Genomic DNA, 114748 nt, shown 5'->3' with positions numbered 1-114748 from the left:
AAGCGGTCATGAGCGGTTTCTCCTCGGTACGCTGCAGGCTAGTCTTTCACGGTGAACAATCCTGACTCTACCCAGCCTTCCCAGCCTGCCACCTCCGCGACGGCGGGTACCGTCATTGGCCTGGACATCGGAGGCACAAAGACCCGCGGCGTGCGGTTCCAGGACGGGATCGCCGTCATGGATGAAACTGCCGGCAGCTCCAATGTGCAGAACGTCAGCAGGGAGCAGGCAGCCGCCAACCTTGCTGACTTGTTTGGCGCCATAGGTGGTGGCCGGATTGACCAGGTGTATGCAGGAGCCGGCGGAATCGACACCGAGGAGGACGCCCAGGCGCTGGCGGACCTCATTGCTCCTCATGCCCCCGGTGCGCGCATCACCGTGGTTCACGATTCACGGTTGCTGCTGGCAGCCGGTGGGGCCAGTTCGGGTGTGGCAGTTATTGCCGGTACCGGTTCGGCCGCGTGGGGCAAGAACGACGCCGGACTGGAAGCCCGGGCGGGTGGCTGGGGTTACCTCCTGGGCGATGAAGGCAGCGGGTACTGGCTGGGACGGGAAGCCGTGCGGCACAGCCTCCGGCGCATGAACCAGGGCCTCGAGCCGGACCAGCTCAGCCGTGCGCTGTTGGTATCTTGTGGTGTGGAGGAACCAGGCAAGCTCATTGCGCTGTTCCATTCACCGGACACGGGACGCAGATATTGGGCGCAGCAGGCCAGGGTAGTGGTGGATGCCGCCGCAGCCGGGGATCCCGTCAGCATTGGCTTGGTTCAGCAGGCAGGCAGGGACCTTGCCGATCTGGCCAGGCAGGCGGTCCGCCAGCTCGGATTGGAAGGCCCGGTCATTCTGGGCAGTGGCCTGGGCATGAACGTCACCGCGTTGCAGGAGGCCTTCACGGCCGCACTTGCTGAGGACGGGATCGTGGATGTCCGCATCCTGGCCCAGGACCCCGTTTTTGGAGTGCCGCGGCTTGTCGCTGAGCAGGGTGCGGGCTGAACCGCTTCGAACCCAGCACGCGTTCGCCCGCCCCGGAGGTATCAGCCCCGGAGGTGTCGGCCCCGGAGGTGTCGGCCCCTGGTGCGTCAGCCCCGGGTGCGTCAGCCCCGGGTGCGGGGACGGAGTTTCACTCCCGGGAGCGGGGGTGCGGGAATACGTCCTGCCTCAGGGCCCGCATCGGGGCCATGGCCGGGAACGAAGCCAAAACGTGAGACGGCGGCCGCGTCGTCGTCCAGCAGCCCTTCAGCTTCCCAGTCCTCGCGGGCCTGTTCCACTTCTTCGTGGGTCCTGCCCACAAAGTTCCACCACATCAGCAGGTCTTCGCCGAAGGGCTCTCCGCCCAACAGCATGAAGCGGGTGTCGGGGTGGGCAGTGACGTCCAGATGGTGACGGCCCGCTCCCAGGTAGGCGAGTGGCCCGGCATCGATATCCTGGCCGTCGATGGTCAGGTGGCCGTCCAGGACCAGTACCGCGTGTTCGAAGCCCGGTGTGAGGGGCAGTTGGATCTGGCCGCTTGCGGTGATGTCGGCCCCCACAATCGGGCTGAACATGGTGGCGGGGGACCGTTGCCCGGCAAACTCGCCCACCATCACCGTGGCTGCGAACCCTTCACCCACCGCAACGGGGAGGTCCTTCACCTGTTCAAAGGAAGGTGCGCGGTGCCGGTGCTCGTCCGGCAGGGCAGCCCACAATTGGAGACCCCTGGACACGGGGATTTCCTCCATCAGGGGATGCGCTGCGTCTCCGGGGAGGACTGAGAATTCGGAGTGGGAGATCCCATGCCCTGCTGTCATGATGTTCAGCTCGCCCGGGCGGACCACCACGTCACTGCCCACGCTGTCCCTGTGCCGGACCGCTCCCTCCATGGGCCACGTGACTGTCTGGAGGCCGCAGTGCGGGTGGGGCAGGACGCTCATGGCCACCCGGTCCGGGCCGAACCTGTCCAGGAAGCACCATGCACCCACGGTGGGTAGGCCGCGCTGCGGCAGGGTGCGGAACACGTTCATGGCGCGGACACCGCCCAGGGGCACTTCACGTTCGGGCCACAGTTGGACGCAGGGACCCTGTCCCTCGGGAGCGGCAGGGCAGATTTCCTGCGCAGGGGATGTATCAAGATTGGTCATGTGCGTCTCACCTGTGAATAAATGTTGGTTTTTGAGCTAATCTGTCCCGTGTGACCAACGCCATATTGAGCTACCGTGACGCCGTCCTCTACCGTTCCGGTGAACCGTACCGCATCCTCGCGGGGGCCATCCACTATTTCCGAGTGCACCCGGACTTATGGCGGGACAGGCTGAGGCGACTCAAAGCGATGGGCGCCAACACCGTTGACACCTACGTTGCATGGAACTTCCATCAGCCTAAACCCGGGGACGCGCCGGACTTTACGGGGTGGCGGGACGTGAGCCGGTTCATCGACCTCGCAGCGGAGGAAGGCCTGGACGTCATTGTCCGTCCCGGCCCCTACATTTGTGCCGAATGGGACAACGGCGGCTTCCCCGCATGGCTGACCGGAACCCCGGGAATGGAACTGCGGCGCCTGGACCCGCTCTTCACGGCAGCCGTGGAGGAATGGTTTGACCAGCTTCTGCCCATCATCACTTCCCGGCAGGCCGTCCAGGGTGGACCCGTGGTCGCCGTGCAGATCGAGAACGAATACGGCAGCTACGGTGACGACCACCAGTACATCCGCTGGAACAAGCGTGCTTTGGAAGACCGTGGCATCACCGAATTGCTGTTCACCGCGGACGGCGGAACGGACTACTTCCTGGACGGAGGCTCCCTCGAGGGAACATGGGCAACTGCCACCCTGGGAAGCCGCGGCGAGGAAGCCATGGCCACCTGGAAGCGCCGCAGGCCGGGGGAGCCGTTCTTCAACGTGGAGTTTTGGGGCGGCTGGTTCGATCACTGGGGCGAGCACCACCACCGCCGCGATGGAGACGACGCAGCCAGTGAAGTGCGCTCCATGCTCGACGCCGGCGGTTCGGTCTGCATCTACATGGCGCACGGCGGCACCAACTTCGGTCTCGGTTCCGGCAGCAACCACGACGGCACGGCGCTGCAGCCAACTGTCACCAGCTACGATTCCGACGCCCCCATTGCGGAGAACGGCGCGCTGACACCAAAATTCCATGCCCTCCGCAAGGAATTCTTCAGGGCACAAGGCGTGGATTCCCCACCCGCCATTCCGGCTGACCTGATGGATGTGGCGCCCGTGGTACCGGCGCAAACGTTGGCTTTGGAGGGCCGGACGGGGCTCCTGGACCTTCTCCGAAGTTCAACAGGCGCCGTTTCCAGCGTCTCCCCGCTCAGTTTCGAGCAACTGGGGCTGGACTCCGGCCTGGTCTTCTACCAGGCGGAGGCGACACTTCCCGGACTTCCGGAGGCGCCCGCGGAAAGCCGGCTGAAGATTGCCGGGCTCCATGATCGTGCCTATGTCTGGGTGGATGGTCATTTTGCCGGCATCCTCGACGACGTCACCGGCGCGGATGGACTGGTGGTCACGGGAACAGGCACAACGGCCACGCTGGAAATCCTCGTGGAGAACATGGGCCGGATCAACTATGGGCCCCTGACCGGCCAGGGCAAGGGAATTCTTGGCGGCGTCCTCATCAACCAGCGCTACACCTTCCACTGGACACAGACCCCCTTGGCGCTCGCAGAGTGGACCGGCCAGGACCTGGATCGCTTGCCCGGGGCCGGGTTTGTCCTCACTGATCCGGCAGATGCCTATATTGCCCTCCCTGGCTCCGGCAAGGGTTTTGTATGGCTCAACGGTTTTCTCCTGGGCAGGTACTGGGACAAAGGACCCCAGGTGACCCTCTACGCCCCGGCTCCGTTGTTCACCTCCGGAACCAACATCATCAAGGTGCTGGAACTCGAAAAGGCCGGGACCGTCGTCGAACTCCGTCAGCAGCCTGACCTTGGCCCCGAAGAGGCGGGCCCCATCGCCGCGGCCGAACTGCCATGACATCAACGCACACCCCTAAGCTGGCACCATGAGCCTGCAGTTTGATACCCGCCCAGCCGCCTACGCCGTGATCATCAAGGACCAAAAGATCCTCCTCGCCTATTGGAAAGAGGACGGCAAGGAAGGGTGGACGCTTCCAGGGGGAGGGCTGGACCTGGCCGAACACCCCGTGGACGGATGCAAGCGCGAAGTGTTCGAGGAAACCGGCTACAAGGCTTCCATCGATCGCATGCTGGGGATTGATGTGGGGCACTGGCCCGGAGAGCCCCGGAAGGACGGTTCCCACAGGGACTTCGAATCGCTCCGGTTGGTATACGAAGGCACGGTGGTGGGCGGAGAACTTACCCACGAAGTGGATGGCAGCACCACACACGCAGCATGGATCCCTCTGACTGACGTCGAAAAGCTCACCAGGGTGTCGCTGGTGGACATCGGGTTGAGGCTGCACAGTGAGCGGCCCGTCAACGGGAAACTCGCCGCCGGGCCCCCCACGGCCTAGCCAAGAGCGCCCGCTGCTGGGTACCCTGAAACCTCACGCCGGGCAGCAGTTCCCGGCCGGATGCCGCAGGAGGTGGACTTTGATGAATGCCGTAACTTTGCGCGCCCGCGTATCAAGCGTGGCGCACCATCAAGAGCCCACCATTCTTGTCCCGGCATCTGCCTGACACATCCAGGCAACCGGGCCTCAGCAGAGGCAACCCCTTGAACACTTTCGTTCCACGTACCGACGATCACACCACTGACCTTTCTGGTCCCATCGAATACGGCTTCACTGACAAAACAGCCGCCTTATACCGGGCAAACCCCGCGCCGGGGCGCCAGCAACACCAACCCGCTCCCGTTCCGGCCCGCGTGATCCGGGTGGACCGCAACCGTGTGCTGGTCGCCTCCCCGGACCAACTGCTCCACCTGCCTTACCCTGCGCGCGGACCAGCTCCCGCCACGGGAGACTGGGTTTGGCTGGGCCGGAACCTTGCCGGCGAGCCCGCCGTCGTCCATATTCTGCCGCGTTTCTCGGCACTGAGCCGGAAGCGGGCTTTCGAGGCGTCCTCGGAAGAACAGGTCCTGGGCAGCAACATCGATATTGTCGCGGTGGTGGTTCCCATGGACCGCCCGCTCACCCACAATCGGCTGGAGCGGACGCTGGTGGCCGCTTGGGATTCCGGAGCCACACCCTTGGTGGTGATCACCAAGGCGGACCTGGCCCGGATAGCGGATGACGTTGTGGGGGAGGTCATCCAGCAGGCGGCGGGAGTTCCGGTGGTCACAACATCAGCCGAGGATGGCGACGGTCTGGACGAACTGGAGGGCCACATCCCGCCCGGATCAACGCTGGTGCTGCTGGGACCCTCCGGTGCGGGTAAATCAACCCTGATCAATGCCTTGGCCGGGACGGAAATCCAGCTCACGGGCCAGGTCCGGGCCGGAGACGGCAAGGGCAAGCACACCACCACCTCGCGGGAACTGATCCCGCTGTCCTCAGGCGCCGTTTTGATGGACACCCCTGGCGTTCGAGGCTTCGGCCTTTTTGACGCTGATGAGGGAATGGGGGAAATGTTCGGCGACCTCGATGAACTCTTTGCGCAATGCCGGTTCTCCGATTGCGCACACCAAGGCGAGCCGGGATGCGCCGTGCAGGAGGCTTTGGACAGGGGATCACTGGATCAGCGGCGTTGGGCGAGTTACCTGAAGCTGCAGCGCGAACTGGCGGCCTTGGCCAGGAAACATGACGCTGCTGCACGTCGGGCATATCAGCGCGAATGGCACCAAAAGGTCATGTCTGCGGACCGCGGCCAGCGCTCTGCTGAGCGGCAACGGTACGACCGGGCAGAGGAAAGGGCAGGGAAGGGAGGTAAACGACGCAGGCGGTGAACATTGCCGATTCATTACGGAATTCGTGGCAACGCTGACATCGTGACTTCAGCTGGCTAGTCTGGGGGATGATTGCTTTGCTGCCAAGTAATAAGCATGCATATGATCATGTGGCTCTACCGATAAATGTCCGCCAGAGATAGGTAATCCTGGGAATGGCTGAAGCCATGATTGAGTTCAAGAGCGTCACCAAGCAGTACCAAGGTGGGCAGCCCGCGGTGGACGCCCTGACCATGTCCATCGACAAGGGCGCCATCACCGTGTTCGTCGGTCCATCAGGCTGCGGCAAAACCACCTCTTTGCGCATGATCAACCGGATGGTGGAGCCCACCAGCGGAACAATCACTGTCGCGGGCGAGGACGTATCCCGGGTTCCGGCGGCGCAGCTGCGCCGATCCATGGGCTACGTGATGCAATCTTCCGGGTTGCTGCCGCACCGCTCTGTGCTGGACAACATAGCCACCGTGCCGAGGCTCAACGGAGTCTCCAAAGCCGCAGCGCGGAAACGGGCCGAGGAACTGCTCGACGTCGTGGGGTTGGCGTCGGTTCTGGGCAAGCGGTATCCATCGCAGCTTTCGGGGGGTCAGCAGCAGCGCGTGGGTGTCGCCCGCGCGCTTGCTGCCGACCCGCCCGTGCTCCTCATGGACGAACCCTTCAGCGCCGTTGACCCAGTGGTCCGCGACGAACTGCAGCAGGAACTTCTCCGTTTGCAGCGGGAACTGGCCAAAACCATCGTCTTCGTGACGCACGATATTGATGAGGCCACGGTGCTCGGGGACAAGGTTGCCGTGTTCGCAGTGGGCGGCAAGTTGGCCCAGTATGCTGCGCCGGAAGAGATCCTCCGGGCCCCCGCCAATGACTTTGTGGCCTCCTTTGTTGGCCGTGACCGGGGCTTCCGGCACTTGGCTTTCAACACCGCCGACGCCGTCACCCTGCACCCGGTGCCCACGGTCACCGAGTCCCAGGCCCGGGCAGACGCCAACGCGGCGGGGGAGTGGACGCTGGTGGTGGACCAAGACTCCAGGCCGCTGGGATGGTCTTCGCCGCGCGACGGCGCCGGGCTCATTCCGGGAGGTTCGCTGTTCCGCAAGGGCGAAACCCTGCGACGGGCGCTGGATGCGGCGTTGTCTTCACCGTCCGGCCTGGGCGTTGCCGTTGACGACGACGGCCGGGTGGCCGGAGTCCTGAAGGCACCTGAAGTTCTGGCCTTGATTGAAGAAGCGCGGCATCACAGGGAGGACGCCACCTGATGGAGTGGTTCCTCGACAACATCAGCATGGTCCTTGGGCTCGCCGGTCAGCACTTGGTGCTCGCCGTCATCCCGATGGTCCTGGGCCTGGTGATTTCCGTTCCCTTGGCCCAGCTGGCCAGGCGCAACGCCGCGCTGAGGTCGGTGGTGGCCACAGCAACGTCACTGCTCTACACCATCCCGTCACTGGCACTTTTCATCATCCTCCCCACCATCCTGGGCACCCGGATCCTGGATCCGCTCAACGTGGTGGTGGCCCTGACCATCTATGCTGTGGCGCTGCTGGTGCGCGCGGCCATGGATGCTTTTGATTCCGTGGACGACGATCTCCGGAAGGCAGCCGTGGCCATGGGGTACAAGCCCATGGCCCGCTTCTTCCAGGTGGACCTGCCGTTGTCCCTGCCGGTGCTCTTCGCGGGCCTGCGCGTGGTGTCCGTCAGCAATATCTCCCTGGTCAGCGTTGCTGCACTTCTGGGAGTGGGAAACCTGGGTGTCCTCTTCACCGACGGCCTCCAGCGCACCTTCATCACCGAGGTTGTGGTGGGCATCATCGCCATCCTGGTCCTCGCGCTCCTGATGGATGCCATCCTGGTGGTCCTGGAACGGGTGTTGACTCCCTGGACACGGGCCGGGGGCGGCAACTCCGTCCGCCCGGATGCCGGTGCCGTATTGACCGAACCCAAAGCCGGACCGGCGGCGTCTGCTGCCGCACTGCGTCCGGATACGGGGGCCTCCGCATGAATATCTTCGCCGAAACAATCCAGTGGCTCACGGATCCCCTCCATTGGACCGGTAGCAGCGGAATCCCCACCCGCCTCATGGAGCACCTGCAGTACAGTGCGCTGGTGCTGGCTATTGCCGCTGTCATTGCCGTACCCATCGGCCTGTACATCGGGCACACCGGCCGCGGCCGCGTGGTAGCCGTTGCGGTGGCGGGAGCACTGCGTGCACTGCCCACCCTGGGGCTCCTGGTGCTCTTCGCCCTGCTTGCCGGCAGTGGCCTGATGCCTCCGGTCTGGGCGTTGGTCATCCTGACGGTCCCGCCGCTTTTGGCGGGGACCTATGCAGGTATCTCCAGTGTGGATCGCGTGGTGGTGGACGCCGCACGCGCCATGGGCATGACTGAACTCCAGATTCTGTTCCGGGTGGAACTGCCCAACGGACTTCAGGTCATGTTCGGGGGCATCCGCACGGCTGTGCTGCAGGTCATCGCCACAGTGTCAGTGGTTGCCTACCTTCCCCTGGGTGGCCTGGGCCGGTACCTGTTTGACGGGCTTGTCCTGCAGGACTTCCCCAGGATGCTGGGCGGCTCGCTCCTCATCGCCGCCTTGGCCATTGCCGTGGACCTGGTACTGGCAGGCGTCCAAAGGCTGGTGCTTTCTCCCGGCCTCGCAACCAACCCGAACGGCCGCCGTCAGGCGTCCGACGACACCAAAGCCACAGCTCCCCAGGGAGCTGCCGTTCAAGGAGGTACACCATGAAGAAACCCGTCCCCATGACCCTTTCGCGCCGTGGACTAGGCGGACTTGCTGCAGGACTGGGTGTGGCCCTGGCACTGAGTGCTTGTGGCGGCAGCCCGCTGGCGTCACCGTCCACCTCAGCCCCCGACGGCTCTGCTGCCGCCGGCGGCTCACTGGTGGTGGGATCCGCCGACTTCCCTGAGAGCCAGGTCATCGCAGAGATCTACGTTGGCGCCCTGAACGCAGCAGGCGTAACTGCCACGTCCAAGCCCAACATCGGATCCCGTGAGATTTACGTCAAGGCTGTCCAGGACGGGTCGATCGACCTCGTACCGGACTACTCGGGCAACCTGCTGTCCTTTGTGGACAAGGACGCCAAGGAAGTCTCCGCGGACGATGTTTTCAAGGCCCTCCCCGGCAAGCTGCCGGATGGACTGGCTGTCCTGGACGCGGCGAAGGCTGAATCCAAGGACGCCATGGTGGTCACCAAGGCAACCGCGGAGAAGTACCAGCTGAAGTCCATTGAGGACCTGGCGAAGGTCTGCAAGGACTTCACCATGGCCGCTCCGGCAACCTTCGAAACCCGCGCCTACGGCTTCCCGGGACTGAAGTCCAACTACAACTGCGAGCTCAAGGGCCTGCAGCCGTTCAACGACGGCGGCGGCAACCTGACGCTGCAGGCGTTGCTGGAGGACAAGGTCCAGGTGGCGGACATCTACACCACCACCCCGTCCATTGCGGACAACGACCTTGTGGTCCTGGAGGACCCCAAGAACAACTTCAAGGCTCAGCAGGTCCTGCCGCTGTACAGCAAGGCCAAGATGACGGACAAGGCCAAGGACGCACTGAACAACGTGTCCAAGACCCTGACCACCACTGACCTGATCAATCTGAACCGTGCAGTCAGCGGAGACCAGAAAGAAAGCCCCAAGGATGCTGCAGCCGCATGGCTGAAGGACAAGGGCATCGTCAAGTAACACCAGCAAGACATTGCCCACGACGGCGGTGGCGGACCCGCAAGGGAACCGTCACCGCCGTCGTCGTTGATGTGAGTGACGTCTCAACAGCTCTCCATCACCCATGTGGCATATTTGAGGAATGGCGAATTTCAAGCAGTCCACAAAGCTTCATAATGTCCTCTACGACATCCGTGGACCGATCCTTCAGGCCGCCCAGCAGATGGAGGCGGAGGGTCACAGGATCCTCAAACTGAATATCGGAAACCCGGCTCCTTTCGGCTTTGAAGCGCCTGACGCCATTTTGGTGGACATGATCCGCCACCTCCCCAATGCCCAGGGATACAGCGATTCCCGTGGAATCTTCTCAGCCCGTACGGCCGTTTCGCAGTACTACCAAACACGCGGCATCCAGAACATCCATGTTGACGATATTTACCTGGGTAATGGGGTCAGCGAACTGATCACTATGTCCCTCATGGCGCTGCTGGACGATGGGGACGAGGTCCTGATCCCCACCCCTGACTATCCGCTGTGGACTGCATCCGTGGCGTTGGCCGGTGGGCGTCCTGTCCACTACCTGTGCGACGAAGAGTCCGGATGGCAGCCGGACCTTGAGGACATGGAATCGAAGATCACGCCCCGCACCAAGGGAATCGTAGTGATCAACCCCAACAACCCCACCGGTGCCGTGTATCCGGAGGAAACCCTCAAGAAGATCGTGGCACTTGCCGAAAAACACGGTTTGGTGCTGTTCGCCGATGAGATCTACGAGAAAATCCTTTACGAGGATGCCGTCCACGTGAACCTGGCCGGCCTGACCGGGGACGACGTCCTGTGCCTGACGTTCAGCGGCTTGTCCAAGGCTTACCGGGTGTGTGGGTACCGGGCCGGTTGGATGGCCATATCCGGTCCCAAGAAGGAAGCCGCCGATTACCTTGAGGGCATCAACCTGCTGGCCAACATGCGCCTGTGCGCCAATGTGCCCGCACAACACGCCATCCAAACGGCGTTGGGCGGCTACCAGAGCATCAATGACCTCATCCTGCCTGGAGGAAGGCTCCTGGAGCAGCGCAACAAGGCCTACGATCTCCTCAATGCCATCCCCGGTGTCAGCACCCAGCAGGCAAGGGGCGCTCTGTACCTTTTCCCCAAACTTGATCCCGAGGTGTTCCACATCAGGGACGACGAAAAATTCGTCCTTGACCTCCTGAAAGAGCAGAAGATCCTGGTATCCCACGGCCGCGCCTTCAACTGGGTCCGCCCTGATCACTTCCGCATGGTCACCTTGCCCAATGTGAAAGACATTGAAGAAGCAGTTGGCCGCATGGCGGACTTCCTGTCGAGGTATCCGGGCAACTAGCCTGAGGTCCATGGCCGTGCCATTGGGGTGCGGGCCGGCAGAAAGGGACGCCGATGGCCAATGAAGTTGAGTTCGATGAAAGTCCGGCAAAGACGCTCACCGCAGGACCCGGGTTCTCGCTGGCCGATGTCGATCCTGGCTCTGCTCCTGGCTATCCGGGAGGAAAGTCCGATGGGAAGGCGCTTCTGGCGGCCCAGGATGCCAGGTTGGCTGAATTGCAGGAGAAGCTCTTTGCCACGGGCAAGTTCGGCAGCAACAAGCGGTTGCTGCTGATCCTGCAGGCCATGGACACCGCCGGCAAGGGCGGCATCGTCAGCCATGTGGTGGGGGCCATGGATCCCCAGGGAGTCCAGCTGGCAGCTTTCAAGGCTCCCACCGATGAGGAGAAGTCGCACGACTTCCTCTGGCGCATCGAGAAAGAGGTGCCTGCGGCAGGAATGGTCGGCGTGTTCGACCGTTCCCACTATGAGGACGTCCTGATCCACCGGGTCCACGGATGGGCCGATGCTGCCGAGCTGGAACGGCGCTATACGGCTATCAATGATTTTGAGTCACGGCTCGCTGACCAGGGGACCACCATCATCAAGGTCATGCTCAACATCAGCAAGGACGAGCAGAAGGAACGCTTGACCGCCCGCCTGGATGACCCCAGCAAGCATTGGAAGTACTCGCGGGGAGACCTGGAGGAACGTGCCTACTGGGAGGACTACATGGATGCCTACATGGCGGCGTTCCAGAAGACCTCAACGGATACGGCGCCATGGCATGTGGTTCCTGCGAACAAGAAGTGGTATGCCCGCATCGCCGTTCAGCAGTTGCTGTTGGATGCCCTCGAAAAGATGCAGTTGGACTGGCCCCAGGCCGAGTTCGACGTGGCCGCCGAACGTGCGCTCGTTGTGGAGTCCTGAGCCGGCTCAGCCGCGGCTGCCGCCGTCGTCGTTGCTTGCCTCCCGGGCACTGGCCAGCCGCTTGCGTGCCCCTTCCAGCCATTCCTCGCAGCGTTTGGCCAGTGCTTCGCCGCGCTCCCACAACGCCAACGACTCTTCCAGGCTGGCGCCCCCGGCCTCCAGACGGGAGACCACGCCCATCAGTTGCTCGCGCGCTTCCTCGTAACTCAAGGAATCCAATGAATCCTCTGAATGTGTGGCCGGGGTGTTCTCAGTCATGACGTCCTTGGTTTCTGGTTGCTTGGGTGGAAAGGTGGCCGGGCGCCATCAACGGTCCAGCAGTTGTCCGTCTCCGGCGGAAACAGCCCGGAACCGGCCTTCTGCCACACGCACGGTCAGGGTGGCGCCCTCAGGGGCATCATCGGGGGTGGTGACCACGTGGTGGCCGGCTTGGTCTTCGCCCAACAACTGGACCACGGCGTAGCCTCGGTCCAGCGTCTTCTGCGGTGACAAAGCCCGGACCTGAGCCCGGAGATGGTGGACCTGGTCCAATGCGCGGACGAGCGCCGTGCTGACGGCCGAATGCGAACGCTGTTGGAGACGGTGGATGTCCTCGGCACGGGCGTCCACCATGGAATCGGGCGCTGCCAGAACCGGGCGTGAACGGAGTGAGTGGAGCCGGTCCGTTTCGCGGTCCACCAGACGCCCGATACCGCGCCTCAGGTGGTCCCGCGCCTGCCTCACCATGGCCAGTTCCTCTGCCACGTCCGGAACGATCCTCTTGGCAGCGTCCGTGGGCGTGGAGGCGCGGAGGTCCGCGACGTCGTCAAGAATGGGCCGATCCGCCTCGTGGCCGATGGCGCTCACTACCGGAGTGCTGGTGGCGGCCACAGCGCGGATCAGGTCCTCGTTGCTGAAGGGAAGGAGGTCCTCCAAGGCGCCGCCGCCACGGGCCAGGACGATCACGTCCACGTGGGGATCCGCGTCAAGTGACTTCAACGCCGCCATGATCTGCGAAACGGCGGTGTTTCCCTGGACCGCGACTTCGCGGACGTCGAAATCCACCGCCGGCCAGCGCAGGGCCGCATTGCGGAGTACGTCCTTTTTGGCGTCCGAATCCCTGCCGGTGATGAGCCCGATCCTGTGGGGTAGCAGGGGCAATTTCCGTTTCCGGGAGTCAGCGAACAGGCCCTCTGCAGCGAGGGCTTGGCGGAGGCGCTCAATACGGGCCAGCAGGTCGCCCAAGCCAACAGGCCGGATGTCTTTGACGGACATATTGAGCCTGCCGGTCTTCATCCAGAAGTCGGCCTTCACCAAGGCGACTACCCGTGAGCCGCGCTCCAACGGAATTTTCTGCCGGTCCAGCACCGTGGACCACACCGAGGCCGGAAGGGAGATCTCGGCATCCACGTCCCGGAGCGTCAGGAAGGCGTTGCCACCCCTTCGATTGAGCTCAATGACCTGTCCTTCGATCCAGGCTGCAGGCGCCCTCTCTATGTGGGCCTTGAGCTTGCGGGACAACAACTGCAAGGGCCACGGGTTGTCCGGACTGGTCTCAGCCGCAGTCCCTGGCAGGGTGGATTCCGGCGACGCCTCAGCGGACATGGATGGCCTCTGCGTGCTCCAGGGGTTCTTGCGTTCCCCCGGAAAGGCCCGGGTGTAACTGAATCATCACTGTCCTCGCTTCGGTGCCGCACCTGGTTCCGGTCAGCCATCCAACTCTATCCATAGGTTTAGCTGGAAGCTCAGACATTTTTCCTATCATGTGGACAGACCTACCATGGTTGCACTGCCCCTTACCCAGAGGATGACGTTGCGTACATTTGTCTCAGCACTGGGAGTGATCCTTGCCTTGCTCCTCACCGCCGTCGCGGTCCCGGCAGCATGGGTGGACCAGAACATCGTCAAAGAGGAAGGCTTCGTCCGCCTGGCCGGCGGCTTGGGCGGCGACCCCGAGTTCCAAAGCCGGCTGGCGACAGCTGCCGTGGGAACGTTCGAGTCGTCTGTGGACCTGCCCGCACCCATCCAGGCCCTGGCCTCTGAACTTCTCAAGGGTGCCACCACCGGCATGCAATCGTGGAGCGACTATCCCCAGGCATGGGAAGAAACCGTGCGGAACAGTCACAGACTGAACTTTGGAGCAACCGACCAACCGGAGGAAAACTCTGGTACCACGGCGCTTGTTTTGGACATAGGACCGCTGGTTCGCTTGATCCGGGACCACGTGGCCGAGGCGACACGGATCCGCTTGGATGTGCCGGAGCAAAGCCTGGTGTCCTTGGGTGAGCCGTCACACCGGCAAATGGTTGAGCGTGTGGCCGCGTTCGCGCCGCTGTGGTGGGTTGCAGCCGCGGGTGCTGCCCTGGCCACCTTGCTGGCGTTGGTCGCTGCCAGGCGCCGGGCATTGGTTCCCGTCTTTCTGGGACTGGGTGGCTTGGCCCTGGCCGCACTGTGGACTGCCGGGTCCGGCCTGGCCGGGTCTGTTGTGGGTAATCTGTCCACCGCCAATGGTGTCGCCGAGGTGTTCAAGGAAGAGTTCCTGGCATCCGTCCAGGCAAGTTTCGGGCAATGGACCATGGTGGCGGCCGTGGTTTCCGGGATTGTACTTGTCCTGGGGATCATTGCGTCCCTTGTCACAGGGCGACAATCGTCACGTTCGGCCCGCCGGTAAACCCGTGGCCGGTAGCATGGAGTAATGACCAGCACAGCAGTTTCCATTCCTATGCCCACGGTGCCCCGCAGACGCCGTTCTCCGGAAGAGGTACAGGCTGCGGCCCCGGTGACGGGACCCAAAAAGGTTCTGCTGGCAGCTCCGCGCGGATACTGCGCCGGAGTGGACCGGGCCGTCATTGCCGTGGAGAAGGCATTGGAGCATTACGGTGCTCCCGTCTACGTTCGGAAACAGATTGTCCACAACGTTCACGTGGTCAGCTCCCTTGAAGAGCAGGGCGCCATTTTCGTTGAGGAAACGGACGAAGTTCCTGAAGGTGCCCTGGTCATTTTCTCTGCCCACGGCGTATCACCGGCAGTGGTGCAATCCGCTGAAGACCGTGGTCTCCGCACCATCGACGCCACCTGCCCCCTGGTCACCAAGGTTCACCGCGAAGCAGTCCGCTTTGCCAAGGACGACTTCGACATCCTCCTGATCGGTCATGAAGGACACGAGGAAGTGGAAGGAACGGCCGGCGAAGCCCCGGACCACATCCAGATCATTAACGGCCCGCATGAAGTGGACAAGGTCACGGTCCGTGATCCGGAGAAAACCATCTGGCTTTCCCAAACCACGTTGAGCGTGGACGAAACCATGGAGACCGTCCGGCTCCTCAAGGACCGTTTCCCCACTCTGCAGGACCCGCCCAGCGACGACATCTGCTACGCCACCACCAACCGCCAGGTCGCGATCAAGAAGATCGCGCCCCAGGCTGACCTGGTGATTGTGGTTGGCTCCGCGAACTCCTCCAACTCGGTCCGTCTGGTTGAGGTGGCGTTGGAATACGGCGCCAAGAGTTCCTACCGCGTGGACTTCGCCAACGAGGTGGATGAAAGCTGGTTCGAAGGCGTGGCCACTGTTGGCGTGACATCGGGTGCCTCCGTGCCCGAGGTGCTCGTTAAGGACGTACTGCGCCTCCTGGCAGATTACGGCTACGGCGAGGTCCAGGAAGTCGTCACGGCGGAAGAGGACCTGCTCTTTTCGCTTCCCAAGGAACTCAGGGCCACGTTGAAGGAGGCCGGGGACGTTACCCGTGCTTTGGGTGGCCGCGGAAGCCGCCCCGCTTCCTGACATTCAACCCCTCAACCAAACAGGCCCGCAGCGGTGCCCTTCCCTTGGGAAGTGGCAGACGCTGCGGGCCTGCTTCGTTAAGCTGCCGATTCCTGGGCCTCCCCGGCAAGGAGTTCCGGCGCAGCCAAAGACCGCGGCACAGCCTCCACGGACATCGGCGCAGCAAGGCCGGCATCATCCATGGTGTTGAGCTTCCGGGCGGTAGGAAGCACCCGGGCCTCGAGCGTGCCCACCATGGCGTTGTAGCGATCAACAGACGTCTTCAGGGAGCTGCCCAGCTTGCCCACATTCTCGCCCAGAGTGCCCATGCGCTCATAAAGCTGCTTCGCTAGTTCAAACAACTCATGGGCACTGTCGGTGAGGACGTCCTGACGCCAGGTGAACGCCACGGACTTGAGGACGGCCAGCAACGTTCCGGGAGAAGCCAGCACCACATTCCTGGACAGAGCATGGTCAAGGAGGGCCGGATCAGCTTCCAATGCGGAGGCAAGGATGGACTCCGCGGGAAGGAAGCAGATCACCAATTCGGGGGAATTGCCCGGAATATCCCAGTACTTCTTCGCGGCCAGGGCGTCGATATGTGCCTTGAGCGCCTTGGCGTGGCTGGCCAGCAGGGTTCTCGCGTCCTGGGTAGCAGCTGGCGCTACCGACTCACCAAAGGCGCCCTCGCCGTGCAGCTGCTCCTGGGCAGCAAGGTAGGAGGCCAAAGGAACCTTGGCGTCCACCACCAGTTGCTTGCCGCCCGGCAACTGGACCACCAGGTCCGGCCTGAGGACGTTCTCTGATCGTCCTGAATGAACCTGCTCAACGAAATCGACGTGCCGGAGCATTCCTGATGCTTCCACCACCCTGCGGAGCTGGACCTCTCCCCATTGTCCGCGGGCGCTGTTGGAACGCAGGGCCGATGCCAGTGCGTGCGTGGACCTGAGCAGCCGCTGATCCGAGAGCCGGGCGTCCTGCAGCTGCTGGGCCAATTGTCCGTATTGCTCAACCCTGTCCCGCTCCAGCAATGACACCTGCTGCTGGACCGCTGTGAGTTTCTCGGCCACGGGCGCCAGCGCACGCAGCACACTCCCGTCCGAGTTCCGTGCGGCGCTCAGTTCACGATTCTGCGAAAACAACAACCGCCGTTCAGCATCAGCTGCTGCGAGCTGGGCCGTCACCTCCGACAAGCGCGACGACACGGCGTCGAAGTCCTCCTCCAAGCCGGCCCCCCGGCGTCGAAAGACGACGTAGCCCGCCGCAAGTCCAACAACCGCGCCGATGATCAACATCAGCAGCGACAAAACCACTCCAAATCCATCCATACGCCAACCCTGTCACAGGGGTCCGACAGTTTTAGGAAAGGCCGGTTCGGTGCGTCCCGGCCGGTATCGCTGCCGCACAAGCGGCCATACTGATCCAACGGGTAGAATCAATGCTCGTGGCTCTTACTATTGGCATCGTCGGACTGCCCAACGTCGGCAAATCAACCCTTTTCAATGCACTGACCCGTAACCAGGTGCTCGCTGCGAACTATCCGTTCGCCACGATCGAACCCAATGTTGGCGTGGTCAACCTGCCGGATCCCCGCCTGGCCAAGCTGGCCGAAATCTTCGGGTCGCAGAAGCTGCTTCCCGCTCCGGTGTCCTTTGTAGACATCGCAGGGATCGTCAAGGGAGCCTCCGAAGGTGAAGGCCTGGGCAACAAGTTCCTGGCCAACATCCGCGAAGCCGAGGCAATTGCCCAGGTTGTCCGGGTGTTCGATGATCCGGACGTTATCCACGTTGATGGCAAGGTTGATCCCCGCTCCGACATGGAAACCATCAACACCGAACTGATCCTGGCCGATCTTCAGACCATCGAGAACGCCATCCCGCGCATCGAAAAAGAAGTGAAGATCAAGAAGCGTGATGCTGCCGAACTGTCGGCCATCAAGGCAGCACAGGCGGTGCTGGAGCGTGGCGATACGATCTTCTCCTCCATCACCAGCGACAAGCTTGAAATGGGCCACCTGAAGGAGCTCGGACTCCTCACCGCAAAGCCGTTCATCTACGTTTTCAACGCTGACGAGGGCATTCTGGGCGATTCAGCCAAGCAGGAGGAACTGCGTGGGCTGGTCGCTCCGGCCGATGCCGTGTTCCTGGATGCCAAGTTGGAGTCGGACCTGGTGGAGCTTGACGAAGAAGAAGCCCGCGAGATGTTGGAAATGAACGGGCAGAGCGAGTCCGGACTGGATCAGCTTGCGCGCGTCGGGTTCCACACCCTGGGACTGCAGACGTACTTGACGGCCGGCCCCAAGGAAACGCGCGCCTGGACCATCCGACAGGGCGATACCGCTCCGCAGGCTGCCGGCGTGATCCACTCAGACTTCCAGCGCGGTTTCATCAAAGCCGAAGTTGTGTCCTTCGACGACCTCATCGAGGCCGGTTCCATGGCTGAGGCCAAATCCCGCGGCAAGGTCCGGATCGAAGGCAAAGAATACGTGATGGCCGACGGCGACGTGGTGGAGTTCCGCTTCAACGTGTGATCTGGTTCGTTTTCACCCTTGGACGCCGCCCGGCACTTTTTGAGTGCCGGGCGGTGTTTTAGTATCAACCATGACTAACCTTGAGGGCGCGGTGGTTCTGGTAATCGGGGCCACCGGAGGCCTGGGCTCGCGCATCGCCACCCAACTGGAGGACAAAGGCGCCATCGTTGTCCGGTCGTCTAAGTCTTCGGGGCACGATGTACGCGTACCTTCTGTGATCAAAGCGGTGCTGGAGGACACAATCGCGCAGCATGGACGCTTGGATGGGTTGGTGATTGCGTCCGGAGTTGTGGCGTTCGGTGCCGCGGCGGACCTTGAATCGCACACGCTTGATGAGCTGTTCGCTGTGAACACGACCAGTGCGATTCAGCTCATTGCCCGGAGCCAGCCCTACCTCGTGGCCTCGGCCAGCGAGGGTCGCGAGCCTTTCGTGGTGACGCTGAGCGGTCTGGTGGCCGAGGCGCCCGTAGCCGGACTGGCGGCCTACTCGGCGTCGAAGGCCGGGCTCGCTGCGTTTGTTGTCGCAGCAGGGCGCGAGTATCGCCGCGCGGGCATTCGAATGGTGGACGCCCGGCCAGGCCACACTGCCACTTCGCTTTCCGAGCATCCGATCGCAGGGTCAGCGCCCGGATTCGGGGCAGCGTTGGATCCGGATCTGGTTGCAGCACGAATTGTCTCGGCGATCGTGAGTGGAGAAAAGGATGTGCCCAGCACGGCCTTCCGGGGCCGGTCCGGGACATGAGTTCAGGCCCCCGTCTGCGCCTGGTTCTGCCGCATCAGCTTTTCGACCAGCATCTCGATGCTGAGGCCGGCACCGTTTTCGTGCTGATCGAGCATGACCTGCTCTTCCGTCAGTACGCTTTTCATTCCCACAAGCTGGTCCTGCATCGCGCCTCGATGTCCCGGTTTGCCGGTCGGCTCGCTGCGCGCGGCTACGAGGTGGAAGTGCTTCGCAGCGATAGGCGTCACACGTCCCGGAACCAGCTCTCGCGACTTGTCCGGAGCCGCGACCCTGCCCAGGTGACCTGGTTCGACGTCGTCGATGACTGGCTGGAAAGGGACCTGTTCACCGGGCTCGCCGACGGCGGCTACCAGATGCGCGAGGAAGACGTACTGGAGACCCCGAACTTCCTGACCGAACGCGGGCAAATTGATCACTGGTTCTCCCACAATGCACCGCGCATGCAGGAGTTCTATGTTTGGCAGCGTCGCCGGCTGGACATTCTTCTCGACGACGGCCAACCCGTTGGCGGGCGGTGGTCCTTCGACACCGAAAACCGCAAGAAGCTACCCCGCGGGTATACCCCCCGGACCGTGCGTCGTTTCGCGCACCATCCTGTTACCCAGCTGGAGGGGACCTTTGATATCGAAGCACTGATGGGGCCGGAGGAGCCCAGTGCGGACGTGGACGAGGAAGTAGACCTCGCGATCGCTTGGGTCCGTGAGGAGTTTCCGGACGCTCCAGGTGACCCGCAAACGTTCGCTTGGCCCACCAGCGGGGACGAAGCCCGTGAGCATCTGAAGGAGTTCGTACGCGAACGCCTGAACGACTTCGGACCGTACGAGGACGCTATCTCCGCCGCATATCCGTTCATCGCCCACAGCATGCTGACACCAGGCCTGAACATCGGGCTGCTGGACCCGCGGGAAGTCCTTTGGGCGGTACTCGACGGTGCAGACCACAACACCCCGCTCGCTTCCCTGGAGGGGTTCGTGCGGCAGGTGATCGGCTGGCGGGAATACATGCGCGGCTCCTACCGGACGAGCGGCCGCCGGATGCGCACCTCCAACCGGATGGACCATCAGAACGCATTGGGGGATGGTTGGTGGGATGCTACCACCGGTTTGGCGCCCGTGGACCTGGTGATCTCCCGTGTGCTCGCTACAGGGTATGCCCATCACATCGAGCGGTTGATGGTGCTTGGCAACGCAATGTCCCTGCTGCGGATCCATCCGGATGAGGCTTACCGATGGTTCATGGAGCTGTTCATCGACTCGTACGACTGGGTGATGGTCCCCAATGTCTACGCGATGAGCCAGTTCGCTGTGGGGGAGGAAATTACCACCAAGCCCTATGTGTCCGGCAGCAATTATCTGCGGAAAATGTCGGACCTGGGCGTGGGCCAGTGGGTGCCTGATTGGGATGGTTTGTACTGGACCTATATCGAGGATCATCGTGAGGTTCTCGCAGAAAACCCGCGCATGCGGATGGTTGCCTCCTTGGTGGAACAGATGGACCCGAGCACGCGCCGTGACCATCGACGCCGGGCCGAGGCTCTGCTTGACGCCGGGCGGGCGGGGCGGCTGCTGCGACCGTTGCCGGCGCCCTGACCACATTTCGGATACGACCCTGGTTGGGCAGTTCCGGAACCTGGCTATGGGACCATGGGCTGTAGAAAAAACAATAAGGGGGAAATTGTTATGACCGAACCACATCAACCACCTGCCGCGCCGGACGGGCCACCGCAGAATGCAGTCCCACAGAATGCCGTCCCGCAGAATGCAGGACCCAAAAAATCGCCGGTCTCCACTTTTGTCAGTTCCTTCGACGCCACATCACTTATTCCCGGGGCCTTGGTGGGGGCCATTTCCTACGCGGCCGTTCTTATCACCGCACTTCTTTTTCTGATTCTGGCTCTCATCGGGGTGGCCGTCAGCAACGGCGGCAATACCGACCTCCCCTCCAGCCCGATGGTCTCGGGTGGCAACAGCAGCGGCATGCCATCGCCGTGGTCCCTGATGGGTCAGTTGGCCGTTCAACTGGTGGTCATGAGCCAGCTGGGGGCACTGGGCACCAGCATTGACGCAACCATTCCGTTCGTCGGAAGTGTCCAGGGTTCGGCATCCTTCTTCGCCGTTCCATTGCTGTTGACGGCGATCTCGGTTGCAGTCCTTTTCGTTGCCGCACGGATTGCCGCCAAACGGTCCAAAGCCCACACCACAGCCGGAATCTGGATCGAAGCAGCAGCAGCCGGCCTCGTCTTCACCCTTTTGGTCAACGTCTTTGGTGCGATCTTCGCCATAAACCTGCCCATTCCGAATGTGAAAATCAGCCCGATCGGGGCGGTGACTTTCGGCTCTGTCGTCTTTGCGATGATTCTCGGAACGCTTGCCGCCTATGCGGGGCGCATGGTTGGTCATCGGCGCGTCCCGGCCCGTGATGGGCTGCGTGCCGCAATGAGCCGGGCCTTCCAGGCTGTGGCCGTTCACTATGGTGTATTTCTTGCCATTGCAATTCCTGTCCTGGTCATTGCCATCGGCATCAAGTCCGGATGGCAGGCCTCGCTGTCCTCGCCCTTGTGGGCGCCCACCGCAGGGTTTTTCATGTTCGGGCTGGGCCATCTGAGTGCCGTCAGCCGCACCTGGAGTTCCGGTTCCAGCATGTCGTCGTCGTCCAACTCGTCAGGTTCGGACATCAGCTTCGGCTTCGGCAATGCGCTCACCCAATTCGGTGTCCCCGGCTGGGCAGGGTGGCTGATGCTCCTCCTGGCGCTGGTTTCCGTCGTGGTGGCTTCTGTCTTCTGGTACCTGCGCCGGGGGCCGGTGGTCACCAACAAGATCGCCGATTGGGTGATGCTCCCCGCTGCCTTCCTTGTGGCGGGGACGCTGATGATGTGGCTCAGCGGCGTAACAGGAACGTTCGACGCCGGGTCGTTGGCTTCGGGGGCCGTCAGCATGACGCTGGCGTGGTGGACGCCGTTCTTCCTGCTGCTGTGGGGCGGCGCGACCGAAGTTTCAGCGCGCTACCTGGCGCCCGAGTTGAGCAGGTTCGTGCCCTTGCCCTTGGCGCACAAGATCGCACCTGCCCAGCCTGTGGTTGCTGGGCAGGAGGCCACGGCACCTGCTGACGGTCAGTCAGTCCCGGCGGCCGTTGGGGCCTACCCGGCCCTGGCACCGAGGGAGCCCATGACTGCCCAGGCGAAGCGCAAGCTTGGCCTGATCCTGGGAGCAGCCGGTCTGGCGGTCGTCTTGATCGTCGGAGGGTTCATTGCCGTCGATGTGATCAAGGGCAACAACGGACCGGACAAGGCCGTAGCCGGCTACCTCCAGGCGCTGCAGAATGGGGAGGCGTCCAAAGCGATGGCCATCGCCGATCCCGGCGTCGCCAATGATCAGCGGATTTTGCTCACCGACGAGGTCTATTCCAAAGCGGGCAAGCGCATTGACAGGTTTGAGGTCGTGTCAACGAATGTCTCGAATGACACAGCCACCGTGGTTGCCGCCATGTACCAGGAGGGCCGGAGACAACAAACCACCTACCGTTTGCATAAGTCCAACCCGGAATTCCTGGACGATCACTGGGTCATGGACTCTGCGACTCCCCGGAACCTGCGCATTTCGTCCGACACCCCGGTGAAGACACTCCTGATCAATGGACAGTCCGTTGACGTCAATCTCTCCGACAGCCGCTCCGTGACGTACCCTGCCCTGCCCGGCGAGTACACGGTGGAGTTGCCGCCGTCGGAGAAATACCTGGCGGCTCCGAAGCTGACCACGATGGTGACCATCGGGACCGTGTCGACTTCTTCAACAGCCAGCCTCAAGGTGGAAGCTTCCGAAGCATTGAAGTCGGAGGTAACGTCCCAAATCGACGCTTACCTGGCTGAATGTGTGAAGTCCACCGAGGCCAGGCCGGCCAACTGCCCGTTGAACAACTACAGTTCCTCGCGCTACACAAAGAACTTCCGCTGGGCACTCACCACCAAGCCCACGTTCGTTGTCAGCAAGGGCTATGGCGAAAACCCATGGCGTGTCCGCACGTCGAATCCTGGTAAAGCCACCGTCACCTATGAGAAGGACAACTCATATGGTTTCGGGACGCCGGACTGGAAAACCACAACTGATACCACTTCAGTCTCATTGAGCGCCAACGTCAGCTTGGATAATGGCAAGGTAAAGGTGTCGTTCAACAACTACTAGGTCCCACTGATTGAGGCCCTTTCCGGTTCGCCGGGAGGGGCCTCACCCTTTAAGATCGCTCTGGTTTACGGAAAAGCCATCAGAAAAGCGGCCAAGGAACGGCAGAGGATTCTCCGCCGGGAGGTGGGAAATGCCCCTCTTCGAGCAACGCGGCGCACCGGTCGGCCAGCGCCCCGGTTTCGGCAGGAGTAATGAGTTCTTCCAGATCCCGGCCCAACTGTCCGTCAAGTGCGGCACTGACGCGGCGGACGCCGTCGAGCTCCTCATTGGTCAGGGGGTCACCCACCCAACCCCACAGCACCGTGCGCAGCTTATTGTCGCGGTGAAAGGTGAGGCCGTGGTCCACGCCGTGGCGGTGGCCCCCGGTCATGGCCAGGATGTGGTTGCCTTTGCGATCCGCGTTGTTGACCACGGCGTCGAAGGCGGCCATTCTCCTGAGCGCCGCCGAATCTTCATGGACGAGGGCCACCATCTGACCGTCCTCGCCCTGCCCGCGCAGCACTTGTTTCCAGCTGCTGCCGGGCACTTCATTGGCGGGAATGAGGTCCACTGGATTCTGGTCGGGGTCTTCCTCCTGCCAGGCCTGGACCATCCCTTCGCCCAGCGGCCCGTCGCGCAACCACGTGTGGGGAACGATGTTCCAGCCGAGCACTTCGGAGACTTTATATGCAGCAGCCTCGCGATGCGCCAGCGTTCCGCGGGGGAAGTCCCAGAGCGGGCTCTCACCGGCCCTGGGCTTGTAGACCACTACGAGCTCGCCGATGGTGCCAAGGAAGGTGGCGTTGGATGCCGTCGTAATGCGTCCGGTGAGGGTGAGCTCTGCGGTCAGCAGGTCCGGCGTCGGCATCAGAGCCCGGGGGAGGGGCAGACGTGGCCTTCGGCATCCATGGGGTTGCCACACAGCGGGCACAGGGGGCGCCCGGCTCCAACAATGTCCCGGGTGCGCTTCGCGAAGGCGCGGGCCGTGCCAACGGGCATCCGGACCAACAGCATTTCATTCACGTCATCGTCGCTGATGTCCGGCTGATCGTCGTCGTCATCATCGACGTCGGCCAGCGGGTACGCCTCGATGACCACTTGGGCGGTGGTGGGGTCCCACCCCAGGCTGATGGCACCGGTGCGGAACTGCTCTTCCACCGGCTCCAGGGGGTCATGGTCGTCAAGTTCGCTGGGAGTCCCTGTGGGAATGCTGAACGGATTGCCATCGACGGTGATCAGCTGATCCAGAATTTCGTCGATCTTTTCAGCAAGCAATGCCGATTGCTGTTTCTCCATGGCTATGCTGACCACCTGCGTTCCGGCACGTACCTGCAGGTAGAACGTGCGTGCACCGGGGAGGCCAATGGTTCCAACTACAACCCGATCAGGCCAGGCAAACTCGTGAACACGTGTAGGCATGTGAGTATTCTAGGCACACCTGGATCAAGGGGACCCCTGTCCTGCTCCTCCACCCACCGGAGCGTCACCTGTAGAAACACCGCCCGAGAGCCAGGACAAGTCGCCGGCGTCCGTATTGAGCGCGTGAACGGTGGGCCGCCCGGGGCCATAGCTGATGATGGATACTGAAGCCGGGCCAACATTGATGCGTTGGAAGAAGTCCAGGTGCATGCCCAGCGCGTCGGCCAAAATGGACTTGATGACGTCGCCGTGGCTGACCGCGGCCCAGACGACGCCCGGGCCATGCTGGGCCGCGAAAGCGGCATCATGGCCCCGGATGGCGGCCACCGCGCGCGATTGCATCCCCGCCATGGACTCACCCCCGGGAAACACGACGGCGGATGGCTGGGACTGCACCACCGGCCAGAGTGGCTCGGAGGCCAGCTCGCTGAGGGACCGTCCCTGCCACTGGCCGTAATCGCACTCTGTCAGGGATTCATCGAGCGGAGCAGCCGGCATGGTTGCCTGTTGCTCGAGGATGAACTGGGCGGTCTGCCTGCAGCGTTCCAAAGGGCTCGACACTACGGCTGCCAGGGGTACGGCTGCGAGCCGTTGGGCTGTCCTGGCTGCCTGCTCCAGGCCGGTTTGGTCCAAAGTGACTCCTGGGGCCCGTCCAGCCAGCAGCCCGGTCGCATTGGCGGTGGTGCGTCCGTGCCGCACGAGGATAACTGTTGCCATTGACCCAGCCTAACCATGGGGTAACGATGGAGCGTGGCCCGGGATGTTCCGTTGGAAATGGGTCCCTGTCCTGCTGTCAGACAGCGAATGCTACCACCGGGTAACGTTTGACTTGAAATCCCCGGCAATTTAGGCATGTACAGGTTGCGGAACGGTTACAGTTTGGCCATCGGGTTCCATCATCCGGACACAATGTGGGTAGGCTTACACTCACATGTAGGCAACGTCACAGTAGGAAACTGTGCCTGTGCCTGGGGGAAATCACGAATTTCCCCTGCTCAACTCCACGACTCATAGGAGGCGGAATGCGTTTCTCGCGCACTTCCAAAGCTCTAGGCGTAGCGGCGATCATCGCCCTCGCAGCCACCGGTTGCGGTGGCGGCGGTAGCAACGACTCCGGTACATCCGCGGGCGACCCCAACAAGGTCATCATTGCTGACGGCTCGGAGCCGCAGCGTCCGCTCATGCCGGCAGACATCAACGAAGTTGGCGGCGGCAAGATCGCCACTCTGATCTTCTCCGGCCTGGTCAGCTACGACCCGTCGGGCAAGCCGGTCAACGAACTGGCGGAGTCCATCGAGGCGCCTGACGCCCAGAACTTCACCATCAAGATCAAGAAGGACCAGAAGTTCACCAACGGCGACACCATCACGGCCAAGACGTTCGTTGACTCCTGGAACTACGGCGCAGCCGCAAAGAACGCCCAGTTGAGCGCGACCTTCTTCGAGAGCATCAAGGGTTACGACGAGACCAGCGCAGAGGGCTCCACCGTGGAGACCATGTCCGGTCTGAAGGTTGTGGATGACACCACCTTCACCGTCGAGCTCAAGCAGCCTGAATCCGACTGGCCGCTGCGCCTCGGTTACACCGCCTTCATGCCGGTCCCGGCAGCAGCCTTGGCTGACCCGAAGACCTACGGCGAAAAGCCGGTCGGCAACGGTCCGTACAAGATGGCCGAAAATGGCTGGCAGCACAACGTGCAGATCCAGCTTGTGCCGAACCCGGAGTACAACGGTCCCCGCAAAGCCAAGAACGGCGGCGTAACGTTCAAGATCTTCCAGAACGACGACGCAGCGTACCAGGATCTGCTGTCCAACAACCTGGACATCCTCCAGGTGGTTCCCACCAGCGCCCTCAAGAACTTCAAGACCGATCTTCCGGATCGTTACATTGAGAAGCCGTACGCAGGCAACCAGACCATCGCCATCCCGGAATACCTGCCGGAATGGAGCGGTGAGGCCGGTAAGCTTCGTCGCCAGGCCATCTCCATGGCCATCAACCGCGATGAAATCACCAAGGTGATCTTCAGCGGCGGCCGCCAGCCGGCCAAGGACTTCACGGCACCCGTCCTGGACGGTTTCAGCGACAGCATCCCCGGATCGGACAACCTGAAGTTCAACGCCGACAAGGCCAAGGAACTCTGGGCCAAGGCAGACTCCATGCAGAAATGGGACCCGAACACCGTCTTCACCGTTGCCTACAACGCTGACAAGGGTGGCCACAAGGCTTGGGTTGAGGCACTGACCAACCAGCTCAAGAACAACCTTGGCATCAAGGCTGAAGGCCTGCCGTTCGCTACCTTCAAGGAAGCCCGCGATCTCGCCACCACAGGCAAGCTGACCGGTGCCATCCGCGCCGGCTGGCAGGCAGACTACCCGTCGCTGTACAACTTCCTCGGCCCGATCTACAAGACCGGTGCCGGCTCGAACGATGCCCGCTACGCGAACCCCACGTTCGACAAGGCGATCTCCGATGGCCTCTCTGCCCCCAACGTTTCCGAGGGCAACAAGGCCATGAACAAGGCGCAGGAGACACTGCTCACCGACCTTCCCGCCATCCCGCTGTGGTACCAGGTATCACAGGGCGGCTGGAGCACAGGCGTGACCAATGTTGACTACGGCTGGGACGGCGTCCCGCTGTACTACAACATCACCGGCAAGTAAGCGCGATGTGGCGGCGGAAGTGCTCGAATGGGCGCCTCCGCCGCCATATCACGTTGCAAATCAATGACGCCCAACTCCGGTTGGGCGTCCTTGTGCAGGCTTACTCTGCCTTGGCATGGAACGTTTGCACTTCAGACGAAAAGGTTCTTTGATGAACAACTCCGCTGCACCCCAGCCCCGGGTGCCTGCTGATCGGGGTGTGATGCGCTGATGGCCACCTACATCCTTAAACGATTCCTCCAGCTGATCCCGGTCTTCCTGGGTGCAACCCTGCTGGTCTACTTCCTGGTCTTCAGCCTTCCTGGCGACCCCATTGCTGCGCTCTTTGGCGACAAGCCCGTCAACGAAGCGGTCGCGGCCAAGCTGCGTGCCCAGTACAACCTGGACCAGCCCTTCATTGTTCAGTACCTGCTCTACCTCAAGAGCATCTTCACGTTCGATCTGGGCCAGGACTTCTCAGGCCGTCCGATCGCAGCAGTCCTCGGTGAGGTCTTCCCCGTCACCGCTCGCCTGGCAATCATGGCTCTGATCTTCGAGGCCGTCTTCGGCATCGCCTTCGGCCTCGTTGCAGGCCTCCGCAAGGGCAAGTTCTTTGACGGCACCGTCCTCATCGCTTCCCTGATTGTCATCGGTATCCCGATCTTCGTGCTCGGCTTCGTCCTGCAGTTCTTCATTGGCGTGCAGCTGGGGTGGGCCAAACCCACGGTCAGCGCGGCCGCCACCATTCCGGACCTGGTGTTGCCGGCCATCGTTCTGGGCCTGGCATCGTTCGCCTACGTTCTTCGGTTGACGCGTACCAGCGTGATCGAGAACATGAACGCTGACTACGTCCGGACTGCAACGGCCAAGGGCCTGTCCCGGTTCCGTGTGATCAACGTGCATATCCTCCGAAACTCCCTCATCCCCGTAGTGACCTTCCTGGGCGCCGACCTTGGCACGCTGATGGGTGGAGCAATCGTTACGGAAGGCATCTTCAACGTCCCTGGCGTGGGTAACCGGTTGTATCGTGCCGTTCTGTCAGGCGAAGGCCCCACCGTGGTCTCCATCGTCACAGTGCTGGTGTTGATTTACTGCCTCTCCAACCTGCTCGTTGACCTTCTGTATGCCTGGCTTGACCCGAGGATCCGTTATGACTCCTGAAAATAACCTGACCGGGCAGGACACTTCCCGGCGAAACATCGAGCACTTCGTTGCTGATCTTGAAGAGACCCCTCTTCAGGCCACTGACAAAGTCAAGGAGGATGCTGCACCTTCCAGCCTCTGGGGCGAAGCCTGGAAGAATCTGCGCAAACAGCCGCTGTTCATCATTTCGGCCATCATGATCCTCGCCGTGGTGACGGTGTCGCTGTTCCCGGGACTGTTCTCGCAGATCGATCCCACCAACGAGGCTTGCCAGCTGTCCAACTCCGATGGCGGCCCGGCTTCCGGTCACCCGCTGGGGTTCACCCAGCAGGGTTGTGACGTTTATGCCCGCGTCATCTTCGGCACCCGCTCGTCGGTGACGGTTGGTCTGTTCACCACCATCGGCGTGGTTCTCTTCGGTGGCATCATCGGTGCCCTCGCCGGCTACTACGGTGGTTGGGCAGATGCTCTCCTGGCACGTCTGACGGACATCTTCTTCGCTTTGCCGCTGATCCTTGGCGCAATCGTCCTGATGCAACTCCCGGTGTTCCGTGCCAACCGCACGGTGTGGACCCTGGTATTGATCCTGATTGTGTTTGGGTGGCCTCAAATTGCGCGCATCACCCGTGGTGCCGTCATCGAAGTCAGGAATGCTGACTTCGTGGTCGCCGCGCGGTCGCTCGGAGTATCCAAATTCCGTTCGCTGCTGCGCCACGTCCTGCCCAACTCACTTGCCCCGATCATTGTGGTGGCAACAATTTCCTTGGGCACCTTCATCGTGGCCGAATCCACGCTGTCCTTCCTGGGTATTGGACTCCCGCCCAGCGTGATGTCATGGGGCAACGACATCCAGGCAGCGCAGGCATCCTTGCGCTCCAACCCGATGCCCTTGCTCTACCCGGCAATTGCGTTGTCCATTACGGTCCTGAGCTTCATCATGCTGGGCGATGCCCTGCGTGATGCCCTGGACCCCAAGGCCCGCAAACGATGAAAGGCGAAGCCATGAACTCTTCAGTTCACATCAAGGAAGAAATGGCCGGCTCAGAGCGTCCGCTGCTGGAGATCAAGAATCTTGCCATCAACTTCGCCACCAGCAATGGTGAGGTGAACGCTGTCCGGAATGCGCACTTCACTGTCATGCCCGGTGAAACCGTGGCGATTGTGGGTGAGTCCGGTTCGGGCAAGTCGACGTCGGCCCTGGCCGCCATTGGCCTGCTGCCCGGTAACGGCAGGGTGGCCGCGGGCGAGATCCTTTTCGACGGCGAGGACATTGCCCACGCCAGCGAAAAGCGGATGATTGAACTCCGCGGAAACTCCATCGGCATGGTTCCCCAGGACCCCATGTCCAACCTCAACCCTGTGTGGAAGATCGGTTTCCAGGTCAAGGAAACGTTGAAGGCCAACGGTCTTCCGTCCGGACCGGACGACGTTGCCAAGGTGTTGTCCGAGGCAGGTCTTCCGGATGCATCGCGGCGGGCCAAGCAGTACCCCCACGAGTTCTCGGGTGGTATGCGCCAGCGCGCACTCATCGCGATCGGGCTTTCCTGCCAGCCGCGGCTTCTGATCGCCGATGAACCGACGTCCGCCCTGGACGTGACAGTCCAGCGTCAGATCCTGGACCACCTGGACAAGATGACCTCGGAACTGGGCACCGCCGTACTGCTGATCACCCACGACCTTGGCCTGGCCGCAGAGCGTGCCAACAAGGTGGTTGTGATGTACAAGGGACAAGTGGTGGAGGCCGGTCCTTCCCTGGAACTGCTTCGTAACCCGCGGCACCCCTACACCAAGCGTTTGGTTGCCTCTGCGCCGTCGCTCGCGTCACGTCGCATCCAGGTGGCCAAGGAACAGGGCATCGAGTCGGATGAACTGTTGGCTCCCTCCGAGCCGGTAGTCGTGGAAAAGGCGCTTCCCGAGGACGTCCTGAAAGTGGAGAACCTCACCAAGGTCTTCAAGCTCCGCGGTGGCATCGGAAAGACCACTGATTTCACAGCCGTGGATTCGGTGTCCTTCTCCGTCAAGCGCGGCACCACCACGGCGATCGTGGGGGAGTCCGGTTCGGGTAAGTCCACGGTGGCGCAAATGGTGTTGAACCTGCTGAAGCCGACGTCCGGAAAGATCCTCTTCGACGGCGTGGACACCTCCACGCTGAACAGCAAGGACTTGTTCAAGTTCCGCCGCCGGGTGCAGCCCATTTTCCAGGACCCGTACGGCTCCCTGGATCCGATGTACAACATCTTCAGGACCATTGAAGAGCCGTTGCGGACCCACAAGATCGGCACCAAGGCAAGCCGTGAAAAGAAGGTCCGGGAATTGTTGGACCAGGTTGCCCTCCCGCAATCCACCATGCGCCGCTACCCGAACGAGCTCTCCGGTGGCCAGCGTCAGCGCATCGCCATTGCCCGTGCGCTGGCTTTGGACCCGGAGGTCATCATCTGCGACGAGGCGGTTTCCGCCCTCGACGTGCTGGTGCAGGCCCAAGTGCTCAATCTGTTGGCTGAGCTTCAGGACAACCTTGGCCTGACGTACCTGTTCATCACCCACGACCTCGCAGTGGTCCGGCAAATCGCCGATCACGTCTGCGTGATGGAAAAAGGCAAGCTGGTGGAGACCGGCAGCACGGATGAGGTTTTCGACAACCCGCGCCAGGCCTACACCCAGGCACTCCTGGATGCTATTCCGGGTGGATCCCTGTTGCTGCCTCCTGAGGTGGCATAGCCGGAACAGCAAAAGAGCCGGTGTTTCCCGCAAGGGAAGCACCGGCTCTTTCTGTCTCCAATCCGCTGTGCAGCCACAGCGGCTGTCTATTGAGCGGGGAGTGGCCCGTCAGGCCGGGCTGTGAGGCCCAAGGCGGCGAGTTCACGCGCCAGCACAGCGCCGATCTTCGCATGCCCTGAAGGCTTCAGGTGCACCCCATCCTGCAAGTCGCCCACCGCGTCGTAGCGGGTCAACCAGTCTCCGGCACTGACAAAGGGAATGCTGTGCTTGGCGGCCACCCGACCCAGCAGAGCGTCAACTTCGGTGCGTCGGGCGCCCCCGTTGGTGGCACCGCGTGCCAGGGTTCCGATCATTGCGAGCCTGGCCCCGGGGTACCTCTTGGTCAGCGCCGCCAGGAGGCGGTCCGCGTTGCTGGTGATCTGGGCGTCGGAGAATTTCTGGGTGGCATCGTTACCTCCGCCTTCCACCACAATCAGCGGTGGTTCGCCATAGGGAAGCACCCAATCGCCACGTTGAAGGGCATCGATGTAGTTGCCCGTCTTGCCGTTGGACGCCACATAGCCTGTACCGCCCATGCCCACCACGTGCAGTTTGTAGCCCAGCGCGGCGATGCCTTGCTGGGGCCAGGAATCCTTGGGCATCGCCTGGGAGTCGCCAATGAGGATCGCGGTGTGGCGGACATCAGCCAGCACCACCTCATTGCGGTTGTTGGCCGGGTTCTTATACAGCGACCCGACGGGCAGGTCAGTGGGGCTCGGTGAAGGCACTTGTCCCAGCGGTTTGCCGGCAGCCGCAGTGGCAGCCGGCCCTGGGGCAGCGGATCGCGTGGGAATGGACGGGGTGGTGGTGGGGCTTTGTCCGCAGCCCACCGCAAGAACGCCGACGGCGATCAAGGGTGCGAGCAGGCGGAAAGCGGCAGAGGCTTGTCGCATCGATTGTTCTCCGTGTGGCACTGGTTCTTCAGTAATGATGGGGCATCTGGGCGGGAAAATCCAGCATCTTGACGTGGTGAGATACGCCCGCAATCACGTGTGAGCAACGCCACATGCGGGCGTGAATTCGCTTGCTTTTTAGGCTGGGAAATGCATCTGCGTTTAGACTTGCTGTAGGTGCCCTGTGTCCCGGGGTCTTTTCGCTGTGTGTTCCGATCAAGTCGATCAGGTATGCGCGCGGATACAAACAGCTGACTTCACCACTGAAACGAGTCATTAACGCATGTCTGAAACCATCACCAACACTGCGTCGCGGAGCGATCTGCGCAACGTCGCGATCGTCGCACACGTTGACCACGGCAAGACCACCCTGGTCGACGCCATGCTCAAGCAGACCAACTCCTTCGCTTCCCATGGTGAGGTTGAGGACCGTGTCATGGACTCCGGTGACCTGGAGCGCGAAAAGGGCATCACCATCCTCGCGAAGAACACCACAGTTGCCTACAACGGCCCGTCGTCCAACGGCGAGACCATCACCATCAACGTCATTGACACCCCCGGCCACGCCGACTTCGGTGGCGAGGTTGAGCGCGGTCTGTCCATGGTTGACGGCGTCGTCCTTCTGGTCGACTCCTCTGAGGGCCCCCTGCCCCAGACCCGCTTCGTGTTGCGCAAGGCCCTTGCTGCGCACCTGCCGGTCATCCTCTTGGTCAACAAGACCGACCGTCCCGACGCCCGTATCGACGAGGTCGTCCACGAGTCCATGGACCTGCTCCTGGGCCTGGCTTCGGACCTCGCGGACGAAGTTCCGGACCTGGACCTGGACAAGGTCCTCGAAGTTCCCGTCGTCTACGCTGCTGCCAAGGTGGGCCGCGCTTCCCTGGACCAGCCGGCCAACGGTTCAGCCCCGGAGAACGAGGACCTTGAGCCCCTCTTCAAGACCATCATCGAGCACATCCCCGCTCCGACGTACAACCCGGACGGCGTGCTGCAGGCACACGTGACCAACCTGGACGCATCGCCGTTCCTTGGCCGCCTTGCCCTGCTCCGCATCTACAACGGCACCCTCCGCAAGGGCCAGACTGTGGCCTGGGCACGTGCCAACGGCGAGCTCAAGAACGTCAAGATCACCGAACTGCTTGCTACCAAGGCCCTGACCCGCGTTCCCGCTGAGTCTGCCGGTCCGGGTGAGATCGTTGCTGTTGCCGGCATCGAGGAAATTACCATCGGTGAAACCCTGACGGATGCCGAGAACCCGCAGCCGCTGCCGCTGATCACCGTGGACGATCCCGCGATCTCCATGACCATCGGTATCAACACCTCGCCGCTGGCCGGCAAGGTCAAGGGCGCCAAGGTCACGGCCCGCCAGGTGAAGGATCGCCTGGATAAGGAACTGATCGGTAACGTCTCCATCAAGGTCCTCCCCACCGAGCGTCCCGACGCCTGGGAAGTCCAGGGCCGTGGCGAGCTCGCGCTGGCCATCCTGGTTGAGCAGATGCGCCGTGAAGGCTTTGAGCTGACCGTGGGCAAGCCGCAGGTTGTCACCAAGACCATCGATGGCAAGCTCCACGAGCCGATGGAACACATGACCATCGACGTGCCGGAAGAATACCTCGGCGCCGTCACCCAGCTCATGGCTGCCCGCAAGGGCCGCATGACCAACATGGCCAACCACGGTACCGGCTGGTGCCGCATGGAGTTCATCGTTCCTGCCCGTGGCCTGATCGGCTTCCGCACCCGGTTCCTGACGGACACCCGCGGCGCCGGCATTGCTGCGTCCATCTCCGAAGGCTACGAGCCGTGGGCCGGCCCGATCGAATACCGTACCAACGGTTCCATGATTGCCGACCGCGCCGGTGTTGTAACGCCGTTCGCCATGATCAACCTGCAGGAGCGCGGTTCCTTCTTCGTGAAGCCCACCTCCGAGGTTTACGAAGGCATGATCGTGGGCGAGAACTCCCGCGCCGATGACATGGACGTGAACATCACCAAGGAAAAGAAGCTCACCAACATGCGTGCCGCTTCCTCCGACACCTTCGAGAACCTGACGCCGCCGCGCGACCTGACCCTTGAAGAGTCCTTGGAATTCGCCCGTGAAGACGAGTGTGTCGAGGTCACCCCGGAAGCGATCCGTATCCGCAAGGTCATCCTGGACACGAACGAGCGCGCCAAGGCCAACCGCGCCCGCGCAAAGTCCTAGCCAGGACTTTCTGACGCCGTCAGGAAAAGCTGAATGAACAAGAGAGCCGCCGGTATGGCACGCAGCGTTGCTGCGGCCGTGCCGGCGGCTCTTTTCGTTGCCCTCGCAGGAACGGCTCTCCACCGGCAGGCGGTGGATTTGTCCGGCGTCGTGCTCCCCTGGGGAGTCGCGGCGGCGTTGCTGCTCCTGGCCTCCGTGGAGTTGTGGCTGGCCGCCTGGTCAAGATCCTTGGTGCCGGCCGCCGTGGCAGGCGTGGTGACCTATGCCGCCGTCGGACTTCTGTCCTCGGCAGGAACCGCCAAGCGGTTGGTGCTGGGAGATGCTGTAGGCAACGTCTGGGTTTTTGGCATCGGCGTGGTGACGTTGGTCACCCTTGCCGTGGTGAGCCGCCTGCGGTTCGGGCTGCCCGCCGCGGTGGCGGCGGAGGAACCTCCTTCGCCGCGATGACCATCGCCAGGGGTATCACGACGTCGGCCGTCCTCGTCCGCACGGTGCAGGCGGCTTCGCTGGCGCCCAGGAGATAGCCCAGGGCATCGGTCAGGCCGTCCTCGATCCGGTAACGCACCACCACCCGAATGCCGGGAACGGCAGTGAGCAGGAACCGTGCGGGTGGCAAATGGGGATGGGTCACCGTTTCATACTAGGACGCGGGCTAGGTTGGCGTCGGCGCACTGTTGGATAATAGGCTCGGAAGTTGAGCGTCCGGCATGATGCCGGCAGTATGACCCCGGCCATCGTCGGGACAAACAGTGGAGAGGTCTGGGACGTGACGTACGTAATCGCGCAGCCGTGTGTGGATGTCAAGGACAAGGCATGTATTGAAGAATGCCCCGTCGACTGCATTTACGAAGGTGAGCGCTCCCTCTACATCCACCCGGATGAATGCGTTGATTGTGGTGCCTGCGAACCCGTGTGCCCCGTTGAGGCCATCTACTACGAGGACGACACCCCCGAAGAGTGGGCTGACTACTACAAGGCCAACGTTGAGTTCTTCGATGACCTGGGTTCCCCCGGTGGAGCCGCCAAGATCGGCAACACGGGCAAGGACCACCCCTTCATCGCTGCCTTGCCCCCGCAGAACCAAGACCACTAAGGCCGGTATTCTCCGTGATTTCCGCAGCACCGGCATTTGGCCTCAACCTGCCTGATTACCCCTGGGAGTCCATGGCGCCGTATGTGGCGACTGCTGGAAAGTTCCCCGGCGGGGCGGTCAACCTGTCCATTGGAACGCCCGTGGACCCCACCCCGGAACTGATCCGCAACGCCCTGGCGGATGCTGCGGATGCGCATGGTTATCCAACGGTTCACGGCACCGAACCCCTCCGCCAGGCTGTGGTGGACTGGTTTGCTTCCCGCAGGGGAGTGCCGGGGCTGGATCCGAAGGACGTCATGCCGACGGTGGGCTCCAAGGAATTGGTGGCCTGGTTGCCTTTCCTCCTGGGCCTTGGCTCCGGTGATGTCGTGGTCCGCCCCGCGGTGGCGTACCCCACCTACGACATCGGCGCTGCGCTGGCCGGCGCCACCGCCGTGGCCGCGGATGACCTGGACGAGCTCGATGCAGCCACCCGCGCCAAGGTGCGCCTGGTCTGGATCAATTCTCCCGGAAATCCCACGGGCAGCGTCCGCGACGTGGAGTCGCTCCAGCACATTGTTGCCCAAGCACGCGAAGTCGGAGCGGTGGTTGCGTCCGACGAGTGCTATGCCGAGTTGGGCTGGGGTGAGTGGGATGCGCAGCGCGGCGGAGATGCCGTGCCCAGCGTCCTGGACCCCCGCGTCACCGGCGGTTCCACGAAGGGACTGTTGTGCGTGTATTCGCTGAGCAAGCAGTCCAACCTCGCAGGATACCGGGCGGCCTTTGTCGCAGGGGATTCGGCAATTGTTGCCAACCTGGTCAACAGCCGGAAACATGCCGGAATGATTGTTCCCTTCCCTGTCCAGGAAGCCATGCGTGTTGCGCTGGGTGACGCCACCCATGTCCTGGCGCAGAAGGATCTGTACAGGGGCCGCCGGGAGAGAATCGTCCCGGCTCTGGAAAATTTCGGACTGACGATCCACGAGTCCAAGGCTGGGCTGTACTTGTGGTCCACGGCCGGCGAAGCCACGTGGGACACGGTAGCCCGGTTCGCTGAGCTGGGCATTGTTGTGGGCCCGGGGGTTTTCTACGGGGACGCAGGCAACGGGTTCATCCGCGTGGCCCTGACCGGCACTGATGAGCGCATTGATGTTGCGGTGGAACGATTGGTCAGGAACGCATAACGAAGCTGTGACTTGCGCCACGATTGGCGTCATTCCGCCAGTAACCGGACCGCTCGGATTAGTCCCGCGGGGTTACTGGCGGTAGTTTTTAACTGACTATCGATGGTGGCCTTCTTTAATCGGCACCAGACGTTGGTTGGACAAGCGTTCGATAGAGGCTTTGCGCCTCATGAAGGGGACTCCATGACTGAGACCACCAGCGCGACACTGCGCCATGCCGGCGGCGAACTCGAACTGCCGCGCATCAAGGTTGTAGAAGGAAACGAAGGTTACGACGTTTCCAAGCTGCTGAAGCAGACGGGCGCCGTCACTTTTGACCCCGGCTTCATGAACACAGCGGCCACAACCTCGGCCATCACCTACATCGACGGCGACGCAGGCATCCTGCGGTACCGCGGTTACCCGATCGAGCAGCTCGCGCAGCACTCGAGCTTCCTCGAAGTTTCCTACCTGCTGATCTATGGCAACCTTCCTTCTCCCACCGAGCTGGAAGAGTTTGACCAGAAGATCCGCCGCCACACTCTCCTGCACGAGGAACTCAAGGGCTTCTTCGGCGGATTCCCGCGTGACGCCCACCCCATGCCGGTTCTTTCCTCGGCTGTTTCTGCGCTGTCCACGTTCTACCAGGACTCCCTGGACCCATTCAATGCCGAGCACGTGGAAGTATCCACCATCCGCCTCATGGCCAAGCTGCCGGTCATTGCTGCTTACGCCCACAAGAAGTCCATCGGCCAGCCGATGCTCTACCCGGACAACTCCATGAACCTGGTGGAAAACTTCCTGCGCCTGAGCTTCGGCCTGCCCGCAGAGCAGTACGAGGTTGATCCGGTGGTTGCCAAGGCCCTGGACCTGCTTCTCATCCTGCACGCGGACCACGAGCAAAACTGCTCCACGTCCACCGTTCGTCTGGTGGGTTCCTCCAATGCCAACCTCTTCGCGTCGGTGTCCGCGGGCATCAATGCGCTCTTCGGCCCCGCCCACGGTGGCGCCAACGAGGCCGTGCTGAAGATGCTTCGCCAGATCCAGGCCGATGGCATCAAGCCTGAGGATTACATGGAGAAGGTCAAGAACAAGGAGGACGGCGTCCGCCTTATGGGCTTCGGGCACCGCGTCTACAAGAACTACGATCCCCGTGCCAAGATCATCAAGGCAACGGCGCACGAGGTTCTGAGCAAGCTCGGCGGCAACGATGAACTGCTGGACATCGCCATGCGGCTCGAAGAGAAGGCGCTGGCGGATGACTACTTCATCCAGCGCAAGCTGTACCCGAACGTCGACTTCTACACCGGCCTCATCTACAAGGCCATGGGCTTCCCGGAGAAGATGTTCACCGTACTCTTCGCCATCGGCCGCCTGCCGGGCTGGATTGCCCAGTGGCGAGAAATGATCAACGATCCCCAGACCAAGATCGGCCGTCCGCGGCAGCTCTACACAGGTGAGCCGGAGCGCAACTACCCGGCCAACTGATACGGCAAAAAAGTCGAATTACGACGGCGGCCGCCCACCTCGTGCGAGGTAGGCGGCCGCCGTCGTTTATCCCCTGCGGAGAAGCAACGCGGGGTCACTTGTGGCCCGTGCTGGGGCCTCCAGGGGGCCATAAGTGACCCCGCGTTGCTTTAGGAAGCGTTGTAACCGAACGGGTTGTTCTTCTGCCAGCGCCAGTGGTCCTCGCACATCTGGTCCACGGTTTTGGTGGTGGACCAGCCCAAGTCCGCCAGTGCGGAGGAGGCATCGGCCCAGAAGGCAGGAAGGTCGCCTGCGCGGCGGCCCGTGATTTCGTAGGGGATGGGCTGGCCCACGGCCTTCTCGAAGGAACGCAGTACTTCCAGTACGGAGGAGCCGCGGCCCGAGCCAAGGTTCCAGCGGCGGACTCCGGCGCGTTCCGCGATGTAGTTCAGGGCTGCTACGTGGCCGTCGGCCAGGTCCACCACGTGGATGTAGTCACGCTGCGCGGTGCCGTCCGGGGTGTCGTAGTCTCCACCGAAGACCATGAGCTTGTCGCGGCGTCCCACAGCTACCTGGGCGATGAACGGCACCAGGTTGTTGGGAATGCCTTGGGGGTCCTCGCCGATCCTGCCGGACGGGTGGGCTCCTACCGGGTTGAAATAGCGCAGCAGTGCGATATGCCAGCGGTCGTCGGCGTTGCCGAGGTCGGAGAGGATGTCCTCGATCTGTTCCTTGGTCCGGCCGTAGGGGTTGTTGGCGCCGATCTCCATCTTCTCGATGTAGGGGATCGGGTTGTGCTCGCCGTATACGGTGGCTGAGGAGCTGAACACGATGGAGCGGACGTTGTGCTTGTCCATGGCCCGGAGCAGGTTCAGGGTGCCCACAATGTTGTTGTAGTAGTAAGCCAGCGGTTCCTGCACGGATTCGCCTACTGCCTTCAATCCGGCAAAGTGAATGACCGCGTCAATCCGGTGCTGGTCGAACACGGCTTCCACTGCCGGCTCATCCACCAGATCCACATGGTGGAACGCTGCAGTCTTGCCGGTGAGCTCCGAAACGCGCCGGAGCGACTCCTCGCTGGAGTTCACCAGGTTATCCAGAACAACGACCTCGTGGCCGGCTTCCTGGAGGGACAGGACGGTGTGGGAACCGATGTAGCCGGTGCCACCCGTGACAAGAATTTTCATGGTTCCTACGCTATCGGAAATACCCGTCTGCCCGCGCGGTATGGACACACCTCTCCGTGGTGGCAGCCGTTGAAGCACATTTGTGCTAAAAACGATGGGTGCCCAAAATAGTTGATGCCGATGCCCGGCGCCAGGAAGTTGTCCACGCCGTCTTCAGGATCATCGCAAGCGACGGCTTGGAACGGGCGTCACTCAGGGAAGTGGCTGATGAGGCCGGCTTGGCCGTGGGATCGGTGCGGCACTATTTTGCCAGCAGTGACGACCTCCTGGTCTTCTCCTTCGGATCCGTGGTGGACAGGATTGCCGCGCGTCTTGAGGCTGCCATGGTGGATGTTGAAGGCTCCCGGCGCGGAACCCCGGAGCACCTTGGGGCGGTGCTGAATCTCCTGGGCCAATTCCTGCCCCTGGACGAGGAATCCGCCGTGGATGCCTGCGTGTGGATGGCCTTCAGGCATGCTGCAAGGATCAAGCCGGTGCTTGCCGCCGAGGCCGAGCGCAGTCACCGGACGGTAGCGGCCGTCGTCGGGCGGCTGATGATGCTGCTGAGCGATAGCGAACAGGAAGCACAGCAGACGCTGGTCACAGAGGCCGAACGGCTGTTGGCCACTCTTGATGGACTGTGCATGCACGCCTTGCTGCAGCCGGAATGGATGACTGCCCAAATGTGCAGCGACGTCCTCACCTCCCATCTGAACTCGTTGCAGGACGCTGAGTAGGCACTTCCCGCCCATTACCGTCCAGCCACAACGGGAATAGACTGTGTCCGGGGGGACCTGCAACGGGAGGAATTCGGATGCATGAGTCGTGCGGCCCTGGTTGGCGGATCACCATGGACACATCGGGGCCGATGCTCATCGCCCTGTACTTGCGCGACGTTGCCGGCCTGGACGGTGCAGGAGTCCCGCTGCTGTCCCACGCGGCCCCCAAGGTCCGGCATGCCGACCACCGCCACCTCACCTCGGATGTGGGTGGCATCCATGCGCTCAAGACGGAGTGGGAGGCATGGTGGGAGAGTTTGGTGAAGTCCTACCCGCAACCTGCCTCGGACCTGACCCCGCCGCAGTTCAAGGAGTTCGGAAATTCACCCGCCCTGCAGCGCGTGCTGCAGGCGCATTTCGGGTCCGCTTTGGGCTGGGCAACAGACAGGATTGATGAGTATGCGGACCTGGAAGCAGTCCGCGAGGCCAATGGTGCCACCCACGTCATCCGGGACCTTGTGGAGGACAGGTTGCTGGATGTGGGAGCGGAGTCCAACGATTTTGAGCTGACCATCATTGAGCTCCCCTTGAGTGAACCCAGGGCTTGGTACCTTGAACCGAGCACCATGATCATGAGCCACAAACTCCTGGCAGAGCCGGACGTCTTTCGAAGCTATGTCCAGCCGGTCGTGGAGATGCTGGCCTGAGCACTCAGGTGGCGGGCGCGGAAACCGTAATGGTGACTGTCCCGGTGGGGGCAGCCGCACTCTGCCAACCGTCCCGCTTCTCCCGGTTCCACGTCATGCCGCCGGCATCCACCTGCGTAATCGCAAGGGCTTTGGCGTTTGCCACGGCCCAATGGGCCACAGCCCAGGCCTGGGTGCCCTTCACGTCTACCTGCACAGTACGGCCCTGGACCGTGGCCGCCTGGCTGCCGAACGCACCGGTGATTCCATCGACGACGGCGGCAGGGTCACCCGCCGCGTCAGGCATGCGCAGTTCGCAGTTCAGCGCGGACTCCGAATGCCCGGTCAGGGCAGAGGCGAAAGCCCGGCCCATGGGCTCGTGCTGGGCGTAGGCGCGGGGAAATGCGGAGCGCTGGACGGCTTGCGCTGCCTGCGTGACCTCCATGGTCTGGTAACCGGGGATTTTCACCAGACCGTCATAGAAGGCATTGGCGGCGTAGACGGGATCCATGACCTGCGCCTCAGTGCCCCAGCCCTGGGAAGGCCGCTGCTGGAAAAGTCCACGGGAGTCCGGTCCGGCGTCGTCACCATAGTTGATGTTCCGCAGCCGGGATTCCTGCATGGCCGTGGCCAGGGCGATGCTGGCCGCGCGGGGCGGCAGCCCACGCCGGACGGAAATCGCGGAGATCAACGAAGCATTCGCAGCTTGATCGGTGGCGAGCTCGTGGCGTCCGGTTCCGGCATCAGCGACGCAGCGCTCCGAGACGAGGGTCTCGGAGCGCTGCAGTACGGCGGCAATCGCGTAAACGGCACCAGCCACCAGGGCAAGCGCCAGTACCGCAACCATGACGCGGCGGAACCGGCGCACGGGTTTCCTCCTGCTAGTTGGCGTGCAGAGCCTCGTTCAGTTCCACCGTCTGGCCCTTGCGGGGAAGAACTTCAACTCCGCCGTTGGTGGAGTTTCGGCGGAACAGCAGGTTGGGAACGCCGGAGAGTTCAACGGCCTTGACGATCGTGCTGGTGTCCTCGCCGTTCTCGTCCTTGGGGCCGGGCACGCGCACGCGGGTACCGGCCGTGACGTAGAGTCCGGCCTCCACAACGGAGTCATCGCCAATGCTGATGCCGACGCCGGAGTTGGCGCCCAGAAGGACGCGCTCACCCAGGGAGATCTTTTCCTTGCCGCCGCCGGAGAGCGTGCCCATGATGGACGCGCCGCCGCCAACGTCAGTACCGTCACCGGCTACGACGCCGGCCGAGATGCGGCCTTCCACCATGGAGGTTCCCAGCGTGCCCGCATTGAAGTTCACGAAGCCTTCGTGCATCACGGTGGTGCCTTCGGCGAGGTGCGCACCCAAGCGGACCCGGTCGGCGTCGGCAATGCGGACTCCGGTGGGGAGCACGTAGTCCACCATGCGCGGGAACTTGTCCACGCCGTAGACCACCACGTTGCCGCGCTTGCGGAGGCGGGCGCGGGTCAGTTCAAAGCCATCAACAGCGGCGGGGCCAAAGTTGGTCCACACCACGTTGGGAAGCTTGCCGAAGACGCCGTCCAGGTTGATGCTGTTCGGCTTCACCAAACGGTGCGACAGGAGGTGCAGGCGCAGGTAAGCGTCGGCTGTGTCTGCCGGTGCGGCGTCGAGGTCGATCTGCGCAAAGACAACCTTCTGCTCGGTGCCGCGATCGGCGTCTTTGCTGTCTTCCGCGAGGGCAGTGAGCGTGGGATCGGCGTTCTCCACGTCACGCAGCGTATCTGCTGCTGCGCCAAGGGCCGGCGCCGGGAACCAGACGTCCAGCACCGTTGCTTCCCCTGATGCTGGGGTGGCGATGGTGGCGAGGCCGAATCCGTAGGCTGAGCGGGTGTCGGTGGCTGTGCCTGCGGGCACGGCGGAAGAAGCAGTTTCAGTCATGGCCCAAGTCTATCCAGCACGCATTGGTGGGCTGAAACCTGTCTCATGCCGGGAAGGTCACATGTGAAGATCGCTAAGCTGGTCAGGTGACTCCAAACCCTGCCCCCCTTGACCTGCGCCAGGACGTGGCCCTGCTGACAGCCGCGATCATCGATTACAACAGCGTGTCCGGAAACGAGACCAAGCTGGCGGACGCCGCGGAAGCGGCCCTCCGCGCCATCCCCGCCTATACGGTGATCAGGGACGGCGATGCCATTATCGCGCGCACCGAACTGGGTCGGGCTGAGCGCGTCATCCTGGCCGGACACCTGGACACCGTCCCGCTGCCCACCGTTGAGGGTTCGCTGGGCACGGTCCCGGCCACATGGCAATCGGGTACCCCGGGGGAGGGAGTCCTGTATGGCCGCGGCACTACCGACATGAAGGGCGGTGTTGCGGTTCAGCTTGCACTGGCGGCAACACTGTTCGACGACGGCAAGCAGCCGGACAAGGACGTCACCTTCGTCTTCTACGACCATGAGGAAGTGGAAGCAGTCAAGAGCGGACTGGGCCGTTTGGTCCGGAACCACGGTGATCAGCTCCACGGCGATTTTGCCATCCTCCTGGAACCGACCCATGGAACTGTCGAAGGTGGCTGCAACGGAACCAGCCGTTTCGAGGCCACCACCCTGGGCGAGACCGCGCACTCGGCCCGCGCCTGGATGGGAGTGAACGCCATCCATGCTGCTGCCCCCATCCTTGAGCGGTTGGCTGCCTACCAGCCGCGCACCGTCAATGTGGACGGCCTGGACTACCGCGAAAGCCTCAACGCCGTGAAGATCAAGGGCGGTACCGCAGGCAACGTCATCCCGGACCGCTGCGTGGTGGAGATCAACTATCGCTTCGCGCCGGACAAGAATCCGGACCAGGCCGAAGCCCACGTTCGTGAGCTCCTGGAAGGATTCGACGTCGTCCGCACGGACGCTGCTGCCGGCGCCAGGCCCGGACTCAACCATCCCGCCGCCGCGTCCTTCGTTGCCGCAGTGGGTGCCGAGCCCAAGCCCAAATACGGGTGGACCGACGTCGCGCGGTTCAGTGAGCTGGGAATCCCGGCCGTGAACTTCGGCCCCGGCGACCCCCTCCTGGCGCACAAGGACAACGAACACGTCGACGCCGACGCCATCCGTGAGTGCCTGCGTGCACTGCGGACGTGGTTGGCTGCCTGAAGCCAGAGACCACTTCCAACAACAAAAACGGCGGGTCCCGGTTCTCCTGAACCGGGACCCGCCGTTTTTCCTGCAGGGAATTACTTGGCGGTGGGAACCGTGCCGGCCGCAGTGGCCTTGGCCGTGCCGCCTGCGGTTTTCTTGGAACCCCGGCGTTCAATCCAGATGGCAATCCTGGAGACCGTGAGGTTGATCAGGATGTAGATGGCCGCGCCCACGAAGAATGCCGGGAACAGGAAGTCCGGGCCCAGGAAGTCAGCCATGATCTGGATCTTCCTCAGGAGCTCCTCGTAACCGACGATGTAGCCCAGCGAGGTGTCCTTCAGCAGAACCACCAGCTGTGCAACCAAAGACGGCAACATCCGGCGAACTGCCTGGGGGAACTCAATGATCATCCGGGACTGGAAGCTCCGCAGGCCAATGGCCAGGCCGGCTTCGCGTTGGCCCTTGGGCAGCGACTGGATGCCTGCACGCAGGATTTCGGCAAAGATGGCGGCGTTGTAGAGGGTAAGACCCACGACGACGGCCTGGAACTGTCCGGTTGCGAAGACCAACAGGACAAACAGCATCATGAGGACCACTGGCATGCCGCGGAGGAATTCGAGCACCACCTGGGTGGGGATACGGACCCAGGCGATCAAAGAGATCCTCAGGAGGCAGAGGGCAATTCCCAGCGGGAAAGCAATGACCGCTGCGACTGCCGCCGCTGCCAGCGTGGAGAGGATGCCCTGGCCGATCAGGTTCCAGACATCCGGAGCCATGGGGCCGTAGAAGATCTCCCACCGGTCGGCGTCGAAGATGCCCTGTTGGGCGAGCGTCATCACGGCGATGACCAGGATGCCCAGGATGATCAGGACTCCGGCCGCGGAACCGATGAGCGAATAGAGGCGGGCCTTGGGCCCGGGGACGTCATACAGGACCGAGGTCATCGGGCAATCGCCACCTTTCGTTCAACAAAGTGCGCCAGGAGGCCAAGGGGAACCGTGATCAGGAGGTAGAAGAACGCCACCCCGAGCAGGATCCAGAGGACTTGGTCGCCGTAGTCGTTGGAGAGCTGGCGGCCGTAGCCAAACAGTTCGAGGACGAAGAACGCGCCGGCAACCGAGGAGTTCTTGACCAGTGCGATCAGGATGTTGATCAACGGGGGTATGACTGTCCGGACGGCCTGGGGAAGGACAATGAAGCCCAAAACCTGCGTGAAGGTCATGCCGATACTGCGCGCAGCTTCGGCCTGGCCGACAGGAACGCTGTTAACGCCGGAACGGACGGCTTCGGCGATGAAGGCGGCCGTGTAGCTGCTCAAGGCGATGATGGCGGCAACTTCGAACTGATCGAACTTGACCCCGAGCCTCGGCAACACGATGGCGGAGAAGAAGAAGATGATGGTCAACGGGGTATTACGGGCAACCTCAACATAGAACATGCTGAAGCCGCGGAGTGCAGCCACGGGGGAAACCCGCATGGCCGCCAGGATTGTGCCGACGATCAGGGCAATGACGCCTGAAATGACGGAGAGATAGAGAGTGCGGAGAAATCCATCCCAGTATTGGGGGAGGCTTGCTATGACGGCGTCCATGGCTTCCTTTGGCTGCAGCTAATCAGGGAACAGGTCCTGGATTCGCCAACTGCCGCCGTCCGTGGGGCGGCGGCAGTTGGCTGGTCCTGACTAGTAGCGGTTGATCGTGGGAAGCTCAGGGGTGGTCTTGATGACCTTGCCTGCTGTTGCTTCCCAAGCCTTCTTGTAGTCGCCGTCCTTCTGGAATGCTTCGAGCTGGTCGTTGATCCAGTTGCGGAAGACGGTGTCGTCCTTCTTCAGGCCGATGCCGTAGGGCTCCTTGGTGAAGGTCTCATCGGAAGCAAGCTTGAAGGCATCCGGTTCCTTGTCAACGTAGCCGGCCAGGATCACGTTGTCCGTGGTGACTGCAACAACCTGCTTGTTGCGCAGCGGCTCGAGGCAGGCGGTGTAGGTTGCGGCGGGAACAACTTCAGCGCCGTACTTTTCGGCGATGGTCTTGGCGGGGGTGGACCCGGTCACGGAGCATACCTTCTTGTCCTTGACGTCTTCGGGCTTGGTGATGGAGTTATCGTCCTTGTTCACCAGCAATGCCTGGCCTGCTTCGTAGTACGGTCCTGCGAAGGAGACCTTCTGCTTACGGGCGTCGTTGATGGTGTAGGTAGCGATCACCAGGTCCACGCGGCCCTGCTCGATGAAGGACTCGCGGTTCTGTGAGACCGTCTCAACCCATTCGATCTTGTCAGCGGGGATTCCCAGCTTGGCGGCGATTGCCTTGCCCATTTCAACGTCGAAACCGACAGGCTTGCCATCCAGGCCCTTCTGGCCGAACAGGGGCTGATCGAACTTGGTACCGATGGTGATCTTTTGCGCCTTGTTGAGCTTCTCCATGGTGGTACCGGCGTCAAAGGTCGCCGAGGCCACAGGGGGAGTAGTGGAGCTGCCTCCACCGCCACATGCGCTCAGGGAGAGGGCAAGCGCGGCCGAAGCTGCCACCAGGAGTGACTTCCTCCGGGTAATAAAAGCCTTCATGACATTCCTTTCATTGATTGGCCGTCGTACGGCCCGGGTGCGATCTCTGCGGCCATGGGTGCGGGCCGTGAGGAACTAGTGGGTCAAAAGCTTGGACAGGAAGTCTTTGGCGCGGTCGCTCTTCGGGTTGGTGAAGAACTCCTCCGGGGTTGCGTCTTCCACAATCTGGCCATCCGCCATGAAGACCACGCGGTCGGCAGCCTTCCGGGCAAAGCCCATCTCGTGGGTTACCACGATCATGGTCATGCCTTCCTTGGCGAGCTGGATCATGACGTCCAGGACTTCATTGATCATTTCCGGGTCAAGTGCCGAGGTGGGCTCGTCAAAAAGCATCACCTTCGGCTTCATGGCCAAGGCACGGGCAATGGCCACGCGCTGCTGCTGGCCACCGGAGAGCTGGGCAGGAAGCTTCGGCGCTTGGTGCCCCACTCCCACGCGCTCAAGGAGGGCCATGGCTTCCTTGTCCGCCGTAGCCTTGGCCACGTTCTTGACCTTGATGGGTCCCAGGGTGACGTTCTCAAGGATCGTCTTGTGGGCGAACAGATTGAACGACTGGAAGACCATTCCGACGTCGGCCCGCAAGTGGGCGAGGTCCTTGCCTTCTTCCGGGAGTTTCTTGCCGTCAATGGCAATCACGCCGTCGTCGATGGTTTCCAAACGGTTGATGGCACGGCAAAGGGTGGACTTACCGGAGCCTGATGGTCCGATCACCACCACCACCTCGCCCTTCCGGACGTTGAGGTTGATGTCTTTCAGGACGTGCAATTGACCGTAATGCTTGTTGACGCCATTTAGTGAGACGAGGGCATCGCCGGACGCTTGAGTAGTCATACGAAGAATCTAGCGAACAAAGAAGCAAATATGACCACGGTCACGGCAACTTCCCCAAGATCGTGACTGAACAGAAACCTGCCATACAGCGGGATACCAGACTGCAATGCAACGGGCGGGTCGCTGGCACGGAGCATGTGTCTCCAGGTACTAGCCTTGGGCAATGAGCATCAGCCAGCACCCAGTTCCCCGTCCGGATGCCAATGGGCAAGCAAACACCACGCCCACGCCATCAGCACCTGCCAAGGTGAAAGGGCCGCTGGAACTGCGCCGGAAACAGGCAGATACGGGGATGTCGGATCAGCATCTGCTGGATACAAGTGGTGCCGACCAATTCATCCACACCGATCCCTGGCGTGTCTTGAGGATCCAAAGCGAGTTTGTTGAGGGCTTCGGCGCCTTGGCTGACCTGGGGCCAGCTGTGAGCGTCTTTGGCTCGGCACGGACCAAACCCGGGACTGAGTACTACGAGATGGCAGTGGAGGTCGGGCGGAAACTCGCGGAGGCCGGCGTTGCTGTCATTACAGGCGGTGGACCCGGGTCCATGGAGGCGGCAAACAAAGGCGCTGTGGAGGGCAACGGTGTTTCCGTGGGCCTGGGCATCGAGCTCCCGTTTGAGCAGGGCCTGAACCAGTGGGTGGATTTGGGAATCAACTTCAGGTACTTCTTCGCCCGCAAGACCATGTTCGTCAAATATGCGCAGGGCTTCGTTGTGCTGCCGGGCGGCCTGGGAACACTGGATGAGCTCTTCGAAGCAATGGTCCTGGTGCAGACCCGTAAAGTCACGTCCTTCCCGATTGTGCTGCTGGGGGAGCGTTTCTGGGGACCCATGATCGAGTGGATCCGGGAAACTCTTGTTGCAGAGGGAATGGTGTCGGAGAAGGACCTTGATCTGATCCAGGTGGCTGACGATCCCGCAGATGCTGTCCACCGGGTACTGCATGGCGCTCCGTTGCCCAGCCCCACAGGTGAGCAGCGCCCCGAGTAGCGCCGCGTTTCTGGCACCATGGAGGCTGTGAGCTTTTTCCTGGTGTTCCTCGCGATTGTCCTTGTTGGCGCTGTGCTGTATCTGGGTGCCGGCATTCTTCGTGGCAGGTCCATAGGGGCCGGCCTGGACGATTCCGTTCCCAACCTGCCGCCCGTCCTGCTGCCCAAGGAAGCCACAGCGTCGGACATCGATGCGCTCCGGTTTGGCCTGGGCCTAAGGGGCTACCGGATGGATCAGGTTGACCAGGTCCTGGATGATCTCAGGGACCAGTTGCAGGCCAAGGACCGGGAGATTGCCAGGTTGACCTCCTTGTCCCGGCCGGACCATGGATAACCGCGGTGTGACGGGCGGGCTCGCCCGGACTTTGTCCACCGCCGGAACAATGGCGGGACGCTGGCCGTGGTGGGTCCAGGTCTCTTTGATGTACGTCCTTGCCAGGCTTGTCAGCGCGTGCATCTTCATGGCGGCGGCGATTCACCAAGGAACCAATCCGTGGTTTCCGCCCGCCCCGGATTATTGGAATTTCATCACCATCTGGGACGGCCGTTGGTACCAGGAAGCGGTGGACAACGGGTATCCCTCTGTCCTTCCCGTGGACGCCAATGGGGTGGTTGCGGAGAACGCCTGGGCCTTCTACGCTCTTTTCCCCTTGCTGGCCAAGGGCTTGTCCGTGATAACCGGGCTGGGGACTTTTCCGTCTCTCACGGTGATTGCCATGGTTGCCGGCCTTGCTGCAGTCCTGGTCATCTACAAACTGTTCAGGGAATTCGCCGGCAGACGGACGGCCATGTGGGGCGCCATCTTCGTGTCCACGTTTCCCATTTCCCCCATCCTCCAGGTTCCCTACGCGGAATCACTGAACCTCTTACTGTTGGCTGCCTCCTTGCTGTTGGTGGTCAGGCGCCGGTATCTGGCGGCGATACCCGCTGTGGTCCTGATGTGCCTGTCCCGGCCGGCGGGCGTTCCGTTCGCGGCCATGGTGGGGCTTCTCTTGGTGTGGAAATTGTGGCAACGTTTTGGCCCGGCTTCTCAAGCCACCAGGACTGCCCCTGTTGATGGGGCAAAGGCGGAGTCCACGCCAAGCCTGCTGTCCTTGGCTGCGCTGGTGGTGGCCTCCGGCCTGGCGGCACTTGCATGGCCGGCCATCGCCTGGGCCGTCACGGGTGATCCCGCCGCCTACACCAGGACTGAAACTGCGTGGCGGGGTCACGATCTGGTGCCCTTCAAGCCGTGGTTCGACACGGGCCGCATGTTGTTTGGCCCTGTCCTGGGCGTGTTGGCGCCCTTCGTTGTCACTGCCCTGTTTGTCCTGGCAATGATGTCCAAGCCCGTGCGGGCGCTCGGAACGGAACTGCGGCTGTGGTGTGCCTGCTACATGGGCTACCTCTTGGTGTTCCTGCACCCGCAGACCAGCACCTTCCGTTTGCTGCTTCCCCTGTTTCCGCTTGCGCTCGGGGCCGCTCTGCTCTCCAAGTCCAAGGCCTACCGGGGAACAGTGGTGGTGATGTTCCTCCTGCTCCAGATCGTCTGGGTGGTATGGCTGTGGGCGTGGGCCCCCTTGCCGGGCGGTGGCGACTATCCGCCCTGACGTGGTGCTTTGGTCCGCCAGGGCAATATGTACAAAGTCCGGACAAACACGATGCTGATTTCCTTACGGCCGGGTAAGTACGGGATAATAAAGAAACAGCAAGGACAAAGCACCTAGAGTGCCCGGCCAAGGCGGCCTCCCAAGCGATGCCGCCGGCTGCAATTGCGACGCGGATCCAGCCCGGCCGGGTTGGCGTGACTTGGGACAAATGGAGGGGATTTTCCTAATGGCGGCTATGAAACCTCGTACTGGCGACGGCCCTATGGAAGTTACCAAAGAGGGACGCAGTCTGATCATGCGTGTGCCGTTGGAAGGTGGCGGACGGCTTGTGGTTGAGCTCAACGCCGCTGAAGCGGAGAACCTCAAGGAATGCCTGGTGGGTGTGACCGAATAGATTTAAAGGGAAGGGCCCGGCGTGAGCCGGGCCCTTCCTTTTGCTTAAAGCACGACTTCCGCGCCTACTTCTTGACGGCCACCAGGAGGCCATCGCCGGTGGGGAGCATCGCCGAGGACAGCCGCTCGTCGTCGCGGATGGCTTTGCCGATCTGGCGCAGGACCACTGTGGTGGTGTCCCTTGCTGCCGGGTTGGAGACTCGGTCCTTGTCCAGGGCATCGTTGATGACCAATGTTCCGCCGCGCTTGAGGAGGCGGATGGCTTGCTCAACGTACGTGGGGAAGTTTGGTTTGTCAGCGTCAATGAACACGAGGTCGTAGGCAGAGTCGGTCAAGCGGGGCAGTACGTCAGCTGCACGCCCTGAGATGGTCCGTGTGCGGTTGGCGGGACTACCGGACTCCAGGAAGGCTTCCCTGGCTGCCTTGAGGTGCTCCACATCAACGTCGATGGTGGTGAGGACGGCCTGGGGGCTGAGTCCGCGGAGCAGGCAGACGCCGGACACGCCTGCCCCGGATCCTACCTCCACCACGGTGTGGGCCTTGGATGCGGCAGCAAGGACCGTCAGTACGGCGCCCACGCCGGGGCTGACGGGATTGATGCCGAGTTCGAAAGACCGTTCACGGGCGCGCAAGAGGACGTCGTCTTCAGCCGGCAGATCTTCTGCGTAGGACCAGCTGGTTGACTTGTCGGCGCTCATGAAGGGATTCGCTTTCCGCGGGAAGGGGTGTTTCTACCAGAGTACTGTGCCGGCCCCGGATCACGTGGTTGAAGCGCGCATACAGGTGTGTGTCCAAGAGTGACGCGGGTCCGCTGGAAAAGCAGCCACCCATCAGGAAATTCCCAGACAAACTTGGGATGATGTTGCTCCGGTCATCCATGAGGTGGGCGGCACCTGAACTTACGGTGAACCACAGCGCGAGGGGAGTGGACGATGCCGGCATCGCATGCTGCGCCAGTCCAAACATCGGATAATTTTGAGGCCGTCACGGAATGGGTCATGCCCAGTTGGGAGGAAGTGGTAGCCAACCACTCCGCCAAAGTGTATCGCCTTGCGTACCGCTTGACCGGCAACAAGTTCGACGCCGAAGACCTCACCCAGGAGGTGTTCGTCCGGGTCTTCCGCTCATTGGAAAACTTCAAGCCGGGGACCCTGGATGGATGGTTGCACCGCATCACCACCAACTTGTTCCTGGACCAGGCCCGGCGTAAAAGCCGCATCCGCTTCGATGCCCTTGCTGAAGATGCCGAATCACGGCTGCCCGGCCGGGAGCCGGGGCCTGAACAGAGCTTCGAGCACAACAACCTTGACCTTGACGTCCAGCGCGCCCTGGAAGAACTCCCGCCCGACTTCCGCGCTGCGGTGGTGCTGTGCGACCTTGAAGGTCTTTCCTATGACGAGGTCGCCGAGGCCCTTGGCGTGAAGCTGGGAACCGTCAGGTCCCGTATCCACCGCGGACGGACCATGCTGCGCGAAAAGCTTGCCCACCGTGATCCGCGCTCAGCCGGAACCCGCAAGCCCCGCCTGAAGATGCCCCGCATCGCAAGCATCCACTAGGCAGTAGATGCTTCGACGTCTCTTCCCGCCGGGGGCAACATCCCGGCGCAGGCTTTCGGTCACGCGCCACAACCGTCAGCCCGAGCACCTGCAAAAGTGTGCCGAATGCCAGGCTGACATGCGGCGTGAACGGCAGTACATTGAGCGTCTCCGTGGCGCGGCTGTGCCGGAAGCAAGCCAGGATTTGGCCGCGCGCCTCATACAACACACAGAGCGGCTGGCCGGGGAATCGCAGCCCGTCCGGGAGATTTCCCGGGACCCCGCAGGACTTTCGCGAGGCTTGAGGATTGCTGCTGTGGCTGCCGGCACGCTGGCGGTCAGCGCAGGAGCCTTGGCTGTGGCCGCGTATGTGGTGGCAGGGGACAAGGAACCGTTGCTGCTGGCTGGAACGGCGGGCTCCACAGCCCTCACGGGAACGTGGAATGTGGGGCCGGTGTGGACCTCCGAGGCCGCTTTTCAACCCGGAAGTACCATCACCCTTGATTCCACCCAATTGGCTGCTTTAAGGGACCAGGGATGGGCCTGTCCCGAGCTCACTGAAATGGGGTTCACTGTGGTTTCGGCCCATGCCTCGATGAAGGGCGGCCATCCTGCCGTGGAGCTGAATTTGGAAAGCAACGGCCACTACGCCACCATCACCGAGGAACACCGGCCAGCCGGGGCAGCGCCGTCATCCGCGCGGCTTTCCATCACAAACGGCACTCCGTGGCAGGCCGTTTACGCGATGCCGGATGCCACCATCACGTACGCCTCGGACCTCCCCCCGGACAGTGCGGACGACGCCGTGCCGGAGATAGTGCGCGCAGGGGAATCAATGGCGAACACGCCATCGGCCGATGGCACTGAAGCCTGGTATGGCAGGTTGTTGCGCGGCCTGCAGACACTCCTCCGTCCCGCCGGTTTATGAGCGGCACCACAGACAAGGTAATCTTCGAAGCGTGTTTGGAATCAACGGCCCGGAGTTTGTGCTCCTTCTGATTATCGGCGTACTCGTCATCGGTCCCAGTCGCTTGCCCGAATACACTCAAAAGCTTGCAAACCTGGTCAAGGAAGTCCGGCGCATGGCGTCCGGCGCCCGCGAGCAGATCAAGGAAGAAGTCGGCATTGATATCGATGAGGTCGACTGGAAGAAGTACGATCCCCGCCAGTACGATCCCCGCAGGATCATCAAGGATGCACTGCTGGACGACACCAAGCCAGTGAGCGCCGGCGCCCCTGTTGCTGCCGTGGCCGCCGCCGCTGCCGCCGACGAAGCGCCAAAGCCCCCTGCGAGGGTCATTGAGAGGCTTTCCGACGGCGAAGCAGCGCCGTTCGATACCGAAGCCACCTGATCCTCTGCCGGGCGCTCCAGCGGGCGGCCCGATTGGGTGCGACGTGAGCTGTAGCGGCCCTTTACTGAAGCGGCTGGATCCCCAGGGGCATCCCGGACAGTCCGCGGGGTTTTGCTGACAGGGCCAGTGCGATACCGGTCAGGGCGATGGCCGCTGGGTTCTCCGGGGCCGCGATCACCACGGGTACTCCTGCGTCCCCGCCCTCACGCAGGCGGATGTCCAGCGGGATCTGTCCCAGCAGCGGAACGTCACTGCCCACCGCAGCAGTCAACCGCTCAGCCAGGGCGCTGCCGCCGCCACTTCCGAAGAGTTCCATACGGCCGCCGTCGGGCATTTCCAGAAAGGACATGTTCTCTATGACGCCGGCCACCTTCTGGCCTGTTTGCGTGGCGATGGTTCCGGCCCGCTCAGCGACGTCGGCAGCGGCGGCCTGGGGAGTCGTGACAACCAGGATCTCGGCGTTGGGGAGCAGTTGCGCCACGGAAATGGCGATGTCGCCGGTACCGGGCGGAAGGTCCAGGAACAGGGCGTCGAGGTCGCCAAAGTACACGTCGGTGAGGAACTGCTCCAGTGCCCGGTGCAACATGGGACCCCGCCACGCCACCGGCTTGTTGCCATCAACAAACATTCCAATCGAAATGACCTTCACGCCGAACGCAACCGGCGGCAGGATCATGTCATCAACCTGCGTGGGCTTCTGGGTGATGCCCATGAGTCCCGGGACGGAAAAACCGTGGACATCGGCGTCCACAATACCCACGCGAAGTCCCTTGGCCGCCAGTGCGCAGGCCAGGTTGACGGTGGCGGAGGACTTGCCCACGCCGCCCTTGCCGCTGGCCACGGCATACACCTTGGTCAAGGAGCCCGGCTTGGTAAAAGGTATTCCCCGCTGGCCTCCCGGCCCCCGGAGCTGCTCCTTCAACGCCTCCCGCTGGGCGGGAGTCATCACCTTCAATTCCACGTCCACGCTGGAAACCCCTGGAACGCGGGAAAGAGCCTCGGTGGCATCCTTTGTGATGGTCTCCCGCAGGGGGCATCCCGCAATGGTCAGGAGGACAACCACATGGACCGCGCCGGACCCGTTGACGGATACAGAATCGACCATCCCCAGCTCGGTGATGGGGCGGCGGAGCTCGGGGTCGATGACCGTTGCCAGGGCAGCATGAAGCTCATCGACTGGTGGTGTGCTCATGCGGTCAGGCTCGGCTTTCGGGATTTTCGGGGACTTGCTTGGCTGTGGAATGTTGCGGACCAGAGGGCCTCGCCGGACGGACCTTGGGGATCTGCTGTGTGCGGGGACCGCGCGTCTTGTCCCGCTTGTCCCGGATCTTCTCCCGCACTTTGTCCGCGGGAGACTCCGAGGCATCGGCGGAGTGGTCCGGATCGCGTAGCTCTTCCTGGGCATCGATGATGTCTTCCAGCAAGCTGCGAAGCTCTGCCCGGACGTAGTCGCGAGTGGCTACTTCGCGGAGGGCAATGCGCAAGGAAGCCAGCTCCCGGGTCAAGTACTCCGTGTCCGAGAGATTGCGTTCGGCGCGTTGGCGGTCCTGCTGGAGGGAGACGCGGTCCCGGTCGTCCTGGCGGTTTTGGGCAAGGAGGAGCAGGGGTGCGGCGTAGGAGGCCTGGAGGGAGAGCATCAGGGTCAGCAGGGTGAACCCCAACTCCATTCGGTCAAACTGCCAGTCGGTGGGGGCAAAGGAGTTCCAGGCAAGCCAGAACACACAGAACACCGTCATGTAGACCAGGAACTGCGGTGTGCCCATGAAACGGGCGAAGCCTTCCGTGGCATTGCCGAAAGCGTCCGGGTTGGGCGAGAACTTGGGAAGGATCCGTTGACGGCCACTCAGGGGAGTGTCCAGGCTGCTGCCCTGGCGTCCCGTTGACTTGGTGGTTCGGGTGGCGTTGTTATCAGCCAATGCGGCCTCCAAGTTTCCTTATAGGGGCGTCGTCCTCGTGGGCGCGCCAGTCATCCGGCAACAGGTGATCCAGCACGTCATCAACAGTCACCGCCCCCACGAGGCGGCCGTCGTCGTCGACGACTGGAAGGGAATTCAAGTTGTAGGTGGCCAGGGTCCTGGCGACCTCGCTGATATGGGCCTGGTCCGAGAGTGGTTCCAGGTTCTTGTCCACCAGGTTGCCCAGGGGTTCGGGCGGAGGGAAGCGAAGCAACTGCTGGATGTGCACCACGCCCAGGAAACGGCCGGTGGGTGTTTCCAATGGCGGCCGGGCGATGAAGATCGAGGACGCCAGCGCAGGGGAGAGCTCCTCGCGGCGGACATGGGCCAAAGCTTCTGCGACAGTCGCTTCCGGAGGAAGAATCACGGGCACCGGGGTCATCAGGCCACCGGCTGTGTCCTCGTCGTACTCCAGCAGGCGGCGGACGTCCTCGGCCTCTTGCGGCTCCATGAGTTGCAGCAGCTCCTCGGCCTGCGCGGACGGAAGCTCCGCCAGGAGGTCCGCGGCATCGTCCGGGTCCATTTCTTCAAGGACATCGGCTGCACGCTCCACGTCCAAAGCGGAAAGGATTTCCACCTGGTCGTCCTCCGGGAGCTCCTGCAGGACGTCGGCCAGGCGCTCATCCTGCAGTTCGCTGGCAACCTCGAAGCGGCGCTTGTCACTCATTTCCTGCAGGGCCTCGGCGAAGTCCGCAGGTTTGAGGTCTTCGTGCGTCGCCACGAACTGTGTTGCGGCCTGGGGCTCGGTGTGGGCTCCCGGCTGGGCATCGGCCCAGTCAATGATCAGGGTTTCGTTGCGGCGCAGCCGGCTCAGCGGCGACAGGGAATGTCCGCGGCGGACGAACAGCTTGCTCACGAACCAGTCCTTGGACCGGTGCTGGTCCATGGCGATGTCCTCGATGGTGGCGTCTCCGCTGCCATCGGCCAGTGTGACCCGGCGATCGAACATTTCGGCCACCACCAATGTCTCGGCGCCGCGTTGTTCGAACCGGCGGAGGTTGACCAGCCCGGTGCAGATGATCTGGGTCTGGTCAATGGAGGTGATGCGTGTCATCGGCACGAAAACGCGTTTCTTGCCGGGAACTTCAACCACGATGCCCACCACGTGAGGCGCCCCACGGGTGCCGCGGGAGAGCACCACAACATCGCGCAACCGGCCAAGACGGTCGCCCAAGGGGTCGAAGACGTCCAAACCGAGCAGGCGCGCGACAAAGACGCGGGAAGGATGTGTGCTCATGCTTACAGGCTACCGAGTCTGCTCTCTTTTAGCTGAATTCCAGCCGCTTCACATCTCCATGGGACACAATGGGGCTATGTCAAACATTTTTGGTGGTCCCAAAGCCGTTGAAGAGTCCCGGAGCGTCCCCCAGGGCGACACCGTGGGCTCCTACACCTCGTATTTGGATGCCCAGAAGGCGGTGGACTACCTCGCTGACCAGCAGTTCCCGGTGCAGCTGGTGTCGATTGTGGGCAATGACCTCAAAATGGTGGAAAGGGTCACCGGCCGCCTGAGCTATCCGCGCGTGGCGTTGTCCGGCGCATTGAGCGGCATGTGGTTCGGCCTTTTCGTCGGTGTGATGTTGTCCTTCTTCACCCCCGGGGGAGGCCCGTTCTCCATCATCACGTCGGTACTGATGGGTGCGGCTTTCTTCATGCTCTTCGGCATCGTCACCTACGCAACGCAGCGTGGCAAACGCGACTTCACCTCCACAAGCCAGGTGGTGGCCACCAACTATGACGTCATTGTGGCAATCGAAGCCGCGCATGAGGCCCGCCGGCTGTTGCACCAGCTGCCCATGAACCCGTCCCAGGCCGCAGCGCCGCACGGTAGCTACCAGCAGAACGCACCCATGAACCAGCCTGGACAGGTGAACCAGCCGGGGCAAGCTCCCGAGCGTCCGTCAACGTGGAACGATCCCTATGGCCAGCGCGGCTCTGAGTCCGGCACGCCGGAGGGTCAACAGGCTGCAGCAGGCGAAGCAGCCCCCTCTCCGCAGCCTGCACAGAAACCAGCTCCGGCGGCGGTCCGTTATCCGGACCTTCCGGATGGTCGTCCGCAGTACGGTGTACGCGTAACGGAGGGCCAGAACACACCCCGGGAGGACGGGCAACAGTCCAGCCCTGAAGACTCCGCCAAGTAGTAACTGCAGGGCAACGCATTAAGGGAAGGCCACCGGATCATCGATCCGGTGGCCTTCCTTTGCTTCAGTGATGCTGAGGGGCGCTCGATCAGCCCTGGGCGTCCTGGTGGATGCCGGCCATCCAGTCCTCAATGTCGGCTGCCTTGCGGGGCAGGGCTGCACTGAGGTTGACGGGGCCGTTGGCTGTCATCAGGATGTCGTCTTCAATCCGGACGCCGATGCCGCGGAATTCCTCGGGGATGGCGAGGTCCTCGTTCTTGAAGTACAGCCCGGGTTCGATGGTGAACACCATGCCCTCAGCCAGTGTTCCGTCAAGGTACAGTTCACGCTTGGCCTGCGCGCAGTCATGCACATCCAAGCCCAGGTGGTGGCTTGTGCCGTGCGGCATCCAGCGGCGGTGCTGCTGGCCTTCGGGGCTGATGGCTTCCTCCACGGAAACCGGCAGGAGGCCCCAGGTGGACAGTCGTTCGGCCAGGACCGTGGTGGCGGCTGTGTGGATGTCGCGGAACTTCACGCCGGGCTGCGCTGCTGCGAATCCAGCGTCAGCGGCATCCAGAACGGCTTCGTACACTTTCCGCTGGACATCGGTGAAGGTTCCGGTGGCGGGAAGGGTGCGGGTGATGTCGGCCGTGTAGAGCGAGTCTGCTTCCACTCCGGCGTCGAGCAGGAGGAGCTCGCCGGCGTTGACCTTCCCGGTGTTCCGCGTCCAGTGGAGGACGGTGGCGTTGTTGCCGGAGGCTGCGATGGTGTCGTAGCCGAGCTCGTTGCCCTCTTCGCGGGCGCGGGCAAAGAAGGCACCTTCAACAACACGCTCGCCGCGGTGGTGGTTCAGTGCACGGGGGAGTGCACGGACAACGTCGGCGAAGCCTTCCACCGTGGCTGCCACGGCCACCTTCATCTGCTCGATTTCCCAGTCGTCCTTGATCAGGCGCAGCTCGGACAAAGCCTCGCTGAGTTTTTCGTCCAAGGCATCCAGTTCACCGAGGTCGAGGTTTTCCGGGTCTTTGGCGGTGTTGTAGCGGGCGGTATCAACCAAGGCGTCGATGTTCTCGTCCACCTTGCGGACCAAACGGATGGAAATACCGCCGATTTCAGGGGCACCCACGTTTTTGGTGATCGCCATTTCGAGTTCCGCGATGTGGGCGGTGGCCAGGCCAAGCCGGGCCTCGAATTCAGCCAACGTGGGCCGCGCGCCAATCCAGAATTCGCCTGCGCGGGAGTCGGCGTAGAACTGTTCGGTATCGCGGCCGGCCAGCGGACGGAAGTAGAGCGTGGCACTGTGGTGCCCGCCGTCGTCGCCCTTTCCTTCAGCTGCGGGCTCCAGGATGAGGACAGCATCCGGCTCATGGTCCACGCCCAGGCCGGTGAGGTGGGCAAAGCCGGAGTGGGGGCGGAACCGGTAGTCGCAATCGTTGGAGCGGACCTTCAACGGGCCGGCGGGGATAACAAGCCGTTCGCCTTTGAACAGTTCGGAGATGGCACGACGGCGGCGTGCAGCGTGGTCTGCCACGGCGTCACGAGCAGGGGTCACCTGCGGAGCGGGCGCCCAGTTGCTGGCCATGAATGCTTTGAAGGCATCCGAGGTTGGCCGCTGTGAGCGGTTGTTAACGCGCTCCTCCAGCGGCTGGGAATTTGCGGAGTCCATGTTTTGGGTGTCTTTGGCATCGTTCACCGTTCCATCGTCCCACCAGATCCTGAAGGAGGCCAACGGCGCAACCGGCCAACAGGGCGCTCATCCCATAGGCTGGGAAAGTGAGGATCGACCTGCATGCGCACTCCAATGTTTCCGACGGAACCGAGACCCCGGCCGGGGTGATGGCTTCTGCCGCACAAGCCGGGCTGGACGCAGTGGCCTTGACCGACCACGATTCCACCGACGGCTGGGACCAGGCGGCCACCGCGGCCCGCCAGCACGGCATTGCCCTGGTGCCCGGGATGGAGATTTCCTGCCGCACGGACAGGGGCATCAGTGTTCACCTCCTCAGCTATCTCCACGACCCCGGGCATCAAGGCCTCCTGGAGGAAATCACCAAGTCCAAAGACGCCCGCCTGACCCGTGCCGAGCACATGGTCAGCCTGTTGTCAGAGGACTACCCCCTCACCTGGGATGACGTGATCCACCACGTGGCACCGGGAGCCACTGTTGGCCGGCCCCACATTGCGGACGCCCTGGTTGCTGCCGGGGTGGTGTCGGACAGGACGGAGGCTTTCACCTCCATCCTGACCTCCCATTCGCGGTACTTTGTGCAGCACTATGCTCCGGATCCGGCCCTGGCCGTGGAGCTTGTCCGGGCTGCCGGCGGCGTGCCGGTGTTCGCCCATCCCGTAGCGTCCTCGCGTGGGCGCATCGTGGGGGACACCACGTACCGGGACATGATCGATGCCGGGCTCCTGGGAGTTGAGGTCTACCACCGGGACAACCCGGAAGAGGGCAGGGTATTCCTGCGCGACCTCGCCGCACAGCATGGGCTGCTCATCACCGGGTCCTCGGACTATCACGGAACCGGGAAGCCCAACCTCCTGGGGGAGAACACCACCACCCCCGAGGTCCTGGCATGGATCGAGGACCTGGCCACCGGCAGCACGGTCATCCGGTAAAGGGGACTGCCTGATGGATCTTCAGCTGCTGGCGTCGGTGATTGTCACCCTGTTCGTGATCATGGATCCGCCGGGTACCGTCCCGATTTTCATGTCCCTGACAGCACAGATGACACCCAAGGACCGCAACCGCTCCGCCTTCCAGGCGTTGTTGGTGGCCACCGGCGTCATTGTGGTTTTCGCCATTTTTGGTCAGTCCATTTTGAACTACATGCACATTTCGCTGGCCGCGCTCCAAGGCGCCGGCGGGTTGCTGCTGGTATTGATCGCGTTGCAGCTGCTGACAGGGTCCACCAGCGGCGAGGAAAACGCGGGCAAGTACAAGAACGTGGCTTTCGTGCCACTGGGTACGCCTTTGATGGCCGGTCCGGGTGCCATTGTGGCGGTGATGGTTTTTGTCCAGCAGTCCAACCAGCTGTCCCAGTATCTGGCGGTGGGCCTGGGCATTGCGGTGACGCTGGCATCCCTGTACCTGGCCATGCGCTTCGCCGGCGTCGTCCAACGCGTGCTGGGCGAGAACGGCGTTGAGCTGGTCACCAGGATCGCGGGACTCCTGCTCTCCGCCATCGCTGTGCAGATGATCGCGGATTCGGTGACGGCCTTCGTCAAGGGCGTCGCCTGACAGCTTGTGGGTGCGGGATGCCCCGGGGTGGGCTCCGCTTAAAGGGGCGCTGACAGTGTTTGGTGAAACTCCGCTTTGCTGCCCAGGCGCTTCCGCATGACCTCGATGGCTTGCTCGTTTTGGTCCACGCAGACAAAGTGGCGGCCCAGCTTGGCAGCCACTGCCCCCAGCGTGCCGGAGCCGGCAAAGAAGTCCAGGCACCAATCGCCCTCGCGGCTTGAAGCAGAGACGATTCTGCGGACCAGGCCCTCCGGCTTCTGCGTCGGATAGCCGGTTTTTTCCCGGCCAGTGGGGGAAACGATCGTGTGCCACCAGACATCGGTGGGCAGTTTGCCGAGTTCGCGCTTGGCCGGGGTCACCAGCCCTGGAGCCATGTACGGTTCCCGGTCCACTTCGGCACTGTCGAAGTGGTACTTGGACGGGTTCTTCACGTACACAAGGATGTTGTCGTGCTTGGTTGGCCAGCGGTTCTTGGCCCGGGCACCGTAATCGTAGGCCCAGATGATTTCGTTGAGGAAGCACTCCCGGCCGAAGATGGCGTCCAGCATCACCTTGGCGTAGTGGACCTCGCGGTAGTCAAGGTGCAGGTACAGCGTGCCGTCGTCCGCCAACAGCCGCCAGGCTTCCACCAACTTTGGTTCAAGGAAGGACCAGTAGTCGCTGAACGCGTCGTCGTAGCTGTGCAGGGCGCCCTTGATGGTGTCGTAGGAGCGGCCTTTGAAGCCCACCCGGTCGCCGTCGCCATCGGCGTTGCGCACCATACGGGTTTCCTGGCGTCGCTGGATCCGCCCGGTGTTGAAGGGTGGATCCACGTAAATGAGTGTGAAGGCGCCGTCCGGCAGCGTGGGGAGGAACTCCGCGTTGTCCGCGTGGACCACCAGGTTGCCGCCGTCCGGCGCCCAAACAGTTTCAGTCATTGACGGCTTTAGGCCTCGGCGCTGCCGGACTGGGTGGCAGCGGCTTCACCGGACACCACTTCGCCGTTGCGGCGGCGCGTGCGTGTGCGGCGGGTACGTGCAGGCTTGTCGGCGCTGTCCGTACCGGCGGAGCGGGTCTCGGGTGCGCCTGCGGCCGGAGCTGCTTCGCCCTCGGACGTACGACGGCGGCGGGTGCGGGTGCGCCCGCCCTCGCCATTGGACTCGCCGGAGTCAGCCGGCCTGCCGGAGCGGCCCTGGCCGCCATCGCGGCCACCATCACGCCCTCCGTTGCGTCCACGACCACCGTCACGGCCGGAGCCGCCGGATCGGGAGTTCTTCTTGCCGGTTTCGCCGAGGTCCTCCAGGACCTCGGCGTCCACGCCTGCCAGGGTGCGCTTGTTGCGCGGGAGGCGGCCCTTGGTGCCCTCGGGGATGTCCAGGTCCTCGTACAGGTGCGGGGAAGAGGAGTAGGTCTCAACGGGTTCGGGAACGCTCAGTCCCAGGGCCTTGTTGATGAGACCCCAGCGCGGCATGTCATCCCAGTCAACAAAGGTCACAGCCGTGCCCTTGTTGCCCGCGCGGCCAGTACGGCCAACGCGGTGCAGGTAGATCTTTTCGTCTTCCACGCATTGGTAGTTGATGACGTGGGTAACGTCGTCAACATCGATGCCGCGGGCTGCCACGTCGGTGGCTACCAGGACGTCAACCTTGTTGTTCCGGAACGCACGCAGGGCCTGTTCGCGGGCACCCTGGCCGAGGTCGCCGTGGATGGCTGCGGCAGCGAAGCCGCGGTCAACCAGTTCCTCGGCAACCTTCGCGGCGGTCCGCTTGGTTTTGGTGAAGATGATGGTGCGGCCGCGTCCACGGGCCTGCAGGATGCGTGCCACAACCTCGGTCTTGTCCATGCTGTGGGCACGGTAGATCAGCTGGCGGATGTCGCGCTTGGTGAGGCCTTCATCGTTGGGGTCGGCAGCGCGGATGTGGGTTGGCTGCGTCATGTAGCGGCGTGCCATCGCGATCACCGGGCCGGGCATGGTTGCCGAGAAGAGCAGGGTCTGGCGGACGGCAGGGGTGCCGGCGATCAGGGTTTCCACGTCCGGGAGGAACCCGAGGTCCAGCATTTCGTCGGCCTCGTCAAGGATGACCATTTTGACGTTCTTGAGGCTGAGGTGCTTTTGCTTGTAAAGGTCGATCAACCGGCCGGGGGTGCCGACAACGATTTCCACGCCCTTTTGCAACGCATCGATCTGCGGCTCGTATGCACGGCCGCCGTAAATCGTGGCGATACGTGCATTGCGCTTGCGTGATGCGGTCTGGAGATCGTTGGCCACCTGAACAGCGAGTTCGCGGGTAGGCACGATCACCAGGGCCTGGGGGCCGCCGGGAACGGCAAGCTTGTCATAGCCGGCATCATCGCGTCCTACTACGCGCTGCAGGGCAGGCACGCCGAAGCCGAGGGTTTTACCCGTACCGGTCTTGGCCTGGCCGATGATGTCGTGGCCACCCAGGGCGACCGGCAGGGTCATGGCCTGGATGGGGAAGGGGTGGGTAATCCCGGCATCTGCCAAGGATTCCACGATGTCTGCGCGCACGTTGAAGTCGGCAAACGACTTCTCTTCGATCTCGTGGGGCGTCTCGTTCGAGACGATCGTTTCCTCGGGCTCGATTGATTCTGTTCCGGTGGGGTCCGTCAGGACTTCATGGGTATGCAATTCACTCACAGGGAGTTTCCTTATTCATTTGGGCATTGGCGCCGCATGCTCAACGGGGGCGGCATAGCCGTACCGGAGCACCAACGGGCGCGCAAGCAAGTCCAGTGGAAGCCGATCGCGGGCTATCTAAGTACTGGCACTGGTGACCAGTTGGTACATCTCAAGATCGCGTAGGGGCGGGCTTGTTGAGTTCAAAAATTAACTGAATCAACGACCGGGCATCCATTACTACACGGCCAGTCTATCCTCTGGCGGGCAGAATGGCCGGATCAGGGCAACGACGGGTGTCAGGGCACCAGGTCAAACAGGATCTCCCGGCTGGCAATATCCGCCGTGGCCAACCTGACCCGGACCTCCGTTCCCGACTCCATGGTGCCGTTGCACCGGGCTGTGACTGCAGGCTCGGCTATCTGGATGGTGCCGTACGGTCCGCCGTTGCCGTTGCCGTTCCCGTTGGTGGGCTTGGAACCGGAGATCACCACCGCAGTGAATTCCTCACCCACATGGTTGGCAAGCAGCGCGGCCTCCACGGTGTCCAATGCCGCGCGTTCCAGGCGTCCAGCCAACTGATCGGAGGCCGCCATGATCCCCGGCAGCGTGGGAAGGGCCTCGCGGGCCCACGCCGGAATTTCCCGTTTGTTGCACAAAGCTTCGCAGATCACCAGGACAAACCTGTCAATCAGCCGTCGCAGCGGGGCCGTGGTGTGGGCGTAGGGCGCTCCAATGGCTGCCTGGATGACAACTTCGGGAACTTCGCCGTCGAACGGGGTGTACCCCGCACCGCGGAACAGCGTGCCCGCAGAATGGAGGATGGCCAACTGCTTTGGGTCCGCGGCATCAAGGGTCCGCAGGTATTCGCCGTACGTCACCTTGCCGTCCCACGGTTTGCCGAGGGCCACGGTCTGCCGTTTGAAGTGCCTGAGGGAGTTTTCATCCGGTGCGGGCATGGTGCGGAGGATGCCCACCTTGCCTTCCAGCATCATGGATGCGGCGGCCATCCCCGTCATCAGCGAGATCTGGGCATTCCAATCCTCCACGGGCAAGGACGGGGCAGCCTCAATCCTGTAGCCGCCTCCATCCGTTGACTGGACGATCTCCTGCTCGGGCATGTTCAGGCTGGCCCCGCCCCGGAGCCGTTCCAACTCAACGCGCTTCAGCCCGACTTCCTTCAGGAGCGCCAGCACCGGGGGCGCGTTGCCGTCGTCGATCTGCTGTTGGGCCCCCTTGTAGCTCAACTTGGCGCGGCTGCGCACGGTGGCCCGGGCCACCGAGACTGTCTGCACTTCCCCGGCGCCATCAAGGGCGAAATCCCAGACGAACGCCCCGCAATCCTGTTCGGGGAGCAGGCTTCCGGCGTTCTCGCTGATGATCTCCGGATGCAGGGGTATGCGGCTGTCCGGCGCATAGAATGTTTGGCCGCGCCGGCGGGTTTCGGCGTCCAGCGCGCCGCCGGGCACCACGAAGGCGGGGACATCCGCGATGGCGTAGAGGACCTTGTACCCTTGGCCGGCCCGTTCAATGTGAACGGCCTGGTCCAGATCCGTGGATGTTGCAGGATCGATCGTGACGAACGGAACGTCCCTCAGGTCACGGTCCGGAAGTGCGCGCGATTCGACGGCTTTGCGGGCTTCACCGACGGCGTCCGCCGGATACCCACCGGGCAACTCCAATTCGGTCCGGAGCGCAGCAAGTGCGGCTCCGAGCTGGTCCGAAGGGTCCTGGACATTGGGTGTGATCCGATGATGTGACACGAAAGTCAGGGTAGCCCGGTTTCGCCGGTTAGTCCCGGTACCCCGCCGCGTCGAGCGCTTCCACCAAGGCCCTGGCTGCCGCCGTCGGATCCGGTGCCTCGGTGATGGCACGGACCACCACAATCCGGCTGGCCCCGGCTTTCACCACCTGTTCCACGTTGTCCAGGTCGATGCCGCCTATGGCAAACCACGGCAGCTTTACTGCGCCGTCTGTTGTCTCCCCAGCTCTCTTCATGGCTTCCGCTGCATATGTGACCAGGTCTGTGCCAACGGCTGCGCGGCCCGGTTTGGTGGGCGTGGCCCACACCGGTCCAACGCAGAAATAGTCCAGCCCGCCCTCTCCCGGTGAAGCGGCAATGGCGTCGTTGACCTGCTCCGGGGTGTGCGTGGAAAGCCCCACCAACGCCGTGGACGGCAGGAGGGTCCGGGCCACCTGCAGGGGCAGGTCCTTTTGCCCCACATGGAACACCGGAGCCCCGGAAACACTGGCAACATCGGCCCGGTCGTTGACGGCCCACAGCTTCCCGTGCCGTTCCGCAACGCCCTTGAGGACCTTCAACAGTTCCAGTTCTTCCGCCGCTTCCAAGGACTTGTCGCGCAGTTGGATGATGTCCACGCCACCCGCGTAGGCGGCATCGGCAAAGGCTTCGAAATCCCCTTGGCGGGAACGGGCATCAGTGCACAGGTACAGGCGGGCGGTATCAAGGGAGTCAGTCCGGGTCATGCACACCAGAGTAGTTCCTCTAAACTGGGCGGGTACTGCGGGAGCCGGGACGTCCGTCATATGACCCACCGGCTGAGAGGGCTTCAGCGCCGACCGCTTGACCTGATCCGGCTAGTACCGGCGTAGGGAAGGAAACATGGCAGACTCCCGCCACGCACCAACCAGGACAACCCTTCGGGCTGACGTCGCCGTGATCGGCGGCGGCATTATTGGCCTGGGCATAGCTCACGAGGCCAGGCGGCTCGGCCGCTCCGTAGTTCTCATCGACCCCGCACCGGCCTCCGGCGCCACCTTCGCAGCTGCGGGGATGCTGGCACCCGTCAGCGAGCTGCACTACCAGGAGGAAGACCTCCTGGACCTCATGGTGGAATCATCAAGGCTGTGGCCGGGCTTCATCAACAGCATCGGGGGTGCCACCGGATACCGCACGACGCCCACCCTCGCCGTGGGAGCCGACGCCGCAGACCGCCGTGCGCTCGCGGATTTGCGCTTGGTTCAGGTGGCGGCAGGACTGGGCGTTGAACCTCTGGGCCTGCGGGAAGCAAGAACGCGTGAGCCATTGCTCAGCCCTGGAATCTCCAGCGCCTTCGAAATTCCGGCGGACCACCACGTGGATCCCCGGCAGTTGGCCGCCCGCCTGATGAAGATCCTCTCCGCGCACTCAACGTCTGATGCCAGTTGGGTGGAGGAGGCAGCGGCAGGATTCTCCGTTGCCGACACCGCAGTCCGGCTCCTGTGGGACCATTCCCGGGTAGCAGGGGTGGAGCTCGGCTCCGGGACCGTGGTCCACGCAGCGGAAACAGTGGTGGCCAACGGCCTGGGTGCAGCGTCCTTGCAGGGGCTGCCGTCCGGCCTGGCTCTTCCGCTGCGTCCCGTCTACGGGGATATCCTCAGGCTGCGCGTGCCAGAGCACTTACGGCCCCTGGTGACCTCCACCGTCCGTGGACTCGTCCGGGGTGTGCCCGTTTACATCGTCCCCAGGGACGACGGCACAGTGGTCATTGGCGCCACCCAACGGGAGGACGGGTTGTCCGCCTCATCCAACGCCGTTTCAGCAGGCGGCGTCTACCAGCTTCTGCGCGACGCCCAGGCGCTGGTCCCCGCGGTGGCCGAACTTGAACTCCTGGAGGCCACGGCACGCGCCCGGCCCGGAACTCCGGACAACGCACCACTGCTGGGACGGATCGGAAGCCCCGGCGGATACGTCCGCGGACTCCTGATCGCCACCGGCTTCTTCCGGCACGGAGTCCTGCTCACACCCGTGGCCGCGAAGATCACGTGTGGCTTGATGGAAGGCCATGACGATCCCCGCTGGTCACTTTTCCGTCCCGACCGTTTCAACGACACCCTGAATCACCACCACCTGCGAGGCAAGGAAACAGCATGAACATCACACTCAATGGCGAACTCCGCGCCGTGGAGCCCGAGTCGTCAGTCAGCACCTTGGTCAGCTCCGTAACTGGCCGGGTCCTTGACCACCGCGGCCAGGCCACCGACGGCGGAAAACTGGGTGTCGCCGTCGCCCGCAATTCCGAGGTGGTGCCCCGCAGCCAGTGGGCAGCCACCGCGCTCGCCGACGGCGACGAACTGGAACTCGTTACAGCAGTCCAAGGAGGCTGACCGCATGACCACCACACAGTCGAACGTCATCACTGATGCCCTGGAGATAGACGGCGTCATTTTGGGCTCCCGTTTGATCATGGGGACCGGGGGAGCGCCCAGCCTTGACGGGTTGGGTGCGGCCTTGCTGGCCTCCGGGACGGAGCTGACCACAGTTGCCATGCGCCGCTACTCACCGGCGGAGACGGGCTCGCTCTTTCAACTCCTGATGGACCACAACATCCGGGTGCTGCCCAACACCGCCGGATGTTTCACGGCAAAGGACGCCGTGATGACGGCGGAGTTGGCCCGCGAAGCGCTGGAGACTGACTGGGTGAAGCTGGAGGTCATCGCGGACGAGCAAACCCTCCTTCCCGATGCCGTGGAACTCGTGGATGCCACGGAGCAGCTGGTGAACCGCGGCTTCAAGGTTTTCGCTTACACCAACGACGACCCCGTCCTGGCGTTGAGGCTGGAGAACCTGGGCGCCACCGCCGTCATGCCCCTGGGTGCGCCCATTGGGACCGGACTGGGAATACTGAATCCGCATAACATCGAATTGATCGTGTCCCGGGCCTCGGTGCCGGTTGTTCTGGACGCCGGGATCGGAACGGCGTCCGATGCTGCCCTGGCCATGGAGCTCGGCTGTGATGCGGTCCTGCTGGCCACTGCGGTAACAAGGGCGCAGGACCCCATCCGCATGGGCGAAGCTTTCAAGCACGCGGTGACCGCCGGGCGCCTGGCCAAGTTGGCCGGCCGCATCCCGCGCCGCGAGCACGCATTGGCTTCCTCTGCAATGGAGGGCCGGGCGGAGTTCCTTTAAGCGCATGTGCCCTTAAAGAAGACATGTGCCCTTAAAGAAGAATGGCCATCACCCTGAGGTGATGGCCATTCTTCTTTGTTCGTCAGAGGCTCAAAGCCCTGGTCATTGCCTCAATGTCTTGCTTGGTGCGGACCCGCCCACAGAAAACCACGACGGCGGCCGCAGCCGCGGTGCCGATCACGATGGGCAGAACCCACGGAATCCAGGTGGCGCCTGGCTGATAGCCCAGCCCGGCGCTGATGAACGCAATCCAGCTGAGGGCGCCGACTCCCGCCGAGACGCCGGCAGGCAGTGCCACGCCGTAGGTGGTGTGCCGTTTATCGTTGGCCCACACCATGAACCCGGTGGCAACCGTTGCCAAAACCACAACGACGAGTGAAAGCATTGAGACTCCTTGGCAGCTGAACGGAACCGGGTTGGACGGGTGGGGCTAGAGAGCGCCGAAGCCTACGCGGCGGACTTCTTCAGCACCGATCTCCACGTACCCCAGGACACTGCCGGGAACAATGATCTGCCGGCCCTTTTCATCCGTCAGGCGAAGCTCAGAGCCCTTTGACACGGCTTCTGCCACGATGTTGGCCACAGCTTCAGCATCCAAAGCGGATTCAAGCACAATTTCGCGGCCGACGTTCTGAATGCCGATCTTTACTTCCACAGCAAGGCCTCCAAGCCAATCAAGTGTTAAGTCAGTCCTCTATTTGTAGCCTAGGACTCTTTAGGGAATCGACTGATTCCGCGCCAAGCTAAACGATAGATCAGATCGCTGGCCACATCGAGGTCAAGGTTTCCGTCTGTTTCGAGCCAGTACCGCGCGCTGACCTGGGCCATTCCTGCCAGGCCGCGGCCCAGAAGCTGCGCTTCCAGGGGAGGCAGCTTGGTGTCCTCTGCAATGACGTGCGCGACGGCGTCCGCAAAGGTTTTGTTGAACGTCTCCAGCCGGGAGCTCACGTCGGGATCATTGATGAGATCGGATTCGAATACCAGGCGGTGCGCCTGGTCGTCGTCGGCGATGAACCGGAAGTAGGCGCGCATGACGGCCTGGACGCGTTCCTTGTTGTCCGAAGTGGAGTTCAAGGCGCTGAGCATCAGCTCAGTGAGGGTGGCCAGGTGGCTGTCCAGCAGTGCCATGTAGAGCTCACGCTTGGAGGGGAAGTGCTGGTAAAGCACCGGTTTGCTGACACGGGCAGTCTCGGCAATTTCATCCATGGCTGCTCCGTGGAAGCCGTTGGACACAAAAACTTCCAGTGCTGCTGACAGCAACTGTGCGCGGCGTTCATCCCTTGGCAGCCTGGGCGATCGGGGTGAACTTGTCCGTTCCTGCTTCGCGGGTGCTCCATCGTTTGCCCGTGTGCCGTCAGCCACAGTCTGCCGCCTTTCCTTTGCAGTTATGACCACTCTACCGGTGGGTAATATGACCGGGCGGTATCTGCGGGCATACATTGGGGTATGGCCTCAATTGTTGCTGCCCGCACCGCCGCGCCCGCTGTCCTGCCACCCCTGGTGGAACCCGCCCCGGACCTTACACCGGCGGAAGTGGAACGGTATTCCCGGCACCTCATCATTCCCGAAATCGGCGCCGTGGGCCAGCGCAGGCTGAAGAACGCCAAGGTGCTGGTCATCGGCGCCGGCGGACTTGGTTCACCGGCCCTCCTGTACCTTGCAGCCGCAGGCGTGGGGACATTGGGAATCGTCGACGACGACGATGTTGACCTCAGCAACCTGCAACGCCAGGTCATCCACGGAGTCGCGGACGTAGGCACCCCCAAGATCGAGTCGGCACGCCGGGCCATTGCCGATCTGAACCCTTTGGTCTCCGTGGTGACCCACAATGTCCGCTTGGATGCTTCCAACGCCCTGGAACTCTTTGCCCAGTACGATCTCATCCTCGACGGCGCAGACAACTTTGCTACCAGATACCTGGTGAACGATGCCGCGGCGATTCTGGGAAAGCCCTATGTGTGGGGCTCGATTTTCCGGTTCGATGGCCAAGTCAGCGTATTTTGGGCAGATCACGGTCCCACGTACCGGGATCTGTACCCCGAGGCCCCACCCGCCGGCTCCGTGCCGTCGTGCGGTGAGGGCGGCGTCTTCGGCATGCTCTGCGCCGCTGTGGGATCGCTGATGGTGACGGAGGCAGTGAAGCTGATTACTGGCGTCGGGCGTTCCCTCCTGGGCAGGGTGGCACTTTTTGATGCCCTGGGCGGAAGCTGGCGTGAAATCAAGGTGTCAAAGGACCCTGAGGCCACGCCCGTGACGGAATTGACCGACTACGAAGCCTTTTGTGGCATCGCTCCCGTGCAGGAAACAGACCAAGCCCACACCGTGACAGCCACGGAGCTGGCGGACATGCTCCGGGAGCGCGGGCTGGGACAGCGGGACTTCGAGCTGGTGGACGTCCGGGAATCGGGCGAGCACAGCATCGTCAGCATTGAGGGGTCCGTGCTGATCCCCCAAGGCAGGATCCTGTCCGGTGAATCCTGGGCAACCCTGCCCCAGGACAAGGACATTGTGTTCCATTGCAAGGCCGGTACGCGGTCCGCTGCCGTTCTGGATGCGGCCCGGAAGGCCGGATATACGAGGGTCAGGCATCTCGACGGCGGTATCCTCGCCTGGGTCCGGGACGTTGAGCCGGACAAGCCCGTTTACTGATTCGTTGCCCGGGAGTACTTTTTTCTGTCAAGCTCAACCATGAGCGAAGAACAAACAGTCACGCAGCAACACCCGTTGGAGTCCGGCTTCGGTCACGGTTCCACCGCCATGGAGGTCATCGAAGGAATTGATCTCTCCGGGCGGACAGCCATTGTCACCGGAGGCTATTCAGGACTCGGGCTGGAAACCGTCCGGGCCTTGGTGTCCGCCGGCGCGGAGGTCACCGTCCCCGCCCGTCGGCCGGAGCGCGCCAGGGAAGTGCTGGCCGCTGAAGGACTCTCCAACGTCGCGGTGGAAGAGATGGACCTGGCAGACCAGGAGAGCGTCAAGGGCTTTGCGTCCCGCTACCTTTCTGCGCTCTCTCTTTCCGGGCACGGGTCGCTGGACATCCTGATCAACAACGCAGCCATCATGGCCAGCCCGGAAAGCCGGGTGGGGCCGGGGTGGGAAGCGCAGTTCGCCACCAACCACCTGGGCCACTACACGCTGGTGAACGCTTTATGGCCCGCCTTGGTTGCCTCGGGGAGCGCCCGCGTGGTTTCGCTGTCCTCAACGGGCCACAAGCTCTCGCCGATCCGCTTTGATGACATCAACTTTGACAGCGGCTACGACAAGTGGCGCGCCTACGGCCAGGCCAAAACCGCCAATGCCCTCTTTGCGGTGGAGCTGGACCGCCTGGGCCGTGAGCATGGCGTCCGCGCTTTTGCCGTGCATCCCGGCGGAATCATGACCGAGTTGCAGCGCCACCTGCCAAAGGAAGAAATGGTGGCGGCCGGGTGGATGGACCAGGAGGGGAACGTCCGTGAGGGGTTCAAGACCCCGGTGCAAGGCGCGGCGACGTCAGTGTGGGCAGCCACGTCACCGGCGCTGGACGGCAAGGGCGGCGTCTACTGCGAGGACTGCGACATCGCCAACCCTACGGATAAGGAATCTCCACTGGCGCGGTACCAGGGCGTGGACGCCCACGCGGTGGACCGGGAGGACGCGAAGAAACTCTGGGAGCTGTCCGCCGGGCTGACGGGAATGGACGCTGTCCGTCAGTAAACGGACAACATGTGGAAGAAACCTTAGCTCAGGCGCTTTCGGAGCGGAGTTGCCCGTGGTCCACCGGGCACTCCGCGGCCGGGGCCGCGGAAGGTTGTTCCACCTGGATCCCGTAGAGGGCTTCCAAGGCGGCAACGTACTGGTCCTGCTGGCCGTTGGCGGCAAGCTCGCGGGCGCGGACAGTGGGTGTGTGCAGCAACTGCTTGACCATGCGGCGAAGGGCGAACTCGACTTCTTCAGCGGCAGCCGTGCAGCCGTGCCGGGCGCGGACCTTCTCCATCTCCGCGTCCAGGACGTTCATGGTGTGCCGGCGCAGGGCAACAATGGCAGTGTCCACGGAACGGGCCTCGCGCTCGGACTCAAAGGACGATGCCGCGCCAGTGACAATGGCGCTGGCTTGGGACAGTGACTCTGCCTGCTCTTGCGGGGCAGCCAGGCGGACGGACTCCAGCGTCAGCAACTCCACCCCTTCAAGCTCGCCCACAGCGGGATCGAAGTCGTGAGTCAGTGCGAGGTCGATGGCAATCAATGGTTTTCCTGAGTTCTCCCGGACGCGGGCCAGCTCGGCGGCTTCAACGCGGTTGTCAGAGCCACTGCAGCCGATCATGACGTCAGCTGCGGCGACGGCGGCGGGGAGGGTGTCGGCGTCGAGCGCTGTTCCCCCGCGGGTGGCGACGAAAGCTTCGGCGCGGCCGGACGATGAGTACACCGAGATATCCGTGCAGCCGCGTTCGCGCAGGAGGGACATGGTTGCCCCTGCGTAGGCGCCGGTCCCGAAGACCACTACTTTCTTGGACGTCCAGTCGTGATCCTCGGCGAGGTCGGTCGCAAGGTCCAACGCGACGGAAACGATGGAGAGGCCGCGGGAACCGAGAGCGGTCTGGGCGCCCACATCCTTGGCGGTCTTTGATGCTGCCTGGAAGAGGCGGACCAATCCCGAACTTGCAGTTCCTTCTTGCTGGGCGTTGATCAGGGCCCGGCGTACCTGTCCGGCAATCTCACGCTCACCCACCACTGCAGAATCAAGCCCGGCGCTCACGGCGAACAGGTGGCGGGTAACGTCAGGGCCGGTGTTGGTGGCCAGGGAACGCGACACCAGTTGTTCATTGAGGCCGCTCAAGTCACTGATGCGGGAGACCAGGGCCGAACGTGCGGCCTCGACGTCGTCTGGATTGGCTGTTTCGCCGTAAACCTCATACCTGTTACAGGTGGCCAGCACCACGGCTCCGGAAACCACGGGGGAGTCCTCGAGGGCGGAAGAGGCGAGGCTTGAGGAACCGTTGCTCAACTGAGCGACAGTTTCGAGGTCGATGTCGGCGTGTGTAGCCACCAATGAGAAAAGAACCACAGCAAACCCATCATAGCTTTTTCGTAGCCCGGTAGAACAATATGCAGCCGTGGTGCTCCGCACTCCACAGGGTGATGCGCAACACAGCCGATCCCGCCCGGCCGCACGTGACAGCTTGTCGTTATCTTTTACCCGGGATTTTGGGCACAATCGAAGGCATGACTTCTAGCTCGGCAGCACCCCAGAGTACGGCCTCCAACGCCCCGGCGGGAACCCTCGGCGCCAACCACCCCTTGAAGGACGGCCGCACCTCGGAGTCGCCGCTCATCACGGCATACCGTGGTGGCACCCCCAGCCGCAGGCCCGTGTGGTTCATGCGGCAGGCGGGTCGCTCGCTGCCCGAGTACCTGAAGATCCGTGAGGGCGTCGCCATGCTCGACTCGTGCCTGCGGCCGGAGCTCGCTTCCGAGATCACGCTGCAGCCCGTCCGCCGCCACGATGTCGATGCCGCGATTTTCTTCTCCGACATCGTCATCCCCTTGAAGCTCGCAGGCGTCGGAGTGGACATTGTCCCGGGCGTGGGGCCGGTGCTGGACAAGCCGGTCCGCACTGCAGCGGATGTGGCTGCCCTGCCTACGCTGACCTGGGAAGCACTTGAGCCCATCCGCGAAGCAGTCCGCCTGACTGTTGCCGAGCTCGGATCCACCCCCTTGATCGGCTTTGCCGGCGCGCCGTTCACCCTTGCCGCCTACATGGTGGAAGGACGGCCGTCCCGCGACCACCTCGGCCCGCGGACCATGATGCACGCCGATCCTGAAACCTGGACCGCACTGGCCAACTGGGCTGCCGACGCTTCCGGGCTGTTCCTGCAGGCCCAGCTGGAAGCAGGAGCTTCCGCCGGCCAGCTCTTCGATTCCTGGGCCGGGTCGCTGGGACTGGCGGACTACACCAAGTTCGTGGCTCCGGCCTCCGCCCGTGCACTGGATCACGTCCGCGGACTCGGCGCACCGTTGATCCATTTCGGCACCGGTACGTCGGAGCTGCTGGTGGCCATGCGTGACGTGGGAGTGGACGTGGTGGGGGTCGATTACCGCCTGCCGCTCGATGAGGCCAACCGTCGTTTGGGCGGAACTGTGCCCCTGCAGGGAAATATCGATCCGGCCCTGCTCTCCGCTCCCTGGGACGTACTGGAGAAGCATGTCCGCGAGGTCATCGAAGCCGGGGCATCAGCGCCGGGCCATGTTCTGAACCTTGGCCATGGTGTTCCCCCGGAGACCGACCCCACAGTTTTGACCCGGGTTGTGGAACTCATCCACTCGATTCCCGCGAAGTAGTCCTTATGCGTGGCACCTTCAATCGCGGCGGGGGACACCCCGCATCTTCTGCGGCAGGGCCCCCGGCAGCAGGGCCTTCTGCGGTAGTGGTGGGCGGTGGGGTTTCCGGTCTTGTTGCTGCCCGGGAACTCGCCATGTCCGGTATGGACGTCACCGTGCTGGAGGCCACTGAGCGCTGGGGCGGCTGCGTGGGAAGCCACGTGGTTGCAGGCCTCACGCTGGACAGCGGCGCCGAATCCTTCGCCACCAGGTCCACTGCCGTGGCGGACCTGGCGCGGGAGCTGGGTCTGGGCCACAAGATCATTGCACCGCACCCGGGTGGTGCCTGGGTTCAACTGCCTGACGGTCCACAGGAACTGCCTAAAACGGGCGTCCTGGGCATTCCGGCCAATCCATGGGACCCCGAGGTCAGGCGGTCCCTTGGATTCTTCGGCGCCTTGCGTGCCTCTGCCGACCGCTGGCTTCCGGCCTCCGTTGCCACCTCATCACCGGTAACCAGTGTGTCCGCGCTGGTCCGGACGCGCATGGGCCGCAAAGTACTTGACCGTCTGGTGGCCCCGGTGGTGGGCGGCGTCCACTCCGCCGATCCCGCCCTGCTCGACGTCGATATGGTGGCCCCCGGCTTGCGCGCCGGCATCCGGGCCCATGGTTCACTGGCCGCCGCCGTTGCCGAGCAGCGCAAGGCAGCCCGGGCGTCAGCGTCCCAACGCAAGGACTCCGGGCTGGCGAAGGCCGGTTCCGCCGTCGCCGGGCTGGAAGGCGGCATGAACACCATGGTGGCTGCGCTGATAGCCGATCTCACAACCAGGGGAGTGAAGCTGCGTGCGGGGAACGCTGTCCGTGAAGTCCGGCAAACGGCGGACGGATGGCGGATCGGCACGGTTGATGAAACGTTCGACGCCGGGCGGCTGGTAGTCGCCCTGGACGGTCCTGCGGCCATTGGGCTGCTGGAGAAGTCCGTTCCCGGCTTGGCGGAGCTGCGTCCCGCTCCCGGCCCGCTGGTGAGCCTGGTGACACTGGTGGTGGATCTGCCGGAATTGGACCGCCGTCCGCGGGGTACAGGGGTGCTGGTGGCACCGCAGACGCTGGGTATCACGGCCAAGGCCCTGACTCATGCCACAGCAAAGTGGGATTGGCTGGCCAACCAGGCGGGTCCAGGGAACCATGTGCTGCGGTTGTCCTACGGGCGCCGCGAGGAAGCCGGCGGGTCCGCGGACATTGTCCTCGACGATCAGTCTCTGCTGGCGGCGGCCCTTGAGGATGCGTCGACGCTGTTGACGGTTCCGGTGACGGGCGCCGACGTGGTGGATTGGGATGTGGTGCGCTGGGCAGGTGCCTTGCCGTTTGCCGCCGTCGGTCATAAAGAGCGCGTGGCGCATGTCCGCGAATTGTGCGGGGCGGCCCCCGGCCTGACGGTGGTGGGCGGCTGGTTGGCAGGAAACGGGCTGGCTGCGGTGGTTGGAGATACCCGGCAGCAGGCGTCGTCCGTCGAGTCCGGAATCCATCCAAAATTGTGATTTACATCACTTCTACGCTCCGTAGAAGTGATCCGTTTCGACTTAGCGGCTGGCACGGGGCAAACTTGAACCATGAGCCACACTTCTGCCGAATCTGTCACTAAAACTGCTGATACCGAAGAGCAGTTCTTCACGCTCTGGACTGTCTTCAAGCGCTCGGCCGACGTCCTGCGCAGCGGCGACGCAGCCCAGGAATACGAGGCCCTGGTAGAGAAGCTTGCCGAAGACGGGGTCACCGTCCGCGGCAGCTACGACGTCTCCGCAATGCGCTCCGACGCGGACATCATGGTGTGGCTCCATGGGGCCAAGCCCGAGGACCTGCAGGCCGCAGTCCGCTCCATCCGGCGCAGCAAGCTCTTCGCCGGCACCGGGATCGTATGGTCCGCCATGGGTGTGCACCGCGAAGCGGAGTTCTCCAAGAGCCACGTTCCGGCCTACGCGCGTGGCGTGGAGCCCAGCACCTGGCTGTGCGTGTACCCGTTCGTCCGCTCCTACGAGTGGTACATCCTCCCGGCCGAGGAGCGCGGCGCCATGCTCCGCGAACACGGCTTGCTGGGCAGGGAATTCCCGCAGGTCATCTCCAACACCGTCTCCTCCTTCGCGCTGGGGGACTGGGAATGGATCCTCGGACTCGAGGCCCCGGAACTGGTGGACCTGGTTGACCTGATGCGCCACCTGCGGGACAGTGAGGCCCGCAACCACGTCCGTGAAGAAATCCCGTTCTACACCGGCCGCCGCGTGTCCGCCGCCGAGATTGCCGAGGTCCTTGCATGAGCACTCCAGTCGTTTCCACGGCCGTCAATGAAGTCACCGAGCGCGGCCGCCAGGAACCCAAAAACTACGACGCCGTGCTGCTTGCGTCCTTCGGTGGGCCGGAAGGCCAGGATGACGTTATCCCCTTCCTCCGTAATGTGACCCGCGGCCGCGGAATCCCGGACGAGCGCCTGGAAGAGGTCTCGCACCACTACCGCGCCTTCGGCGGCATCAGCCCCATCAACCAGCAGAACCGTGAGCTGAAGGCAGCCATCGAGGCTGAATTGGCGCAGCGCGGCATTGACCTTCCCGTGCTGTGGGGCAACCGCAACTGGGATCCCTACATTGCCCCCGTCCTGCAGGACGCTTACGACGCCGGTCACCGCCGGATCCTGATGCTCACCACCAGCATTTACTCCTGCTACTCCAGCTGCCGCCAATACCGCGAGGACATTGGAGTTGCACTGACCGAAACAGGACTGGACGGCAAGCTTGCCGTGGACAAGATCCGCCAGTACTTCGATCACCCCGGCGTGGTGCAGCCCTTCCTGGAGGGCACCGCCGCCGGCCTGGAAGAGATCCGGGGCAAACTGGCAGCTGCCGGCGAGGCCGATCCGGACTCCAAAATCCGGGTGCTGTTTGCCACGCACTCCATCCCCACCCGTGATGCCCACGCTGCCGGCAACTCGCCGGAGGAGCCCCGCGAATTCGCTGAAGGCTCCGCTTACGCGGCCCAACACCTGGCCAATGCCAAGGCCATCATGGATACCGTGGCACCCAACGTTGCGTGGGACCTCGTGTACCAGTCCAGGTCCGGCGCTCCGCACATCCCGTGGCTGGAACCGGACATCAACGATCACCTGGAGGAAATCGCTCCCACCGGCGTCCGCGGTGTAGTGATAGTGCCCCTGGGCTTCGTCAGCGACCATATGGAAGTTGCCTGGGACCTGGACACGGAGGCACTGGAGACCTGCCGGAACCTGAACATCGAAGCCACCCGCGTTCCCACTCCGGGCACGCACGCGGCCTTCGTGTCCGGCCTGGTGGACCTCATCTCCGAGCGCACGCTGGACAACACCATTACCCAGCGTCCGCATGTAACGGACCTGGGTCCTTGGTATGACGTCTGCCGGCCCAACTGCTGCGAGAATTTCCGTGGCGCCAAGCCGGTGATTTCAGAAGCCGGGATCACCACGGGCACCGAACACGACCCCTACCCCGCTGCGGAGGCGGCCAAGTGACTGTCCGCATCGGCACCAGGGCCAGCAAGCTGGCACTGACGCAGACGCAGCAAACAGCTGACAAACTCGCGGCCGTTGGCGGCTTCGGCGTGGACCTGGTCCACATCAAGACCGAAGGCGACGTCAAGACAGGCTCATTGTCCCAAATGGGCGGAACGGGCGTCTTTGTGGCGGCTCTCCGTGACGCTTTGCTGGCCGACGTTTGCGACGTCGCTGTGCACTCCTTGAAGGATCTTCCCACTGGCGCTGCCTTGGGCTTGAGCATCGCTGCCACCCCCAAGCGGGTGGATGTCCGGGACGTGCTCTGCGCACGCGACGGCATGACATTGGCCCAGTTGCCGGAAGGCGCCAAGGTGGGAACCGGGTCGCCGCGACGGGCAGCCCAACTGCGGGCAGCACGTCCTGACCTGGAGGTCCTGGACATCCGCGGCAACGTGGATACCCGTCTTGGGCGTGTTCCCGGGCTTCCGGGCAACACTACCGACGCCGTGGTGCCGGGCAAATCCTGCGACCTTGACGCGGTGGTCCTGGCTGCTGCCGGGCTGGAACGAATGGGCCGACTGGATACGGTCAGCGAGTACTTCGAAACCGGCGTGATGCTGCCAGCTCCCGGCCAGGGTGCCTTGGCCATTGAATGCCGGACCGACGAGGCTCCCCAAGCCGAGGGCAGCAATGGCGTGCTGGCACAGGCACTGGCGGCATTGAACGACGACGATACCCGTCTGGCCGTCACCGCCGAACGCGCTGTATTGGCCCGTCTTGAAGCAGGGTGCGCTGCGCCCGTGGGCGCCTACGCCTTCCGGAAGGGCAGCATGCTGCACCTGGAGGCGGCGGTGTGCGCCGTGGACGGCTCCACAACTGTCCGGGAGAAAAAAGCAACCGACGGTCTCACGGAAGTGGGCGCCACGCTGCTGGGTATCGAGGTGGCTGAACTCCTGCTCGCTGCCGGTGCTGCGGAGATAGCGGACCTTGCCGCATCCTGATCCCGTTGAATCTGCGGTCCTGGTTGGTCGGCGTGTCCTGATTGCCAGGACCGCCGATCGCGCCCGGCCCCTGGTTGACCTTCTACGACAATCAGGTGCCGAGCCCTGGGTTCTCCCGCTGATCGACTTTGAACAGGCCAGGGACCAGGCTTCCCTGACGGCAGCTTTGGACCGTTTGACCGCCGGCGGTTTCGACTGGCTCGTCATCAGCAGCATCACTACGGTCCGCGTACTTCTTGACCACGCGGCCCAGCGGGGAATTGAACTGAACGATCTGGTTCCCAGCGGCACCAAAGTAGCCACCATCGGCCCAGCCTCGCAGCGTGCTGTGGAGTCTGTGGGCCTGACGGTCCACATGGCACCGACAGAAAACCAGTCAGCCGACGGCCTGCTGGCTTTGTGGAATTCCACGCCCGGCACAGTGCTCCTGCCACAAGCCGATATAGCGGCGCCCGGGCTACGGTCCGGACTTGCATCGCAAGGCGCGGATGTCACCGCCGTCGTGGCCTACCACACCGTCGATTACCCGGCCCGGGACCATCTGCGCCTGACAGCGGAACTGCCATCCGCCGTCGGGTCCAGCGACGACGCAACAGTGGGGCTGGAGGAAGCCACCAAGGGTCTCAGGGCCGGAACCATCCATGCGATCGTGGCAGCCTCGCCCAGCGGCGCGCGGCGGATCGCCTCGGCGCTCCCGGAGCTGGGTGCCTGCCGTTTCATCGCGATTGGACGTCCGACGGCGGCCGCGGCCTCCCAGCTGGGCCTCGCCGTCGCTGCCACCGCCAAAGTGCCAACACCGGACGGCATTGTGGCCGCCCTTGAATCTGTTTTCGCCAACGAAGGGAACCCGTCATGAGCTTTCCGAACCACCGCCCGCGCCGTTTGCGCACCACACCGGCCATGCGCCGGTTGACCGCTGAGAACCGGGTGGCGCCTGCCGACCTGATCCTGCCCGCATTCATCCGCGAAGGACTCACCGAGCCGAGCCCCATCAGCTCCATGCCCGGAGTTGTCCAGCACACCACCGATTCGTTGAAGCGGGCCGCGGCCGAGGCCGTGGAGCTGGGAGTCGGGGGCATCATGCTTTTTGGAGTGCCTGCCCAACGCGATGCGCGGGGGACGGCGTCCCTGGATCCTGAGGGCGTGCTGAACAAGGCCATCCGCGACGTCAGGGCCGAAGTAGGCGATGACCTGGTGGTCATGAGCGACGTTTGCCTGGATGAGTTCACCGATCATGGGCACTGCGGAGTCCTGGACGATCACGGATACGTGGACAACGATGCAACCCTGGCAATCTACGGGCAGATGGCCGTGGCCCAGGCCGAGGCGGGCGCGCACGTCCTGGGTCCCTCCGGAATGATGGACGGCCAGATCGCCGTGATCCGCCAGGCCTTGGAAGAGTCCGGGCACAAGAACACGGCAGTGGTTGCCTACGCGGCCAAGTACGCATCGGCATTCTACGGCCCGTTCCGCGAAGCCGTGGATTCCCAGCTCACGGGTGACCGCCGGACGTACCAGATGGACGCTTCCAACCGACGTGAAGCGATCCTCGAGGTGGAGCTGGACATCGAGGAAGGCGCGGACATGGTGATGGTCAAACCTGCCATGAGCTACCTCGACGTCCTGGCCGACGTTGCTGCCATGAGTCCGGTGCCCGTTGCGGCCTACCAAATTTCCGGCGAGTACGCCATGATCGAAGCGGCAGCGGCCAACGGCTGGATCGACAGGCGCGGAGCCATCACTGAGTCCGTGCTGGGGATCAAGCGCGCCGGTGCCGACAACATCCTCACCTACTGGGCCTCCGAACTCGCAGGCTGGCTGAAAGAGACCCGATGACCACTGAGTCCGCCGTTCCCACCGATCCCTCCGCACCTGTCGGTGCCCGGGAGATCCTCCTCGGGCTGAACACCTTCGGTGATGCGGGCCTGGACGCCGACGGCAATCCCAAGGAACACGCGCAAGTCCTGCGGGAGCTGCTGGAGGAAGCCAAGCTGGCTGACGCCGTCGGAATCCATGCCTTTGGCGTCGGTGAGCATCACCGGCGCGACTTCGCAGTCTCTGCCCCTGAAGTCTTCCTGGCGGCAGCCGCTGCAGTAACGTCACGAATCCGCCTGGGTTCAGCGGTGACGGTGCTGAGCTCCGACGATCCCCTCCGGGTGTTCCAGCGCTTCGCTACGGTGGATGCGATCTCCAACGGCAGGGCCGAAGTGATGCTGGGAAGGGGATCATTCATCGAGTCCTTCCCGCTGTTTGGCCTGGACCTGGCCGATTACGAGGTCCTGTTCGAGGAAAAGCTCGCACTCTTTGACCAAGCCCGTGCCCAGAAACCGCTCCATTGGGAGGGGCGGACCCGGCCGGCGATCAACGGATTGCAGGTTTATCCGCGCCTCGAGCATCACCTGCTTCCGGCCTGGATCGGAGTGGGCGGCACGCCTGAGTCCGTCCTGCGGTGTGCCGAATATGGGTATCCCATCATTTTTGCCATCATCGGGGGAGAGCCCCGCCGCTTTGCGCCTCTGGTGAATCTTTATCGTGACGCCATGGCCAAGCATGGGCATCCCATGAGGCAAATTGCCACGCATTCGCCCGGTTTCATCGCCGATACCGATCAAGCTGCACGTGACGAGCTCTTCCCGCACTGGTTGGACCAGCGCAACCGGATCGGCGCAGAACGTGGATGGGGACCCGGCAACCGGGGCGAGTTCGACGCCATGTGCGGGCCGGAAGGCGCGCTGTATGTTGGGTCGCCGGAGACGGTGGCACAAAAGATTGCCCTCCTCAAACGCAATCTTGGCGTGGACCGCTTCGACCTCAAGTACAGCAACGGCACCCTGCCGCACCAGTCCATGATGCGATGCATCGAGCTTTACGGCACCGAAGTCGCCCCCCGGGTGGCTGAATTGCTGGCCGCACAGTAGTTATCTCCGCGGAGCCTGCGGCCCCGGATCAACTGAAAGAAGAGAACCTTGACGTCCAATACCCCCGTGTCCGATCAGCTGTTTGACCGTGCACAGTCGCTGATGCCCGGCGGCGTGAATTCACCGGTCCGCGCGTTCGGATCAGTGGGCGGCACCCCCAAGTTCATGGTCTCGGCCAAAGGTGCCTACCTTACAGACGCCGATGGCAAGGAGTACGTGGACCTGGTGTGTTCCTGGGGACCGGCTCTCCTGGGCCACGCCCACCCTGCAGTGCTGGCCGCGGTACACGCTGCCGTGGACCGGGGACTCTCCTTCGGGGCGTCTACACCGGACGAGGCAAACCTCGCAGCGCTGGTCAAGGAGCGCGTGGGTGCCGTGGAGCGGCTCCGGATGGTCTCCACCGGTACGGAAGCAACCATGACCGCTGTCCGGCTGGCACGCGGTTTCACCGGCCGCAACCTCATTATCAAGTTCGCCGGCTGCTACCACGGCCACCTGGATGGGCTGCTCGCCGCTGCCGGCTCGGGTGTGGCCACGCTGGCCCTTCCGGGTTCGGCCGGCGTCACCGCGGCCACCGCGGCAGAAACACTGGTTCTTCCTTACAACGACCTCCCGGCCGTTGAAGCCGCTTTCGCTGCCCACGGTGCCAATATTGCCGCGGTCATCACGGAAGCAGCTCCGGCCAACATGGGCGTGGTCACACCTGGTGAAGGCTTCAATGCGGGACTCTCCAGGATCACCAAGGAGCACGGCGCGCTGCTCATCCTCGATGAGGTGCTGACCGGCTTCCGTACCGGGTACGCCGGATACTGGGGCCTCACAGGCCGCCAGGAAGGCTGGGCGCCGGACCTCCTCACCTTCGGCAAGGTCATTGGTGGTGGAATGCCGACGGCGGCACTCGGCGGCCGCGCGGACGTGATGGATTACCTCGCCCCTGTGGGTCCCGTCTACCAGGCCGGGACCCTGTCCGGCAACCCCGTGGCCATGGCCGCAGGCGTTGCCACTCTGACCAACGCGACTCCGGAGGTCTACGCGTTCGTTGATGCCCGGTCCTTGGAGCTTTCAGCGGCTTTGTCCTCAGCACTTGATGGGGCAGGCGTGGACCACTCGATCCAGCGTGCGGGAAACCTCTTCTCCGTCGCTTTCGGCACCTCAGCACACGGAGTCCACAACTACGACGACGCCCAGGGCCAGGAAACCTTCCGCTACGCGCCGTTCTTCCACTCCATGCTGGACTCCGGCGTATACCTTCCGCCGTCCGTCTTCGAAGCCTGGTTCCTGTCTGCGGCCCACGATGACGCCGCAATGAACCGAATCGTCGAGGCGCTCCCGGCAGCGGCCCGGGCTGCTGCCGCTGCCACGGCCTAAGCAACTCCACACTGCCCCGGGCGGCCGCGCGATGCGGCTGACCGGGGCATTGCCGTGTCCGTGCCTTGCTGCAGGCTGAAGCGGTAGGCTCGACAGTGGAAACCAGACCCCAACGAAATACACGGTTACCATGCGCACCACCAAGAAAATTTCATCCCTGGGCATCGGTGTGATCACTGCGGGAGCCCTGGCTGTCGCTGCGTCCGGATGCTCGGCCAGCACGGGCGGCGGCGATCCGGCAACCAGCCAGGCTCCGCCGTCGTCCCCTGCGGCCACCACATCCGTGCCCCCACCTTCCAGCGCCATGGCCTCGACGCCGGCAGCGTCGGCGAGCGGCTCACCCGCACCCAGCGGGACTACGGCAGCGGCCAACCCGCCGTCGGCCGCCGAGCAGCAGCTGGCAGCGCTCAGCCTGGAACAGCGGGTGGGGCAACTGTTCATGGTTGCCGCGAAGGCTACAGGCGCCGACCCCGCAACCATGGCCGCACTGACCAAATACCACGCTGGAAACGTCTACCTCAGCGGGCGCAGCAAAGCGGGGGCAGCCAGCGCAGCCGCCGTGGTGTCCTCCATGACCTCGACGGTCTCGCCGGCGACCACCGGGAACCTGCCCCTTTTCGTGGCCACCGACCAGGAAGGCGGATACGTCCAGGTCCTGTCGGGTCCCGGTTTCTCGCAGATTCCCACTGCCTTGGTCCAAGCGGCATCAGGACCTGCCAAGCTGCGGGCGGACGCCACAACCTGGGGCAAGGAACTGCGGAGCGCGGGCGTCAACGTGAACCTCGCGCCGGTCCTGGATACCGTGACCAGTCCAGGATTTGCACCCTCCAACGCCCCCATTGGGCACTTCCAGCGCGAGTACGGATACACCCCGGAGGACACCTCGCTGCTGGGCAATTCCTTTGCCGACGGCATGCGGGATGCGGGGGTGGCACCTGTGGTGAAGCACTTTCCCGGCTTGGGGAAGGTGGTGCCCAACACGGATGTAAGCAGCGACGTCCGCGATACCGCGACGACGCGCAACGATCCCGCACTGGCACCCTTCAAGGCCGCCATCCAATCGGGAACCCAGTGGGTAATGGTCTCCAACGCGTTCTATGACAAGATCGACCCCGCCAACATTGCCCCGTTTTCGCCCACGATCCTGGACATCATGCTGCGGGGCGACGCCGGGTTCAAGGGCATCGTCCTGTCCGATGACCTCTGCAGTGCAGCGCAGCTGGAGGCGTGGTCCGACGCCGACCGGGCGCTGAACTTCTTCTCCGCCGGTGGCACCATGCTGGTGTGTGCGGATCCCCTCAGCATCCCGGCAATGCATCAGGCAGTGGTGAAGAAAGCCCAGGAGGACCCGGCGTTCCGGGCCAAGGTGGATGCCGCCGCGCTGACGGTCCTCAGGGTCAAAACAGGCGCCTGAGCCAGGCCTGTGGCGTGGACATGCCAGCCCAGGCCAGGCAACGAAAAACCCCGCCTTCCATGCTCGTGACGAGCAGGGCGGCGGGGTTTTTCATGCGTCCTAGAGAACGTCCGAGAGGAAACCCTGAAGACGTTCCGTACGGGGATCCGTGAAGAGCTGTTCCGGCGGCCCGGACTCAACAACCACACCGGCGTCCATGAAGGTCACCACATCCGAGACGTTGCGGGAGAAGCCCATTTCGTGGGTCACCACCACCATGGTCATGCCGCCCTTTGCGAGGTCCGTCATGAGGGCCAGGACGCCCTTGACGAGCTCTGGGTCCAGGGCAGAGGTGGCCTCGTCGAAGAACATGACTTCCGGTTTCATGGCCAGCGCACGGGCGATCGCCACACGTTGCTGCTGCCCACCGGAAAGGTTGGCTGGACGTGAGTCGGCCTTGTGCTTCAAACCCACCAGGTCCAGCTGCGCCAAGGCCTCGTCACGGGCCTGTTCCTTGGTCATGCCGCGGATCTTGCGCAGGGCCAGCGAGATGTTTTCCGCCACGGTCTTGTGGGGGAACAGGTTGAACTGCTGGAAAACCATGCCGATCCTGCGGCGGAGTTCGTCAGGGTTGTCCTTCAATACCGAGCGGCCGTCCAGGAGGATGTCTCCCTGGTCCGGCTCGATCAGCCTGTTCATGACACGAAGCAGGGTTGATTTACCTGAGCCGGAGGGACCGATCACCGAAGCCGTGGTGCCTTGGGGGACGTGCAGGTCAATGCCACGCAGGACGTGGTTGCTGCCGAACGACAAATGGATGTTCTTGGCAGTCAATGTCCCTGAAGCGAATTCACTCATGCCTGGGCTCCTTTTCCGACCACTGCTGCGGCCTCGTCCGGCTCTTTCTTCTCAGGGCGGCCACTGCGCATCCTGGCATCAATCCAGTTCACAAAGTGCGTGAGCGGGATGGTGAGGGCCAGGTAGAAGATGGCGGCGGCAACATACGGAGAAAGGTTTCCGGTATTGGCGGCAGCATCCTTGCCGATCTGGAAGATTTCCCGTTCCGTCGCCAGCAGGCCAAGCATGAAGACCAGGGAGGACTCCTTGATCAAGGCGATGAACTGGTTGACCAACGCGGGCAGGACACGACGAATGCCCTGGGGCACCACCACAAGGCGCATGGCCGAGCCATAGCTGAACCCCAAAGCGCGGGTGGCCTCGAGCTGGCCCTTGTCCACGCTTTGGATACCGGAGCGGAAGATCTCACCGATGTAGGCGCCGGACATCATGGACAACGCCGCAATCGCCATGGGGTAGGGGCTGGTGGACCCTGTGAGTTGACGGAGAATCGGGCCGAAACCAAATCCGATCACCAGGATGGTGAGCACCGGCGGAAGCCCGCGCAGAATATCTGTGTAGACGCGGGCTATCCACCGTGCTGCTGCGTTCCGGGAGATCCCCATCAGGGCGAGCAGCATTCCTATCGCTGTCCCGATGATGCCGGAAATGACAGCCAGGATCAGAGTGTTCGGGAGACCGACGGCGAACATCTTGGGAAGGACTTCACCCATTGCCTCCCAGTCAAAGAAGGTGCTGGCAAGTTGGTTGAGGATATCCATGGAACGCCCGGACTACTTGGCGGGAATCTGGACGGCCTTGCTGCCCGGCTTCCAGCCCTGGGGGGTCTGCTCAGCGGCAGTGGGACGGTCCTTGTACCACTCGGAGGTGAGCTTGGCCCACGTGCCGTCGGCAATGACTGCATCCAAACCGGAGTTCAGTGCGTCGATCAGGGGCTGGTTGTCCTTGTTCACGGCGTAAGCGGTGAAGTTCTGGGTGTTCACAACCTTCTCGGCGATCTTGGTGTTGTCGCCTTCCTTGACCTGGCCTTCGGCCTGCTGGGAAGGGGCGACCCAAGCGTCGATCTGGCCGTTCTTCACGTTGCCGTAGACCGTGTTGTAGTCAGGGAAACGGACCGGTTCGATCTTGAGCGTATTGGTCATGTAATCGTCCTGGACGGTGCCCTGGACAACGCCAATGCGCATGCCTTCCTTGATGTCGGCGAAGCCGGTCACCTTGGAATCGTTCTTGGTCACCACGGCCATGTAGCCGAAGTCGTAACCGTTGGTGAACCCAACAGTCTTGCGGCGTGCGTCGGTGGTGGAGATCGAGGAGGATCCGACGTCGAACTGCTTGTTGCCTACCTGCGAAAGGAGGGCGGAGAAGTCGGTGGAAGCGAATTCGACCTTGAGGCCCAGCTTGTCACCGATGGCGCGAAGGAGCTCATTGTCGTAGCCGGTGAACTTGCCGGAGGAATCGATGAAGATGTTGGGCGGGGCATCCGAGAGGGTGCCAACACGCAAGGTGCCGTCAGTGATGAGGCCCAGCTTTGACTTGTCGATCTTTTCAAGCGGCGTCACCTCGGCGGTGGTGTAGGTGTCGAGGCTCTTCTGGTCACTGCCGGCGAGGGCATCGGTGGGAGAACCGCTGGGGGTGGAAGATCCACCGCCGCATGCTGCCAGGGAGATCACCAGGGCTGCGGCCACGGGGGCGACAGACAGCCACTTGGGGGCTTTGAATTTCATGAAGAAATCACTTTCATCGGGACACGGAGATGTACTGCGGTGCGCGGGGAAACGGGCAGCAAAAGCACAGGTTGGCTGCCCTGGCAGACTTCAACCCGCCAAACTTAATTATGTCACCCGCGGCTATGGGGCGGCGCAATGGAAGAAGTGACCGCTAAATCCTACTTACGCCGAATATCTGAATCATCAGAGTGCTCTGGCGGTTATTGCGGTTCCGGCAAAAGGCCATCCTGCGGAATCCTGCTCCATGCCATGCGGCGCGTCGAAAGTGGGGCCGAACTGTGACTTGCGTCGCAAAGCACCCCGGGTGGAGGGTCAGAAACCGCCGCGACTGGCGTCAACCGGCGGAAGCACCGGCCACTCGCCTTCAATCACGGCAGTTGGTTTGCTGCGGCGCAGGTACTGCTGGAAATCGGCGGCCTGCGACGCGGCCCAATCAACCTGGAGTTCATGGAGGGTTGACGCCGGCATCTGCAGCTTGGGGAACTTGCCGGCCATGGCGTCCAGTACCCTCAAGGTTGCCAGGGCATCCGCAGCTGACGTGTGGGCGTTGTTGAGGTCGACCCCGTATTCCTCGCAGAGGGCGGTCAGGGTTCGTTTGCCCTTCCGGTACCGGTCAACCTGCTTGTTCATGATGTAGGGGTCCAATACGGGGAAGCGCGTCAGTTGGGGGACCCCGTAGCGGGCGGATTCCGCCGCAAGGACCGTGAAATCGTAACTGGCGTTGAAGGCAATAACCGGAGTGCCGTCGTCGAAAAGTCCCTGAAGAACTGCGGCTACCTCGCGGGTGACCTCTGCGGCGGGCCGTCCTTCCGCCCGTGCCTTTTCGGTGGTCACGCCGTGGACCTCGCTGGCTTCGGCCGGAATCTCCACGCCCGGATCCGCCAGCCATTCGTGCTCCGCAACGAGCTCACCCTGGGAATCCACCACCGTGATGGAGGCGGTGACTATGCGCGCTGAGCGGGAGTTTTTTCCAGTGGTCTCGAGATCGAATGCGGCGCGGGAGAGGGTGTTCCAGGAACTCATGACTTCAAGCTACCGGCTGGCGCCGACAGTATTGGGCAGGACACTCCTGCCGTTACCCTGAACACATGCGGATGGAGTATGTGACGGCGGTGTTGGCCGTTGTGGACCTCGTTCCGCCGGGATCGGCGGTGTCTTACGGTGACGTTGCCGAGCTCCTGGGAGCCGGCGGGCCCCGGCAGATCGGAGCCGTCATGAGCCATTACGGCAGCGCCGTGTCCTGGTGGCGCGTCCTGCGGGCCAGCGGGGAAGCCCCGCAGGGGCATGGACTGGAGGCCCTTCGCCACTACCTGGCCGAGTCCACTCCTCTTCACGGCGACCACCAAGGCTTCATGCGGACCGGGGAGGGCCGTTGGCGGGTGGACCTGGCTGCCGCCCGATGGGCTCCCACCGAAGCGGATTTCGAGCAACTTGATGTGATCTCGGACCAGTTGGAGCGTCAACTCCATATTTTGTCAGTGCCCGATGATGAAATGACTGTGTGACCGCAACTCCTGCCACCCCGTCAGCCCTCCGGCTCCTGCCGCCCCGCGAAACCGACTACGCGGCACCTGTTTTGTCACCGGATCAGCTCGGCGTCGTGTCCTTGCGGCAGGGCAGTGGGCCTGTGCTCATTCCAGGTGGTCCGGGCACAGGTAAGTCCACTGTGCTTGTTGAGTCAGCGGTCCGGCGGGTGCAGGAGGACGGCCTCAGCCCGGACAACATCCTCATTCTCGCTCCCGGACGTCACGCGGCAGCCGCATTGAGGGACACCTTCACAGGGCGGCTGGACCGCAGCCTCAGTACGACGCCGGCCCGCACCTGGTCCTCTTATGCTTTCGATGTCATCCGGCGTGCCAAGGCTGAAGGAATCCTTCCCTTGCAACGGCCCCCGAAACTTCTTTCCGGTCCTGAACAGGACCTCATTATCAAGGAGTTGCTGGAGGGCCACGAGCGCCCCGGCTTCCACCTGCCATGGCCGGAGGACCTTTCAGCCGCGCTGCCTACCCGAGGCTTCCGGCATGAGATCCGTCAGCTCTTTGACCGCATCATTGAATCGGGGCGGACGGCGGAGGACCTGGTGGGCCTTGCCTATGAGTGTGGTCGGCCGGATTGGATGGCGGCGGCGGAACTGTACAGCGAGTACCGGGACGTTCTGGACCTGCGCATGCCCGAGGCCTTCGATCCCGCAGGCATCATCACCACTGCGCGGCAGATCTTCCAGGACTCGCCCGCCTTCCTGGCCGCTGAACGGCAGCGGTTGCAGCTTGTCCTGGTGGATGACGCCCAGGAGTCCAATCCGGCGATTTTCGAACTCCTGGCTGATATCGGCGAGTCAAAGGATGTCCTGGTGACGTTCTCCCCGGACACCGTGGTGCAGGGTTTCCGGGGCGCCAGGCCGGATCTCGTTGCGGAACTGCCCCTGTTGCTCGGAGGCGCCACGCGGGCCGTCCTGGAGCGTCCGTTGTCAGTGACGCATCGGCATAGGCCCTTGGTGGCCGAGGCCTGGGCGCGGGTGGCTGCGCGCATCTCCCAACGATCCGGTGGCCAGTTGGCACGGCAGATGGACCAGCCCGGGACGAGTAACCACGCACTGGATAGCGGACGCGTTGAAGGGCACGTGCTGCCCTCGGCAGTCCACGAACTGAGGTATGTGGCGCAACGCATTCTAGAAGCGCAGCTGCGTGAGGGAAGGGATTTCAGCGACATCGCCGTGATTGTCCGCAACGGTGGACAGATCTCACAACTACAGCGCTACCTCAGTGGCCAGGGAATTCCTGTCCGCGTTCCCGTGGCCGATTCGGCCGTTCGGGACGAGGTTGCTGTTCGTCCGCTCCTGGAGGCCTTCGCGGTTGTCCTTGACCCGGCCAGGTTGACGCCTGAAACCGCGGTGTCGCTGCTGACGTCCCGCATTGGCGGCGCGAGTGCCATTGAACTTCGTCGATTGCGGCAGTCGCTGCGGCGGGAGGAGCTGCTGGGCGGGGGCGGCCGTTCCAGCGACGCGCTGCTGGTGGAAGCCCTGCTGCAACCCGGCGCCCTGGCTACCCTGGGTATCGAGGGGGCCTCCGCACGCCGCCTGGCCCGGATGTTTGCCGCGGGCAGTGATGCTGCCGCGCAGCCGGGTGCCAATGCCGAATCGGTCCTGTGGGCCTTGTGGCAAGCCACCGGTTTGTCCTCGCGGTGGGCCGAAGCAGCTCTGCAAGGCGGCAGCGCCGGAGCGCGGGCCGATCGCGACCTCGATGCCATGATGGCCCTGTTCCACACGGCTGAACGGTACGTGGATCAGTTGCCGGGATCGGGTCCTGAACAGTTCCTCGAGTACCTGCTCAACCAGGAGCTGCCCATGGACACCCTGGCCGCCCGGGCCCAGCTCGAGGCCTGCGTGGAGCTCATGACTCCGGCCAGTGCCGCGGGCCGCGAATGGCCGGTGGTGGTAGTGGCTGGACTCCAGGAAGGGGTATGGCCCAACACGCGCTTGCGTGGAGAACTCCTGGGCAGCACCGTCTATGCAGATGCCGTGGAGCACGGGGTGGACTACGCCCTTACCCGTGGGCCGCTCAGCAGGTTGCGTGATATCCGCTATGACGAGCTCAGGAGTTTTTCCACGGCAGTCTCCCGTGCCCGGGAGGTCCTGATCTGCACGGCTGTTTCCTCGGAGGACGAGCAGCCTTCGGCGTTCCTGGATTACGTGGCGCCCCTGCCCGAGGGCGAGTACCAGCGCCCCTACACTCCGGTTGACCGGCCCATGACGCTGCGGGCGTTGGTGGCGGAACTCCGGCAGCATGTGCAGGCAGAAGACCCGTCGCATACTGTGGCCCTTGAAGCAGCCCGGATCCTGGCAAAGCTGGCCACGGAGGAACATGCCGTTCCCGGTGCTGACCCTGACGCGTGGTGGGGGCTGGCACCGTTGAGCTCCCAAGCGGCAGTGGTTCCCCCTGATGGAACCGTCTTTGTGTCCCCGTCCAAGGTCGAGGCCGTGCACAAATCACCCTTGGACTGGTTCGTGCAGGCAGCCGGCGGTGAGGCTGCCACGGACTTCGCCCGCAGCCTTGGCACGTTGGTCCACAGTATTGCCCAGGACTTGCCCGAGGCCTCGGGTGCCGAGTACGTGGCTGAACTTGTCCGCCGGTGGCCAACCCTGGGCATGAAGGACACGTGGGAAGGCCGGCTGGATTACCAGCGGGCTGAACTCATGGTCCGGAAGTTGGCCCAGTACGTGCTGATCATGCGCAGCGAGGGCAGATCCCTGATTGCAGTGGAGCACGACTTTGAGGTTCCGCTCCCGGACGTCACCGTCGAGGACGCTGGACAGGACCAAACCGGGCAAGGCGACCCCCGTCATGCGGTGCTTCGAGGCCAGGTGGATCGTCTGGAGATCGACTCCGAAGGCCGGCTGGTCGTCGTCGACCTGAAGACCGGCAAGAGGCAACCCGGCAAGGCCGAAGTCTCACGGCATCCGCAGCTGGGGTCCTACCAGGTTGCTGTGGCCAAGGGGGGATTCGCCGGGGTAGCCGGAGACACCCTGGTGGAGGGTTCGGGAGATGGGGCTCCGGCTGGCCGACACCCGGGTGGTGCGGTACTGGCTCAGCTGGGAACCAAAGCCAAAAGTCCTTCAATTCAGCAGCAGGATCCGATCGATGAGTCGGATAACTGGGCAGAGGACCTGGTCAATGAAGCTGCCGGGCTGATGGCAGCGGGTACTTTTGAAGCGCGGCACGATCCCGGCAAAGGCGGACATGGCGGCCACGGTTGCCGTCTGCCGGATGTTTGCCCGTTGTGTGCCAGAGGAAAGCAGGTCACCGAATGACAACCGAGCTCCTTGATGGATTGGCCGCAGGGACACCTGATGGCGGGGGCGTACCCGCTCCCCGGTTTACCCCCTCCCAACTCGCCGACATCCTTGGCGAGAAGAACCATCCCACCAGTGAGCAAGCAGCCATCATTTCATCGCCGCTCACCCCACGGCTGGTGATCGCAGGTGCCGGGTCCGGGAAAACGGCCACCATGGCAGACAGGGTAGTTTGGCTTGTCGCCAATGGGTGGGCGCGACCTGAAGAAATCCTGGGCGTCACCTTCACCCGGAAAGCCGCGGGGGAGTTGGCCAGCAGGATCAGGACCAAGTTAGCCGCGCTGCAGCGCATTGCCTCTGCTGATGACGGGAGCTACGGTTTCCCACCCGGACTCCTCGGAGCCGACGACCTCGAGCCGAAGGTCTCCACGTACCATTCTTATGCCAGCAGCATCGTGTCCGATTATGGGCTGCGCCTGGGCATTGAACGCGACGTCGTATTGCTCGGTACTGCCCAGTCCTGGCAGTTGGCCAGTGAGATCGTGGAAGCTTACGACGGCGAGTACGAGCATTTCACGGCTGCCAAGTCCACGCTGGTCAATGCCGTCATTCAACTGGCAGGGGAGTGCGCGGAACATCTTCAGGACCCCGCCGAAGTCCGCGATTGGGTGCTGGAGCAAGTGCAACGGTTCGTGGAACTTCCTTACGTTGCCGGAGCCAGGAAGAATCCAACCCAGGCTGCCGGGGAGCTTGCCTCCATGCTCCGCACCCGTGCCAGTGTGGCTGACATGGTGGTGCGATACCAGGATGCCAAGCGCCAGCGAGGGGTTCTGGACTTCGGGGACCTCGTGGCGTTGGCCGCCAAGATCGCCCGCGAGATCCCCTTGGCGGCTGCCACCGAGCGCGCCCGTTACAAGGTGGTTCTTCTCGATGAGTTCCAGGACACCTCGCACGCGCAGCTGGTCCTGTTCTCACGTTTGTTCGGTCAGGGGCATGCCGTCACAGCCGTGGGTGACCCCAATCAATCCATTTACGGTTTCCGGGGAGCCTCAGCCGGCCAGTTGTTCCATTTTGTCCAGGAGTTTCCTGTTCGCGGCCCGGTCCAGGACGGCAACCAAGCGAGCTACTCCGTAGCGCCAACGTCCTATCTGACAACCGCGTGGCGCAATGGGCGCCATATCCTCGAAGCCGCCAACACCATAGCCGCACCGTTGAACAAAGCAGCGGCAGCTGAGGGTCCGGCCGGCGCGCGGGACACCGCCGGCAGCGTGTCTGTTCCAGCGTTGGTGCCCAGCCCCGCGGCTGTGGACGGCAGCGTGGTCATCGGCCGCTTTGCCACAGACGAGGACGAAGCCGCCGTGATCGGCCGCGACATCGGGCGCTACCAGCGGACAGTCTTCGAGGAAGAAGCTGATGGAACACCGGTGCCTCCCACCATGGCAGTTCTGTGCCGGAGGCGGGCACAGATGGAGTGCCTTCGCAGGGAGTTCGAGCACCAGGGAATTCCCTACGAAATTGTCGGACTGGGGGGTTTGCTGGATACTCCTGAAATTGTGGACCTGGTAGCAACACTGCGGGTCCTTGCCGATCCCGGACGATCCGATGCCTTGATGCGTTTGCTGGCCGGTGCCAGATGGCGCATTGGGACGGCCGACCTGATGGCGTTCAACGATTGGTCCCGTTTCCTTGCCCGCCGCCGCTCAAACCTGGATGCTGCGGGGTCAGCCGACGACGACGAAGAGGCTTCGGACGTGGTGGTGGAAAGCGACATCACCGATGCCGCCAGCCTGGTGGAGGCACTCGATCGCCTGCCGCGGCCCGGGTGGACATCCGGGCATGGCAGGAGCCTCAGCGACGCAGGCATGGAGCGGCTGTCCACGCTGGCATCGGAACTCCGTGGCCTGAGGAGTTTCCTGGGGGACGATCTCACCACGTTGCTGGGTGAGGTGGAGCGCGCCATGCTTTTGGATATTGAAGTCGCCGCCAAGCCGGGTATCAGCATCCACCAGGCCCGCCGGAATCTCGACGCCTTCCAGGACGCTGCGGCAGGGTTCCTCCAGACGTCCCAGCGCATTGACCTTCTGGCGTTTCTTTCCTGGCTTGAAGCGGCTGCTTCCGAGGAAGGAGGACTGGACATTGCTCCGGTGGAGACCAACCGGGAGGCCGTCCAGTTATTGACTGTCCACGCTTCCAAGGGCCTGGAATGGGATGTTGTTTTTGTTCCCGGCCTCAACGCGGGTTCGTTCCCCAGCACCAGGGACTCACGGTGGAGCAGTGGCTCGGCTGCCTTGCCGTGGCCTTTGCGCGGTGATCGTCGTGATCTTCCGCAGTGGGACCTGGACCAGCCGGACCAGAAGGGCTGGCTCGACGCCGAAAAGGAGTTCAAGTCCGAGGTCCAGCACCACGGTGAGGCCGAAGAGCGGAGGCTGGCTTACGTTGCCTATACCAGGGCGAAGTTCGTCTTGTGGGCTTCCAGTGCGGCGTGGAACGGTTCACGCTCAGGAATGGCGGAAATGTCGGGTTTCCTCTCGGAACTGGCCCCTCTCACAGCCCAGCCGGCCGCGCGGGCAGCGATCCACCGGGAGTCTGTGGCCGAAGAGGCTCTTCCCCAGGAAAGCCCGTTGACGGCCATCCTCGAAGTGGCCCGGTTCCCCTATGATCCGCTGGAGGGCCCCATCGATCCCCGCACCGGATCCCGTCTCCGGCTGGCTCCGGGGCGCAGGCAATCGATGGATCAAGCAGCCGCCGCCGTGCGGTCCTTCATGGCGGTTCCCGATCAATTGCAGCGACCGGAGGGTTTGTCCGGCGCGCCGGAACGGTGGTGGCATGAGGCGGAGCTGCTGTTGGATCGCCGGAAGCTGCGTGCCTCATCCCACGATGTCCACTTGCCCAGCCACATCTCGGCTTCCCTGTTCGTGGACCTGGGAACGGATCCGCATGCCGTCGTCACTCAACTGAGAAGGCCGGTTCCCAGGGAGCCCGGCATGTCCGCCAGGAAAGGAACTGCCTTCCACGCCTGGGTTGAAGAATACTTCGCTACAACGGGAGTGCTTGACCTGGATGAAGCCCCTGGCTCCGACTCCCACATTGACCAGGCCTACGGGCTGGACCAGATGGTGGAAGCTTTCAAAAACTCGGAGTGGGCGGATCGCGCACCGGCGTTTGTGGAAGTACCCGTTGAGACCCGAATCGGTGACGTCGTTGTCCGCGGACGCATCGATGCCGTGTTCCGTGACGCTGACGGCCATTGGCAGCTCATTGACTGGAAGACGGGCCGCCGGCCATCAGGGCGCCAGCTGGCGTCACGGGCAGTGCAGCTTGCTGTCTACAGGTTGGCATGGGCACGCTTGAAAAACGTGCCTTTGGAAGATGTCAGTGCCGCGTTCTACTACGTGGCGGAGGACGCCCTGGTACGCCCGCATGATTTGGGTAGTGCTGAGGATCTGGAACGGATTGTTACCTCCGCACTGTCGGGACAGGCCTTGCCGGCCCAGCCTTAGCCGGCCCAGCCTTAGCCGGCACAGCCTTAACCTGCCCGGCCCTGGAAGGCTTGGCCCGGTCAGGGCTTGCTGGCAGGCAGGGGAGTGATATCCACAACGCTGATGGCTGCCGTGGAGGTGTCTTCAGGGCCTTTTTTGTCTTCGGCACCGTTGTTTGCAGCGGGCGAAGGACGCTCAGCGGGAATGGGGGTGACGCTCACTGCGGATTGCTTTTGGTGGTGGAGCTCTTGTTCCGCGGCTTCGGCTTCGGCTTCGGCCTCTGCTTCAGCGGCGCGTGCCTCCTGCTCCCGCCGTGTTTGTTCCTCAATGTCATCTGCCAGCGTCCTGAGCATCGACTCGGCTTCGGCCGTCATGTCCTGATGCCCGGCCGCCATGGCCTTGACCAGGTACTGGGCCAGGGCAAACTCCGCCAACAACGCGGCACGGCGCAGGAGGTGGCTGTCCGGTGTTTCGCGCCGGGCCTGGGTGTATTCGCTGAGAACTGCTTCCACAAACGAGGCTTCATTGGAGGCCACCAGCCAGGCAAAATCATCTGCGGGATCGCCAATACGGAGATCGGTCCATCCCGTGAGTGCAGTAACGGTGTCTTCGTGCACCATCAGGTTGTCTTCGTGGAGATCGCCATGAACAACAGAGGTGTTGAAGCGCCAGAGGGCAACATCTTCAAGGGCATGTTCCCACCTGCGGAGCAGGGAGGCCGGAATTTTTCCGGTGGTTGCCGCTTGGTCAAGTTCATTCAGCTTGCGCTGGCGGAACTCGTTGGCCGAGTAGCTTGGCAGGTCGGCATTGATGACAAGGCTCAAGGGAAGGTCATGGACGGCGGCCAGGGCAACTCCGACCTCGCGGGCCAGTGCAGGGCTGCCGGCCGACAGTTCGTCGATGGAGAGGACTGATCCCTGCAGATGCGCGTAAACAAACGTGGTGAGGTCTCCCTGACGGACCGTGCCGGCGATTGTCGGCACATGGAACGGCAACTCCGCGCGGATCGCGGGAGCAAAGGCCCTCAGAACCATGAATTCGGTTTCCAACCGGGTGCTCGCCTCCGGGTGGCGCGGCGAACGGACCCGCCAGCGTTTGCCTTCGGCGTCAAGTAGCAGCGCCGAGTCGAAATCAGCATCATCGTCGGGGGAGTATGCGGTAGCCGTCGGCGCCAGTCCAGGCACCGCCGCAGTAGCTATGGCGGCCAGTTCCAGCGGTGTTTTTCTCACGTGTCCAACGGTAGATTGCCGATGGCCTGTGGCGGCGAAGCCGTGCGGCGAGTCTCCAGATCCGCGCTAAAACAGGTGTACGCCGGGCTGTCAACCGACCGGCTGCCCGATGTCCGACCCATGTCTCCGCGAGGCGTCCACAGCCGGGGGCTCCCCAAATGTCAATTGTCGGTGGGAGTCAGTACGGTAGATACATGAGTTATACGGAGTCCCAGGCACTGGCCAACCACCTCACGGAAACGGTTCTTCCCGTCCGGCCGGCAGTGGTTGACCGGGGCTCCGGCGAGCGTATGAAACCCGGCATGGTTGACGGGCTCATCGCCTCCGGTTCTGCCCGTGCCATGGTGATATCCCGGCGTCAGGCGCTGGTTACGGCCCACGGGCTCTGGCTCGGTGATGCTTTGCAGCTCCGGGAGGCTCTCGGAGCTGACGCCACGGCCATCTACCTGGGCACCACTTTGGGCGAGTCCTCCATCCCTGCCGGTACGCCAGTGGTTCTGTTTACTGTTGAAGAACCCCCGCAGCCGGGCACTTCATCTGTTCCTGCACATGCTGAATGGGCCGGTTTCCGTGAGGTGGCTGCCCGTCTGGACGCCACGGACACTGCACTTTTTGTCGAGGCAAGCGCCATCGCGAATTGGCACGCAAACCATACCCACTGCCCCAAGTGCGGGGCACCCACCGATATTGAAGCCGGGGGATGGGTCAGGCGCTGCCCCAAGGACCAGTCTGAGCACTACCCCCGCACGGATCCTGCCATCATCGTCACTGTTGTAGGTCCCGATGACCGCCTCCTGTTGGGCGGCGGGGGACCGGTTGATGCCAAGAACTATTCAACGCTGGCGGGGTTCGTCGAGCCCGGAGAGTCACTGGAACAGGCCGTGGTCCGCGAGATCGGGGAAGAAGTGGGTGTCCGCGTGACGGCCTGCCAGTACCTGGGCTCGCAGTCGTGGCCGTTTCCGGCATCGCTGATGCTCGGTTTTACCGCCACAACGGACGACGCCGTCGCCCGGCCCGACGGCGTTGAGGTCACCCGGGCCCGGTGGTTCAGCCGCGAAGAACTGCAGGCAGCGGTCCTCAACGGCGAGATCACCATTTCTTCCCGCCTGTCCATTGCCCGTTCCCTGATCGAACATTGGTACGGCGGCGTCATCGAAGACCTCCAGCCGTGACAGCAGGGCTTTTTGATACCGGGGCTTCGCTGGAAGAGCGGATTCTGGGGGGCCTGGATGATGAGCAACGCGAAGTAGCCAGCACGTTGACAGGACCAATGTGCGTCCTCGCCGGTGCAGGTACCGGTAAAACCCGGGCCATTACCCATCGGATTGCCTACGGAGTGCATTCGGGGGTTTACAGTCCCCAAAGGCTCCTCGCCGTCACCTTCACTTCGCGTGCCGCCGCGGAGATGCGCAGCCGGCTCAGGGACCTCGGGGTTGCCAGTGTGCAGGCCCGGACTTTCCACGCGGCCGCGCTGAGGCAACTTCAGTTCTTCTGGCCACAAGCAATCGGTGGAACCCTGCCCAGCCTGCTGGACCACAAAGCAAACATGATCGCGGAAGCGTCGCGACGCCTGCGTCTGAGCACCGACCGCGCTTCCATCCGTGACCTGGCCGCAGAAATTGAGTGGGCCAAAGTCTCCATGCTGACGCCCGCCAACTACCTGGAGAACGCGCAGGGCCGTGGAACTCCCGGTGGATTCGACCTGACTGCAGTGTCCAGGGTATTCCAGGCGTATGAGGACCTGAAGACGGATCGGAACGTCATCGACTTCGAGGACGTTCTCCTAATCACCGTGGGCATCCTGCAGGAGGATCCCAAGGTGGCCGCCACTGTCCGCGAGCAGTACCGGCACTTCGTGGTGGATGAGTACCAGGACGTATCACCGCTGCAGCAAAGGCTTCTGGAGTTGTGGCTTGGAGGCCGGGACGAGCTCTGCGTGGTGGGAGACGCCAGCCAGACCATCTACTCCTTTACGGGGGCATCTCCCAAGCACCTTCTGGAGTTCAAGGCCCGTTACCCCGGGGCTTCGGTGGTCAAGCTCATCCGTGACTACCGCTCCACGCCGCAGGTAGTAAAGCTGGCCAATGATCTGCTGGGCTCACGACGCAGCGGAGGCCCCGCTGCGGATGCTGCGTGGGCTCCTCCGCTGAAACTGGTGGCCCAACGGCCGGGGGGTTCCGAGCCGAAGTTCATGGAATGCCCGGACGATGACGCGGAAGCTGCCGTGGTTGCGGGCCGGATCCGTGAGTTGCTCGGTTCCGGAGTCAAGGCCAGTGAAATCGCCATCCTGTTCAGGACCAACGGTCAGTCCAGTGCCTATGAACAAGCCTTGGCTTCCGCGGGGATCGGCTACCAGCTCAGGGGCGGAGAACGCTTTTTTGCCCGGAAGGAAGTCCGGGACGCCATTCTCCAACTGCGAGCTGCCACCAGGGCGGTTGCCGAGGGACCCCAGGAATCGCTGGGCCAGATTGTCCGCGACATCGTGTCCTCCCTTGGTTACACGGACGCACCCCCGCACAACGGCGGTGCCCTCCGTGAGCGCTGGGAATCCCTGGCTGCCTTGGTGGCCTTGGCCGATGAACTTGCCGTCAGCCGCGGGGAGCAGTTCACTTTGGCGGAGTTTGTCAACGAACTCCAGGAGCGCTCAGTGGCCCAGCACGCCCCCACAGTCCAAGGCGTGACACTGGCGTCACTGCACTCCGCGAAGGGCCTTGAGTGGGACGCGGTGTTCCTTGTGGGGTTGAGTGAAGGCCTGATGCCCATCTCCTTCGCTGATACCCCTGAAGATGTGGATGAGGAACGCCGGCTGCTGTACGTCGGCATCACCCGCGCGCGTGAGTACTTGACGATGTCCTGGTCCACCGCACGCACCCCCGGCGGCCGTGCCAACCGGAAACCGTCGCGTTTCCTTGATGGACTCCGCCCGGATTCCGTCGCGTCTGCCAATGCGAGGAGCAAATCGGGTCCGGTTCGTCGCAAGGCGGCGGCACCGGCGTCGTGCAGGGTGTGCGGCAGCATGCTGGCCAGCGGCGCGGAGCGAAAGATTGGACGCTGCAACCAGTGCCCGCCGACGTATGAGGAACAGACCTTCGACTCATTGCGGCAATGGCGCAGGGATGAAGCGCAGAGCGCCGATGTGCCGGCGTATGTGGTCTTCACGGATGCGACGCTCACCGCCATCGCCGAAGCACGGCCGTCCTCCCTGGAGGAACTGGCTGCACTGGCCGGCGTCGGCCCTTCCAAGCTGGAACGCTACGGGGAAGCCGTACTGGCGGTCTTGGCTGAAAGCACGGATCTTTGATGGGACGGCCTTCTTCCACCACGGCAGACTCCCCGTCCCTGACCGAGGATGGCTCCCCCGTAGTGGTCCGTAGGTCCACGCGGCGGCGAAGAACGGTGTCGGCGTTCTGGGAAGACGGAAAAGCCGTGGTCGCGATCCCTGCCACCTTTACCGTGGCACAGGAACGCGAATGGGTGGGACGCATGCTCTCCAAGCTCAAAAAGCAGGGTGAGCGCCAGGCAGGCGGGAAAAGGCGCCGGCCTGCTTCGGACGAAGAACTGTCCCGCCACGCTGCCCATCTTTCACGCACCTACCTGGGTGGCCGATCCCGTCCAACATCTGTTCGTTGGGTCGGCAACCAGAACTCGCGGTGGGGTTCGGCGACTCCTGCGGATGGCAGCATCCGCTTGTCAACCAAGCTTCAACCCATGCCCCAGTGGGTCATCGATTATGTGCTGGTCCATGAACTTGCGCACTTGTTGGTGGCCGGGCACAACGCAGCGTTCTGGGAGCTCGTGGAGGCTTATCCCGAGACCCAGCGCGCCAAGGCATTCCTGGAGGGCGTGGCATTTGCCACCTCCCGTGGACTTCCCCCGGGCACCAACGGGGACGATCCGGACGATGTGCTGGAGTAACCTGCCGATACAGAACTTCACAGCAGCGGCAGCCTCCCATGGGAGACTGCCGCTGCTGTTTGCTTAACTGTTGGTGGGGCTGGACTACTTGTCCGACGGCGGGGCGGTGGTGCCCGGGTCGGTATCCGTCCCGTCCGGATCGGAACCGCCCGCGTCGTTGCCGGGCTCGTCGTATCCGCCGCTCAGCAACTTCTGAAGCGCATCGTCAACTTCGCTGTCGCTGGCTTCAGCGAGCCTCCGGCGCTCGGAGAAGCCCTTCGGATCATCGAGGTCTTCGCCGGTGGGGAGCAGGTCAGGGTGATGCCAGATTGCATCCCGGCCCTCAATGCCGCGTTCTTCCTTGAGTGTTGCCCACAGTGTGGCCGCCTCGCGCAACCGACGGGGACGCAGTTCCAGGCCCACCAACGACGAGAAAGCATGTTCCGCGGGTCCGCCAGTGGCCCGACGGCGACGCACTGTTTCACGCAGGGCGGTGGCGGACGGCAGGACGTTGGCCGTAGCCTCGGCAGTCAGTTCGTCAACCCAGCCTTCAACGAGGGCCAAGGCGGTCTCAAGCTTCTCCAGTGCTGCGGTCTGAACCGGTGTGCGCTCAGGGGTGAAGACGCCCTGGGACAAGGCTTCCTGTATTCCCTCCGGATTGCTGGGGTCCAGATCCCTGGCGAGGTCCTCGATGCGTGACATGTCGATGTGGATACCGCGCGCGTAGGCCTCTATGGCGCCGAGCAGGTGGCCCCGCAGCCAGGGAACCTGGACAAAGAGCCGGGCGTGGGCGGCCTCGCGGACGGCGAGGAAGAGCCGAACATCGCTTTCCGGGAGGCTGAGGCCTTCGCCGAATTTGGCCACATTGGCCGGCAGGAGCGCCATCTCAAGGTCTGCCAGCGGAACGCCGATGTCAGTTGAGCTGACTACCTCGGCGGACAAAGCGCCAATGGCCTGCCCCAGTTGCATTCCGAAGATCGCGCCGCCCATGTTCTGGAGCATGGAGGACGCGCCGCCCATCATCGCTTTCATTTCCTCGGGCATCTGTTCCGTGAGGGCACTGGAAAGAGCGTTGGCGATGCTGTTGGCCACGGGTTCCGTGAGTCGCTTCCACGTGCCCAGGGTGGCTTCCACCCACTCGGCGCGTGACCATGCACGGCCAATCAGGCCCGTTGCGGAGAGGTCGGTGACAGGGTCCAACCAGAGCTCTGCCAGGCGCAGGGCTTCATCCACGTCCCTGGACTGCTGGGGTCCGACGGACGGATCAGTGCCGGCGGCTGCCACGCGCCGGGCGTTGTCATGGGCCAGCTGCCAGTTAACCGGCCCCTCGGAGGTGGAGCTCATCATGGCCTGGACCTGCGCGAACATCTGCTGGAGGAGCTGGGGGTCATTGGGCAGGCCCGCTGCCTTGGCCAGTTCGGCTGGATCAACGTTGCCCATGCCTTGGCCGCCCATCAGGTTCTGCAACATTTCTGCCAGCGGATCCTTGGGGTTCTCGTCATCATTGGACGGATTATTGGGGTTTGAAGTCATGGTGCCGCCGATCGTCGAACTGGCTGGTGATCCCTTTCACCGTACCCCGCAGCAGGAACACTGTCTGCCCGGACCGGGCATCGTTCGCTGTAGGCAAAGCAGTCTCCCCGGGCCCGGACCACGTAGTCTTGGTGTTTGTATCCGCCACAGTTGCCATAGGTGGCCGGAGCCGAATAACCGGACAAGCAATCGCCGGCATAGAGAGGTCTCAATGCTTAATTCGCCCAGCCCAGAGGGCTCATTGGACCCCCGTCCACGCCATGACGCCGACGGACCCGTGGAAACGCCGCCGGCAGCACGCGATACCCGGTTCATGCTGATGGTCGTTTCAGGGCTGGTGGCACTGGGCCTTGGAATCGGGGCGGCAGCGCTGCCGGTGCCCTACGTCATCGAGTCGCCGGGTCCCACATTCAACACTCTGGGAAAAGACGGCGGCAAGCCCGTCATCACCATCACGGGCCGGGATTCCTTCCCGGCCAGTGGCAACCTGGACCTCACCACCGTAGTGATGGCAGGCGGCCCCAAGACCCCGGCCACCATCTTCGACATCTTCCGCGCCTGGTTGGATCCCTCCAAAGCCGTGTACCCCGAGGAACTTATCTACCCCAAGGGAACCACTGCCGAGCAGACGGTCAAGCAAGGGGAGGTGGCCATGGAGACTTCCCAGGAAAACGCTGTTGCCGCTGCACTGCGGGAACTCGACATCCCCTTCGAACAGCGCCTCACCGTTGCAGGCCTGTCAGAGCCGTCGCCATCGCAGGGAAAGATCCAGGAGGGCGATCGCCTCGTATCCATCAACGGCAAGGCCATGACGTCCATGAGCGTGATCCAGGCTGAACTTGTCGCAGCGGCGGGTGCCCCCGCCGCCGTCGTGGTTGACCGTAAGGGTTCCTCGGTCACTGAAACCATTACACCCACAAAGAACGACGCCGGACGGTACGTTTTGGGGGTGCTGCTGGCCAGTGATTTCACGTTCCCGTTCGACGTCCGCATCTCGCTCGACAACGTGGGTGGGCCGAGCGCAGGCATGATGTTTGCGCTGGGCATCGTGGACAGCCTGACGCCGGGGGACCTCACCGGAGGCAAACATGTAGCCGGCACCGGCACCATCACTGCCGACGGCGCAGTGGGCCCCATTGGCGGAATTGCCCAGAAGATGATCGGAGCCAGGGGACAGGGCGCCACCATGTTCCTGGCGCCGGCGGCCAACTGTTCCGATGTTGTGGGACATGTTCCGGACGGATTGCAGGTGGTCAAAGTGGAAACCCTGGCCGATGCCACCTCTGCTGTTGAAAAGCTCGCGTCAGGTGGCGACACGTCTGGCCTTCCCACCTGCACAAACAACTAGACTGGCGGAGGAACTTAGCTTCACCGCCACTCGTGGCATATATGACGGCCTCCGCCATATCCCAGCGGCAGAGAAAGTCCATTACGCGCATACCGACTGTTCACTGAAACCAATGAGGTACCGAGCTTGTCCCGTCCCGCCAGCACCAACCCGCCCGGAAGATCACCCCTGAGACGAGGTGCCCTGACGCCAACGCTCATTGTCGTGGCAGTGGTCGTCGTCGGGTTCATTTTCTTCGCCAATGTCTGGACAGACGTGCTCTGGTACCAGCAGCTAGGATTCTTCGAAGTTTATCTCCGCGAAAACCTTGCCAGGATCATCACGTTCCTCATCGGTTTCGCCATGATGTTTGCAGCGGTCTTCTTCGCCATCCGGATTGCTTACAGGTCCCGTCCTGTCTATGCCCCGGACGCTGAGGCCCGTGACAACCTGAACCGCTACCAGGCCCAACTCGAGCCTGTCCGCCGCGTTGTGATGATCGGACTCCCCGTCTTGTTCGGTCTGTTCGCCGGTAGTGCGGCCGCCAGCCAGTGGCAGAAGGCCTTGCTCTTCTTCAATCAGGAACCGTTTGGACAGACAGATCCTCTGTTCAACCTGGACATCAGCTTCTACCTGATGTCGCTGCCGTTCCTGGGGTTCGTCACCGGGTTCCTGATCAGCATTGCCGTTGTGGCCGGGGTCGCCGGAATCCTCACGCACTACCTCTACGGCAGCATCAGGCTCCTGGAGCGCGGCATCTTCACCAGCCGCGCCGCCCAGATCCACATCGCCGTCACTGGTGCCATTTTCCTGGTGCTGCTTGGCATCAACTTCTGGCTGGACAGGTACACAACGGTCCAAAGCAACTCCGGCCGCTGGGCCGGTGCGCTCTACACGGACGTCAACGCAGTGATTCCCACCAAGGCCATTCTGGCGGTGGCCGCGGCATTGGTTGCGATTCTCTTCATCATTGCCGCAGTGATCGGGCGCTGGCGCTTGCCGGTCATCGGAACCGCGATGCTGGTCATCACGGCGATCCTGGCCGGAGGCGTTTACCCCTGGGTGATCCAGCAGTTCCAGGTCCGCCCGTCTGAGAACACCTTGGAAAAGGAGTTCATTGACCGGAACATCAAGATGACGCGGGCGGCGTACGGCCTGGACAAGATCGATGTCTCGGCTTACAACGCCACCACCACCGCTACCACTGGTGCCTTGGCTGCCGATGCCCAGACGACGGCAAACATCCGCCTCTTGGACCCGAACCTTATCTCGTCGGCCTTTGCCCAGCTTGAGCAGTTCCGGCCGTATTACCAGTTCCCGCAGACCCTGAACGTCGACCGCTATGTTGTGGACGGCAAGGTCCAGGACACGGTGATTGCAGTCCGCGAACTCAACCCGGACGGCCTGAGCGCCAACCAGCAGACGTGGGTCAACAGGCACATTGTCTACACCCACGGCTACGGCGTTGTGGCAGCAAAGGGCAACAAGTTCACTGCCGATGGAAAGCCGGAATTCCTGCAGTCCGGAATTCCTTCGAACGGCGTTCTGGGCAACGACACCACGTATGAGCCCCGGATCTACTTCGGCGAAAACTCCCCGGAGTACTCGATCGTGGGAGCACCGGACGGTGCGCCGAACCGCGAACAGGACCGCCCCGCCGGTCGTGAAGGTGGCGGCGAAACACAGTACACCTTCAATGGCAACGGTGGGCCCAACGTCGGGAACTGGCTGAACCGTCTCCTCTACTCCATCAAGTTCCAATCGTCGGACCTATTGCTGTCCGATGGCGTGAATGCCGAGTCGCAGATTCTGTATGAGCGCAACCCCCGCGAACGTGTGGAGAAGCTGGCCCCGTACCTGACTGTTGACGGCAATGCCTACCCGGCCGTTGTTGACGGTCGCGTGAAGTGGATCGTGGATGGCTACACCACCAGCCAGTACTTCCCGTATTCGCAGCCGCAGCAGTTGCAGAATGCCACCGCGGATTCCCAGACCAGTGCGGGCCGTACCGTCGCATTGCCGAACAGTTCCGTGAACTACATCCGCAACTCGGTCAAGGCGACAGTGGATGCCTATGACGGTTCGGTGAGCCTCTACGCCTGGGACGATCAGGATCCCATCCTGAAAGCCTGGCAGAAGGTCTTCCCCACGGTCATTAAGCCGTACTCGGAGATGTCCGGCGATTTGATGAGCCACGTCCGTTACCCGGAAGACCTGTTCAAGGTGCAGCGTGAACTGCTGGGCCGGTACCACGTGACGGATCCGGACAGCTTCTACCAGAACAACGATGCGTGGAGCGTTCCCAACGATCCCACGGTCTCGGAGGCCGTCAAGCAGCCCCCGTTCTACATGTCGCTCCAGATGCCTGACCAGGACAAGCCGGCGTTCCAGCTGACCTCGTCCTTCATCCCGCAAACCGTCAACGGCAGCGCAAGGAACATCCTCTACGGATTCCTGGCAGCTGATTCCGATGCCGGCAACGTCAAGGGCGTCAAAGCGGACAGTTACGGACAGCTGAGACTCCTGCAGTTGCCCACGGACACGCAGGTTCCTGGTCCGGGACAGGCCCAGAACAAGTTCAACTCCGATCCCACGGTGTCGCAGGCGCTTAACCTTCTGCGACAAGGCGCTTCGGATGTGCTGAACGGCAACCTGCTCACGCTCCCTGTGGGCGGCGGCTTGCTCTATGTGCAGCCCGTCTACCTGAAGTCCACCGGTGAGACGTCCTACCCCACGTTGCAGCGTGTGCTGGTGGCTTTCGGTGACAAGATCGGGTTTGCACCAACGCTGGATGAGGCATTGAACCAGTTGTTCGGTGGAGACTCCGGCGCTGCAGCCGGCGATGTTGCCAACAACGGCCAGACACCCACTGCGCCGCCGGGCACCACCACCCCGCCGACGGGCCCGACCGACGCCAAGGCTGACCTCAAGGCAGCACTGGACGAGGCCAACAAGGCGATCCAGGATGGTCAGGCCGCCTTGGCCAAGGGCGACTTCGCAGGGTACGGCACCCAGCAGACCAAGTTGTCAGACGCCTTGAAGAAGGCACTGGACGCGGAGAACCGCTTGGGTGGCACTCCTGACGCAAGTGCGACGCCGTCAGCTTCTCCGAGCGCGACGCCGTCACCTTCGCCCTCGCCGAGTAAGTGACAAACAGCAGTAGATAGAAGGCCGGCATTCGTTCCCAGGGGAGCGGATGCCGGCCTTTTCCTTTGGCGAGATGCACATCACGTCGTCTCGATTTGGTCTGCCATTCACCGGACGGTAATGTTGTTCTTGCGACGCGGGGTGGAGCAGTTCGGTAGCTCGCTGGGCTCATAACCCAGAGGTCACAGGTTCAAATCCTGTCCCCGCAACTGGAGAAAAGATCCGGACCAGATTACTGGTCCGGATCTTTTGTTTAAGCGTCTTCGGCACCTCGATGAGGCGCTCCGATGGAATCGTGATCTGCGGCACGTTGGGCCCCATATGGTCATTGCGTCCCCGGTGGGTGGGGTAGAGTAGTTCTTGCGACGCGGGGTGGAGCAGTTCGGTAGCTCGCTGGGCTCATAACCCAGAGGTCACAGGTTCAAATCCTGTCCCCGCAACTGGAGAAAAGATCCGGACCAGATTACTGGTCCGGATCTTTTGTTTAAGGTGCCCGTGGTGCGTCCGGTGCTAGCATCGGTTCCGAATTGCAGGGTGCGGGATGAAAGGGAAGGCCTCCTTGGTCAATGACGACTATGTGCAGGGCAACGGTAGCCGTATTTTGCAGCGGGACAGCCCGGTGGCGGTCTATCAGCAGGTGGCAGACGTCCTGACTGAACAGATCAGCCGGTTGGATCCCGGAGCACGCATCCCCACGGAAGAGTCCCTGATGGACGATTTCGGGATCAGTCGGACCACCGTCCGCAAGGCCATCGAGAAGCTGGTGGTGAAGGGCCTGTTGGTGCGAAGGCAAGGCAAGGGAACCTTCGTGATGGCCCAGCGACCCGTGAAGATGCTCAACCGGCTTGCACCCTTCATGGAGACGTTCACCGCAGCCGGCATGAAGACGGTCAAGGGCCTCATTGAGTACAAGTGGATGGAGAAGGATGGCTCCGTTCCGTCCAAGCTGGTCTCGGATGACAACCTCGTGCTGGTGATCCGGAGGTCCTACTCAAGTGCCGGATGGCCCTACGCCATAGCGGAAATCTTTATTCCTTCACACATAGGCCGCCACATAAGCCTGGCGGATGCTGAGCGGAACTCCATCTACCAGGTCATCCAGGACAGGACCCTGAAGCCGCTGCACCGGGCGGAAATCACCGTGACCATGCATGCACCGCCGGATCATCTTGCGGATGCCCTGAATGTCCGGGGCTTTGCCATGGTGCCACGGCTGGAGCGGACCACCCTGGGACCCCATGGGGAGGTGCTGGAATGCACCGTGACGTACTTCCACCCCAAAGGTTTCGAGATCCGTGCTGAGGTAGCCACCGATGCCAGTCCCGGAAGGACTTCACCGCCGGAGACGGGTTAGCTTCCGGGTGGTTAAACGCCAGGGGCCGGACCCTGGAGAGGATCCGGCCCTTGGAGGGACTCTGTGCTTGGTTACAGCTTAGAGCTTGTCGAAATCGGCTTCGTCAATAGTGGAACCTTGTGATGCCGGGGCCCCTGCGCCGATGGCAGGCTTGGACCCACCGGACTTGAGAGCCGCCAAGCGTGCCTCAATTTCGGTCTGCTCTCCAAGGTCTTCCAGCTGGTTGAACTGTGCGTCCAAGCTGGAGCTGGCAAGTTCCTGCTGGCCAAGCACCTTGGCTTCTTCGCGGCGGATCTTCTCTTCGAAGCGTCCAACCTCGCTGGTGGGGTCCATGATGTCGATGCTCTTGAGGGCATCGTGAACCTGGGACTGCGCGGCGGCGGTCTTGGAGCGTGCCACCAGTTCGTTGCGCTTGGCGGTGAGCTGGTTCAGCTTGTTCTTCATCTGGTCAAGACCGGTCTTGAGCTTGTCCACAACTTCGGTCTGCGAAGCAATGCTGGGCTCTGCCGTACGTGCTTCAGACTCTGCAGTCATCTGGCGCTGGATGGCGACCTTCGCGAGGTTGTCGAACTTCTGGGCGTCAGCTGCATTTCCTGAGGTACGGTACTCGTCTGCCTTGCGCGAGGCGGCCAGGGCCTTGTTGCCCCAGTCCTGCGCATTCTTGATGTCCTCGTTGTAATCGGCCTGCAGCATACGGAGGTTGCCGATGGTCTGCGCCACTGCCGACTCCGCCTCGGCAATGTTGTTCGTGTAGTCGCGGACCATCTGGTCCAGCATCTTCTGCGGATCCTCGGCCTGGTCCAGCAACGCATTGATGTTGGCCTTGGCGAGCTGCGAGATCCTGCCGAAAATGGACTGCTTAACCATGGTGTTGCCTTTCGTCCTGCTCAGTGGTTCCACTGAAGTCAGTGATCAGATGTTGTACCGCTTCTATGTGGGGGATTGGACCCACTTAGTCTTCTTGAACTCTCTAGAAGCTACCGGAGTCGCCGCCACCGAAGTCGCCGCCTCCGCCGCCACCAAAGTCGCCACCTCCGGAGTCGCCGCCGAAGAATCCTCCGCCGCCGCCGTCGCTGTGGCCGCCGCCCCATCCGCCGCTTCCTCCGTTGAGGATCGAGTTGATGAGGATGCCGCCCAGGATGGCGCCACCCAGGCCTCCACCACCACCGCCGCCGCCGAACATGCCACCGCGGCTGTAGCCCTGGTCAGCGTGACCGAACTGGTCCACATCCGACTGGGCGAGTTGCGCCGCCTGTGCGGCCAGCTGGTGTGCTTGCTGGGCGTAGGTCAAAGCAGTCACCGGGTCATTGCGGGAGATGGACAACGAATAGTCCAGGTTGCGTTGTGCTTCGGCAAGACGGGTGCGGGCCTCAGTACCTACGCCGCCGCGCCGCGCGGTGATGTAATCCGACGTCGCGCTGATCTGGGACTGGGCAGCCATGATGGTCTGCTGGAGCGAAGCCTGCGCACGTCGGGCCTGTTCCTGCTGGTCACGGATGCCGGAAAGCGACTGATCCAAGGCCTGGTGGGCCGACTCAACACGGCTGAGCGTGGCGATCGGATCGATCTTGCCGCCCTGAATCTCCGTCTTTACTTGGGCCAGCGCCGACTCGACACCGGCCACGGGGCCGGCAAGCTCGGGGTGCGCTCCGGACTGGATCATGGCCCTGGCCTGGGCCAGGTCCTGGCTGGTCTCAGCGACAGCCCCCTCAAGGGAATTGCGGGCTTCGTCCAGGCTCCCAGCGGTCTTGGTGATGGCGTCGATGAGGACATTGGTCTGGTGAAGGCTCTCCTCCGCTGCACGGACAGCCACCGCAGCGAGGCTGTTCTCGCCGACGGACAGCTTTTCCTGTGCCGCGTTGGCAGCATTCTGGACGAAGGCCAGCCGTTCCTTCGCTTGAAGGATATTGTCCGACACCTGGGTGAGGGCTGATTCGGCGTACTTCTCCCGAAGGCCCTGCAGTGACTGTTCGGCATTGGCAATCCGTGAGTCAGCCTCACGCGCGCCGGTGTTCACGGCGGCGAGGGCCTGGGGAGCGTTCTTCTCCAACTCGCGAAGGGAATCGAAGTCGGCCTTCTGATCCCGGAGTGAGGCCAGGGCGGCCTCGGATCGGCGAATGATCTCGCCGAGCCATGTGCGCTGCTGTTCCTCTGTGTCGGGAAGGTGGTCGTCGAGTTGCTGCTGAAGCTTGAAGGATTCCGTCATGTGGGCCTTTGCTTCTTCCAATGCCTTGGAGAAGTTGCCAATGGCGGAGTCGCCGTACTGGGCCTGGGCGAACCCCAGTTCCTGTTCGCTGGACTTGATGGCGTCGTCAGCTTCGATCAACAGCGAACCGCTCTTCTGGCGGAGTTCGGGGATGCTCAAACCGGCAAGGGGGTCGAGCTGCTCGCCCTGGGGTCCGTAGCTGGCGCTGACGGCCTGGTTGCCGTTCTTCTTGCGACGGTTTCGCAGGTACAGGTATGTTCCGGCGCCACCAGCGGCGACGACACCGACTCCCACCAGCACGCCTGCACCGGCGTTGCCGCTGGGCACGGTGCCGCTGCCACCGCCTGCGGCATCACCGATGGCCGCAGCGGTATCGATCGCTGCCTGGGCGTAGTCCTTCTTGCCTCCGGCCAGGTTCGGTACCACGGCATTCTGTGCGATGGCGGATTGCTTGGAATAAATGCCGCTGCCGGAGTTCAGGGCGAAGTTGTACTGGCCGGCCGTGGAGATCGCCAGAATGGCGTCCGGCTTGCCCATGCCCCGGTTGTCGGCCACAGCCTTGGTCCAAGCCTTGGGGTCAGAAGGATTGGTGAACGAGTCCACCGTCACGACGTACAAGTTGTACTTGTGGTCCTTGAGTGTCTTTTGAATGGCGTCCTGAACTTCGCCCTTGCGGCTACCCAGGACATTGGCGTCGTCGACGATGTTCTGCCCGGATGGAATCGTCACGGGATCGGCAGCAAAAGCTGCGCCGGCCGGTAGGGCCAACACTCCAGCCACGCCGATGACAGCGAGTACGCGTTTAACTATTGACCGCATGTGCAACCCTTCAGCACGTCTGCGACTGGAACAAGGCGTACCAATCGTCACAGGATGCTCAGCGCCCCCACGCATGGTGTAAAGCCGCAGGTCGCTGTGGCAATTCCTCTTGATTCTATGGTGCACCCCATTGGCCGTCCACCGCCGCGAATATGCCACCAGCGAAATATGGGAGAGAGATGCCCTCCCCGTCCGTTATTCGGCCTTTCTGGCCCGGTCTGCATGGAACGTAGCATCTTTCAGGAAGCTCCCAGCGAACGTCATCGTTTGTTCCAGTTACGGGGTACATAGTTAGTGAAGACGAGGACGAAAGGAAGACCCATGACGGAGAACCCAGAGCAGGGCAAGGCCCCCGAGAACCGCGAGCCATCAGAGCCGCAGTCGGTGGCCGGCAGCAGCGACAACGCCCAGCAGCACGCGGCCTGGCCGTCAGGGCAGACGCAGCCGGACCACGGCGCAGGCCATGAGGCTGAAGCGAACCCGGCGAGCGAATCACACCAGGCTCCGGAGGCCAACACCGCCCCGCATGCCACGAGCCCACTTCCTGCCTTCCAGCCGCCTACAGCGCAACAGCCCCACGCAGCGCAACAGCCCTACGCCGCGCAGCAGCCTTACGCAGCGCAGCAGCCGCAGCAAGGCTATCCCAATGCCGCCGGACATGACGGCGGACAGCGCCCCACGTACCCTCAGCGCCAGCCGTTCTACGGCTCCGGCAACGGACCCCAGCAGGGCAATAATCCGCAGCACAGCAATCCGCAGCACGGCAGCGAAGCCCCGCACGGGAACGCGTCCCAGTTCGCTGCAACCCCGAACCAGCCCCTGTACCAGCAGGCAGCGGGCGGCCAGCACGTCTCCGGCCAACATGTCCCCGGCCAGCCGTCGTCGGTTGCAACAAAGAAGAAGCCGGCGTTTGGTGTTGGGACGCTTGTTGCCAGCATGCTCGCGGCAGGTTTGATTGGCGGCGGCGTTGTTGCCGGCAGCAACGCGCTGTGGGATAACCCGTCACCGGTGGCGGCCAGCGGAAACCAGTCCAGCACCGTCATTGTGAACAACAAGGATGACGTCAACGCCATCACTGCTGCTGCGGCCAAGGCATCGCCCAGCGTGGTCACCATCAAGGCGACCAGCGGGAATGAAGGGGGCACGGGCTCGGGAATCATCCTCGATGACCAGGGCCACATCCTCACCAACACCCACGTGGTCACCCTGGATGGTGCTACTTCCAGCGCGGCAATTGAAGTCAGGACCAGCGATGGCAAGGTCCTCAAGGCCACGGTGGTGGGAACGGATCCATTGTCCGATCTCGCCGTGATCAAGGTGGAGAACGCTTCCGGCCTGGTTCCGGCCACGCTGGGTGACTCGTCCAAGATCAACGTGGGGGACACCGCCGTCGCCATTGGCTCCCCGTTGGGACTCACGGGCACCGTGACGGACGGAATTGTCTCCACCCTTAACCGCACCATCAGCGTGGCGTCCTCGGCAGCACCCAAGGAGGGCACCGACAGCTCCCAGGGTGGGGACCAGGGCTTCCAGTTCGCGCCCCCCAACGGCAGCCAAAGCCAGAGCACGGCCAATGAAGGCTCCATAGCCATCAATGTGATCCAGACCGACGCCGCAATCAACCCGGGCAACTCGGGCGGTGCCCTGGTCAACAACAAGGGCGAGATCATCGGCGTCAACGTGGCAATCGCCTCCGCCGGCAGCGGCACGTCGGATTCGTCCAGCGGCAACATCGGCGTGGGCTTCAGTATCCCCATCAACCACGCCAAGCGCGTGGCCCAGGAGATCATCGATACCGGCAAGGCCAGCCACGGACAGTTCGGAGTGTCCGTCCGGGCCAAGTCCTCCACGGGCAGTGACTCCGGGTTCTCCGTGGGAGCCGAGGTCGCTTCGGTGACCAGTGGCTCAGCTGCTGCCAAGGCCGGAATCAAAACAGGCGATGTTGTCACCAAGTTCGGCGACTACACCGTCAGCGATCCCAACCAGTTGACCGCCGCAGTGCGGGAGCAGCCGGCGGGCGCCAAGGTCAAGGTTTCCCTTGTCCGCGGCGGCCAGACCCAAGAGGTTGAGGTTACGTTGGACGCAGCCCAGCAGTAGGGGCTCACGCCAGGGTTACGCATGGATGGATGTCCGACGACGGCCGGCACCTGCGGGTGCGGGCCGTCGTCGTGCGTTTCCCTGCGGGACGCAGAAACGGAGCTTAACGCTGGGAGTGGTTTTTGGCAGGCAATATGCTTAGCTAGGACGAGCCCACGCGCTGGGCAATTCACGGCCACGCTGCTGCGGTTGGCCGTCCACAAGCATGGAAGGCTGCTTCGAAGACAGTGGAAGAGACATTGAAGATTGTCGTTCTGGTCAAGCACGTCCCTGACGCGCAGTTTGACCGGCACATCACGGGCCCTGACAACACAACCGACCGCGATGAGAGCATCCTGTCCGAACTGGACGAATACGCTTTGGAAGCGGCGCTGCAGCTCACGGAAGAGCGCGGCGGTCCCAAGGCCGGTAACGAGGTCATTGCCTTGAGCATGGGCCCGTCCGGTGCGGTCAACGCGGTGAAGAAGTCGCTTCAGATCGGTGCTTCCTCCGGTGTTCACCTCAGTGATGACGCCCTGGCGGGATCCGACGCCGCTGCCACTTCCCTGGCCTTGGCTGAAGCCATCCGGCACATCTCCGCCGATGGCCGTCCTGTTGACCTGGTGGTGACCGGAATGGCGTCCACTGACGGCGAGACGTCCCTGGTTCCTGCCCAGTTGGCCGAGCGGTTGGCCCTCCCGCAGGTGACTTTCGCTTCCGCCTTGGAGGTCTCGGGAAACAAGGTCACTGCACGCCGCGACGCCGGACACTACTCGGAAACCATTGAGGCGCAGTTGCCTGCCGTTGTGTCGGTCACGGACCAGATCAATGAGCCTAGGTACCCGAATTTCAAGGGCATCCTTGCCGCCAAGAAGAAGAAGATCGTCTCCCTGTCGCTTGCTGACATAGGCCTTGACGCTTCCCAGGTGGGACTGGCCGGTTCCTGGACCGTGGTGGAGTCCGCCGAGGAGCGCCCGCCGCGGACCGCAGGCACCATCATTACCGACGAAGGAGATGCCGGCATCAAGCTGGTCGACTTCCTGGCCGCACAGAAGCTGCTCTAAGGGGATCCCAACCATGGCAAATGCACTTGTTTTCATTGACAACCCCGGGGCAGCCCTGAAGAAGAGCAGCCTTGAGCTCCTGACGATCGCCCGCTCGCTGGGGGAGACCGCCGTCGTGGTTTCCGGCGAGTTGAACGACGACGTCGCCGCAACCTTGGGTGCCTATGGCGCCACGGCCATCTACCGGCCGTCGCTGACCACCCTGGATGAGTACCTGGTGGCTCCGAAGGCCGCGTTCATTGCCTCTGCCGTAGCAGCCGCGGGCGCAACGGCAGTGTTGCTGGACAACTCTCCCGAAGGCAAGGAAATCGCAGCCCGGCTGGGCATCCGGCTTTCTGCAGGTGTGATCACCGATGTGGTGGGTGTTGACGCCGATGGAACGGCCCACAAGTCCGTCCTGGCGGGTTCGTACACCACCAAGGCAAAGGCCACCACGCCGGTGACCGTTCTTTCCGTCAAGGCCAACAACGTTGAGCCGGAGGAAGCCTCGGTGCCCGCTGCTCCTGCTGCCGTCACCGTGGAGGTCCCGGCCGAGGCCCTGTCCGTCTCGGCGCGCGTCGCGGCACGGGCGGAGAAGCCCGTCAGCGGCAGGCCGGACCTGAGCGAAGCGCGCATCGTGGTGGCCGGAGGCCGTGGCGTGGACGGTGACTTTGGACCGCTGGAAGAACTTGCCGACGCTTTGGGTGCCGCTGTTGGCGCATCCCGTGCTGCGACGGACGCGGGCTGGATTGGCCACGACGCACAGGTAGGCCAGACCGGTGTCACCGTGTCACCGCAGCTTTACATCTCGGCCGGCATCTCCGGAGCGATCCAGCAAAAGGCCGGAATGCAGACGTCCAAGGTGATTGTTGCCATCAACAAAGATGCAGAGTCACCGGTCTTCGAAATTGCGGACTATGGCATCGTAGGTGACCTCTTCACGGTGCTCCCGCAGGCAACGGCAGAAATCAAGAAGCGAAAGGCCTGACCCTTTTGAGTACTGGCACTGCGTCAGCAAAGAGCCCGTTCGACGCCTCCACGGAGCGCGTCGAGCGGGTGCTTTGTTTTACCGCCCACCCCGATGACATTGACTTTGGCGCCGCGGGAACCATCGCGGCCTGGACTGCAGCCGGCGTGCAGGTGATCTACTGCATCATGACCGACGGCGACGCGGGGGGCTTCGATCCTGCGGACCGGGACAAGATCACTGAACTGCGCGCTGGCGAACAACAGCGTGCGGCAGCCATGGTGGGTGTCCATGACATCCACTACCTGCACGAGCGCGACGGATACCTTGAACCGTCACACAGTGTCATCAAGAAGGTGGTGAAG

The 114748-nt window shown here is 63.0% G+C and carries 104 protein-coding genes, 2 tRNA genes and 1 riboswitch (2 of these 107 cut by a window edge); of the genes, 68 read left to right on the top strand and 38 right to left on the bottom strand.

Annotated features, from left to right (window positions below):
• Window positions 1-10, bottom strand: the 5' end (the start) of a protein-coding gene (locus JOE60_RS12535; RefSeq protein WP_204814924.1) for a nitronate monooxygenase. Its footprint begins 1028 nt before the window's first position; the window shows 10 of its 1038 coding nt (coding positions 1-10); it begins with the start codon at window positions 8-10; the stop codon falls past the left edge of the window.
• A 41-nt stretch (window positions 11-51) separates the two neighbouring features.
• On the opposite strand from JOE60_RS12535, the gene JOE60_RS12530 reads away from it, so the two are divergent.
• A complete protein-coding gene (locus tag JOE60_RS12530; RefSeq protein ID WP_167263384.1) occupies window positions 52-990 on the top strand; it encodes an N-acetylglucosamine kinase in 939 nt (312 codons plus the stop codon).
• 101 nt (window positions 991-1091) lie between these two features.
• Here the strand turns inward: JOE60_RS12530 and JOE60_RS12525 are convergent, their stop codons facing one another.
• The gene (locus JOE60_RS12525) at window positions 1092-2114 is read right to left on the bottom strand and encodes a pirin family protein (RefSeq protein WP_167263383.1); all 1023 of its coding nucleotides are present in this window, start codon (window positions 2112-2114) and stop codon (window positions 1092-1094) included.
• A gap of 50 nt (window positions 2115-2164) precedes the next feature.
• Between JOE60_RS12525 and JOE60_RS12520 the strand changes: the two genes are divergently transcribed.
• The 9 genes from JOE60_RS12520 (at window position 2165) to JOE60_RS12480 (ending at window position 11769) form a co-directional block, all read left to right on the top strand.
• The gene (locus tag JOE60_RS12520; protein ID WP_167263381.1) at window positions 2165-3961 is read left to right on the top strand and encodes a beta-galactosidase; all 1797 of its coding nucleotides are present in this window, start codon (window positions 2165-2167) and stop codon (window positions 3959-3961) included.
• A 28-nt stretch (window positions 3962-3989) separates the two neighbouring features.
• Window positions 3990-4460, top strand: a complete 471-nt coding sequence (locus JOE60_RS12515) for an NUDIX hydrolase (protein ID WP_167263379.1) — start codon at window positions 3990-3992, stop codon at window positions 4458-4460.
• Window positions 4461-4663: 203 nt separating this feature from the next.
• Window positions 4664-5833 (top strand): ribosome small subunit-dependent GTPase A, encoded by a 1170-nt coding sequence (gene rsgA, locus JOE60_RS12510; RefSeq protein WP_167263377.1) that lies wholly within the window; start codon window positions 4664-4666, stop codon window positions 5831-5833.
• A 155-nt stretch (window positions 5834-5988) separates the two neighbouring features.
• Window positions 5989-7083 carry an ABC transporter ATP-binding protein gene (locus tag JOE60_RS12505; RefSeq protein ID WP_167263375.1) on the top strand — a complete coding sequence of 365 codons (1095 nt, stop codon included), beginning with the start codon at window positions 5989-5991 and terminating at the stop codon, window positions 7081-7083.
• The gene (locus JOE60_RS12500) at window positions 7083-7823 is read left to right on the top strand and encodes an ABC transporter permease (RefSeq protein WP_167263373.1); all 741 of its coding nucleotides are present in this window, start codon (window positions 7083-7085) and stop codon (window positions 7821-7823) included. Before JOE60_RS12505 ends, JOE60_RS12500 begins: the two co-directional genes overlap by 1 nt.
• A complete protein-coding gene (locus JOE60_RS12495; RefSeq protein ID WP_167263371.1) occupies window positions 7820-8563 on the top strand; it encodes an ABC transporter permease in 744 nt (247 codons plus the stop codon). Before JOE60_RS12500 ends, JOE60_RS12495 begins: the two co-directional genes overlap by 4 nt.
• A complete protein-coding gene (locus JOE60_RS12490) occupies window positions 8560-9519 on the top strand; it encodes an ABC transporter substrate-binding protein (RefSeq protein ID WP_167263369.1) in 960 nt (319 codons plus the stop codon). The genes JOE60_RS12495 and JOE60_RS12490 overlap by 4 nt, the downstream gene beginning before the upstream one ends.
• Window positions 9520-9640: 121 nt before the next feature.
• Complete coding sequence (locus JOE60_RS12485) at window positions 9641-10861, top strand: pyridoxal phosphate-dependent aminotransferase (RefSeq protein WP_167263367.1); 1221 nt, start codon at window positions 9641-9643, stop codon at window positions 10859-10861.
• A gap of 53 nt (window positions 10862-10914) precedes the next feature.
• Entirely contained in the window at window positions 10915-11769 is an 855-nt protein-coding gene (locus JOE60_RS12480) for a polyphosphate kinase 2 family protein (protein ID WP_167263366.1), read from the top strand.
• 6 nt (window positions 11770-11775) lie between these two features.
• Here JOE60_RS12480 and JOE60_RS12475 read toward each other — a convergent pair whose 3' ends face one another.
• Both JOE60_RS12475 and xseA read right to left on the bottom strand, forming a co-directional pair.
• A complete protein-coding gene (locus tag JOE60_RS12475; RefSeq protein ID WP_167263364.1) occupies window positions 11776-12027 on the bottom strand; it encodes an exodeoxyribonuclease VII small subunit in 252 nt (83 codons plus the stop codon).
• A gap of 48 nt (window positions 12028-12075) precedes the next feature.
• Complete coding sequence (gene xseA / locus JOE60_RS12470; protein WP_167263362.1) at window positions 12076-13353, bottom strand: exodeoxyribonuclease VII large subunit; 1278 nt, start codon at window positions 13351-13353, stop codon at window positions 12076-12078.
• Between the two features lie 202 nt (window positions 13354-13555).
• Here xseA and JOE60_RS12465 point away from each other — a divergent pair, with 202 nt between their 5' ends.
• The gene (locus JOE60_RS12465; protein ID WP_167263361.1) at window positions 13556-14419 is read left to right on the top strand and encodes a hypothetical protein; all 864 of its coding nucleotides are present in this window, start codon (window positions 13556-13558) and stop codon (window positions 14417-14419) included.
• 24 nt (window positions 14420-14443) lie between these two features.
• Window positions 14444-15529 (top strand): 4-hydroxy-3-methylbut-2-enyl diphosphate reductase, encoded by a 1086-nt coding sequence (locus JOE60_RS12460; RefSeq protein WP_167263359.1) that lies wholly within the window; start codon window positions 14444-14446, stop codon window positions 15527-15529.
• Window positions 15530-15606: 77 nt separating this feature from the next.
• On the opposite strand, the gene JOE60_RS12455 is transcribed toward JOE60_RS12460, so the two are convergent.
• A complete protein-coding gene (locus JOE60_RS12455; protein ID WP_167263357.1) occupies window positions 15607-16836 on the bottom strand; it encodes a DNA recombination protein RmuC in 1230 nt (409 codons plus the stop codon).
• Between the two features lie 116 nt (window positions 16837-16952).
• Here JOE60_RS12455 and ychF point away from each other — a divergent pair, with 116 nt between their 5' ends.
• The 4 genes from ychF (at window position 16953) to JOE60_RS12435 (ending at window position 22958) form a co-directional block, all read left to right on the top strand.
• Window positions 16953-18038 (top strand): redox-regulated ATPase YchF, encoded by a 1086-nt coding sequence (gene ychF, locus JOE60_RS12450; RefSeq protein WP_167263355.1) that lies wholly within the window; start codon window positions 16953-16955, stop codon window positions 18036-18038.
• A 70-nt stretch (window positions 18039-18108) separates the two neighbouring features.
• Window positions 18109-18780 (top strand): SDR family NAD(P)-dependent oxidoreductase, encoded by a 672-nt coding sequence (locus JOE60_RS12445; RefSeq protein WP_167263353.1) that lies wholly within the window; start codon window positions 18109-18111, stop codon window positions 18778-18780.
• Entirely contained in the window at window positions 18777-20369 is a 1593-nt protein-coding gene (locus JOE60_RS12440; RefSeq protein WP_167263351.1) for a cryptochrome/photolyase family protein, read from the top strand. The genes JOE60_RS12445 and JOE60_RS12440 overlap by 4 nt, the downstream gene beginning before the upstream one ends.
• A gap of 90 nt (window positions 20370-20459) precedes the next feature.
• Window positions 20460-22958, top strand: coding sequence for a hypothetical protein (locus JOE60_RS12435; RefSeq protein ID WP_167263350.1), 2499 nt, complete (start codon window positions 20460-20462; stop codon window positions 22956-22958).
• Window positions 22959-23037: 79 nt separating this feature from the next.
• On the opposite strand, the gene JOE60_RS12430 is transcribed toward JOE60_RS12435, so the two are convergent.
• The 3 genes from JOE60_RS12430 to JOE60_RS12420 are packed head-to-tail and all read right to left on the bottom strand — an operon-like array spanning window position 23038 to window position 25073.
• Window positions 23038-23805 carry an SCO1664 family protein gene (locus tag JOE60_RS12430; RefSeq protein ID WP_167263348.1) on the bottom strand — a complete coding sequence of 256 codons (768 nt, stop codon included), beginning with the start codon at window positions 23803-23805 and terminating at the stop codon, window positions 23038-23040.
• Window positions 23805-24356, bottom strand: a complete 552-nt coding sequence (locus JOE60_RS12425; RefSeq protein WP_167263346.1) for a DUF3090 domain-containing protein — start codon at window positions 24354-24356, stop codon at window positions 23805-23807. Before JOE60_RS12425 ends, JOE60_RS12430 begins: the two co-directional genes overlap by 1 nt.
• A 24-nt stretch (window positions 24357-24380) precedes the next feature.
• A complete protein-coding gene (locus JOE60_RS12420; protein WP_167263344.1) occupies window positions 24381-25073 on the bottom strand; it encodes a histidine phosphatase family protein in 693 nt (230 codons plus the stop codon).
• A gap of 305 nt (window positions 25074-25378) precedes the next feature.
• Between JOE60_RS12420 and JOE60_RS12415 the strand changes: the two genes are divergently transcribed.
• From JOE60_RS12415 to JOE60_RS12400, 4 genes are all read left to right on the top strand, one after another.
• Complete coding sequence (locus tag JOE60_RS12415) at window positions 25379-27016, top strand: peptide ABC transporter substrate-binding protein (RefSeq protein WP_167263342.1); 1638 nt, start codon at window positions 25379-25381, stop codon at window positions 27014-27016.
• A 210-nt stretch (window positions 27017-27226) separates the two neighbouring features.
• On the top strand, window positions 27227-28156 hold the full coding sequence (locus JOE60_RS12410) for an ABC transporter permease (RefSeq protein ID WP_167263340.1): 930 nt from the start codon (window positions 27227-27229) through the stop codon (window positions 28154-28156).
• The gene (locus tag JOE60_RS12405) at window positions 28146-29129 is read left to right on the top strand and encodes an ABC transporter permease (RefSeq protein ID WP_167263338.1); all 984 of its coding nucleotides are present in this window, start codon (window positions 28146-28148) and stop codon (window positions 29127-29129) included. Before JOE60_RS12410 ends, JOE60_RS12405 begins: the two co-directional genes overlap by 11 nt.
• A gap of 11 nt (window positions 29130-29140) precedes the next feature.
• Entirely contained in the window at window positions 29141-30856 is a 1716-nt protein-coding gene (locus JOE60_RS12400) for an ABC transporter ATP-binding protein (RefSeq protein ID WP_239528857.1), read from the top strand.
• A gap of 86 nt (window positions 30857-30942) precedes the next feature.
• On the opposite strand, the gene JOE60_RS12395 is transcribed toward JOE60_RS12400, so the two are convergent.
• Complete coding sequence (locus JOE60_RS12395; protein WP_167263333.1) at window positions 30943-31788, bottom strand: SGNH/GDSL hydrolase family protein; 846 nt, start codon at window positions 31786-31788, stop codon at window positions 30943-30945.
• Between the two features lie 283 nt (window positions 31789-32071).
• On the opposite strand from JOE60_RS12395, the gene typA reads away from it, so the two are divergent.
• Complete coding sequence (typA, locus tag JOE60_RS12390; protein WP_167263331.1) at window positions 32072-33988, top strand: translational GTPase TypA; 1917 nt, start codon at window positions 32072-32074, stop codon at window positions 33986-33988.
• Between the two features lie 33 nt (window positions 33989-34021).
• Window positions 34022-34435: a hypothetical protein gene (locus JOE60_RS12385; protein ID WP_167263330.1), complete on the top strand. Its 414-nt coding sequence runs from the start codon at window positions 34022-34024 to the stop codon at window positions 34433-34435.
• Here the strand turns inward: JOE60_RS12385 and JOE60_RS18595 are convergent.
• A complete protein-coding gene (locus JOE60_RS18595; protein ID WP_420851413.1) occupies window positions 34356-34553 on the bottom strand; it encodes a hypothetical protein in 198 nt (65 codons plus the stop codon). The genes JOE60_RS12385 and JOE60_RS18595 overlap by 80 nt on opposite strands.
• Before the next feature lie 201 nt (window positions 34554-34754).
• On the opposite strand from JOE60_RS18595, the gene fdxA reads away from it, so the two are divergent.
• The 3 genes from fdxA (at window position 34755) to JOE60_RS12370 (ending at window position 37711) form a co-directional block, all read left to right on the top strand.
• Entirely contained in the window at window positions 34755-35081 is a 327-nt protein-coding gene (fdxA, locus tag JOE60_RS12380; RefSeq protein ID WP_018776555.1) for a ferredoxin, read from the top strand.
• 14 nt (window positions 35082-35095) lie between these two features.
• Window positions 35096-36244 carry a succinyldiaminopimelate transaminase gene (dapC, locus tag JOE60_RS12375; protein WP_167263328.1) on the top strand — a complete coding sequence of 383 codons (1149 nt, stop codon included), beginning with the start codon at window positions 35096-35098 and terminating at the stop codon, window positions 36242-36244.
• A gap of 183 nt (window positions 36245-36427) precedes the next feature.
• Window positions 36428-37711: a citrate synthase gene (locus tag JOE60_RS12370; RefSeq protein WP_204814923.1), complete on the top strand. Its 1284-nt coding sequence runs from the start codon at window positions 36428-36430 to the stop codon at window positions 37709-37711.
• A 149-nt stretch (window positions 37712-37860) separates the two neighbouring features.
• Here the strand turns inward: JOE60_RS12370 and galE are convergent, their stop codons facing one another.
• Complete coding sequence (gene galE, locus JOE60_RS12365) at window positions 37861-38877, bottom strand: UDP-glucose 4-epimerase GalE (RefSeq protein ID WP_167263324.1); 1017 nt, start codon at window positions 38875-38877, stop codon at window positions 37861-37863.
• A gap of 98 nt (window positions 38878-38975) precedes the next feature.
• On the opposite strand from galE, the gene JOE60_RS12360 reads away from it, so the two are divergent.
• Both JOE60_RS12360 and JOE60_RS12355 read left to right on the top strand, forming a co-directional pair.
• Complete coding sequence (locus JOE60_RS12360; protein WP_167263322.1) at window positions 38976-39593, top strand: TetR family transcriptional regulator C-terminal domain-containing protein; 618 nt, start codon at window positions 38976-38978, stop codon at window positions 39591-39593.
• Window positions 39594-39670: 77 nt separating this feature from the next.
• Complete coding sequence (locus JOE60_RS12355) at window positions 39671-40282, top strand: hypothetical protein (protein ID WP_167263320.1); 612 nt, start codon at window positions 39671-39673, stop codon at window positions 40280-40282.
• Between the two features lie 4 nt (window positions 40283-40286).
• Here JOE60_RS12355 and JOE60_RS12350 read toward each other — a convergent pair whose 3' ends face one another.
• Both JOE60_RS12350 and dapD read right to left on the bottom strand, forming a co-directional pair.
• Complete coding sequence (locus tag JOE60_RS12350) at window positions 40287-41108, bottom strand: transglycosylase SLT domain-containing protein (RefSeq protein WP_208381189.1); 822 nt, start codon at window positions 41106-41108, stop codon at window positions 40287-40289.
• 34 nt (window positions 41109-41142) lie between these two features.
• Window positions 41143-42168 (bottom strand): 2,3,4,5-tetrahydropyridine-2,6-dicarboxylate N-succinyltransferase, encoded by a 1026-nt coding sequence (gene dapD, locus JOE60_RS12345; protein ID WP_167263316.1) that lies wholly within the window; start codon window positions 42166-42168, stop codon window positions 41143-41145.
• Window positions 42169-42254: 86 nt separating this feature from the next.
• On the opposite strand from dapD, the gene dapE reads away from it, so the two are divergent.
• Window positions 42255-43373: a succinyl-diaminopimelate desuccinylase gene (gene dapE / locus JOE60_RS12340; RefSeq protein WP_167263314.1), complete on the top strand. Its 1119-nt coding sequence runs from the start codon at window positions 42255-42257 to the stop codon at window positions 43371-43373.
• A gap of 80 nt (window positions 43374-43453) precedes the next feature.
• On the opposite strand, the gene JOE60_RS12335 is transcribed toward dapE, so the two are convergent.
• From JOE60_RS12335 to JOE60_RS12320, 4 genes are all read right to left on the bottom strand, one after another.
• A complete protein-coding gene (locus tag JOE60_RS12335) occupies window positions 43454-44302 on the bottom strand; it encodes an amino acid ABC transporter permease (protein ID WP_167263312.1) in 849 nt (282 codons plus the stop codon).
• Window positions 44299-44949, bottom strand: coding sequence for an amino acid ABC transporter permease (locus tag JOE60_RS12330; protein WP_167263310.1), 651 nt, complete (start codon window positions 44947-44949; stop codon window positions 44299-44301). Before JOE60_RS12330 ends, JOE60_RS12335 begins: the two co-directional genes overlap by 4 nt.
• Window positions 44950-45039: 90 nt before the next feature.
• Window positions 45040-45918 carry a glutamate ABC transporter substrate-binding protein gene (locus JOE60_RS12325; RefSeq protein ID WP_167263308.1) on the bottom strand — a complete coding sequence of 293 codons (879 nt, stop codon included), beginning with the start codon at window positions 45916-45918 and terminating at the stop codon, window positions 45040-45042.
• A 75-nt stretch (window positions 45919-45993) separates the two neighbouring features.
• Window positions 45994-46749, bottom strand: a complete 756-nt coding sequence (locus tag JOE60_RS12320; RefSeq protein WP_167263306.1) for an amino acid ABC transporter ATP-binding protein — start codon at window positions 46747-46749, stop codon at window positions 45994-45996.
• Window positions 46750-46912: 163 nt separating this feature from the next.
• On the opposite strand from JOE60_RS12320, the gene JOE60_RS12315 reads away from it, so the two are divergent.
• The 4 genes from JOE60_RS12315 (at window position 46913) to JOE60_RS12300 (ending at window position 49719) form a co-directional block, all read left to right on the top strand.
• Window positions 46913-47737 carry an LOG family protein gene (locus JOE60_RS12315; protein ID WP_204814922.1) on the top strand — a complete coding sequence of 275 codons (825 nt, stop codon included), beginning with the start codon at window positions 46913-46915 and terminating at the stop codon, window positions 47735-47737.
• A gap of 18 nt (window positions 47738-47755) precedes the next feature.
• Window positions 47756-48070: a DivIVA domain-containing protein gene (locus JOE60_RS12310; RefSeq protein WP_167263304.1), complete on the top strand. Its 315-nt coding sequence runs from the start codon at window positions 47756-47758 to the stop codon at window positions 48068-48070.
• A 49-nt stretch (window positions 48071-48119) separates the two neighbouring features.
• Window positions 48120-49325, top strand: a complete 1206-nt coding sequence (locus tag JOE60_RS12305) for a glycosyltransferase family 39 protein (protein WP_167264167.1) — start codon at window positions 48120-48122, stop codon at window positions 49323-49325.
• A gap of 226 nt (window positions 49326-49551) precedes the next feature.
• A complete protein-coding gene (locus JOE60_RS12300; RefSeq protein WP_064721643.1) occupies window positions 49552-49719 on the top strand; it encodes a DUF3117 domain-containing protein in 168 nt (55 codons plus the stop codon).
• A gap of 64 nt (window positions 49720-49783) precedes the next feature.
• Here the strand turns inward: JOE60_RS12300 and JOE60_RS12295 are convergent, their stop codons facing one another.
• Window positions 49784-50416: an O-methyltransferase gene (locus JOE60_RS12295; RefSeq protein WP_167263302.1), complete on the bottom strand. Its 633-nt coding sequence runs from the start codon at window positions 50414-50416 to the stop codon at window positions 49784-49786.
• A gap of 234 nt (window positions 50417-50650) precedes the next feature.
• Here JOE60_RS12295 and sigE point away from each other — a divergent pair, with 234 nt between their 5' ends.
• From sigE to JOE60_RS12280, 3 genes are read left to right on the top strand one after another with little or no spacing between them, the layout of a single operon-like run.
• Window positions 50651-51274, top strand: coding sequence for an RNA polymerase sigma factor SigE (sigE, locus tag JOE60_RS12290; RefSeq protein ID WP_167263300.1), 624 nt, complete (start codon window positions 50651-50653; stop codon window positions 51272-51274).
• 7 nt (window positions 51275-51281) lie between these two features.
• Complete coding sequence (locus JOE60_RS12285) at window positions 51282-52181, top strand: hypothetical protein (RefSeq protein ID WP_167263299.1); 900 nt, start codon at window positions 51282-51284, stop codon at window positions 52179-52181.
• A 31-nt stretch (window positions 52182-52212) separates the two neighbouring features.
• Window positions 52213-52605, top strand: coding sequence for a twin-arginine translocase TatA/TatE family subunit (locus JOE60_RS12280; protein ID WP_167263297.1), 393 nt, complete (start codon window positions 52213-52215; stop codon window positions 52603-52605).
• A 61-nt stretch (window positions 52606-52666) separates the two neighbouring features.
• Here JOE60_RS12280 and JOE60_RS12275 read toward each other — a convergent pair whose 3' ends face one another.
• Genes JOE60_RS12275 through JOE60_RS12265 form a run of 3 tightly spaced genes read right to left on the bottom strand, consistent with a single transcriptional unit; the run spans window position 52667 to window position 55797 of the window.
• Window positions 52667-53797: an Mrp/NBP35 family ATP-binding protein gene (locus JOE60_RS12275; RefSeq protein ID WP_167263295.1), complete on the bottom strand. Its 1131-nt coding sequence runs from the start codon at window positions 53795-53797 to the stop codon at window positions 52667-52669.
• Between the two features lie 4 nt (window positions 53798-53801).
• Window positions 53802-54533, bottom strand: coding sequence for a DUF1003 domain-containing protein (locus JOE60_RS12270; protein ID WP_167263293.1), 732 nt, complete (start codon window positions 54531-54533; stop codon window positions 53802-53804).
• Entirely contained in the window at window positions 54514-55797 is a 1284-nt protein-coding gene (locus tag JOE60_RS12265) for a magnesium transporter MgtE N-terminal domain-containing protein (protein WP_167263291.1), read from the bottom strand. Before JOE60_RS12265 ends, JOE60_RS12270 begins: the two co-directional genes overlap by 20 nt.
• Window positions 55798-55873: 76 nt before the next feature.
• Between JOE60_RS12265 and JOE60_RS12260 the strand changes: the two genes are divergently transcribed.
• A complete protein-coding gene (locus tag JOE60_RS12260) occupies window positions 55874-56701 on the top strand; it encodes a YflT domain-containing protein (RefSeq protein WP_204814921.1) in 828 nt (275 codons plus the stop codon).
• Window positions 56702-56789: 88 nt separating this feature from the next.
• Here JOE60_RS12260 and JOE60_RS12255 read toward each other — a convergent pair whose 3' ends face one another.
• Window positions 56790-58373 (bottom strand): aminopeptidase P N-terminal domain-containing protein, encoded by a 1584-nt coding sequence (locus JOE60_RS12255; RefSeq protein ID WP_167263287.1) that lies wholly within the window; start codon window positions 58371-58373, stop codon window positions 56790-56792.
• An 80-nt stretch (window positions 58374-58453) separates the two neighbouring features.
• Here JOE60_RS12255 and JOE60_RS12250 point away from each other — a divergent pair, with 80 nt between their 5' ends.
• A complete protein-coding gene (locus tag JOE60_RS12250) occupies window positions 58454-59299 on the top strand; it encodes a PHP domain-containing protein (protein WP_167263285.1) in 846 nt (281 codons plus the stop codon).
• 13 nt (window positions 59300-59312) lie between these two features.
• Window positions 59313-59921, top strand: coding sequence for a MarC family protein (locus tag JOE60_RS12245; RefSeq protein WP_167263283.1), 609 nt, complete (start codon window positions 59313-59315; stop codon window positions 59919-59921).
• A gap of 38 nt (window positions 59922-59959) precedes the next feature.
• Here JOE60_RS12245 and JOE60_RS12240 read toward each other — a convergent pair whose 3' ends face one another.
• The 4 genes from JOE60_RS12240 to thiE form a co-directional block, all read right to left on the bottom strand.
• Entirely contained in the window at window positions 59960-60838 is an 879-nt protein-coding gene (locus JOE60_RS12240; RefSeq protein WP_167263281.1) for a DNA-methyltransferase, read from the bottom strand.
• An 8-nt stretch (window positions 60839-60846) separates the two neighbouring features.
• The gene (locus JOE60_RS12235; RefSeq protein WP_167263279.1) at window positions 60847-62559 is read right to left on the bottom strand and encodes a DEAD/DEAH box helicase; all 1713 of its coding nucleotides are present in this window, start codon (window positions 62557-62559) and stop codon (window positions 60847-60849) included.
• A gap of 278 nt (window positions 62560-62837) precedes the next feature.
• Window positions 62838-64301 (bottom strand): RNB domain-containing ribonuclease, encoded by a 1464-nt coding sequence (locus JOE60_RS12230; protein WP_167263277.1) that lies wholly within the window; start codon window positions 64299-64301, stop codon window positions 62838-62840.
• Between the two features lie 28 nt (window positions 64302-64329).
• Entirely contained in the window at window positions 64330-65025 is a 696-nt protein-coding gene (gene thiE / locus JOE60_RS12225; protein WP_167263275.1) for a thiamine phosphate synthase, read from the bottom strand.
• 27 nt (window positions 65026-65052) lie between these two features.
• A riboswitch (TPP riboswitch) is annotated at window positions 65053-65171 on the top strand.
• Between thiE and thiO the strand changes: the two genes are divergently transcribed.
• The 3 genes from thiO (at window position 65162) to JOE60_RS12210 (ending at window position 67447) form a co-directional block, all read left to right on the top strand.
• Window positions 65162-66412 (top strand): glycine oxidase ThiO, encoded by a 1251-nt coding sequence (thiO, locus tag JOE60_RS12220; protein WP_167263273.1) that lies wholly within the window; start codon window positions 65162-65164, stop codon window positions 66410-66412. It overlaps the preceding riboswitch by 10 nt.
• Window positions 66409-66645 carry a sulfur carrier protein ThiS gene (thiS, locus tag JOE60_RS12215; RefSeq protein WP_167263271.1) on the top strand — a complete coding sequence of 79 codons (237 nt, stop codon included), beginning with the start codon at window positions 66409-66411 and terminating at the stop codon, window positions 66643-66645. The genes thiO and thiS overlap by 4 nt, the downstream gene beginning before the upstream one ends.
• A gap of 4 nt (window positions 66646-66649) precedes the next feature.
• A complete protein-coding gene (locus JOE60_RS12210) occupies window positions 66650-67447 on the top strand; it encodes a thiazole synthase (protein ID WP_167263269.1) in 798 nt (265 codons plus the stop codon).
• 82 nt (window positions 67448-67529) lie between these two features.
• Here the strand turns inward: JOE60_RS12210 and JOE60_RS12205 are convergent, their stop codons facing one another.
• From JOE60_RS12205 to JOE60_RS12195, 3 genes are read right to left on the bottom strand one after another with little or no spacing between them, the layout of a single operon-like run.
• Window positions 67530-67832 (bottom strand): hypothetical protein, encoded by a 303-nt coding sequence (locus JOE60_RS12205; protein ID WP_167263267.1) that lies wholly within the window; start codon window positions 67830-67832, stop codon window positions 67530-67532.
• Window positions 67833-67877: 45 nt separating this feature from the next.
• The gene (locus JOE60_RS12200; protein WP_167263265.1) at window positions 67878-68102 is read right to left on the bottom strand and encodes a DUF3107 domain-containing protein; all 225 of its coding nucleotides are present in this window, start codon (window positions 68100-68102) and stop codon (window positions 67878-67880) included.
• Between the two features lie 50 nt (window positions 68103-68152).
• Complete coding sequence (locus JOE60_RS12195) at window positions 68153-68887, bottom strand: TetR/AcrR family transcriptional regulator (protein ID WP_204814920.1); 735 nt, start codon at window positions 68885-68887, stop codon at window positions 68153-68155.
• Between the two features lie 6 nt (window positions 68888-68893).
• Between JOE60_RS12195 and moeB the strand changes: the two genes are divergently transcribed.
• Both moeB and JOE60_RS12185 read left to right on the top strand, forming a co-directional pair.
• A complete protein-coding gene (gene moeB / locus JOE60_RS12190) occupies window positions 68894-70096 on the top strand; it encodes a molybdopterin-synthase adenylyltransferase MoeB (protein ID WP_167263263.1) in 1203 nt (400 codons plus the stop codon).
• Window positions 70097-70135: 39 nt separating this feature from the next.
• The gene (locus JOE60_RS12185; RefSeq protein WP_167263262.1) at window positions 70136-71140 is read left to right on the top strand and encodes an SDR family NAD(P)-dependent oxidoreductase; all 1005 of its coding nucleotides are present in this window, start codon (window positions 70136-70138) and stop codon (window positions 71138-71140) included.
• Between the two features lie 28 nt (window positions 71141-71168).
• On the opposite strand, the gene JOE60_RS12180 is transcribed toward JOE60_RS12185, so the two are convergent.
• A complete protein-coding gene (locus JOE60_RS12180; RefSeq protein WP_167263261.1) occupies window positions 71169-72488 on the bottom strand; it encodes a glutamyl-tRNA reductase in 1320 nt (439 codons plus the stop codon).
• Between the two features lie 158 nt (window positions 72489-72646).
• On the opposite strand from JOE60_RS12180, the gene hemE reads away from it, so the two are divergent.
• The 10 genes from hemE to JOE60_RS12130 all read left to right on the top strand — a co-directional run bounded on the left by hemE (window position 72647) and on the right by JOE60_RS12130 (window position 83956).
• Window positions 72647-73762 carry a uroporphyrinogen decarboxylase gene (gene hemE, locus JOE60_RS12175; protein ID WP_167263260.1) on the top strand — a complete coding sequence of 372 codons (1116 nt, stop codon included), beginning with the start codon at window positions 72647-72649 and terminating at the stop codon, window positions 73760-73762.
• Window positions 73763-73767: 5 nt separating this feature from the next.
• Entirely contained in the window at window positions 73768-75279 is a 1512-nt protein-coding gene (gene hemG / locus JOE60_RS12170) for a protoporphyrinogen oxidase (RefSeq protein ID WP_167263259.1), read from the top strand.
• Between the two features lie 72 nt (window positions 75280-75351).
• Window positions 75352-76053 carry a hydrogen peroxide-dependent heme synthase gene (hemQ, locus tag JOE60_RS12165; protein WP_167263258.1) on the top strand — a complete coding sequence of 234 codons (702 nt, stop codon included), beginning with the start codon at window positions 75352-75354 and terminating at the stop codon, window positions 76051-76053.
• Entirely contained in the window at window positions 76050-77273 is a 1224-nt protein-coding gene (locus tag JOE60_RS12160; RefSeq protein WP_167263256.1) for a ferrochelatase, read from the top strand. The genes hemQ and JOE60_RS12160 overlap by 4 nt, the downstream gene beginning before the upstream one ends.
• Complete coding sequence (gene hemC / locus JOE60_RS12155) at window positions 77270-78256, top strand: hydroxymethylbilane synthase (RefSeq protein ID WP_167263254.1); 987 nt, start codon at window positions 77270-77272, stop codon at window positions 78254-78256. Before JOE60_RS12160 ends, hemC begins: the two co-directional genes overlap by 4 nt.
• A complete protein-coding gene (locus JOE60_RS12150) occupies window positions 78243-79112 on the top strand; it encodes a uroporphyrinogen-III synthase (protein ID WP_167263252.1) in 870 nt (289 codons plus the stop codon). The genes hemC and JOE60_RS12150 overlap by 14 nt, the downstream gene beginning before the upstream one ends.
• Window positions 79109-80092: a porphobilinogen synthase gene (gene hemB / locus JOE60_RS12145; RefSeq protein WP_167263250.1), complete on the top strand. Its 984-nt coding sequence runs from the start codon at window positions 79109-79111 to the stop codon at window positions 80090-80092. Before JOE60_RS12150 ends, hemB begins: the two co-directional genes overlap by 4 nt.
• On the top strand, window positions 80089-81174 hold the full coding sequence (locus JOE60_RS12140; RefSeq protein ID WP_167263248.1) for an LLM class flavin-dependent oxidoreductase: 1086 nt from the start codon (window positions 80089-80091) through the stop codon (window positions 81172-81174). Before hemB ends, JOE60_RS12140 begins: the two co-directional genes overlap by 4 nt.
• Window positions 81175-81222: 48 nt before the next feature.
• A complete protein-coding gene (gene hemL / locus JOE60_RS12135; RefSeq protein ID WP_167263246.1) occupies window positions 81223-82542 on the top strand; it encodes a glutamate-1-semialdehyde 2,1-aminomutase in 1320 nt (439 codons plus the stop codon).
• Window positions 82543-82672: 130 nt separating this feature from the next.
• Complete coding sequence (locus JOE60_RS12130; RefSeq protein ID WP_167263244.1) at window positions 82673-83956, top strand: glycoside hydrolase family 3 N-terminal domain-containing protein; 1284 nt, start codon at window positions 82673-82675, stop codon at window positions 83954-83956.
• 99 nt (window positions 83957-84055) lie between these two features.
• Here the strand turns inward: JOE60_RS12130 and JOE60_RS12125 are convergent, their stop codons facing one another.
• The 4 genes from JOE60_RS12125 to JOE60_RS12110 all read right to left on the bottom strand — a co-directional run bounded on the left by JOE60_RS12125 (window position 84056) and on the right by JOE60_RS12110 (window position 87543).
• On the bottom strand, window positions 84056-84793 hold the full coding sequence (locus JOE60_RS12125) for an amino acid ABC transporter ATP-binding protein (protein WP_167263242.1): 738 nt from the start codon (window positions 84791-84793) through the stop codon (window positions 84056-84058).
• Entirely contained in the window at window positions 84790-85554 is a 765-nt protein-coding gene (locus JOE60_RS12120) for an amino acid ABC transporter permease (protein WP_167263240.1), read from the bottom strand. The genes JOE60_RS12125 and JOE60_RS12120 overlap by 4 nt, the downstream gene beginning before the upstream one ends.
• 12 nt (window positions 85555-85566) lie before the next feature.
• Entirely contained in the window at window positions 85567-86517 is a 951-nt protein-coding gene (locus tag JOE60_RS12115) for a substrate-binding periplasmic protein (protein WP_167263238.1), read from the bottom strand.
• A 315-nt stretch (window positions 86518-86832) separates the two neighbouring features.
• The gene (locus tag JOE60_RS12110; protein ID WP_167263237.1) at window positions 86833-87543 is read right to left on the bottom strand and encodes a 3'-5' exonuclease; all 711 of its coding nucleotides are present in this window, start codon (window positions 87541-87543) and stop codon (window positions 86833-86835) included.
• A 65-nt stretch (window positions 87544-87608) separates the two neighbouring features.
• On the opposite strand from JOE60_RS12110, the gene JOE60_RS12105 reads away from it, so the two are divergent.
• The 3 genes from JOE60_RS12105 to JOE60_RS12095 are packed head-to-tail and all read left to right on the top strand — an operon-like array spanning window position 87609 to window position 94809.
• Window positions 87609-88025 (top strand): MGMT family protein, encoded by a 417-nt coding sequence (locus JOE60_RS12105; protein ID WP_167263235.1) that lies wholly within the window; start codon window positions 87609-87611, stop codon window positions 88023-88025.
• Window positions 88022-91327, top strand: coding sequence for a PD-(D/E)XK nuclease family protein (locus tag JOE60_RS12100; protein ID WP_167263233.1), 3306 nt, complete (start codon window positions 88022-88024; stop codon window positions 91325-91327). The genes JOE60_RS12105 and JOE60_RS12100 overlap by 4 nt, the downstream gene beginning before the upstream one ends.
• Entirely contained in the window at window positions 91324-94809 is a 3486-nt protein-coding gene (locus JOE60_RS12095; RefSeq protein ID WP_167263231.1) for an ATP-dependent helicase, read from the top strand. Before JOE60_RS12100 ends, JOE60_RS12095 begins: the two co-directional genes overlap by 4 nt.
• Before the next feature lie 59 nt (window positions 94810-94868).
• On the opposite strand, the gene JOE60_RS12090 is transcribed toward JOE60_RS12095, so the two are convergent.
• Window positions 94869-96017 (bottom strand): phosphotransferase, encoded by a 1149-nt coding sequence (locus JOE60_RS12090; RefSeq protein ID WP_167263229.1) that lies wholly within the window; start codon window positions 96015-96017, stop codon window positions 94869-94871.
• 194 nt (window positions 96018-96211) lie between these two features.
• Here JOE60_RS12090 and nudC point away from each other — a divergent pair, with 194 nt between their 5' ends.
• From nudC to JOE60_RS12075, 3 genes are read left to right on the top strand one after another with little or no spacing between them, the layout of a single operon-like run.
• The gene (gene nudC, locus JOE60_RS12085) at window positions 96212-97189 is read left to right on the top strand and encodes an NAD(+) diphosphatase (RefSeq protein ID WP_167263227.1); all 978 of its coding nucleotides are present in this window, start codon (window positions 96212-96214) and stop codon (window positions 97187-97189) included.
• A complete protein-coding gene (locus tag JOE60_RS12080; RefSeq protein WP_167263225.1) occupies window positions 97186-99318 on the top strand; it encodes a UvrD-helicase domain-containing protein in 2133 nt (710 codons plus the stop codon). The genes nudC and JOE60_RS12080 overlap by 4 nt, the downstream gene beginning before the upstream one ends.
• Window positions 99318-99932, top strand: a complete 615-nt coding sequence (locus JOE60_RS12075) for a M48 metallopeptidase family protein (RefSeq protein ID WP_167263223.1) — start codon at window positions 99318-99320, stop codon at window positions 99930-99932. Before JOE60_RS12080 ends, JOE60_RS12075 begins: the two co-directional genes overlap by 1 nt.
• Window positions 99933-100016: 84 nt before the next feature.
• Here the strand turns inward: JOE60_RS12075 and JOE60_RS12070 are convergent, their stop codons facing one another.
• Complete coding sequence (locus JOE60_RS12070; protein ID WP_167263221.1) at window positions 100017-101444, bottom strand: zinc-dependent metalloprotease; 1428 nt, start codon at window positions 101442-101444, stop codon at window positions 100017-100019.
• Between the two features lie 211 nt (window positions 101445-101655).
• Here JOE60_RS12070 and JOE60_RS12065 point away from each other — a divergent pair, with 211 nt between their 5' ends.
• The 5 genes from JOE60_RS12065 (at window position 101656) to JOE60_RS12045 (ending at window position 107272) form a co-directional block, all read left to right on the top strand.
• Window positions 101656-102792, top strand: a complete 1137-nt coding sequence (locus tag JOE60_RS12065) for a YlbL family protein (protein WP_167263219.1) — start codon at window positions 101656-101658, stop codon at window positions 102790-102792.
• 126 nt (window positions 102793-102918) lie between these two features.
• Complete coding sequence (locus tag JOE60_RS12060) at window positions 102919-105921, top strand: UPF0182 family membrane protein (protein ID WP_167263217.1); 3003 nt, start codon at window positions 102919-102921, stop codon at window positions 105919-105921.
• A gap of 132 nt (window positions 105922-106053) precedes the next feature.
• Window positions 106054-106127: transfer RNA gene (locus tag JOE60_RS12055), tRNA-Met, on the top strand.
• A gap of 157 nt (window positions 106128-106284) precedes the next feature.
• A tRNA-Met gene (locus JOE60_RS12050) sits at window positions 106285-106358 on the top strand.
• Between the two features lie 101 nt (window positions 106359-106459).
• Window positions 106460-107272, top strand: coding sequence for a GntR family transcriptional regulator (locus JOE60_RS12045; RefSeq protein WP_167263215.1), 813 nt, complete (start codon window positions 106460-106462; stop codon window positions 107270-107272).
• Between the two features lie 78 nt (window positions 107273-107350).
• Here the strand turns inward: JOE60_RS12045 and JOE60_RS12040 are convergent, their stop codons facing one another.
• A complete protein-coding gene (locus JOE60_RS12040; protein WP_167263213.1) occupies window positions 107351-108139 on the bottom strand; it encodes a PspA/IM30 family protein in 789 nt (262 codons plus the stop codon).
• Window positions 108140-108242: 103 nt separating this feature from the next.
• The gene (locus JOE60_RS12035) at window positions 108243-110297 is read right to left on the bottom strand and encodes a TPM domain-containing protein (RefSeq protein ID WP_204814919.1); all 2055 of its coding nucleotides are present in this window, start codon (window positions 110295-110297) and stop codon (window positions 108243-108245) included.
• A gap of 321 nt (window positions 110298-110618) precedes the next feature.
• Here JOE60_RS12035 and JOE60_RS12030 point away from each other — a divergent pair, with 321 nt between their 5' ends.
• The 4 genes from JOE60_RS12030 to JOE60_RS12015 form a co-directional block, all read left to right on the top strand.
• Entirely contained in the window at window positions 110619-112394 is a 1776-nt protein-coding gene (locus JOE60_RS12030; protein ID WP_167263209.1) for a trypsin-like peptidase domain-containing protein, read from the top strand.
• Between the two features lie 239 nt (window positions 112395-112633).
• Window positions 112634-113437 carry an electron transfer flavoprotein subunit beta/FixA family protein gene (locus JOE60_RS12025; protein ID WP_167263207.1) on the top strand — a complete coding sequence of 268 codons (804 nt, stop codon included), beginning with the start codon at window positions 112634-112636 and terminating at the stop codon, window positions 113435-113437.
• Between the two features lie 13 nt (window positions 113438-113450).
• A complete protein-coding gene (locus JOE60_RS12020) occupies window positions 113451-114404 on the top strand; it encodes an electron transfer flavoprotein subunit alpha/FixB family protein (RefSeq protein WP_167263205.1) in 954 nt (317 codons plus the stop codon).
• 5 nt (window positions 114405-114409) lie between these two features.
• A protein-coding gene (locus tag JOE60_RS12015; protein ID WP_167263203.1) for a PIG-L deacetylase family protein crosses the window boundary here: on the top strand, window positions 114410-114748 show its beginning. Its footprint extends 441 nt past the window's final position; the window shows 339 of its 780 coding nt (coding positions 1-339); the start codon lies at window positions 114410-114412; its stop codon lies beyond the right edge, outside the window.

The sequence above is a fragment of the Paenarthrobacter ilicis genome (assembly GCF_016907545.1).
Lineage (GTDB): Bacteria > Actinomycetota > Actinomycetes > Actinomycetales > Micrococcaceae > Arthrobacter > Arthrobacter ilicis.
The sequence above is the reverse complement of the archived record's forward strand: the minus strand, read 5'-3'. Positions and strand labels throughout refer to the sequence as shown.

Coding starts and splice junctions, on each gene's coding strand:
- JOE60_RS12285 (WP_167263299.1), top strand. CDS start 51,282: ATGCTTCGACGTCTCTTCCCGCCGGGGGCAACATCCCGGCGCAGGCTT.
- JOE60_RS12240 (WP_167263281.1), bottom strand. CDS start 60,838: ATGACTGAAACTGTTTGGGCGCCGGACGGCGGCAACCTGGTGGTCCAC.
- JOE60_RS12305 (WP_167264167.1), top strand. CDS start 48,120: ATGGCGGGACGCTGGCCGTGGTGGGTCCAGGTCTCTTTGATGTACGTC.
- JOE60_RS12460 (WP_167263359.1), top strand. CDS start 14,444: ATGACCAGCACAGCAGTTTCCATTCCTATGCCCACGGTGCCCCGCAGA.
- JOE60_RS12490 (WP_167263369.1), top strand. CDS start 8,560: ATGAAGAAACCCGTCCCCATGACCCTTTCGCGCCGTGGACTAGGCGGA.
- JOE60_RS12445 (WP_167263353.1), top strand. CDS start 18,109: ATGACTAACCTTGAGGGCGCGGTGGTTCTGGTAATCGGGGCCACCGGA.
- thiE (WP_167263275.1), bottom strand. CDS start 65,025: ATGACCCGGACTGACTCCCTTGATACCGCCCGCCTGTACCTGTGCACT.
- JOE60_RS12325 (WP_167263308.1), bottom strand. CDS start 45,918: ATGAAGGCTTTTATTACCCGGAGGAAGTCACTCCTGGTGGCAGCTTCG.
- JOE60_RS12440 (WP_167263351.1), top strand. CDS start 18,777: ATGAGTTCAGGCCCCCGTCTGCGCCTGGTTCTGCCGCATCAGCTTTTC.
- thiS (WP_167263271.1), top strand. CDS start 66,409: ATGAACATCACACTCAATGGCGAACTCCGCGCCGTGGAGCCCGAGTCG.
- JOE60_RS12315 (WP_204814922.1), top strand. CDS start 46,913: ATGAGCATCAGCCAGCACCCAGTTCCCCGTCCGGATGCCAATGGGCAA.
- JOE60_RS12160 (WP_167263256.1), top strand. CDS start 76,050: ATGAGCACTCCAGTCGTTTCCACGGCCGTCAATGAAGTCACCGAGCGC.
- JOE60_RS12065 (WP_167263219.1), top strand. CDS start 101,656: ATGCTTAATTCGCCCAGCCCAGAGGGCTCATTGGACCCCCGTCCACGC.
- dapD (WP_167263316.1), bottom strand. CDS start 42,168: ATGACTGAAACTGCTTCTTCCGCCGTGCCCGCAGGCACAGCCACCGAC.
- JOE60_RS12350 (WP_208381189.1), bottom strand. CDS start 41,108: ATGGTTGCGGTACTGGCGCTTGCCCTGGTGGCTGGTGCCGTTTACGCG.
- JOE60_RS12475 (WP_167263364.1), bottom strand. CDS start 12,027: ATGACTGAGAACACCCCGGCCACACATTCAGAGGATTCATTGGATTCC.
- moeB (WP_167263263.1), top strand. CDS start 68,894: ATGGCCTCAATTGTTGCTGCCCGCACCGCCGCGCCCGCTGTCCTGCCA.
- JOE60_RS12495 (WP_167263371.1), top strand. CDS start 7,820: ATGAATATCTTCGCCGAAACAATCCAGTGGCTCACGGATCCCCTCCAT.
- JOE60_RS12195 (WP_204814920.1), bottom strand. CDS start 68,887: ATGTATGCCCGCAGATACCGCCCGGTCATATTACCCACCGGTAGAGTG.
- JOE60_RS12260 (WP_204814921.1), top strand. CDS start 55,874: ATGTCAAACATTTTTGGTGGTCCCAAAGCCGTTGAAGAGTCCCGGAGC.
- JOE60_RS12295 (WP_167263302.1), bottom strand. CDS start 50,416: ATGAGCGCCGACAAGTCAACCAGCTGGTCCTACGCAGAAGATCTGCCG.
- JOE60_RS12040 (WP_167263213.1), bottom strand. CDS start 108,139: ATGGTTAAGCAGTCCATTTTCGGCAGGATCTCGCAGCTCGCCAAGGCC.
- JOE60_RS12075 (WP_167263223.1), top strand. CDS start 99,318: ATGGGACGGCCTTCTTCCACCACGGCAGACTCCCCGTCCCTGACCGAG.
- sigE (WP_167263300.1), top strand. CDS start 50,651: ATGCCGGCATCGCATGCTGCGCCAGTCCAAACATCGGATAATTTTGAG.
- JOE60_RS12430 (WP_167263348.1), bottom strand. CDS start 23,805: ATGCCGACGCCGGACCTGCTGACCGCAGAGCTCACCCTCACCGGACGC.
- JOE60_RS12410 (WP_167263340.1), top strand. CDS start 27,227: ATGGCCACCTACATCCTTAAACGATTCCTCCAGCTGATCCCGGTCTTC.
- JOE60_RS12020 (WP_167263205.1), top strand. CDS start 113,451: ATGGCAAATGCACTTGTTTTCATTGACAACCCCGGGGCAGCCCTGAAG.
- JOE60_RS12455 (WP_167263357.1), bottom strand. CDS start 16,836: ATGGATGGATTTGGAGTGGTTTTGTCGCTGCTGATGTTGATCATCGGC.
- JOE60_RS12045 (WP_167263215.1), top strand. CDS start 106,460: ATGAAAGGGAAGGCCTCCTTGGTCAATGACGACTATGTGCAGGGCAAC.
- JOE60_RS12265 (WP_167263291.1), bottom strand. CDS start 55,797: ATGAGCACACATCCTTCCCGCGTCTTTGTCGCGCGCCTGCTCGGTTTG.
- hemG (WP_167263259.1), top strand. CDS start 73,768: ATGCGTGGCACCTTCAATCGCGGCGGGGGACACCCCGCATCTTCTGCG.
- JOE60_RS12480 (WP_167263366.1), top strand. CDS start 10,915: ATGGCCAATGAAGTTGAGTTCGATGAAAGTCCGGCAAAGACGCTCACC.
- JOE60_RS12310 (WP_167263304.1), top strand. CDS start 47,756: ATGGAGGCTGTGAGCTTTTTCCTGGTGTTCCTCGCGATTGTCCTTGTT.
- JOE60_RS12320 (WP_167263306.1), bottom strand. CDS start 46,749: ATGACTACTCAAGCGTCCGGCGATGCCCTCGTCTCACTAAATGGCGTC.
- typA (WP_167263331.1), top strand. CDS start 32,072: ATGTCTGAAACCATCACCAACACTGCGTCGCGGAGCGATCTGCGCAAC.
- JOE60_RS12110 (WP_167263237.1), bottom strand. CDS start 87,543: ATGAGTTCCTGGAACACCCTCTCCCGCGCCGCATTCGATCTCGAGACC.
- JOE60_RS12515 (WP_167263379.1), top strand. CDS start 3,990: ATGAGCCTGCAGTTTGATACCCGCCCAGCCGCCTACGCCGTGATCATC.
- JOE60_RS12500 (WP_167263373.1), top strand. CDS start 7,083: ATGGAGTGGTTCCTCGACAACATCAGCATGGTCCTTGGGCTCGCCGGT.
- JOE60_RS12525 (WP_167263383.1), bottom strand. CDS start 2,114: ATGACCAATCTTGATACATCCCCTGCGCAGGAAATCTGCCCTGCCGCT.
- hemQ (WP_167263258.1), top strand. CDS start 75,352: ATGAGCCACACTTCTGCCGAATCTGTCACTAAAACTGCTGATACCGAA.
- JOE60_RS12425 (WP_167263346.1), bottom strand. CDS start 24,356: ATGCCTACACGTGTTCACGAGTTTGCCTGGCCTGATCGGGTTGTAGTT.
- JOE60_RS12405 (WP_167263338.1), top strand. CDS start 28,146: ATGACTCCTGAAAATAACCTGACCGGGCAGGACACTTCCCGGCGAAAC.
- JOE60_RS12435 (WP_167263350.1), top strand. CDS start 20,460: ATGACCGAACCACATCAACCACCTGCCGCGCCGGACGGGCCACCGCAG.
- JOE60_RS12370 (WP_204814923.1), top strand. CDS start 36,428: ATGACTGAGACCACCAGCGCGACACTGCGCCATGCCGGCGGCGAACTC.
- JOE60_RS12385 (WP_167263330.1), top strand. CDS start 34,022: ATGAACAAGAGAGCCGCCGGTATGGCACGCAGCGTTGCTGCGGCCGTG.
- JOE60_RS12095 (WP_167263231.1), top strand. CDS start 91,324: ATGACAACCGAGCTCCTTGATGGATTGGCCGCAGGGACACCTGATGGC.
- JOE60_RS12140 (WP_167263248.1), top strand. CDS start 80,089: ATGACCACTGAGTCCGCCGTTCCCACCGATCCCTCCGCACCTGTCGGT.
- JOE60_RS12415 (WP_167263342.1), top strand. CDS start 25,379: ATGCGTTTCTCGCGCACTTCCAAAGCTCTAGGCGTAGCGGCGATCATC.
- JOE60_RS12120 (WP_167263240.1), bottom strand. CDS start 85,554: ATGGATATCCTCAACCAACTTGCCAGCACCTTCTTTGACTGGGAGGCA.
- JOE60_RS12125 (WP_167263242.1), bottom strand. CDS start 84,793: ATGAGTGAATTCGCTTCAGGGACATTGACTGCCAAGAACATCCATTTG.
- JOE60_RS12130 (WP_167263244.1), top strand. CDS start 82,673: ATGCGCACCACCAAGAAAATTTCATCCCTGGGCATCGGTGTGATCACT.
- JOE60_RS12105 (WP_167263235.1), top strand. CDS start 87,609: ATGCGGATGGAGTATGTGACGGCGGTGTTGGCCGTTGTGGACCTCGTT.
- JOE60_RS12245 (WP_167263283.1), top strand. CDS start 59,313: ATGGATCTTCAGCTGCTGGCGTCGGTGATTGTCACCCTGTTCGTGATC.
- JOE60_RS12355 (WP_167263320.1), top strand. CDS start 39,671: ATGCATGAGTCGTGCGGCCCTGGTTGGCGGATCACCATGGACACATCG.
- JOE60_RS12335 (WP_167263312.1), bottom strand. CDS start 44,302: ATGACCTCGGTCCTGTATGACGTCCCCGGGCCCAAGGCCCGCCTCTAT.
- JOE60_RS12275 (WP_167263295.1), bottom strand. CDS start 53,797: ATGAGCACACCACCAGTCGATGAGCTTCATGCTGCCCTGGCAACGGTC.
- JOE60_RS12485 (WP_167263367.1), top strand. CDS start 9,641: ATGGCGAATTTCAAGCAGTCCACAAAGCTTCATAATGTCCTCTACGAC.
- thiO (WP_167263273.1), top strand. CDS start 65,162: ATGGCAGACTCCCGCCACGCACCAACCAGGACAACCCTTCGGGCTGAC.
- JOE60_RS12465 (WP_167263361.1), top strand. CDS start 13,556: ATGACGTTGCGTACATTTGTCTCAGCACTGGGAGTGATCCTTGCCTTG.
- JOE60_RS12035 (WP_204814919.1), bottom strand. CDS start 110,297: ATGCGGTCAATAGTTAAACGCGTACTCGCTGTCATCGGCGTGGCTGGA.
- xseA (WP_167263362.1), bottom strand. CDS start 13,353: ATGTCCGCTGAGGCGTCGCCGGAATCCACCCTGCCAGGGACTGCGGCT.
- JOE60_RS12330 (WP_167263310.1), bottom strand. CDS start 44,949: ATGGACGCCGTCATAGCAAGCCTCCCCCAATACTGGGATGGATTTCTC.
- JOE60_RS12400 (WP_239528857.1), top strand. CDS start 29,141: ATGAACTCTTCAGTTCACATCAAGGAAGAAATGGCCGGCTCAGAGCGT.
- JOE60_RS12070 (WP_167263221.1), bottom strand. CDS start 101,444: ATGACTTCAAACCCCAATAATCCGTCCAATGATGACGAGAACCCCAAG.
- JOE60_RS12185 (WP_167263262.1), top strand. CDS start 70,136: ATGAGCGAAGAACAAACAGTCACGCAGCAACACCCGTTGGAGTCCGGC.
- JOE60_RS12205 (WP_167263267.1), bottom strand. CDS start 67,832: ATGCTTTCACTCGTCGTTGTGGTTTTGGCAACGGTTGCCACCGGGTTC.
- JOE60_RS12395 (WP_167263333.1), bottom strand. CDS start 31,788: ATGCGACAAGCCTCTGCCGCTTTCCGCCTGCTCGCACCCTTGATCGCC.
- JOE60_RS12030 (WP_167263209.1), top strand. CDS start 110,619: ATGACGGAGAACCCAGAGCAGGGCAAGGCCCCCGAGAACCGCGAGCCA.
- hemB (WP_167263250.1), top strand. CDS start 79,109: ATGAGCTTTCCGAACCACCGCCCGCGCCGTTTGCGCACCACACCGGCC.
- hemE (WP_167263260.1), top strand. CDS start 72,647: ATGACTTCTAGCTCGGCAGCACCCCAGAGTACGGCCTCCAACGCCCCG.
- JOE60_RS12210 (WP_167263269.1), top strand. CDS start 66,650: ATGACCACCACACAGTCGAACGTCATCACTGATGCCCTGGAGATAGAC.
- nudC (WP_167263227.1), top strand. CDS start 96,212: ATGAGTTATACGGAGTCCCAGGCACTGGCCAACCACCTCACGGAAACG.
- JOE60_RS12420 (WP_167263344.1), bottom strand. CDS start 25,073: ATGGCAACAGTTATCCTCGTGCGGCACGGACGCACCACCGCCAATGCG.
- JOE60_RS12115 (WP_167263238.1), bottom strand. CDS start 86,517: ATGAAATTCAAAGCCCCCAAGTGGCTGTCTGTCGCCCCCGTGGCCGCA.
- JOE60_RS12505 (WP_167263375.1), top strand. CDS start 5,989: ATGGCTGAAGCCATGATTGAGTTCAAGAGCGTCACCAAGCAGTACCAA.
- galE (WP_167263324.1), bottom strand. CDS start 38,877: ATGAAAATTCTTGTCACGGGTGGCACCGGCTACATCGGTTCCCACACC.
- JOE60_RS12300 (WP_064721643.1), top strand. CDS start 49,552: ATGGCGGCTATGAAACCTCGTACTGGCGACGGCCCTATGGAAGTTACC.